The sequence below is a fragment of the Cypionkella sp. PAMC25878 genome, from assembly GCF_058135695.1.
Window position 1 is genome coordinate 4165792 of the sequence record NZ_CM176871.1, and the last position, 112431, is coordinate 4278222.

Annotated in this window: 111 protein-coding genes, 3 tRNA genes and 6 pseudogenes (2 of these 120 cut by a window edge); 56 read left to right on the top strand and 64 right to left on the bottom strand. The window is 59.8% G+C overall.

What is annotated here, in order from left to right:
* Positions 1-19, top strand: partial view of an AEC family transporter gene (locus tag ACS5RD_RS20545; protein WP_489928921.1) — the 3' portion only. It extends 923 nt beyond the left edge of the window; only the last 19 of its 942 coding nucleotides appear in the window; the start codon falls outside the window, past its left edge; it ends in the stop codon at positions 17-19.
* Between the two features lie 52 nt (positions 20-71).
* Here the strand turns inward: ACS5RD_RS20545 and speB are convergent, their stop codons facing one another.
* From speB to ACS5RD_RS20575, 6 genes and pseudogenes are all read right to left on the bottom strand, one after another.
* On the bottom strand, positions 72-1028 hold the full coding sequence (gene speB / locus ACS5RD_RS20550; protein WP_489928922.1) for an agmatinase: 957 nt from the start codon (positions 1026-1028) through the stop codon (positions 72-74).
* An 8-nt stretch (positions 1029-1036) separates the two neighbouring features.
* A complete protein-coding gene (locus tag ACS5RD_RS20555; RefSeq protein WP_489928923.1) occupies positions 1037-2011 on the bottom strand; it encodes an ABC transporter permease in 975 nt (324 codons plus the stop codon).
* A 10-nt stretch (positions 2012-2021) separates the two neighbouring features.
* Positions 2022-3278 (bottom strand): ABC transporter permease, encoded by a 1257-nt coding sequence (locus tag ACS5RD_RS20560; protein WP_489928924.1) that lies wholly within the window; start codon positions 3276-3278, stop codon positions 2022-2024.
* Positions 3279-3398: 120 nt separating this feature from the next.
* Positions 3399-4469, bottom strand: coding sequence for an ABC transporter substrate-binding protein (locus tag ACS5RD_RS20565; protein WP_054006951.1), 1071 nt, complete (start codon positions 4467-4469; stop codon positions 3399-3401).
* 72 nt (positions 4470-4541) lie between these two features.
* On the bottom strand, positions 4542-5645 hold the full coding sequence (locus tag ACS5RD_RS20570; protein ID WP_489928925.1) for an ABC transporter ATP-binding protein: 1104 nt from the start codon (positions 5643-5645) through the stop codon (positions 4542-4544).
* 360 nt (positions 5646-6005) lie between these two features.
* Positions 6006-7123 (bottom strand): annotated as a pseudogene (locus tag ACS5RD_RS20575) (Hint domain-containing protein).
* A 2-nt stretch (positions 7124-7125) separates the two neighbouring features.
* On the opposite strand from ACS5RD_RS20575, the pseudogene ACS5RD_RS20580 reads away from it, so the two are divergent.
* A pseudogene (locus tag ACS5RD_RS20580) lies at positions 7126-7839 on the top strand (IS3 family transposase); the annotation flags it as partial.
* On the opposite strand, the gene ACS5RD_RS20585 reads toward ACS5RD_RS20580, so the two are convergent.
* Entirely contained in the window at positions 7836-8543 is a 708-nt protein-coding gene (locus ACS5RD_RS20585) for a calcium-binding protein (RefSeq protein ID WP_489928926.1), read from the bottom strand. The pseudogene ACS5RD_RS20580 and the gene ACS5RD_RS20585 sit on opposite strands and share 4 nt — an antisense overlap.
* 224 nt (positions 8544-8767) lie before the next feature.
* Positions 8768-8854, bottom strand: a tRNA-Leu gene (locus ACS5RD_RS20590).
* A gap of 147 nt (positions 8855-9001) precedes the next feature.
* Between ACS5RD_RS20590 and lipB the strand changes: the two genes are divergently transcribed.
* The 4 genes from lipB (at position 9002) to ACS5RD_RS20610 (ending at position 12658) form a co-directional block, all read left to right on the top strand.
* A complete protein-coding gene (gene lipB, locus ACS5RD_RS20595; protein WP_489928927.1) occupies positions 9002-9655 on the top strand; it encodes a lipoyl(octanoyl) transferase LipB in 654 nt (217 codons plus the stop codon).
* A gap of 231 nt (positions 9656-9886) precedes the next feature.
* On the top strand, positions 9887-11557 hold the full coding sequence (ctaD, locus tag ACS5RD_RS20600; protein WP_489928928.1) for a cytochrome c oxidase subunit I: 1671 nt from the start codon (positions 9887-9889) through the stop codon (positions 11555-11557).
* Between the two features lie 79 nt (positions 11558-11636).
* Positions 11637-12140, top strand: coding sequence for a hypothetical protein (locus ACS5RD_RS20605; protein ID WP_489928929.1), 504 nt, complete (start codon positions 11637-11639; stop codon positions 12138-12140).
* Positions 12141-12169: 29 nt separating this feature from the next.
* Positions 12170-12658: a DUF2244 domain-containing protein gene (locus ACS5RD_RS20610; RefSeq protein WP_489928930.1), complete on the top strand. Its 489-nt coding sequence runs from the start codon at positions 12170-12172 to the stop codon at positions 12656-12658.
* A 238-nt stretch (positions 12659-12896) separates the two neighbouring features.
* Here the strand turns inward: ACS5RD_RS20610 and ACS5RD_RS20615 are convergent.
* Positions 12897-13984, bottom strand: a protein-coding gene (locus ACS5RD_RS20615) for an IS3 family transposase (protein WP_489928006.1) whose coding sequence is annotated in 2 segments (ribosomal slippage) — positions 12897-13729 and positions 13729-13984 — 1089 coding nt in all. Because the reading frame shifts where the segments join, the coding sequence is not laid out codon by codon here.
* Between ACS5RD_RS20615 and ACS5RD_RS20620 the strand changes: the two genes are divergently transcribed.
* Positions 13965-14279, top strand: coding sequence for a VOC family protein (locus tag ACS5RD_RS20620; protein ID WP_489928931.1), 315 nt, complete (start codon positions 13965-13967; stop codon positions 14277-14279). The genes ACS5RD_RS20615 and ACS5RD_RS20620 overlap by 20 nt on opposite strands.
* Positions 14280-14286: 7 nt before the next feature.
* Here ACS5RD_RS20620 and ACS5RD_RS20625 read toward each other — a convergent pair whose 3' ends face one another.
* The gene (locus tag ACS5RD_RS20625; protein WP_489928932.1) at positions 14287-14739 is read right to left on the bottom strand and encodes a GatB/YqeY domain-containing protein; all 453 of its coding nucleotides are present in this window, start codon (positions 14737-14739) and stop codon (positions 14287-14289) included.
* A gap of 174 nt (positions 14740-14913) precedes the next feature.
* On the opposite strand from ACS5RD_RS20625, the gene carA reads away from it, so the two are divergent.
* Positions 14914-16086, top strand: coding sequence for a glutamine-hydrolyzing carbamoyl-phosphate synthase small subunit (gene carA, locus ACS5RD_RS20630; RefSeq protein ID WP_489928933.1), 1173 nt, complete (start codon positions 14914-14916; stop codon positions 16084-16086).
* Positions 16087-16162: 76 nt separating this feature from the next.
* Entirely contained in the window at positions 16163-18037 is a 1875-nt protein-coding gene (locus ACS5RD_RS20635) for a glycosyltransferase family 2 protein (RefSeq protein ID WP_489928934.1), read from the top strand.
* A gap of 18 nt (positions 18038-18055) precedes the next feature.
* Here ACS5RD_RS20635 and ACS5RD_RS20640 read toward each other — a convergent pair whose 3' ends face one another.
* Complete coding sequence (locus ACS5RD_RS20640) at positions 18056-18691, bottom strand: GntR family transcriptional regulator (protein WP_054006938.1); 636 nt, start codon at positions 18689-18691, stop codon at positions 18056-18058.
* 92 nt (positions 18692-18783) lie between these two features.
* Here ACS5RD_RS20640 and ACS5RD_RS20645 point away from each other — a divergent pair, with 92 nt between their 5' ends.
* Both ACS5RD_RS20645 and ACS5RD_RS20650 read left to right on the top strand, forming a co-directional pair.
* The gene (locus ACS5RD_RS20645) at positions 18784-19425 is read left to right on the top strand and encodes a pyrimidine 5'-nucleotidase (RefSeq protein WP_489928935.1); all 642 of its coding nucleotides are present in this window, start codon (positions 18784-18786) and stop codon (positions 19423-19425) included.
* 71 nt (positions 19426-19496) lie between these two features.
* Positions 19497-20696 carry a UbiH/UbiF family hydroxylase gene (locus tag ACS5RD_RS20650; protein WP_489928936.1) on the top strand — a complete coding sequence of 400 codons (1200 nt, stop codon included), beginning with the start codon at positions 19497-19499 and terminating at the stop codon, positions 20694-20696.
* On the opposite strand, the gene ACS5RD_RS20655 is transcribed toward ACS5RD_RS20650, so the two are convergent.
* Both ACS5RD_RS20655 and ACS5RD_RS20660 read right to left on the bottom strand, forming a co-directional pair.
* Positions 20693-23011 carry a Tex family protein gene (locus ACS5RD_RS20655; RefSeq protein WP_489928937.1) on the bottom strand — a complete coding sequence of 773 codons (2319 nt, stop codon included), beginning with the start codon at positions 23009-23011 and terminating at the stop codon, positions 20693-20695. The two genes, ACS5RD_RS20650 and ACS5RD_RS20655, sit on opposite strands and share 4 nt — an antisense overlap.
* A gap of 104 nt (positions 23012-23115) precedes the next feature.
* Positions 23116-23192: transfer RNA gene (locus tag ACS5RD_RS20660), tRNA-His, on the bottom strand.
* A 102-nt stretch (positions 23193-23294) separates the two neighbouring features.
* Between ACS5RD_RS20660 and ACS5RD_RS20665 the strand changes: the two genes are divergently transcribed.
* On the top strand, positions 23295-23510 hold the full coding sequence (locus ACS5RD_RS20665; RefSeq protein ID WP_054006934.1) for a DUF6324 family protein: 216 nt from the start codon (positions 23295-23297) through the stop codon (positions 23508-23510).
* Here ACS5RD_RS20665 and ACS5RD_RS20670 read toward each other — a convergent pair.
* The 8 genes from ACS5RD_RS20670 to ACS5RD_RS20705 form a co-directional block, all read right to left on the bottom strand.
* Positions 23488-23949, bottom strand: a complete 462-nt coding sequence (locus ACS5RD_RS20670; protein WP_489931413.1) for an MmcB family DNA repair protein — start codon at positions 23947-23949, stop codon at positions 23488-23490. The two genes, ACS5RD_RS20665 and ACS5RD_RS20670, sit on opposite strands and share 23 nt — an antisense overlap.
* 316 nt (positions 23950-24265) lie before the next feature.
* Entirely contained in the window at positions 24266-25111 is an 846-nt protein-coding gene (locus ACS5RD_RS20675) for a DUF481 domain-containing protein (RefSeq protein ID WP_054007176.1), read from the bottom strand.
* Between the two features lie 352 nt (positions 25112-25463).
* Positions 25464-25832: an META domain-containing protein gene (locus ACS5RD_RS20680; protein ID WP_489928938.1), complete on the bottom strand. Its 369-nt coding sequence runs from the start codon at positions 25830-25832 to the stop codon at positions 25464-25466.
* Positions 25833-25926: 94 nt separating this feature from the next.
* A complete protein-coding gene (gene nusB, locus ACS5RD_RS20685) occupies positions 25927-26400 on the bottom strand; it encodes a transcription antitermination factor NusB (RefSeq protein WP_054006932.1) in 474 nt (157 codons plus the stop codon).
* Positions 26397-26897, bottom strand: coding sequence for a 6,7-dimethyl-8-ribityllumazine synthase (locus tag ACS5RD_RS20690; RefSeq protein WP_489928939.1), 501 nt, complete (start codon positions 26895-26897; stop codon positions 26397-26399). The genes nusB and ACS5RD_RS20690 overlap by 4 nt, the downstream gene beginning before the upstream one ends.
* 3 nt (positions 26898-26900) lie before the next feature.
* Positions 26901-27995 (bottom strand): 3,4-dihydroxy-2-butanone-4-phosphate synthase, encoded by a 1095-nt coding sequence (gene ribB / locus ACS5RD_RS20695; protein ID WP_054006930.1) that lies wholly within the window; start codon positions 27993-27995, stop codon positions 26901-26903.
* 202 nt (positions 27996-28197) lie between these two features.
* Entirely contained in the window at positions 28198-28749 is a 552-nt protein-coding gene (locus ACS5RD_RS20700) for a hypothetical protein (protein WP_489928940.1), read from the bottom strand.
* A gap of 3 nt (positions 28750-28752) precedes the next feature.
* The gene (locus ACS5RD_RS20705; protein ID WP_054006928.1) at positions 28753-29349 is read right to left on the bottom strand and encodes a riboflavin synthase; all 597 of its coding nucleotides are present in this window, start codon (positions 29347-29349) and stop codon (positions 28753-28755) included.
* Positions 29350-29508: 159 nt separating this feature from the next.
* On the opposite strand from ACS5RD_RS20705, the gene ACS5RD_RS20710 reads away from it, so the two are divergent.
* From ACS5RD_RS20710 to ACS5RD_RS20720, 3 genes are all read left to right on the top strand, one after another.
* The gene (locus ACS5RD_RS20710; protein WP_489928941.1) at positions 29509-30798 is read left to right on the top strand and encodes a capsule polysaccharide biogenesis protein; all 1290 of its coding nucleotides are present in this window, start codon (positions 29509-29511) and stop codon (positions 30796-30798) included.
* A gap of 89 nt (positions 30799-30887) precedes the next feature.
* The gene (locus ACS5RD_RS20715; protein WP_489928942.1) at positions 30888-32021 is read left to right on the top strand and encodes a polysaccharide biosynthesis/export family protein; all 1134 of its coding nucleotides are present in this window, start codon (positions 30888-30890) and stop codon (positions 32019-32021) included.
* A 7-nt stretch (positions 32022-32028) separates the two neighbouring features.
* Entirely contained in the window at positions 32029-34092 is a 2064-nt protein-coding gene (locus tag ACS5RD_RS20720; RefSeq protein ID WP_489928943.1) for a capsule polysaccharide biogenesis protein, read from the top strand.
* Between the two features lie 22 nt (positions 34093-34114).
* Here ACS5RD_RS20720 and ACS5RD_RS20725 read toward each other — a convergent pair whose 3' ends face one another.
* From ACS5RD_RS20725 to ACS5RD_RS20735, 3 genes are all read right to left on the bottom strand, one after another.
* Positions 34115-34612 carry a MarR family winged helix-turn-helix transcriptional regulator gene (locus tag ACS5RD_RS20725; RefSeq protein ID WP_489928944.1) on the bottom strand — a complete coding sequence of 166 codons (498 nt, stop codon included), beginning with the start codon at positions 34610-34612 and terminating at the stop codon, positions 34115-34117.
* A gap of 87 nt (positions 34613-34699) precedes the next feature.
* Positions 34700-34972 carry an FAD assembly factor SdhE gene (locus ACS5RD_RS20730; RefSeq protein ID WP_489928945.1) on the bottom strand — a complete coding sequence of 91 codons (273 nt, stop codon included), beginning with the start codon at positions 34970-34972 and terminating at the stop codon, positions 34700-34702.
* Positions 34969-35370, bottom strand: a complete 402-nt coding sequence (locus ACS5RD_RS20735; protein WP_489928946.1) for a helix-turn-helix domain-containing protein — start codon at positions 35368-35370, stop codon at positions 34969-34971. The genes ACS5RD_RS20730 and ACS5RD_RS20735 overlap by 4 nt, the downstream gene beginning before the upstream one ends.
* Positions 35371-35467: 97 nt before the next feature.
* On the opposite strand from ACS5RD_RS20735, the gene ACS5RD_RS20740 reads away from it, so the two are divergent.
* The 3 genes from ACS5RD_RS20740 to ACS5RD_RS20750 are packed head-to-tail and all read left to right on the top strand — an operon-like array spanning position 35468 to position 37473.
* Positions 35468-36670, top strand: coding sequence for a pyridoxal phosphate-dependent aminotransferase (locus ACS5RD_RS20740; protein WP_489928947.1), 1203 nt, complete (start codon positions 35468-35470; stop codon positions 36668-36670).
* Between the two features lie 8 nt (positions 36671-36678).
* A complete protein-coding gene (locus tag ACS5RD_RS20745) occupies positions 36679-37059 on the top strand; it encodes a bleomycin resistance protein (protein ID WP_489928948.1) in 381 nt (126 codons plus the stop codon).
* Positions 37060-37473: a hypothetical protein gene (locus tag ACS5RD_RS20750; RefSeq protein WP_489928949.1), complete on the top strand. Its 414-nt coding sequence runs from the start codon at positions 37060-37062 to the stop codon at positions 37471-37473.
* Positions 37474-37476: 3 nt separating this feature from the next.
* Here the strand turns inward: ACS5RD_RS20750 and ACS5RD_RS20755 are convergent, their stop codons facing one another.
* Complete coding sequence (locus tag ACS5RD_RS20755) at positions 37477-38823, bottom strand: MATE family efflux transporter (protein ID WP_489928950.1); 1347 nt, start codon at positions 38821-38823, stop codon at positions 37477-37479.
* A 181-nt stretch (positions 38824-39004) separates the two neighbouring features.
* Here ACS5RD_RS20755 and ACS5RD_RS20760 point away from each other — a divergent pair, with 181 nt between their 5' ends.
* The 6 genes from ACS5RD_RS20760 to ACS5RD_RS20785 are packed head-to-tail and all read left to right on the top strand — an operon-like array spanning position 39005 to position 43313.
* Positions 39005-39415: a DUF488 domain-containing protein gene (locus ACS5RD_RS20760; protein ID WP_489928951.1), complete on the top strand. Its 411-nt coding sequence runs from the start codon at positions 39005-39007 to the stop codon at positions 39413-39415.
* Positions 39408-40433, top strand: coding sequence for an NAD(P)H-dependent flavin oxidoreductase (locus tag ACS5RD_RS20765; protein WP_489928952.1), 1026 nt, complete (start codon positions 39408-39410; stop codon positions 40431-40433). The genes ACS5RD_RS20760 and ACS5RD_RS20765 overlap by 8 nt, the downstream gene beginning before the upstream one ends.
* On the top strand, positions 40430-41095 hold the full coding sequence (locus ACS5RD_RS20770; protein WP_489928953.1) for a 5-formyltetrahydrofolate cyclo-ligase: 666 nt from the start codon (positions 40430-40432) through the stop codon (positions 41093-41095). Before ACS5RD_RS20765 ends, ACS5RD_RS20770 begins: the two co-directional genes overlap by 4 nt.
* 48 nt (positions 41096-41143) lie before the next feature.
* Complete coding sequence (locus ACS5RD_RS20775; RefSeq protein ID WP_489928954.1) at positions 41144-41515, top strand: thiol-disulfide oxidoreductase DCC family protein; 372 nt, start codon at positions 41144-41146, stop codon at positions 41513-41515.
* A gap of 42 nt (positions 41516-41557) precedes the next feature.
* Positions 41558-41728, top strand: a complete 171-nt coding sequence (locus ACS5RD_RS20780) for a hypothetical protein (RefSeq protein ID WP_489928955.1) — start codon at positions 41558-41560, stop codon at positions 41726-41728.
* Positions 41721-43313 (top strand): hypothetical protein, encoded by a 1593-nt coding sequence (locus ACS5RD_RS20785; RefSeq protein WP_489928956.1) that lies wholly within the window; start codon positions 41721-41723, stop codon positions 43311-43313. The genes ACS5RD_RS20780 and ACS5RD_RS20785 overlap by 8 nt, the downstream gene beginning before the upstream one ends.
* 52 nt (positions 43314-43365) lie before the next feature.
* Here the strand turns inward: ACS5RD_RS20785 and ACS5RD_RS20790 are convergent, their stop codons facing one another.
* Entirely contained in the window at positions 43366-43731 is a 366-nt protein-coding gene (locus tag ACS5RD_RS20790) for a diacylglycerol kinase (protein ID WP_489928957.1), read from the bottom strand.
* Between the two features lie 54 nt (positions 43732-43785).
* Positions 43786-44145: a YigZ family protein gene (locus ACS5RD_RS20795; protein ID WP_489928958.1), complete on the bottom strand. Its 360-nt coding sequence runs from the start codon at positions 44143-44145 to the stop codon at positions 43786-43788.
* Positions 44146-44291: 146 nt separating this feature from the next.
* Here ACS5RD_RS20795 and aspS point away from each other — a divergent pair, with 146 nt between their 5' ends.
* The 3 genes from aspS to ACS5RD_RS20810 all read left to right on the top strand — a co-directional run bounded on the left by aspS (position 44292) and on the right by ACS5RD_RS20810 (position 48864).
* A complete protein-coding gene (gene aspS, locus ACS5RD_RS20800) occupies positions 44292-46070 on the top strand; it encodes an aspartate--tRNA ligase (RefSeq protein WP_489928959.1) in 1779 nt (592 codons plus the stop codon).
* Between the two features lie 293 nt (positions 46071-46363).
* Positions 46364-47635: a DUF1800 domain-containing protein gene (locus tag ACS5RD_RS20805; protein WP_489928960.1), complete on the top strand. Its 1272-nt coding sequence runs from the start codon at positions 46364-46366 to the stop codon at positions 47633-47635.
* A gap of 8 nt (positions 47636-47643) precedes the next feature.
* Entirely contained in the window at positions 47644-48864 is a 1221-nt protein-coding gene (locus ACS5RD_RS20810) for a DUF1501 domain-containing protein (protein WP_489928961.1), read from the top strand.
* Here the strand turns inward: ACS5RD_RS20810 and ACS5RD_RS20815 are convergent, their stop codons facing one another.
* Together ACS5RD_RS20815 and ACS5RD_RS20820 are read right to left on the bottom strand one after the other, a co-directional pair.
* Positions 48865-49032, bottom strand: coding sequence for a hypothetical protein (locus ACS5RD_RS20815; RefSeq protein ID WP_489928962.1), 168 nt, complete (start codon positions 49030-49032; stop codon positions 48865-48867).
* A 106-nt stretch (positions 49033-49138) separates the two neighbouring features.
* On the bottom strand, positions 49139-49882 hold the full coding sequence (locus ACS5RD_RS20820) for a response regulator (protein ID WP_489928963.1): 744 nt from the start codon (positions 49880-49882) through the stop codon (positions 49139-49141).
* 172 nt (positions 49883-50054) lie between these two features.
* Between ACS5RD_RS20820 and mce the strand changes: the two genes are divergently transcribed.
* Positions 50055-50459 carry a methylmalonyl-CoA epimerase gene (gene mce, locus ACS5RD_RS20825; RefSeq protein WP_489928964.1) on the top strand — a complete coding sequence of 135 codons (405 nt, stop codon included), beginning with the start codon at positions 50055-50057 and terminating at the stop codon, positions 50457-50459.
* A complete protein-coding gene (locus ACS5RD_RS20830; protein ID WP_054006909.1) occupies positions 50456-50731 on the top strand; it encodes a DUF1467 family protein in 276 nt (91 codons plus the stop codon). The genes mce and ACS5RD_RS20830 overlap by 4 nt, the downstream gene beginning before the upstream one ends.
* On the opposite strand, the gene ACS5RD_RS20835 is transcribed toward ACS5RD_RS20830, so the two are convergent.
* Together ACS5RD_RS20835 and ACS5RD_RS20840 are read right to left on the bottom strand one after the other, a co-directional pair.
* Entirely contained in the window at positions 50725-51411 is a 687-nt protein-coding gene (locus ACS5RD_RS20835; RefSeq protein WP_162232880.1) for an EI24 domain-containing protein, read from the bottom strand. The two genes, ACS5RD_RS20830 and ACS5RD_RS20835, sit on opposite strands and share 7 nt — an antisense overlap.
* A 37-nt stretch (positions 51412-51448) precedes the next feature.
* A complete protein-coding gene (locus ACS5RD_RS20840) occupies positions 51449-52033 on the bottom strand; it encodes a nitroreductase family protein (protein WP_489928965.1) in 585 nt (194 codons plus the stop codon).
* An 89-nt stretch (positions 52034-52122) separates the two neighbouring features.
* Here ACS5RD_RS20840 and ACS5RD_RS20845 point away from each other — a divergent pair, with 89 nt between their 5' ends.
* Positions 52123-52377, top strand: coding sequence for a DUF167 domain-containing protein (locus tag ACS5RD_RS20845; protein WP_489928966.1), 255 nt, complete (start codon positions 52123-52125; stop codon positions 52375-52377).
* Here ACS5RD_RS20845 and ACS5RD_RS20850 read toward each other — a convergent pair.
* Complete coding sequence (locus tag ACS5RD_RS20850; protein WP_489928967.1) at positions 52374-52619, bottom strand: DUF8831 family protein; 246 nt, start codon at positions 52617-52619, stop codon at positions 52374-52376. The genes ACS5RD_RS20845 and ACS5RD_RS20850 overlap by 4 nt on opposite strands.
* A gap of 174 nt (positions 52620-52793) precedes the next feature.
* Between ACS5RD_RS20850 and ACS5RD_RS20855 the strand changes: the two genes are divergently transcribed.
* On the top strand, positions 52794-53531 hold the full coding sequence (locus ACS5RD_RS20855; RefSeq protein ID WP_054007170.1) for a M48 family metalloprotease: 738 nt from the start codon (positions 52794-52796) through the stop codon (positions 53529-53531).
* 414 nt (positions 53532-53945) lie between these two features.
* Positions 53946-55196: a class I SAM-dependent methyltransferase gene (locus ACS5RD_RS20860; protein WP_489928968.1), complete on the top strand. Its 1251-nt coding sequence runs from the start codon at positions 53946-53948 to the stop codon at positions 55194-55196.
* Here ACS5RD_RS20860 and ACS5RD_RS20865 read toward each other — a convergent pair.
* Entirely contained in the window at positions 55146-55796 is a 651-nt protein-coding gene (locus tag ACS5RD_RS20865; protein ID WP_489928969.1) for an aminotransferase class IV family protein, read from the bottom strand. The genes ACS5RD_RS20860 and ACS5RD_RS20865 overlap by 51 nt on opposite strands.
* Positions 55754-56899, bottom strand: coding sequence for an aminodeoxychorismate synthase component I (locus ACS5RD_RS20870; RefSeq protein WP_489928970.1), 1146 nt, complete (start codon positions 56897-56899; stop codon positions 55754-55756). Before ACS5RD_RS20870 ends, ACS5RD_RS20865 begins: the two co-directional genes overlap by 43 nt.
* 297 nt (positions 56900-57196) lie before the next feature.
* Between ACS5RD_RS20870 and ACS5RD_RS20875 the strand changes: the two genes are divergently transcribed.
* The 4 genes from ACS5RD_RS20875 (at position 57197) to ACS5RD_RS20890 (ending at position 64266) form a co-directional block, all read left to right on the top strand.
* Positions 57197-58756, top strand: a complete 1560-nt coding sequence (locus tag ACS5RD_RS20875; RefSeq protein ID WP_054006903.1) for an amino acid permease — start codon at positions 57197-57199, stop codon at positions 58754-58756.
* A gap of 85 nt (positions 58757-58841) precedes the next feature.
* Complete coding sequence (locus tag ACS5RD_RS20880; protein ID WP_489928971.1) at positions 58842-59192, top strand: DUF3147 family protein; 351 nt, start codon at positions 58842-58844, stop codon at positions 59190-59192.
* Positions 59193-59287: 95 nt separating this feature from the next.
* Complete coding sequence (gene carB, locus ACS5RD_RS20885; protein WP_489928972.1) at positions 59288-62632, top strand: carbamoyl-phosphate synthase large subunit; 3345 nt, start codon at positions 59288-59290, stop codon at positions 62630-62632.
* Positions 62633-63178: 546 nt separating this feature from the next.
* Positions 63179-64266, top strand: a protein-coding gene (locus ACS5RD_RS20890) for an IS3 family transposase (RefSeq protein WP_489928006.1) whose coding sequence is annotated in 2 segments (ribosomal slippage) — positions 63179-63434 and positions 63434-64266 — 1089 coding nt in all. Because the reading frame shifts where the segments join, the coding sequence is not laid out codon by codon here.
* Between the two features lie 40 nt (positions 64267-64306).
* Here the strand turns inward: ACS5RD_RS20890 and ACS5RD_RS20895 are convergent.
* A pseudogene (locus ACS5RD_RS20895) lies at positions 64307-64947 on the bottom strand (transposase); the annotation flags it as partial.
* Positions 64948-64967: 20 nt separating this feature from the next.
* On the opposite strand from ACS5RD_RS20895, the gene ACS5RD_RS20900 reads away from it, so the two are divergent.
* Positions 64968-65444: a TIR domain-containing protein gene (locus ACS5RD_RS20900; protein ID WP_489931414.1), complete on the top strand. Its 477-nt coding sequence runs from the start codon at positions 64968-64970 to the stop codon at positions 65442-65444.
* Positions 65445-65717: 273 nt separating this feature from the next.
* Positions 65718-67079 (top strand): DEAD/DEAH box helicase, encoded by a 1362-nt coding sequence (locus ACS5RD_RS20905; RefSeq protein WP_489928973.1) that lies wholly within the window; start codon positions 65718-65720, stop codon positions 67077-67079.
* Between the two features lie 57 nt (positions 67080-67136).
* Here the strand turns inward: ACS5RD_RS20905 and ACS5RD_RS20910 are convergent, their stop codons facing one another.
* Complete coding sequence (locus ACS5RD_RS20910; protein ID WP_489928974.1) at positions 67137-67592, bottom strand: hypothetical protein; 456 nt, start codon at positions 67590-67592, stop codon at positions 67137-67139.
* Between the two features lie 426 nt (positions 67593-68018).
* On the opposite strand from ACS5RD_RS20910, the gene ACS5RD_RS20915 reads away from it, so the two are divergent.
* A complete protein-coding gene (locus ACS5RD_RS20915; RefSeq protein WP_489928975.1) occupies positions 68019-68597 on the top strand; it encodes a thymidine kinase in 579 nt (192 codons plus the stop codon).
* Here ACS5RD_RS20915 and ACS5RD_RS20920 read toward each other — a convergent pair.
* Complete coding sequence (locus ACS5RD_RS20920; RefSeq protein WP_489928976.1) at positions 68594-69514, bottom strand: DMT family transporter; 921 nt, start codon at positions 69512-69514, stop codon at positions 68594-68596. The genes ACS5RD_RS20915 and ACS5RD_RS20920 overlap by 4 nt on opposite strands.
* Before the next feature lie 100 nt (positions 69515-69614).
* On the opposite strand from ACS5RD_RS20920, the gene ACS5RD_RS20925 reads away from it, so the two are divergent.
* Positions 69615-71240: an AMP-binding protein gene (locus ACS5RD_RS20925; RefSeq protein ID WP_489928977.1), complete on the top strand. Its 1626-nt coding sequence runs from the start codon at positions 69615-69617 to the stop codon at positions 71238-71240.
* 64 nt (positions 71241-71304) lie between these two features.
* Positions 71305-72324, top strand: a complete 1020-nt coding sequence (locus tag ACS5RD_RS20930; protein WP_489928978.1) for a hypothetical protein — start codon at positions 71305-71307, stop codon at positions 72322-72324.
* Positions 72325-72624: 300 nt separating this feature from the next.
* Here ACS5RD_RS20930 and ACS5RD_RS20935 read toward each other — a convergent pair.
* Positions 72625-72816 (bottom strand): annotated as a pseudogene (locus ACS5RD_RS20935) (IS110 family transposase); the annotation flags it as partial.
* Between the two features lie 197 nt (positions 72817-73013).
* On the opposite strand from ACS5RD_RS20935, the gene ACS5RD_RS20940 reads away from it, so the two are divergent.
* From ACS5RD_RS20940 to ACS5RD_RS20950, 3 genes and pseudogenes are all read left to right on the top strand, one after another.
* Complete coding sequence (locus tag ACS5RD_RS20940; RefSeq protein ID WP_489931415.1) at positions 73014-73208, top strand: transposase; 195 nt, start codon at positions 73014-73016, stop codon at positions 73206-73208.
* 306 nt (positions 73209-73514) lie between these two features.
* Positions 73515-73700 carry an IS66 family insertion sequence element accessory protein TnpB gene (gene tnpB / locus ACS5RD_RS20945; protein ID WP_489931416.1) on the top strand — a complete coding sequence of 62 codons (186 nt, stop codon included), beginning with the start codon at positions 73515-73517 and terminating at the stop codon, positions 73698-73700.
* 59 nt (positions 73701-73759) lie between these two features.
* Positions 73760-74410, top strand: a pseudogene (locus ACS5RD_RS20950) (transposase); the annotation flags it as partial.
* Here the strand turns inward: ACS5RD_RS20950 and ACS5RD_RS20955 are convergent.
* From ACS5RD_RS20955 to ACS5RD_RS20990, 8 genes and pseudogenes are all read right to left on the bottom strand, one after another.
* Positions 74407-75090 (bottom strand): annotated as a pseudogene (locus ACS5RD_RS20955) (IS110 family RNA-guided transposase); the annotation flags it as partial. The pseudogenes ACS5RD_RS20950 and ACS5RD_RS20955 sit on opposite strands and share 4 nt — an antisense overlap.
* Positions 75091-75163: 73 nt before the next feature.
* A complete protein-coding gene (locus ACS5RD_RS20960) occupies positions 75164-76369 on the bottom strand; it encodes an SPOR domain-containing protein (RefSeq protein WP_489928979.1) in 1206 nt (401 codons plus the stop codon).
* A gap of 67 nt (positions 76370-76436) precedes the next feature.
* Positions 76437-77069 (bottom strand): uracil phosphoribosyltransferase, encoded by a 633-nt coding sequence (gene upp, locus ACS5RD_RS20965; RefSeq protein WP_054006893.1) that lies wholly within the window; start codon positions 77067-77069, stop codon positions 76437-76439.
* A complete protein-coding gene (locus tag ACS5RD_RS20970; RefSeq protein WP_489928980.1) occupies positions 77062-78054 on the bottom strand; it encodes an adenosine deaminase in 993 nt (330 codons plus the stop codon). Before ACS5RD_RS20970 ends, upp begins: the two co-directional genes overlap by 8 nt.
* Complete coding sequence (locus tag ACS5RD_RS20975) at positions 78051-79247, bottom strand: phosphopentomutase (protein ID WP_489928981.1); 1197 nt, start codon at positions 79245-79247, stop codon at positions 78051-78053. Before ACS5RD_RS20975 ends, ACS5RD_RS20970 begins: the two co-directional genes overlap by 4 nt.
* Entirely contained in the window at positions 79248-80555 is a 1308-nt protein-coding gene (locus ACS5RD_RS20980) for a thymidine phosphorylase (RefSeq protein WP_489928982.1), read from the bottom strand.
* Positions 80555-80962 carry a cytidine deaminase gene (locus tag ACS5RD_RS20985; RefSeq protein ID WP_489928983.1) on the bottom strand — a complete coding sequence of 136 codons (408 nt, stop codon included), beginning with the start codon at positions 80960-80962 and terminating at the stop codon, positions 80555-80557. The genes ACS5RD_RS20980 and ACS5RD_RS20985 overlap by 1 nt, the downstream gene beginning before the upstream one ends.
* A 67-nt stretch (positions 80963-81029) precedes the next feature.
* Complete coding sequence (locus ACS5RD_RS20990) at positions 81030-82100, bottom strand: cupin domain-containing protein (RefSeq protein ID WP_489928984.1); 1071 nt, start codon at positions 82098-82100, stop codon at positions 81030-81032.
* Between the two features lie 265 nt (positions 82101-82365).
* On the opposite strand from ACS5RD_RS20990, the gene ACS5RD_RS20995 reads away from it, so the two are divergent.
* The 4 genes from ACS5RD_RS20995 (at position 82366) to ACS5RD_RS21010 (ending at position 89768) form a co-directional block, all read left to right on the top strand.
* Positions 82366-84645, top strand: coding sequence for an NADP-dependent malic enzyme (locus ACS5RD_RS20995; RefSeq protein WP_489928985.1), 2280 nt, complete (start codon positions 82366-82368; stop codon positions 84643-84645).
* 215 nt (positions 84646-84860) lie between these two features.
* Complete coding sequence (locus ACS5RD_RS21000; protein ID WP_489928986.1) at positions 84861-86765, top strand: propionyl-CoA synthetase; 1905 nt, start codon at positions 84861-84863, stop codon at positions 86763-86765.
* 49 nt (positions 86766-86814) lie between these two features.
* The gene (locus ACS5RD_RS21005; protein ID WP_489928987.1) at positions 86815-88335 is read left to right on the top strand and encodes a response regulator; all 1521 of its coding nucleotides are present in this window, start codon (positions 86815-86817) and stop codon (positions 88333-88335) included.
* Complete coding sequence (locus tag ACS5RD_RS21010; protein WP_489928988.1) at positions 88332-89768, top strand: sigma-54-dependent transcriptional regulator; 1437 nt, start codon at positions 88332-88334, stop codon at positions 89766-89768. Before ACS5RD_RS21005 ends, ACS5RD_RS21010 begins: the two co-directional genes overlap by 4 nt.
* Positions 89769-89916: 148 nt before the next feature.
* Here the strand turns inward: ACS5RD_RS21010 and ACS5RD_RS21015 are convergent, their stop codons facing one another.
* The gene (locus ACS5RD_RS21015; RefSeq protein ID WP_054007167.1) at positions 89917-90678 is read right to left on the bottom strand and encodes an NAD kinase; all 762 of its coding nucleotides are present in this window, start codon (positions 90676-90678) and stop codon (positions 89917-89919) included.
* 209 nt (positions 90679-90887) lie between these two features.
* Between ACS5RD_RS21015 and glyA the strand changes: the two genes are divergently transcribed.
* Together glyA and ACS5RD_RS21025 are read left to right on the top strand one after the other, a co-directional pair.
* Positions 90888-92180, top strand: coding sequence for a serine hydroxymethyltransferase (gene glyA / locus ACS5RD_RS21020; RefSeq protein ID WP_489928989.1), 1293 nt, complete (start codon positions 90888-90890; stop codon positions 92178-92180).
* A 190-nt stretch (positions 92181-92370) separates the two neighbouring features.
* Positions 92371-92625, top strand: coding sequence for a DUF805 domain-containing protein (locus tag ACS5RD_RS21025; RefSeq protein WP_489928990.1), 255 nt, complete (start codon positions 92371-92373; stop codon positions 92623-92625).
* Positions 92626-92751: 126 nt separating this feature from the next.
* Here ACS5RD_RS21025 and ACS5RD_RS21030 read toward each other — a convergent pair whose 3' ends face one another.
* The gene (locus ACS5RD_RS21030; RefSeq protein ID WP_489928991.1) at positions 92752-93123 is read right to left on the bottom strand and encodes a hypothetical protein; all 372 of its coding nucleotides are present in this window, start codon (positions 93121-93123) and stop codon (positions 92752-92754) included.
* A gap of 96 nt (positions 93124-93219) precedes the next feature.
* Here ACS5RD_RS21030 and ACS5RD_RS21035 point away from each other — a divergent pair, with 96 nt between their 5' ends.
* The gene (locus tag ACS5RD_RS21035) at positions 93220-94002 is read left to right on the top strand and encodes an alpha/beta fold hydrolase (RefSeq protein WP_489928992.1); all 783 of its coding nucleotides are present in this window, start codon (positions 93220-93222) and stop codon (positions 94000-94002) included.
* 77 nt (positions 94003-94079) lie between these two features.
* On the opposite strand, the gene ACS5RD_RS21040 is transcribed toward ACS5RD_RS21035, so the two are convergent.
* From ACS5RD_RS21040 to ACS5RD_RS21070, 7 genes are all read right to left on the bottom strand, one after another.
* Positions 94080-94568: a cytochrome b gene (locus ACS5RD_RS21040; RefSeq protein ID WP_489928993.1), complete on the bottom strand. Its 489-nt coding sequence runs from the start codon at positions 94566-94568 to the stop codon at positions 94080-94082.
* A gap of 137 nt (positions 94569-94705) precedes the next feature.
* Positions 94706-95764, bottom strand: coding sequence for a Gfo/Idh/MocA family protein (locus ACS5RD_RS21045; RefSeq protein ID WP_489928994.1), 1059 nt, complete (start codon positions 95762-95764; stop codon positions 94706-94708).
* Positions 95764-96549 (bottom strand): ThuA domain-containing protein, encoded by a 786-nt coding sequence (locus ACS5RD_RS21050; protein ID WP_489928995.1) that lies wholly within the window; start codon positions 96547-96549, stop codon positions 95764-95766. The genes ACS5RD_RS21045 and ACS5RD_RS21050 overlap by 1 nt, the downstream gene beginning before the upstream one ends.
* A gap of 62 nt (positions 96550-96611) precedes the next feature.
* Entirely contained in the window at positions 96612-97613 is a 1002-nt protein-coding gene (locus ACS5RD_RS21055; RefSeq protein WP_489928996.1) for an ABC transporter ATP-binding protein, read from the bottom strand.
* Positions 97614-97617: 4 nt separating this feature from the next.
* On the bottom strand, positions 97618-98451 hold the full coding sequence (locus ACS5RD_RS21060; RefSeq protein ID WP_489928997.1) for a carbohydrate ABC transporter permease: 834 nt from the start codon (positions 98449-98451) through the stop codon (positions 97618-97620).
* Positions 98448-99416, bottom strand: coding sequence for a carbohydrate ABC transporter permease (locus tag ACS5RD_RS21065; protein ID WP_489928998.1), 969 nt, complete (start codon positions 99414-99416; stop codon positions 98448-98450). The genes ACS5RD_RS21060 and ACS5RD_RS21065 overlap by 4 nt, the downstream gene beginning before the upstream one ends.
* Before the next feature lie 113 nt (positions 99417-99529).
* A complete protein-coding gene (locus tag ACS5RD_RS21070; RefSeq protein WP_489928999.1) occupies positions 99530-100810 on the bottom strand; it encodes an ABC transporter substrate-binding protein in 1281 nt (426 codons plus the stop codon).
* 515 nt (positions 100811-101325) lie between these two features.
* On the opposite strand from ACS5RD_RS21070, the gene ACS5RD_RS21075 reads away from it, so the two are divergent.
* Positions 101326-101499 (top strand): hypothetical protein, encoded by a 174-nt coding sequence (locus ACS5RD_RS21075; protein ID WP_489929000.1) that lies wholly within the window; start codon positions 101326-101328, stop codon positions 101497-101499.
* Positions 101500-101529: 30 nt separating this feature from the next.
* Here ACS5RD_RS21075 and ACS5RD_RS21080 read toward each other — a convergent pair whose 3' ends face one another.
* From ACS5RD_RS21080 to ACS5RD_RS21090, 3 genes are read right to left on the bottom strand one after another with little or no spacing between them, the layout of a single operon-like run.
* Entirely contained in the window at positions 101530-102006 is a 477-nt protein-coding gene (locus tag ACS5RD_RS21080) for a DUF2948 family protein (protein WP_489929001.1), read from the bottom strand.
* A complete protein-coding gene (gene murA / locus ACS5RD_RS21085) occupies positions 102003-103271 on the bottom strand; it encodes a UDP-N-acetylglucosamine 1-carboxyvinyltransferase (RefSeq protein ID WP_054006872.1) in 1269 nt (422 codons plus the stop codon). Before murA ends, ACS5RD_RS21080 begins: the two co-directional genes overlap by 4 nt.
* A gap of 9 nt (positions 103272-103280) precedes the next feature.
* Complete coding sequence (locus ACS5RD_RS21090; RefSeq protein WP_156317555.1) at positions 103281-103472, bottom strand: hypothetical protein; 192 nt, start codon at positions 103470-103472, stop codon at positions 103281-103283.
* Between the two features lie 138 nt (positions 103473-103610).
* Between ACS5RD_RS21090 and ACS5RD_RS21095 the strand changes: the two genes are divergently transcribed.
* Positions 103611-103685, top strand: a tRNA-Thr gene (locus tag ACS5RD_RS21095).
* Between the two features lie 176 nt (positions 103686-103861).
* Here ACS5RD_RS21095 and ACS5RD_RS21100 read toward each other — a convergent pair.
* Positions 103862-104179 carry a hypothetical protein gene (locus tag ACS5RD_RS21100; protein ID WP_489929002.1) on the bottom strand — a complete coding sequence of 106 codons (318 nt, stop codon included), beginning with the start codon at positions 104177-104179 and terminating at the stop codon, positions 103862-103864.
* 530 nt (positions 104180-104709) lie between these two features.
* Positions 104710-105467, bottom strand: a protein-coding gene (locus ACS5RD_RS21105) for an IS5 family transposase (protein WP_489927796.1) whose coding sequence is annotated in 2 segments (ribosomal slippage) — positions 104710-105149 and positions 105149-105467 — 759 coding nt in all. Because the reading frame shifts where the segments join, the coding sequence is not laid out codon by codon here.
* A 217-nt stretch (positions 105468-105684) separates the two neighbouring features.
* Between ACS5RD_RS21105 and ACS5RD_RS21110 the strand changes: the two genes are divergently transcribed.
* Positions 105685-107391, top strand: a complete 1707-nt coding sequence (locus ACS5RD_RS21110; RefSeq protein WP_489929003.1) for an adenylate/guanylate cyclase domain-containing protein — start codon at positions 105685-105687, stop codon at positions 107389-107391.
* 38 nt (positions 107392-107429) lie between these two features.
* Here the strand turns inward: ACS5RD_RS21110 and ACS5RD_RS21115 are convergent, their stop codons facing one another.
* Together ACS5RD_RS21115 and ACS5RD_RS21120 are read right to left on the bottom strand one after the other, a co-directional pair.
* Positions 107430-107711, bottom strand: coding sequence for a VPLPA-CTERM sorting domain-containing protein (locus tag ACS5RD_RS21115; RefSeq protein ID WP_489929004.1), 282 nt, complete (start codon positions 107709-107711; stop codon positions 107430-107432).
* Between the two features lie 725 nt (positions 107712-108436).
* A protein-coding gene (locus ACS5RD_RS21120; RefSeq protein WP_489928006.1) for an IS3 family transposase occupies positions 108437-109524 on the bottom strand; the annotation gives its coding sequence in 2 pieces (ribosomal slippage) (positions 108437-109269 and positions 109269-109524; 1089 coding nt in all).
* 99 nt (positions 109525-109623) lie between these two features.
* Between ACS5RD_RS21120 and ACS5RD_RS21125 the strand changes: the two genes are divergently transcribed.
* Positions 109624-109815 carry a hypothetical protein gene (locus ACS5RD_RS21125; protein WP_489929005.1) on the top strand — a complete coding sequence of 64 codons (192 nt, stop codon included), beginning with the start codon at positions 109624-109626 and terminating at the stop codon, positions 109813-109815.
* Positions 109816-110016: 201 nt separating this feature from the next.
* Here the strand turns inward: ACS5RD_RS21125 and ACS5RD_RS21130 are convergent, their stop codons facing one another.
* Together ACS5RD_RS21130 and ACS5RD_RS21135 are read right to left on the bottom strand one after the other, a co-directional pair.
* A complete protein-coding gene (locus ACS5RD_RS21130) occupies positions 110017-110496 on the bottom strand; it encodes a YbjN domain-containing protein (protein WP_489929006.1) in 480 nt (159 codons plus the stop codon).
* Positions 110465-111268, bottom strand: a complete 804-nt coding sequence (locus ACS5RD_RS21135) for a helix-turn-helix domain-containing protein (RefSeq protein WP_489929007.1) — start codon at positions 111266-111268, stop codon at positions 110465-110467. Before ACS5RD_RS21135 ends, ACS5RD_RS21130 begins: the two co-directional genes overlap by 32 nt.
* 88 nt (positions 111269-111356) lie before the next feature.
* On the opposite strand from ACS5RD_RS21135, the gene ACS5RD_RS21140 reads away from it, so the two are divergent.
* Positions 111357-112431 carry the 5' portion of a hypothetical protein gene (locus ACS5RD_RS21140; protein ID WP_489929008.1) on the top strand. It continues 605 nt past the right edge of the window, so 1075 of the gene's 1680 nt are visible here — the first part of the coding sequence; the start codon lies at positions 111357-111359; its stop codon lies off the right edge, out of view.

Here is a 112431-nt window from a genome sequence, read left to right on the forward strand (position 1 = left end):
GCTGCACATTCTGCCGTGACGCCGATTTCCGGAGACGGAAATCGTGCACGAATTCCGTGGCGGAATTCGGCCTAGCGGACGCCCCGCGCGTGGAAGATGAAGCCGAGGAAGTTCAGCAATATCTGAGCCGCGAGGATGCTCGTCGACTGAGTCGGATCGTAATCGGGGGCGACCTCGACCAGATCCATACCGACAACCTCGTGATTTTTCGCCACCGCTTGCAGCATTTCCAGCACTTCATAATACAGGAAACCGCCGTGGCTAGGGGTTCCCGTGCCGGGGGCGATCGAGGGACAAAAGCCGTCGATATCCAGCGTCACATAGACCCGCGCGCCTTTTGGGATGCGGGCGATCACCGCTGCGGCCCCCAAGGCGCGGGCTTGGCGGACTGAGAGGATATCCGATCCCATCACCCGTGCCGCTTCATAACCCTCGCGCGCAGTGGAGGACACGTTGCGGATGCCCACTTGCGTCAGCCCCTTGACCCAGGGCTTTTCGGCTGCACGCCGCATCGGCGAGCCGTGGCCGACCCGCACGCCATGGCGTTCATCGACAAAATCCAGATGCGCGTCGATTTGCAGGATGTGGATATCGCCCTGCCCTTCAAACGCCTCAATACAAGGGATATTCACCGAATGATCACCGCCGATCACCACCGGCAGCGCGCCTGCGGCCAGCATGGCTTGCACGCCCATGCGGATATTGTCATGGCTGCGGGTGGTGTCGGTGTGGATGATATCGGCGTCGCCAATGTCAACGATGCGGACAGCGGCGGGCAGATAGGTGCAGTCGTCTTCGTGATCATAGGCCCCTGCATGGCCGAAACTGAACAGGGTCGATGCTTCGCGCACCGAGCGGGGGCCAAAGCGCGCGCCTGCTCGGAACTGGGTGCCGAAGTCGAACGGCGCACCCATCACGGCGACATCGGCGTCGATCTTGGACCAGTCTTCAACGTAGGGGCGCTTGCCGAAGGTTGAAATCCCGACGAATGGCAGGTTCAACCGCCCGGTGTCATAGGTGTTGGCCATGATGGGTCCTAGTGTGGGGTGACGCCGCGCAGGCGTTCAGAGCGGCGGCGCAGGAGTTCGACGGTGGCCAGCATGGCGATGGAAACGATCACGAGGATGGTAGCCACCGCCAAGATGGCTGGGCTGATCGCCTCACGGATGCCGTTCCACATTTGGCGCGGGATGGTTTGCTGCTCGGGGCCCGCGATGAACAGCACGGCGACGACTTCGTCAAACGAGGTCACGAAGGCGAACAGCGCGCCGGAGATTACACCGGGCAGGATAAGCGGCATGATCACCTTGAAGAAGGTTGTGCGCGGGTTGGCCCCAAGGCTGGCACTGGCGCGGATCAGCGATTGATCAAAGCCCGACAAAGTGGCGGTGACGGTGATGATCACGAAGGGGATGCCGAGTGTGGCATGGGCCAGAATGATGCCCAGATGCGAGTTGGCAAGGCAGCCTTTAGCCGACAGGAAGGGCGAGAGCAGCCAGCCCAGCCAGTTGTCGGGCGAGATGCAGGCACTGGAGTAGAAGAAGAACAGCCCGGTGCCGATGATGATGATCGGCACGATCATCGGCGAGATCAGCAGTGCCATGATCAGGCGGCGATACGGCATCTCGGGCCGTGACAGGCCGAGGGCTGCGGTCGTGCCCAGTACGGTGGCGAGGATTGTCGCCCACATGCCGATCCACAGCGAGTTTTTCGCGGCTTTCACCCAAGTCGCCTGCTCCCACACCATGGCCCACCATGTGCTGTCCCGCACGGCATCGTCGGGCGCGTTGACGCCCAAGGTCAGCAGCGTGTCATACCAGCGTAAGGAATATCCCGAAGGGTCCAGGGTTAACATCTTGTGGGTGAAGGAAAAATACGGCTCGACGTTGAACGACAGTGGGATGACGATCAGGATCGGGGCGACCAGAAACAGGAAAATCAGCGCGCACAGGATGCGGAAGGTGTAGTACCAGACGCGCTCCAGCGGCGAGGCATAGACGGGAAGGGCCATGTGTTTCTCCTCAGCCGAGTTTCAAACGGTCGATGCCGATCAGGCGATCATAGAGCCAATACAGCAGCAGCACGGCGGCCAGCAGGATTGCGGCCAGCGCTGCGGCCATCGACCAGTTGGCTTTGTTCATGTGGAAGCTGATCAGGTTGGAGATCAACTGGCCATCGGCGCCACCGACCAAGGCCGGGGTGATGTAGTAGCCGACCGCAAGAATGAACACCAACAGCGAGCCAGCGGCGATGCCCGGCAGGGTTTGCGGCAGATAGATGCGGCGGAAGGTGGTCCAGCTGGTCGCACCCAAAGACCGGGCGGCGCGGGCATAGCTGGGCGGGATCACCCGCATCACCGAATACAAAGGCAGCACCATGAACGGCAGCAGGATATGCGTCATCACGATGATGGTGCCGGTTTGGTTGTAGATCATCCGGATCCGGCCATCCTCGCTGAATGCACCGATCCACACCATCAAGTCATTGATAATGCCCTGTTCTTGCAGAATGGCGATCCATGAACTGGTGCGCACCAGCAGTGAGGTCCAGAATGGCAGCAGTACCAGAATCATCAGCAGGTTCGACTTTGCCATCGGCAAAACCGCCAGCAGATGCGCAATCGGGAAGGCCAGCAGCAGGCAGGCGACAGTGATCACGATCGACAGGACGAAGGTTTTCAAGAACAGATAAACATAGATGCGCTGGTTGTCTTCAACCCGCACCAAGCTGTTATTGGCGTCGCGCTTCAGATCGGCGGAGACCATGTAGAAATCCGAGGTGTAGGCCGAAGACGCGTTGCGCATCGCCACCCAGACCAGCGGATCGCCCCACATCTTGTTGCTGGCGATCAACCCATCCTTATAGGGCGGTTGCAGCTTTTCAGCCTCACGCGCGGCGGATTTGAACACAGAAATCGTGCCAGGCACCGTGTAGTTGATTCGGGTGCCCGCAGCGCCTGCGGTTCTGTCCTTTTGCATCTGCTTCAGGTCAGTGACCAAAGCGGCATAGGCGTCTTCGGGAATATCTGCGCCTGCGGGATGGTCGTTGAACCATGCCACCATGGTCGGCGCGTTTGCGGAAAAGCCGTCGTGATTGACCGAGCGTTCCAGCATTTTCAGGATCGGCACGATGAAGGTCAGCACCACGAAGGCCAAGAGCGGCAGCACCAGAAAGAACGCGCGCCATTTGGCCTTGCGTTGTGCCAGTGCCAGAGCGGACTTCAGCGGGCGACCGTCTGCGGTGCGCAAAATTTCGGGGGCAGCGGTCAGATCAACCATTGGTCATCCTTGAAGGCTAGCGGTCTGGATAAACAGCTTGTGCGCAAGCCCGAGGTGAAACCGGGCGCGCGAGGGGGGAGAAGACCGGGCGCGGCATATAGACCGCGCCCGGAATTCAGATCAGTTTGCCGCAAGCCATGCGTTGAAGCGGTCGTTCAGTTCTGCGTCGTGGTCGACCCAGAATTCAAACGACGACGGCAGCGCGTTTTTCATGTTTTCCGGGGCAGTCGGCACGTTCGGACCCATCAAGGTCTTGCCGTCTTTGTACATGATCGGCGTGGCGTTGGCCGAATGACGGGCCGGACCATAAGAGATCTGCGTTGCTTGCGCCTGCATGCCTTCGGTCGAGGTGGCGTAGGCGATGAACTGCAAAGCCTCGTCCTTGTGCGGTGCGCCCTTCGGGATCACATACATTTCGTTTTCGAAGATTTGCGCATCCCAAACGATCTGGAACGGCTTGCTTTCACCGATGGCGGCGTTGAAAATCCGACCGTTATAGGCCGAGGTCATCGCGACTTCGCCGTCTGCGAGCAGTTGCGGCGGCTGTGCGCCCGCTTCCCACCACACCACGTCTTTTTTAATGGTGTCAAGTTTCGCAAACGCCTTATCGACGCCTTCGGGGGTGCCCAAGGTGGCGTAAACGTCAGCAGGTGCAACACCGTCTGCCATCAGAGCAAATTCCAGAACGGCTTTCGCGCCTTTGTGCAGACCGCGCTTGCCGGGGAACTTGGTCAGGTCGAAGAAGTCGGCGGCGGTTTTCGGGCCTTCGGGGAACTTGGTGGTGTCATAGGCGAAAACGGTCGCCCAGATATCGGTCGACACACCGCAATCGGTCAAAGCGCCGGGCAGGAAATCGTCAGCAACCGGGGTGCCATCCGCACCAGCGGGCAAAGACGCCGGGTCGATCGGCTCCAGTACGCCTTCGTCACACAGACGGATCGCATCGGCATATTCCACAGAAGCCACGTCAACGGTGACGTTGCCGGCCTCGACCATGGCTTTGATCGGGGTCGCCGGGTTGTCGCTGTCGGTCATTGTGGCAGCGATGCCGGTTTTCGCGGTAAACGGCTTAACATGTGCTTCGGTTTGCGCAGCGCCGTAAGCCCCACCCCACGACATCACCGTCACATCGGCCTGCGCGGCAAATGCGATGGTGGTCAGGGCGGTGGACAGAACGAGAAGTTTCTTCATCGAGGTCTCCCAGGTTGGATAAGGACGTTTGTTAAGAGGCCGCGTCCCTGCGGCCGCCCCCTTTGCGGAGGATCACATTGGATCAAGCGCGCGGGCATCTTGCGGTGCCCAACCGATCTTGATCTTCTCACCTGCGGCCAGCATGCGCTGCCCCAAGGTATTGCGCGATTTGATCACGAATTCGTCCGATCCGGCAACACGCAAACGCGTGCGGAACATGTCGCCCATATAGATGAACTCCATCACCTCGGCGTCGATGGTGTGGGCATTGGCGGGCATTGCCTCGGGCTTATATTCCACCCGCTCGGGGCGGATCGAGACAAGGGTTTTCGCGCCCTTTTCCGAGACGTTCACTGGCGTCGCATCAATCACTTCGCCAGTTTCCAGCCGCACGGTGCATTTTCCGTCACCGATGGATTCGATCACGCCGGGCAGCTTGTTGTTCTCGCCAATGAACTGCGCGACGAAGCTGTTATCGGGGCGTTCATAGAGATCTGACGGCGTCGCAAGCTGCTGGATGCGGCCATCGTTGAACACGGCGACACGGTCTGACATCGTCAAGGCTTCGCCCTGATCATGGGTCACATAGACCACCGTGATGCCAAGGCTTTCGTGCAAATGCTTGATTTCAAACTGCATATGCTCGCGAAGCTGTTTATCCAAAGCGCCGAGGGGTTCGTCCATCAACACCAACGAGGGATCAAACACCAAGGCCCGCGCCAAAGCGATGCGCTGTTGCTGGCCGCCGGAAAGCTGCGCGGGGCGGCGGTTGATGAAGCTGTACATCTGCACCATGTCGAGGGCGCGTTTGACCTTGGCCTCACGCTCTGCCTTGCCCATGCCGCGCACTTCCAGCGGGAAGGACAGGTTTTCGCCCACCGTCATATGCGGGAACAAGGCGTAGTTCTGGAACACCATGCCGATGCCGCGCTTGTGCGGCGGCACCTCGTTGATATTGGTGCCGTCCAGCATGATCCGACCATGCGTCGCGGTTTCAAACCCCGCCAGCATCATCAGACATGTGGTCTTGCCCGAGCCGGATGGCCCCAACATCGTCAGAAACTCACCTTTGCCAATCGACAGGTTCAGGTCTTTGACGACCAGTGACACGCCGTCATAGCTTTTCTGAACGTGCTCAAAAGCGACGAAAGCGTCGTTCGGGCTGGTTGCAACCACGCCAATCTCCCCATGTGTCCGGCAGTTTTCCTGCGCTTGTCCTATACGCTTACGGCAATGGCCTACTGGATGGCAATTCCCGATTACGCAGCGGGAAGGTTGCACGGGCAAACTGGTTCAATCGGGCATTTTGCGCCCTGTTTGCCGCTTAGAACGGCAGTTGATGAACCATGTGGCAGTCGTATCGGCTGCAAGGCGGTGAAAGCGGCCCGGTTAAGGCAAGCTTCAGCGGAAAGGCTTAGCGCTAACTGATTCTCAAAACCGGCCCGCAGACGGGCCTGTAACGTCAAATGCACAGGTTTTGAGCGCGCAGAGGACCGCGCGGAGGCCCCGGAAAGCAGCGGCACCCAGCGCGGCCCGTCAGGTTTGCAAGCAGAGTTGGAGCAGACAGTTCAACGGATGCGTCGGCAACACCAAGCGGGCAGAGCCGCAAAATCGCGGCGCGACCGCAGCACGGTCGACCACAGGCAGAGCGGCAAGCGCCATCGCACCGGGGTAGAAGCTTTCCACCCGCGCGCCTTCTGCCAGCAGCAAGTCGTGTTGCGGCAGCAAGAGGTGGTGATAGCTGATGCATTGGAGGCCCTTTGCGATCCCCACGCGTGGGCTGATCCCGACCAAATGGCGCGCCCGGATCAGACCCGCCGCCTTTAGCAGATAGACCCCATGCTGCGGCGACAACAGCAGACCGCGGTGATTGCCGAAGCCGCCAGTCGGATCGGTTGATTCTGCGGCTGGATCGCCAGATCCTTAACCAGGCGCTGACCGTAACAGAGCACTGGCAGCGCTTGGCCAGAGCCGGTGGAGACCAGATCACCCACCGCTATATCTTCGACAAGCCGCCCGCCCTGCGGCGTCATGATCCGCGTGCCGGCAGCAAAGCAGGGCACCCCCATGGAATGGAGCACCCCGTCTTGCGCCACTTGAGCAGGGCTGACGCCGCCCAGCACCACGCTTTCGCCGCCCGGAAAGCTTAGCAGCGCTTGATGGTGGCCATCGTCACTGACGCTGATGTCCCATGGCCGCACCGGGCTGCCATCAACGTTGTGCAAATCAGACTCATCGAGTTGACCTGCGGTGTGACCGCCGCCCAACGACATATCGGAATCGCTAACAAGATCGTGGCCACAGCTGGTATCAAAGGCAAAATGATCATTGCCTGTGCCGCCAGTTAAGGAGTTATCGCCTGCACCTCCGCTCAGCGTATCATTGCCACTGCCGCCGTCGAGCCGATCCGCACCAATGCCGCCAAATAGCCGATCATTGTCGGCACCACTGTCCAAAGTGTCATTGCCAGCGCCGCCATAAAACTGATCGTCGTTGGCTTCCCCCAACAGGGAATCATCGCCCGCATCGCCATAAAGCGTATGGTTGCGCAAGCCCGACCAAACAACGTCATTGCCACTATAGATCAGATCATTGCCAAGTTGGCTGGAGCCAGCGACATCGTCGATGACATCATTGCCCGCGCCACCGAACACCGTATGGCAGGCCTCGCATGACGGAGGAGTTGAACGAGTTGGGCCTACGGGTTGGCGGGCGTCGTGTCGGTCGTCTGATGCGCCAAAATGGCATTCAGGTTGTTCGCAGCCGCAGGTTCAAGCGAACGACCGACAGCGATCATGTCTTCAACATTGCGCCGAATCTCCTGCAACAAGACTTCTTGGCGGGCGGGCCAAACCAGAAGTGGGCGGGGGATATCACTTGCATATGGACCCGCGAAGGCTGGGTCTATCTCGCTGTCATCCTTGATCCTTTCTCAAGGCGTGTGGTTGCCCTGCGTGATTTGCACGTAAATCCCCTCCGGGTAACAGCTGGGCGATCAGAAACCGTATGAAGCAGGATCTGGCTCTGAGGGCGCTGAACATGGCGATCACCATCCGAAGGCCACCACAAGGCTGCATTCATCACACGGATCGTGGATCCCAAATACTGCGCTCACGACGACCAGAAGCTTCTGCACAAGCACGCACGGACACCCTCAATGAGCGGGAAAGGCAATTATTACGATAATTCCGCCGTCGAAAGCTTCTTCAAATCGCTGGAAGCGGCACTGGTCTCGCGCCGCAGCTGGCAAACCCGGCGTGAGGTCGAAGAGGCCCTCTTCGAATACATCAACGGCTTCTATAACCCACGCCGCAAACACTCAGCCTTGGGCTGGAAAAGCCCTGTGGCCTTCGAACGAAAGGCTGCCTAACATGAGCACCTGACTGGAACGAAACCGTTGCAGTCCAAGGTGTTCGTGCCGCCCTCGACCGAGTCATTGCCATCGTCACCGTACAGCGTGTCATCGCCATATTGGCCCAGCATGGAATCGTCGTTGGCGCCGCCATAGAGTACATCGCCCAAGTTCGGGCCGTAGGCGACGGTTTGGCTGAACGCCCCAGTGATCGGCTCTAGGAAACAGCCATCCTCGTCTTTCAGGATGTAGTTGCTGCTGCTGAGGGTCGAGAAGGCATAGCACTGCCCCGCCGCGATGGTTGCCACCTGCTGCACATTGCCTAACGAGTCGGCCCATTCCAGATAGATCGGTTCGTCGGCAGAGTTGGTCACCGTCAGCGTGGTGCCCAATCCCAGAATGCCACTGGCATAGCTGGCTTGGGTCAGCCACTGGCCATCGCCCAGCAGCATGTCGTTGCCGGTGCCACCATAAAACGCATCAGCGCCCTGTCCGCCGACAAGGTTATACACCCCGGCCCCGCCATCGACTAGATCATTGCCGGTGCCGCCCGAAACCGCATCAGTGCCATTGTCGCCGTAAAGCGAATCCGCGCCTGCGCCGCCATACAGCTCATCATTGCCGTCGTTGCCGTGGATGGTGTCGTTGCCCGCAAGGCCAGAGATGGTGTCGGCCCAAGCGGTGCCCGTCAGCGAGTCATTGCCGGATGTTGCGATGGGCATGTTAATTCGGCCCTGCAACTGGGGCTTGTGCAAGGCCAAGTCGGGTAATGAGAAATGCCGATAAATCTGGCATGATCGGCCTTGGCTTGCGCGGCGTATCGGCCGCAAAGCTTCAGCCTAACGTTCAGGTCATAATTTTGAGTTAAGACGCTGATTTTAGCAAAAATCAAAGGGATTTCTCTGAAGTATTTGGCGAGCCTCTGGCTCAAACCACCTTGCCGGATTGGTGCGGATGAAAAGACTCGAACTTTCACTCCGATTAAAGAACAGCGACCTCAACGCTGCGCGTCTACCAATTCCGCCACATCCGCACTTGATCCGGCAAGGTGGCGGTTATGTAGCCGCACTCTGGCGCGATGAAAAGGGGGATTCTGCATGGTTTGATCCCTGCGGGCCAGAGCGGTTGCATTTCGGCTCTGCCCGCGCCATCTGTGACGTGAAGGATAAGGAGCGCGCCGATGAATCCCGTGCAATGGCAGCATCTTCCGGGGCTTGCGCCCTACCTTGAAACCTTGGCCGCGATGGAAGCCCGTGCGGCGGCGATTGCCGAAGGGACCGCCCCCGAGGCCGTCTGGCTGCTGGAGCATCCGCCGCTTTACACCGCAGGCACCTCGGCCAAGCTGGACGATCTGACCGATCCCGACCGCTTTCCGGTGTTTCAGGCCGGGCGCGGCGGGCAATATACCTATCACGGCCCCGGTCAGCGTGTCGCCTACACGATGCTCGATCTGAACCAGCGTGGCCGCGATGTGCGCAAATTTGTCTGTGCCTTAGAAAACTGGGTGATTGCGACGCTCGCCGAGTTCAACGTCAAGGGCGAGCGGCGCGCGAGCAGGGTTGGCGTCTGGGTGGTGCGCCCCGATCTGCCCGCAAACCCGGATGGCAGCCCGCGCGAAGATAAGATCGCGGCCATCGGCGTGAAGCTGCGGCGCTGGGTGTCGTTTCACGGCATCTCGATCAATGTCGAGCCGGATTTGTCGCATTTTTCCGGCATCGTGCCCTGCGGCATCCGCGCGCATGGCGTGACCAGCCTTGTCGATCTGGGCCTACCGGTGAGCATGGCCGATCTGGACGCTGCCCTGCTGAAAACATTTCCGCGATTCTTCCCGTGACGTCATCAGGTTATGGGCTCCGGCACAACGGCGATAACCTTGCAAAACAGTCAGCCATTTCCAACGCTTTCTATGCGTAATCTCTGTCGCATCCTCGCGGCACAGCAGGAAAAATTGACACAGATCAAACTCTGACATTGCCCTGCCCCCGCCCTCAATCTAGATACGTCTTGTAATCCGGCATGGACTTTCCATGCGCGGGCAAGAATGCAACGACAACGGGAGACGCCAATGGCCGACGCAGCCATCCATGGCCACGACCATGAGCAACGCAGCTTTTTCACGCGCTGGTTCATGTCGACGAACCATAAGGATATCGGGATCCTCTATCTGTTCACCTCGGGCCTTGTCGGCCTGATCTCGGTGATCTTCACAGTCTACATGCGGCTCGAACTTATGGAGCCGGGTGTACAGTACATGTGCATGGAGGGGATGCGCTTCATCGCGGATGCCGCCCGTGAATGTACACCGAACGGCCACGTATGGAACGCCACCGTTACTGCGCACGGCATCCTGATGATGTTCTTCGTGGTGATCCCGGCGCTGTTCGGCGGCTTTGGCAACTACTTCATGCCGCTGCAGATCGGCGCGCCAGATATGGCGTTCCCGCGGATGAACAACCTGTCTTACTGGATGTATGTGGCTGGCACCTCGCTGGCTGTGGCATCTTTGTTCGCACCGGGCGGCGAAGACCAGTTGGGCGCGGGCGTGGGCTGGGTGCTTTACCCGCCGCTGTCCACGCGAGAGGCTGGCTATTCGATGGACCTTGCGATTTTTGCAGTCCACTTGTCGGGGGCGTCGTCGATCCTGGGCGCGATCAACATGATCACCACCTTCCTGAACATGCGCACGCCGGGGATGACCCTGCACAAAGTGCCGCTGTTCGGCTGGTCGATCTTCGTGACCGCATGGTTGATCCTGCTGGCGCTGCCGGTTCTGGCGGGTGCGATCACCATGCTGCTGACCGACCGCAACTTCGGCACCACCTTCTTTGACCCGTCAGGTGGCGGGGATCCGATCCTGTATCAGCATATCCTGTGGTTCTTCGGCCACCCGGAAGTGTATATCATCGTGATCCCGGCCTTCGGCATCGTCAGCCAAGTGATCTCGACCTTCTCGCGCAAACCGATCTTCGGCTACCTGCCGATGGTTTACGCCATGGTCGCGATTGGCGTGCTGGGCTTCGTGGTCTGGGCGCACCACATGTACACCGTGGGCATGTCGCTGAACCAGCAAAGCTACTTCATGCTGGCCACCATGGTAATCGCGGTGCCGACCGGCATCAAAATCTTCTCGTGGATCGCGACGATGTGGGGCGGCTCGATTGAGCTGAAAACCCCGATGCTCTGGGCGTTTGGCTTCTTGTTCCTGTTCACCGTTGGTGGCGTGACCGGCATCGTGCTGAGCCAAGCACCAGTGGACCGCGCCTATCACGACACCTATTACGTCATCGCACACTTCCATTACGTGATGTCTTTGGGTGCTGTGTTTGGGATCTTTGCCGGGATTTACTTCTGGTTCGGCAAGATGTCGGGGCGTGAATATCCGGAATGGGCAGGCAAGCTGCACTTCTATATGATGTTCATCGGCTCGAACGTCACCTTCTTCCCGCAGCACTTCCTTGGTCGCCAAGGCATGCCGCGCCGCTACATCGACTACCCTGAGGCCTACGCCTTCTGGAACTATATCTCGTCAATGGGGGCGTTCCTGTCTTTCGCGTCTTTCGTGTTCTTCATCGGCGTGATGTTCTATTCGCTGCTCTGGGGCAAGAAAATCACCCAGAACAACTACTGGAACGAATACGCCGACACGCTGGAATGGACCCTGCCCTGCCCGCCGCCCGAACACACGTTCGAGCAACTTCCCAAGCAGAGCGACTGGGACCACAACCGCGGCCATTAAGGTTCGGATATACATTGAAAAAGCCCCGCAGAGATGCGGGGCTTTTTATTGAGTCTAAATAGATTGGAGTGATAGAAAAATGGCCCCCAAGTTTCCTCTTCAACAGGGCACGCTTGACTACCTTTGCAGTCTTTATGCGATCATCAATTTCCTGCATTTGGAATCTAAGGGAGAAATAGATTTCAAACTTGGGGCAAAAATCTTCCGAAAAGGTATCAAGGCAGTCTCCAAAGACGAAGCACTGACCAAAAGTAAGGAAGGAACTCTCGAAGGTCTCTTGGCGGAAGGAATTGATCCAGAACACTTTGTTTGGCTTTTCAATGAAATGACAGGCCCCAAACAAAAGCTCGAGCTCGAAGAAACTGTCTCTCCAAGCAAATGCCCAGCTATTGTCTACATCAGTATAGAGGATTTCACGCACTACTCGGTGGTGAAGTCGGTGAACCCCGAAGGGGACTTGGTGTTGTTTGACAGCTATGGTCTCAGCAACATCATGCATATCAACAATAGATACTATTTGTTGCAGGATGATGGATCACGGGGCGAAGTTACATTTGAAGGTGTTTGGACCAGATCTGAATAGTCCCTGCTCGCCCAACAAAACCGAGTGATATGCCCTACGAATGGCTTCCCCCTTCCGGCGACAATACCCAACGCCTGCATCTGTGGCCCTACCGCTCGCTGCCCCGGCGCGGGATGGTTTGGTTCATTGGTGGAACCGCTGCCCTGATCGCTTTGCCGCTGCTCGTGCTGATCGGCTCGCCAGTGCTTTGGGGCATGCTGCCATTTCTGATCGCTGCCATCGCAGGGATTTGGGGGGCGCTCAATCGCAGCTACAAAGACGGCGAAATTCTTGAGGATCTGACCCTCACAGCCACAGAGATTACCCTGACCCGCCACGGCCCGCGCGGGAACCGTCAGGAGTGGCAGGCCAACCCGCATTGGGTCCGCGTTACGCTGCACAAAACCAAAGGCCCTGTGCCCGATTACCTGACCCTGACGGGCAACGGGCGCGAGGTGGAACTCGGGGCGTTTCTGCCGCCCGAGGACCGTGTGGCACTGGAAGCTGATTTGCGCAAACGGCTTGCCGCCCTGCGCTAGTCACGGCACACTCGCAGCCATGCACAGAAGGGTTCGGCCATGATCTACCGTTACACCATCCTCTATGTCGCTTCGGTGCCGGAGACGCTGAATTTTACCAGGCCGCGTTTGGCTTTGAGATCGGTTTCCTTCACGAAGGCGGCGATTATGGCGAGTTGATCACCGGGGCCACCAAACTTGCGTTTTCCTCACATGCTCTGGTAATCCCCCCATTTTTAACGGGGTGCATCCGTAGAACTTACGCGGCCATTTTCAGTTTCTGGGCGGGTGTGATGCCGCCGATGCCCATGTTCGGGCGGTCGTTGTTGTATGTCCATAGCCATTGTGTGGCGTGATCCTGTGCCTCCTCGATGGTTTCGATGATGTATTGGTCGAGCCATTCATGCCGGACGGTGCGGTTGTATCGCTCGATGTAGGCGTTCTGCTGCGGCTGGCCGGGTTGGATGTGCTGGATCGTGATGCCCTGTCTCTCAGCCCAGATCAGCAGCTTGCCACTGATGTATTCCGGGCCGTTGTCGACCCTTATGGTGCCGGGTTTGCCGCGCCATTCGATGATCCGGTCCAGGCTCCGGATGACCCTTTCGGCGGGTAGCGAGAAGTCAACCTCGATACCCAGCCCCTCGCGGTTGAAGTCATCCAGCACGTTCAGCAGCCGAAACGCACGGCCATCACCGAGGCGATCTGCCATGAAGTCCATGGACCAGGTCATGTTGGGTGCCTCGGGCACAGCAAGCACATCAGGTTTGTCCCGCTTCAGCCGCTTGCGGGGCTTGATCCGCAGGTTCAGTTCCAAGGCGCAATAGATCCGATAGACGCGTTTGTGGTTCCACGGATGGCCCTTCACGTTGCGCAGATGCAGAAAGCACAGCCCAAAGCCCCAGGTCTTGCGGGCGTCGGTCAGACCCACCAGAAGGTCGGCGATCTCTTCGTTCTCGGCTTTTAACTTCGGGCCATAGCGATAGCAGGTCTCGCTGACCCCGAAGGCCCGGCAGGCCAGCGCAATGCTGACCTTGTGTCGCGCCACCGCTTTCTCGGCCATCTCGCGGCGTTGAGATGGCCGCGTCATTTTTTTCCGAGAGCCTCTTTCAGCAGGTCGGCTTGCATGCTCAGGTCCGCATACATCCGCTTCAGCCGGCGGTTCTCGTCCTCGATGGCCTTCATCTGGCTGATCAGCGACGCATCCATGCCGCCATACTTCGCCCGCCACTTGTAGAACGACGCATTGCTCATGCCATGCTCGCGGCACAGCTCTGCCACCGGCACACCGCCTTCGGCCTGACGCAGGATCGCAAGAATCTGCGCCTCAGTGTATCTGCTTGTCTTCATTCAGAATCTCCTCGTTCATCTTGGCGAGAAAATTCTACTTATGCAGCCCCTTACTTTCGGGGGGGATTACCCTCTGATGGCCACGATCGGCAAAGACGTGGCCACCGAACCGCCCGCCAAGCCGTCGTACGAATTGGCATTTGAGACGGATGACGTGGCTGCAGCCCTTGTCCGCGCCACCTCTGCCGGGGCCGTTCTAGTCAAGCCGATCACCGAGATGCTCTGGGGACAGACGCTTGCCTATGTCCGCGCGCCCGAAGGCACGCTGATCGAGATTTGCACCCCTGTCGGCTGAGACCGCGCTAGCTGAGCTGCGCCTTGATCAGCGCACCGACCGCGCCAAAATCCATCATGCCGGTATACTTGGCCTTCAGCACCGCCATCACTCGGCCCATATCCTTGATGCTGGTGGCCCCCGCTTCGGCCACGGCTGCGGCAATCGCGGCCTCCAGATCAGCACCCGTCACCTGTTGCGGCAGGAACTCATTCAGCACTTTGATTTCGTTCAGCTCTTTGGCTTCCAACTCCGCCCGACCGCCCAAAGCATAGGCCTTGGCGGATTCTTGGCGTTGCTTCACCATCTTGCCCAGCAGCGTCAGAATGTCGTTCTCGCCGACCTCTGCACCCTCGCCACGCGCGGCAATTTCGCGGTCTTTGATCGCGGAAGACACCATGCGCAGCGTCGAAAGCCGTTCCGCCTGTTTCGCCTTCATCGCCTCTTTGACTGCCGCTTGCAGACGCTCACGCAACTCCATCTTTCGCACTCCTTAAAACTTTCGCAGACCATACACCCCCACCGGATTTGGCGCAACCGCAGGCCAAAACCACAAGCCATTGATCTTGCGATGGAATCCTTTTGCGGCAAACCCTTGACCCTGCAAGCCCCTGCCACTAGTGTCCGCCAGATTTTGCCGACAGGAGCCTCCGCCATGTCCACCGCCTCCGAATCTCACCAAGCATCGCGCCCGACCGCCTGTATCGCACTGTCCGATGGCTCGGTGTTCTACGGCCACGGCTTTGGTGCGGTGGGCGAGACGGTGGCGGAATTGGTGTTCAACACCGCAATGACCGGCTATCAGGAAATCATGACCGACCCGTCCTATGCCAGTCAGGTCGTCACCTTCACCTTCCCGCATATCGGCAACACCGGCGTCAATGTTGAGGATGACGAGACGGCCACCCCGGTTGCGGCTGGCATGGTGGTGAAATGGGACCCGACTGAGCCGTCGAACTGGCGCTCCACCGCCGATCTGCAAGCGTGGCTGCTGCAAAAGGGCCGCATCGGCATCGGCGGCATCGACACCCGCCGCCTGACCCGTGCGATTCGCCAACAAGGCGCGCCGCATGTGGCTTTGGCGCATGATCCCGAGGGCAAGTTTGACATCGGTGCGCTGGTCGCGAAAGCCCGAGCCTGGAAGGGTCTTGTTGGCCTTGATCTGGCGAAAGACGTGTCCTGCACGCAATCTTACCGTTGGGACGAGCAGCTGTGGGCTTGGCCGGACGGCTATACCAAGCGTGAGGGCGCGGGCTTGCGCGTCGTCGCCATTGATTACGGTGCCAAGCGCAATATCCTGCGCTGTCTCGCCTCGGCTGGCTGTGAAGTGACGGTGCTGCCTGCGACTGCGACGGCTGAAGACGTACTGGCGCTGAACCCCGAAGGCGTGTTCCTGTCCAACGGCCCCGGCGATCCGGCAGCTACTGGCAAATATGCGGTGCCGATGATCCAAGGAGTGTTGGCCCGCGACCTGCCGCTGTTCGGGATTTGCCTTGGCCATCAGATGCTTGCGCTGGCTTTGGGGGCCATCACCGTCAAAATGAACCACGGCCACCACGGTGCCAACCATCCGGTGAAAGACCTGACCACTGGCAAGGTTGAGATCACCTCGATGAACCACGGCTTCACGGTGGACAGCCAAACCCTGCCGAAAGGCGTGTCAGAAACCCATGTCTCGCTGTTTGATGGCTCGAATTGCGGCATCGCGGTCGATGGCAAGCCGATCTTTTCGGTGCAATACCACCCCGAGGCCTCGCCGGGCCCACAAGACAGCTACTATCTGTTTGAGCGGTTCGCCGAAGCCATTCGCGCCCGCCGCACGGCTTAAAGCCCGAAGTTTTCAGGCGCTGTTAACCAAGCATTAATTCTTCCGGTGCAGTCTTTACGGGCTGCCCGGAGGAATGATGTCCGTCACCCCGCTTCGCCCGATCCATCGTTTTCTACCCGGCATAGCTGCGCCGAACCCGGTGGTGTTGCCGCGGCCAACGGTGCAGACGCTGGTGGCAAAGTTGATGCAAGACAGAGTGGTGCAGCCGCATGTCATGCTGCAAGTGCTCGCCCAGCATACGCACCATCGTAGGCATCTGGCGGATATGCTGCTGGCACGTTGTGCCGTGCCGCCGGATGCACTTTATGACTGCATCGCCCAGCACTGGGACGTTGGCCGCGTCGATTTGATGGCGCTGCCCCCCGACCCACGTCTGACGGCGCAGCTTAACCATGTCACGGCGCTGCGGGAAGGCCTGCTGCCTTGGCGCAAAGTCGGGCAAGCCACGGTGATCGTCACCGCCTATCCTGATCTGTTCATCCGCCACCGCGCTTGGTTGGAAGATAGCTTTGGCTCCGTGGCGATGGCTGTTGCCCCCATGATTCAGATCGAATCCGCTCTACTGGCGGCGCATGGCGCGCGCCTTGCCCATGCCTCGGAAACCCGCGTTCCCGCTTTGGAAAGCTGTCGTGCCTATCACAGCACCACCTTGCAGAAACCGGCCGCAGTTCTTGCCGCCATCATCGGAATTTTCGCGCTGTTTCAACCTGTTGCGGCACTGGTTGCGGTATTTTCCATAGCGCTGACTGGCATGTTTTCCGCCAATATCATGAAGCTATTCGCCCTTGTGCTGATGCACAGGCCCGCGCCAGAGCCGCGCAACGCCACCATGATCGCCCATCTGCCTGTAGTTTCGGTGATGGTGGCTCTATACCGCGAAAGCAACATCGCAGTAAAACTGACGGCAAGGCTTGACCGGCTGGAGTATCCGCGGGAATTGCTGGATATTCTGCTGGTGGTCGAACAAGAAGACAAGATGACCCGCAACGCGCTGAATACCAGTGATTTGCCGGGGTGGATGCGGGTGATCGTGGTGCCGGATGGCACCGTTAAAACCAAACCAAGGGCGCTGAACTATGCGTTGGATCATTGCAGGGGCGCGATCGTCGGAATTTACGATGCCGAAGACGCGCCCGAACCTGACCAGATCCGCAAAATCGTTGACCGTTTTCATCAGCGCGGCCCAGAGGTGGTCTGCCTTCAAGGCCAGCTTGACTACTACAACCCGCGCAGCAATTGGCTTTCCCGCTGTTTCACCATCGAATACGCCTCGTGGTTCCGCGTGTTCCTGCCGGGGATTGAACGGATGGGGATGGCGATCCCACTTGGCGGCACCACTCTGTTCTTTCGGCGCAAAGCCTTGGAAGACCTCGGCGGTTGGGATGCGCAAAATGTCACCGAAGACGCCGATTTGGGCCTGCGGCTGTTCCGCCACGGCTACCGCACCGAGTTGATCGACACCACGACGTTTGAAGAAGCCAACTGCCGCTCGTTCCCATGGGTCAAGCAACGCTCGCGCTGGATCAAGGGCTATATGATGACTTGGATCACCCATATGCGCGACCCACGCCTGTTGTGGCAGCAACTCGGGCCGCGGTGCTTCATCGGTTTTCAGGTGCAATTCCTAGGCTCGATCCTGCAAGCCCTTCTGGCGCCTTTGCTATGGTCGCTGTGGCTGATCCCATTCGGGTTTCAGCACCCACTGCCGAACGCTATCGGCGGCACGGCTTTTGAGGCGATTTATCTTGCTATGATGGCGACTGCTGTTCTGACCATCTTCTTTGACATCGCAGGGATGCGCCGCACCAAACATGGACTTAATCCGCTGTGGGCGCTGACACTGACGCTTTATCACCCTTTGGCAACGCTCGCCGCCTATAAGGCGCTGTGGGAATTGATGACAAAACCGTTCTACTGGGACAAAACCAGCCATGGCCATTTTGGCCTATAACACATTGGTCTTGAAAGATTATCGCGTCTTCAACTCGCCAGAATCCACCCGCAGCCGGGTCTCAAACGCCTTCGAGATATGCGATTTCAGCGCCAAATAGGCTGCCTCACCATCATGGGCTTCGATCGCAAGCACGATCTGATCATGCTCGGCCAAAGCCACTTCATCACGACCGGCAGCCGCAAAAGTTGTCGTCGCCATCAACGCCATCGAGCGGTGTACCAAATCCAACTGCTGCACCAGAAAGCGATTGTGGCTGGCGAGGTGAATCAACCGATGAAACCGCTTGTTGGCCCGGCTGAGGGCACGGGGATCACCGCCCAGCAGCGCGCGATCCTCCTCGACCATGCCACGTAGCACCCGGATTTCCTCATCCGAGGCATGACGGGCCGCCAACCGCGCCGCCAGACCCTCCAATTCGGTACGCACGACGTAAAGTTCCGCCAACTGGTTGTGATCCAGCGAGGCCACGATTAAACTGCGACCGTCCCGCGTCAGCATGCCTTGGGTTTCCAGCCGTTGCAGCGCCTCGCGTACCGGAGTGCGCGACACCCCGAGCCGCTCGGCCAGCTCCGATTCGACCAACCGATCCCCCGGTTTGTGAATCCCGGCCTCGATCGACTCGAGGATTAATGTGTAAGCATCCTTCTGCACGGCGTGGGCTCCTCCTTGTCGGGCGACACTAAACGCCCACGCCGTAGGATCAAGCGATTGCTGCGCAGAAAGCTTCAGGCTATCCCTGCAGGATGAAAAAACAGTTTCAACATGTCACGTCTTGGGTCTTTGATCTGGACAACACGCTGTATCCGCCGCAGTTCCGGCTGTTCGATCAGATTGAGCTGCGGATGACGGCTTGGGTGATGAACGCGCTTGGCGTCGGCAAGACCGAGGCGGACCGCTTGCGTCAGCACTATTGGGACAGTTATGGCACGACGCTTGCCGGCTTAATGCGAGAGCATGACATCGACCCCGCGCCATACCTGCAAGACGTGCATGATATCGATTTCTCCGTGCTTCCGGCCGATCCAGATCTTGCCGCCCGCATCCGCGCCCTGCCCGGTCGTCGCATCGTCTACACCAATGCCTGCGCGCCTTATGCCCATCGCGTGTTGGAAGCGCGCGGGCTGTCGGGCCTGTTCGACGCGGTTTACGGTGTGGAACACGCGGGTTTTCGCCCCAAACCTGAACGCGCCGCCTTTGAGACGATCTTTACGCAAGACGGTCTTGATCCCACAACAGCCGCGATGTTTGAAGATGATCCGCGCAACCTGATGGCCCCGCATCAGATAGGGATGAAAACCGTGCATGTCGCGCCCAAGGCACTGAAAGCGCTGCATATTCAGCATCACACCGATGATCTGGCAGGTTTTCTCGCCACGCTGGTGTAGGCAGACCCGAGACGCTTTGTCGCCTCGCTTTCCGCCAAAATCTCGCTAAAATTATCGGCAAAGGGATCGCCATGACACGCATTTCCACCGATATCCTGATCTCTGGCGGTGGCGTCGCTGGCCTCGCCGCCGCCGCAGCTTTTGGCAGCGCTGGTTTTTCGGTCATTTGCGCCGACCCCAGCCCCCCCGTCACAGATGCCGAAGCCGATGGCGCAGACCTGCGCACCACGGCGTTTTTGCAGCCGTCGATTCCCGTACTGCAAGCCGCTGGTCTGTGGACGCGGCTGGAACCCTTCGCCGCCGCCCTGCAAATCATGCGGATCATCGACGCGGGCGGCGAGGCCATCGAGCCGCGTGTTATCAAAGACTTCAACGCCGCAGACCTCTCCAATGCCCCGTTCGGCTGGAACCTGCCAAACTGGTTGCTGCGGCGTGAGATGGTCGCCCGGTTGGCCGATCTGCAGAGTGTCAGGTTCCTGCCCGGCATCGCCACGACTGCCCTGCTGACCCGCGAATCCGAGGCTTTGGTGACGCTGTCTGATAGCCGCAAAGTCAGCGCAAAACTGGTGATCGCCGCCGATGGCCGGGCCTCTACCATGCGCGCAGCCCTTGGTATTCCCATTAAAACCACCCGCTATGGGCAAAAAGCGCTGGCTTTTGCGGTCACTCACCCCATCCCGCATGATAACGTCTCAACCGAAATTCACCGCTCTGGCGGCCCCTTCACCCTCGTGCCGCTTCCCGATCGCGCTGGCTTGCCCTGCTCTGCCGTGGTCTGGATGGAAACCGGGCCAGAAGCACAGCGCCTCGCCGCCCTGCCTGTTCCGGACTTCGAGGCCGCGATCAATGCCCGGTCCTGCCAAACTCTCGGCCCACTAACCCTCGCCTCGCGGCGTTCGGCCTGGCCGATCATCAGTCAAATCGCGGCTAGGATGGCGGGTGAGCGGGTTGCCCTAATGGCCGAAGCCGCACATGTCGTCCCTCCCATAGGGGCGCAGGGGCTGAACATGAGCCTCGCCGATCTGGCCGTGCTGCTGGAACTGGCGCAGGCTGATCCTGCCAAACTCGGCAGTGCCAAGATGCTCGATACCTACCACCGCCGCCGCCATTTTGACGTACAGGCGCGGGTGACCGGCATAGACGCGCTGAACCGCGCCTCGATGATCGAGGGCCAATTCCTGCGCGATCTGCGCGCAGGGGCATTGAATGCATTCTATTCCGTCGCTCCGGTGCGCAAAACGCTGATGAAAGCCGGGTTGGGCCTGCGTTAACGGCTGTTGAACTTGCCCTTCAACGCATCGGCGAAAGCACTGCTACCGCCCGATGACCCTGCGGAGGTTGGCAGAGGCTTTCCGCGCTGCGGCTGCGGTGCGCGATCCTGCTGACGCTCGCGCACCTGCTCGCGCGCCTCGCCACTGTCGGATTTCATCGTCAGGCCAATGCGCTTGCGCGGCACGTCAACCTCGACCACCCGCACCTTCACCACATCGCCCGCCTTAACCACTTCATGCGGGTCTTTGACGAATTTGTCAGCCAGTTGACTGACATGCACCAGCCCATCCTGATGCACACCAATATCCACAAAGGCGCCAAAAGCCGCGACATTGGTGACGGTGCCTTCCAGCATCATGCCGGGTTTAAGGTCTTTGATATCCTCAATCCCATCGGCAAAAGTCGCGGTCTTGAAGCTGGGCCGGGGGTCACGACCGGGCTTTTCCAACTCGGCGAGAATGTCTTTTACCGTGGGCAAACCGAACTTCGCATCGACAAAGCTGCGCGGATCTAGGCCCTTCAGCGCCGCCGGGTCCGCCATCAACGCGCGAATATCCCGGCCACAAGCCGCAATGATTTTGCGTGCCACATCATAGGCTTCCGGGTGAACCGAACTTGCGTCCAGCGGCTCTTTGCCACCCGAGATTCGCAAAAATCCCGCCGCCTGCTCAAAAGCTTTCGGCCCCAGCCGCGCCACTTTCAGCAATTCGCGCCGGGTTGCGAACGGTCCATTGGCGTCGCGGTGGCTGACAATCGCCTCCGCCAGCCCCGGCCCGACACCCGATACCCGTGCCAGCAACGGCGCAGATGCCGTGTTCAGATCAACCCCAACCGCGTTCACCGCGTCTTCCACCACGGCCTCTAGGCTGCGGCCCAAGCGGTGCTGATCGACATCGTGCTGGTACTGGCCGACGCCGATGGCTTTCGGCTCGATCTTAACCAGTTCGGCAAGCGGGTCTTGCAGTCGGCGCGCAATCGACACCGCACCCCGCAAAGATACGTCCAGCCCCGGAAATTCTTTCGCCGCCAGCTCTGACGCCGAATAGACCGAAGCCCCCGCCTCGGAGACGATAACTTTCACCGGCTTTTCCGCCCCCGGCAACAGCGCCAACAGGTCAGCCACCATTTTCTCGGTCTCGCGGCTCGCCGTGCCGTTGCCGATTGAGATCAGCTTGACCCCATGCTTGACAATCGCCTGCGCAATCGCCGCCTGCGCGCCGCGCAGATCGTTTTTCGGCTGAAACGGATAGACGGTATCGGTCGCGAGAACCTTACCGGTGCCGTCCACCACCGCAACCTTCACCCCGGTCCTGATCCCCGGATCAAGCCCCATTGTGGCCTTACCGCCCGCCGGTGCCGCCAGTAGCAAGTCTTTCAGATTGCGCGCAAAAACCGCAATCGCCTCGGCTTCTGCCCGCTCCCGCAACTCGCTCATTAAATCCAGCGTCAGAGAGGTTTTCAATTTAACTCGCCAGCCCCAAGCCGCAGCCTCACGCAGCCAAGCGTCGCCCGTGCCCCGACCCGAGGCGTTCAATGCTGCCGCACAAGCCCGCTCTGCCGGGCTGTCGCCCTTCGGCGCATCAGGGTCAATCTCTAGGTCAACCGTCAGAAAACCTTCGTTCTGCCCGCGCAGCATCGCCAGCACGCGGTGGCTTGGCGCGCCCGCCCACGCCTCGTTATGCGCGAAGTAATCCGAGAACTTCGCGCCCGCTAGCTCTTTGCCCGCCACGCCTTTGGCGTTCAGCCGCCCGATCTGCTTCATATGACCGCGCAACCGACCCAAAAGCGCTGCATCCTCGGACAGCCCTTCGGCGATAATATCTCGCACGCCCTCCAAGGCAGCTTTCACATCCGCCACAGCTTCGGTCACGAACCCCTTCGCCAAAACCGCAGGGTCCGCCGCCCGATCCGCCAGAATCGCCTCTGCCAGTGGAGCCAGCCCATTTTCGCGCGCAATCATCGCCCGCGTACGGCGCTTCGGCTTGTAGGGCAGGTAGATATCTTCCAACTCAGCCTTGGTCGTGGCCTTTGCCAAAGCCCCGGACAAAGCATCGGTCAGCTTGCCCTGATCGGAAATCGAGCCCAGAATCGCCGCCCGCCGCGCTTCAAACTCGCGTAAATACACCAACCGCTCCGCCAGGTTGCGCAGTTGGGTGTCGTCCAAGCCGCCCGTCACCTCTTTGCGATAACGCGCAATGAAGGGCACCGTCGATCCTTCGTCCAACAGCGTGATGGCGGAGGTCACCTGCGCCGCAGTCGCGCCAATTTCTGCTGCAATAACAAGGGGTATACGGCGGGTCGCTTCGGGGGTCATGGCTTGGTCCTTCACTTGGAAGGCCGACCATACAGCCGCAAAGCGCTGGGGCCAAGAGCCGCACTGCGGGCCAAGCGGGCTTTAACCAAGGCTGAAAGGAGAGATGGTACCACGTCCCCGGCTCGAACGGGGGACCCCTAGATCCACAATCTAGTGCTCTAACCAACTGAGCTAACGCGGCACGCAAGTGGGGATTTAACGCCGCCCTCGCCGGATTGCAAGGGCAGGATTGCCAAAGTTTGCCCCACTTGCTACCCCAATGCAAAGATAAAGGAACAGCCAGATGGGCATCGACAAGCAAAGCGATATCGCCGCCAATATCCAGATCGGCCCAACCGAGCTGGGCATGGTGCGGATCTATATCGAAGCCGATGGCGGCATCGAACTGCCGTTGGACTTTGATGCCGACGAGGCCGAGGAAATCGCCGAAGAACTGATGTCGGCCGCCGAAGCCGCGCGGGCGATTGCAGGCGGCGCTAAACCGAAGAAAAAACGCTGACACCGGGATCGCGGTAGGTTTGCAACCGCAGCGCCGCGTGGCGGGCGAATTTTTGCAGCATCACTTTGCGGCGGGCAGCGGGCAGTGGCGTGTCCGGCCCCATTCGCAGAATCGCCGCGTCATAGGCATCGGCGATGATCAAACCTGACGCCTCTGGCAGCAGTTGGGTTGGAAAATCGCCATCCACCGCCCAGAAAAACCGATCACACCATTCCAGATAGCCCTGCCATTTCTGATCCGCCCTATAATCGGCGCGGCTGGATTTGCATTCGATGATCCAGATTTCGCCCTTGGGGCCCAATGCCATCACATCCACCCGCAGACCGGGGGTCGGCACCAGTTCTTCCACTGTCACGAAATCAGACTGCCGCATGGCCCGACACACCCCACGCGCAAGGCGCTGGCCGGGCATCGGCGGTAAGAGGTTTTCCATATCCATCGGCAAAATATGAACCAAACGTGAACACCTCGCAAGGCCCGTCAGGCCCCTTGCCATCAGCCCCCCCCAAGCCTACATTCAGCCTTGGCGGGTTCTGCTCTTCTCGTGTATGGCCCTTTTCCAGTGGCCGATAAGCATCTCCGAGGGAGCTGGCTCTGGCAAGATCCTGGTCTTGCTACCTGGCGACCAACCTGAACACTCAGGCTCTCGGGAAATTCACGCCGTCACGGCCGCTGCGGGCCCGCCACTTCTACCCAGCGCATGAAAAAGGGGACAGTACGCTGTCCCCTTTTCCGCATCTTAGGCTCGAATCAGATCAGAAGCCGTAAACCAGCGACACGCCCAGTTTGTTGTCCGCGCGGATCGCGCGGCTGTCGTTATAGTCGGTCAGATAGCTGACACGGGTCGAGAACGCGTCCGTCACCTTAAAGCTCACGCCCAAGTCGTTGCCGATGCGCAGCGCGGTGTCCGATTTCAGGACATCAGTATCCATGCTGGCAAAAACGTTGTCGTTGAACTTATAGAAGAAGCGCGACGACACGATGCCCGCTGATTCAGTGGTGCTGCGGTCATCACCGAATTCCAGATAGCTGATACCCACGCCCGCCTGCACGCGCCAAGCGATGTTCTCGTTGTTCACGATGCGGTAACCCGGACCAAAGCCCAAAAACGCATCTTTCGACACCGAGGTGGACGGGTCGACCGCGTCTTGCGCCAAACCGTCCGAGTTAACTCGGCCCAAGACAAAGCCGTAAATCTTGTCGGTGAAGTAATAGTTGGCGTCATAGACTGCCAACACATCTTCTTTCGATTTCACGTTATCGGCATCGGCATAGTCAACCACAAAGCTGAGGGTCTGCACGAAGCGGTCTTGGTTGAAACGCAACCGCGCCCCAGCCGAAAACTCTTGCGATTCATTGTTGCCGGTCTTGCCGCTGTAGCCCAGCGAGGCCGAACCCGACATGCCTTGGCGCATGTCCTGATTGCCAAAGCGCATCTCATCATTGCCACGCGCCATGTCACGGTTGGCTTTGATCGCCAAGTCGTCGACCTGATCGTCAACCGCAGACGACCCCAGCAGCGTTGTCTGTGCCACCGCAGGCAGCGACCCAACAGCCAGAGCGAATGCGGATACTGCCGCGATACGAGTTACGTTCTTCATGATCCGTCCTTTCAACATCTATCCCTTGCGTCGAAGCTTTCCGGCGCTGCAGTGCAAATGTTTCATCAGGGAAGGTCATTCAAGAGCAGATGCCAAGCAAATGATTTCACATCATTTTTCCGCCGAAATCCTAAAATTTGTGGCGAGGTTCTGCCCAAATCCTGTAACAAAGCCACTATTGCAGAAACGTGATGGAACCAGCCCGAGGGTCTTGGATGGCCTCGTTAAACAGGCCAAATTTGGGAGTTTTTCGCCTGCTACGCTGCAGCGGCAACATGCCAGTGTTGCGCGAAAACCGCAGAAACAGCCCGAAGAGCCGCGTGATCAGCGCCGAAATCTCTGTATCGGCGGATCACTGCGTCGCTGGCACGAACACCATCTGATGACCCGCCCCGGTCAGCGTAAGTTTGGTTGGCGTTTCGTCAGCCATCTCGATGCCCTGAAGCGTTTGGAAGAACTCCGCCTCGCCCTTGATCTGCAAACAGGCCATCCGTGTGGTGCCAATCATGCCCAGCTCAAAGGCCCCGCTGTCCCGCGCCACATCGGCGAAATAGCGGTTGCAGGGCGCTTGGCCTGTAACCCGTCCCGGCTCGGCCAAGCTGAGCGTTGCGGTATAATCCACCGCCGCGCCATTGACCGTTGCCAGCACCCAATCGGTGCCCACCTGCCCGGTCTCCACACAAGCCACCAGCATCAGCGCCGCCATCCAGAGATGTTTCATCGCATAGTCCTTTCACAACCGACAAAGCTTTGACGCGCGCCAAAGCAATATCCTTGGAAAAAATTTGGCCCCGAAACTTAATTGACCTAGGAACTTAAAATGCCTCGGGCTTCGCTTCGCGCGCCATATGGTCCAGCACCGCGTTGACGAATTTTGACTCTTTCCCCTCGGGGAAAAATGCCTTGGCGACATCGACATATTCGTTGATCGTGACTTTCGGCGGCGTAATCATCTGGGTCAATTCCGCCCCGGCGGCACGGAACAACGCGCGGATCACCGGGTCAATCCGATCAATCGGCCATTTCGCCACCAGCGCGCGGTCGGTCATCTGGTCAATCATCGCCTGAAAGTTCACCGCATGATCAACGACGGCGCGGAAGTGTGTGACATCGCCCTCGGCCATCTCGTCGCCATCATAAATCGCCCCGAAGCGATGAGTTTCAAACTCGCGACGGATCGACTCGACGGTCTGCCCTGAGGCCTCCATCTGAAACAACGCCTGCACGGCATAAAGCCGGGCGGCTGATTTCATCTGCTTCTTGTCAGGCTTGGCGGTGTTGGAAGTCATGGACGAAAACCGATCCCTTTGGTGTCGGTCGCCCATTTGCGCGATAAGGCGATCAGGTGCAAGGCCGCAGCGGCCGCGCCGCCACCTTTGTTTTGCCCAGCGGCCTCAGCACGCACCTCAGCCTGCGTGCGGTTTTCCACCGTCAGGATGCCATTGCCAATCGCGGCACCCTGCAACCCCAGCATGGTGATCGCGCGGGAACTGTCATTGCACACCGTATCGTAATGCGTCGTCTCACCACGAATGACGCAGCCCAACGCCACATAGCCGTCAAACTCTGCCATCCGCTCGGCCAGAGCAATCGCCGACGGCACTTCCAGCGCCCCCGGCACTTCGACCACCTCAGTTGTCGCGCCGCAAGCCGCAGCCACCGCCTGCGCGCCCGCCACCAGCTGATCTGTGATGTCCTTATAGTAAGGTGCCACCACGATCAGCAGCTTCACCGGGGCCGAAAACTCGGGCAGCGGCAGGGCGTAATGGGTTTCACTGGCAGCCATGATCTACTCCGCAATCGCACGGGTGCCGACAATCGACAGCCCATAAGCGTCCAGGCCCACCACTTTCGGAGCCTTGGAATTTGTTACCAAAGTAATCGCGCTCAGACCCAGCGCCGACAAAATCTGCGCGCCTAAACCATACTGACGTAAGGTGTGGGGAGAAGCCTCGCCCGCCTCAACCTTCATAGAGGTGTCGCGCAACAGCACAATCGCCCCACGCCCCTCGGCAGCAATCACCCGCATCGCGCCCTGCAAATCACCGACATGATCGTCACCAATGCCCAGCACATCCTCCAGCGCGTTCAGCGTATGCACCCTCGCCAGCACCGGAGCATCGCCAGACAGATCGCCTTTGGTCAGCACGACATGCTCATCGCCATGGGTCTCATCGGCGAATATCCGCATCAGCCAATCGCCACCATGCAAGGATTGCACCCGCTTGACCGAGCGTTCTTTGATCAGATTGTCATGCCGCCGCCGATAGGCGATCAGATCGGAAATCGTGCCGATCTTCAGATTGTGCTTTTGCGCAAACGCCACCAGATCCGGCAGCCGTGCCATCGTGCCGTCATCCTTCATAATCTCGCAGATCACCCCCGACGGGTTCAAGCCGGCCAGCCGGGAAATATCGGTCGCAGCTTCCGTGTGCCCCGCCCGCACCAACACGCCACCGTCACGCGCCCGCAACGGGAACACATGTCCCGGCGTCGCCAGATCACTCGGTGCAGATTTCGGATCAATCGCCACCGCAATCGTGATCGCGCGATCTTGGGCGGAAATCCCGGTTTCTACCCCCTCGCGCGCCTCAATCGAGACGGTAAACGCAGTCTCATGACGGCTGGAGTTTTTCGAGGCCATCAGCGGCAACCCCAAAGCATCAATCCGCGCCCCAGTCAGCGTCAGGCATATCAGCCCGCGCCCATGCGTCGCCATGAAATTCACTGCCTCAGCCGTGGCCATTTCCGCCGGGATCACCAGATCGCCTTCGTTTTCGCGATCTTCATGGTCGACCAGAATGAACATCCGGCCATTGCGGGCGTCTGCGATGATTTCCTCAACGGACGAGATAGCGTCCGAGTATTCCGTGCGTGTGGTCATGATCTGGCTTCCTGCAACTCTCACTTTGCCAATAGCGCCAAAGATCGCCAAAAGCCAGAGCGCGCTGCCGAACAGTGCTTGTGCAAATCGCCCAGTGACGGCCTAAAATTTATCTAAAATTTGCGGCTTCATCTTGGCAAAAATACTCCCGCCGGAGGCTGCTTGGCGTCAACAAGCCCAAGCTTAGTCGAAAAGCCCAAGCCTAAAAGCCCGCGAAAAACCGCTCTGCAGGAAGATAGCCCGCAAGCCGCCCCGCCGCACACCAATCCCGTTCCAAAGCCAGATCGCCGACCAGCAACACCCGATCCCCCGGCACTTTGCCCAAAGCTGCCCGGACCGCCGCCCGCGCCTCGGCAAATTTCGCCAATGCAAAGGGTGCGGGATGCGCTTGATCAATCTGCGGATTCACCAGCACGGCTTGGACTGACAGCGGAGCCACCGCCAAAGCAATCCGCGCGCAGGTCATCGCATCGAGCTTCTCCGCCCGATCCAGCGGCAAGCTCGCGCACCCCCGCACCAATCGCAATGCGTTCGAGGAAAACAGAAACGCGATCAGATCATGCCCCGTCGCCACCCTGACCGAGGCGTAGGTCTTATACTCCAAACCCAAATCCCGCGCCCGCTTCACCCGCAACCGCACCACTTCAATCGGCAGGGTCGGCAACAACTGCTCACGTGCCGCCCGCCAACAATGCGTCCGCCACGCCACCCCCGGCTGCATCGAAGGCCCGCCGTTATGCCCTAAGCCCGTCACGGCCTATTCCCACTCGCGCAGCCGCGCCACATAGCGCGCCATCGTATCGACTTCTAGGTTCACCTTATCGCCCAGCTTGACCTCGCCCCACGTCGTCACTGCCTGGGTATGCGGGATGAAATTGATGCCAAAATCGCAGCCATCGACCTCATTCACCGTCAAAGACGTGCCATTCAGCGCAACCGAGCCTTTCGACGCGATAAACTTCGCCAAAGCCTCTGGCGCGCGAAATGTCACTCGCACAGAGTCGCCCTCGGGCACAATCCGCACCACTTCGGCCACGCCATCAATATGGCCCGAGACGATATGCCCGCCCAATTCATCGCCCACCTTCAACGCCCGCTCTAGGTTCAGCCTTTTGCCGATCTTCCACCCCGCGAGATTGGTTTTCGAGACCGATTCCGCCGAAATCTGCACATCAAACCAGTTGCGCGGAGAAGTCCCCAGCGCCACCACCGTCAAACAAACCCCCTCGCAGGCGATCGACGCGCCAATATCCACGCGGGCAACATCATAGACCGTGCCGATCCGCGCTCGCAGATCGCCGCGCTGCTCCAGCTCCAGCACTTCGCCCATATCGGTGACAATTCCGGTAAACATCGCTTGGCCCTCATGATTTGCCTCAAAGCTACCGCCTGCGCCGGGCTTGCGCAATCGCCTCAAATTCGCCGCGCTTCTCGTGTTAGGGTTCACAAGGCCGCAATTTTCCCCTTCTATTCTGGAACCCTCCGGCGCATTCAGACTAAAAACGCGAGTAACATGTCAGGTTCAGGTCAAGATCGCCGCTTTCTGTTTCTTCAGGGTCCGCACGGCCCCTATTTCCACCGCCTTGGCAAAATGCTGGTGCTTGCTGGCGCGCAGGTCTGGCGGGTGGGGTTTAACCGCGGCGACCGCGCGTTTTGGACGTCCGAGGCCAGCTACATCGCCTATAAAGGCACGCTGCAAGACTGGCCTTTGGCCTTCCGCAGCGTGCTGGAACAAAAGCAAATCACCGATATCGTGCTCTACGGCGACACCCGACCAATCCACGCGATAGCTGTGCAAGCCGCCCGCGCCGCTGGCATCACCGTACATGTGTTCGAGGAAGGCTACCTGCGTCCCTATTGGATCAGCTACGAAAGGGGGGGGTCGAACGGCAATTCGCGGCTGATGCAGATGACGGTGCCGCAGATGCAAAAGGCGCTGGAGGCTCTGGACATGGAACTCCCCGACGCCCCCGCCCGTTGGGGCGATATGCGTCAGCACATGTTTTGGGGCGCGCTCTATCATTGGTTCGTGATGACCGGATTCTGGGATTATCGCAATTTTAAACCGCATCGTGCGCTAAGCGTCGGGCAAGAATTCTGGCTTTATGTCAAACGCTTTGCGCTCCTCCCCGTGCATCGGTGGGAGCGGATTGCCGCCACCTTCCGCATCAAACACGGCGGTTTCCCTTATCATCTTGTGCTGTTGCAACTGGAACATGACGCCAGTTTCCAGATGCATTCGCCGTTCAAAACCATGACCGAGTTTCTGGCGCTGGTGATCGAAGGCTTCGCCAAGGGAGCCGCCCCGCATCACCATATCGTCTTCAAAGCGCATCCGCTGGAAGATGGCCGTGTCCCGGTTGCTCATGAAATCAAGCGCTTGGCCGCGCTGCACAGAGTCACCTCTCGCGTGCATTTCGTGCGCGGGGGAAAATTAGCCGCCCTGCTAAACCACGCCCGCAGCGCTGTGACGGTGAACTCTACCGCCGCCCAGCAAGTTCTGTGGCGCGGATTGCCGCTGAAAACCTTCGGCGCTGCGGTCTATGCCAAGCCGGAATTCGTCTCGACCCAAAATCTGAAAGACTTCTTCACCCTGCCAACCCGCCCCGACAGCCGCGCTTATCGCGATTATCGCCATTATCTCTTGGAAACCAGTCAAGTACCGGGCGGCTTCTACAGTTCGCGCGGGCGCAGGGAATTGCTACGACAGGTGGTAGATATGATGCTGCAAGCTGAAGATCCCTATGATGCACTCACCTCGGGCAAAGCGGCACCACGGCAACAGTTGCACCTCGTCAAGTGAACAAAGAAACCAAGACTGGCATTTTGTTTCGTCTTTCTGTAGCCTTACAGGCAAAACTTGAGGCAAATCCAGTTAAAGGAGCCCGGGCAGTGAAAATTACCGGATCAAGGGGGGCGAAGGCCCTTGCCCTTGTGGCGCTTGTCAGTGCGGTCGGGGCCTGTGGCCTGCCGCGCTCTGGCCCCAATAAGGCAGAAATTTACAAAGGCTCAGTCCTGAAACAGGGCGACGCCTTTATTGTGACGGTCAACGCGCGGGTGACCCGCGCCACGGCGGTGACGCCAGCGCTGGGGTTCAGTTCGGCCTTCCGCAATGCCGGGGTGGTTGGATCAGACGTGATCTCGCCCGGTGATGTGTTGGGCCTGACGATCTATGAAAACGTCAAGGATGATCCCCTGCTCGGCAACACCGGCCAGCGTGTATCGGCGCTGACTGAGATTCAGGTCGATGGCGCGGGCTACATCTTTGTGCCCTATGCCGGGAAAATCAAAGCGGCGGGCCAATCGCCCGACGGTTTGCGCAACATTATCACCAAAAAGCTCGACACCCAGACGCCTGATCCGCAAATCTCGGTGCAACGCTTGGCTGGCGATGGTTCGACCGTCTCGGTTTCCGGATTTGCCGGGGCCAACGGGGTGTTCCCGATCGAACGCCCCACCCGCACCTTGTCGGCGATGCTGTCGAAAGCTGGTGGCGTGACGATTGAACCCGCTGTCGCCATCGTGCGCGTCACGCGCGGCACTCAATCCGGCAAGGTCTGGCTGGAGGATCTGTTCTCGAACCCCGGTCTCGACATCGCCTTGCGTCCCGGCGACAAGATCACCGTCGAGAAAGACACCCGCTCTTTCGTGGCGATGGGGGCCACTGGGTCGCAAAGCAAGATCCCGTTTGAAACCCAAACCCTCTCCGCGATTGAGGCTTTGGCCACAGTTGGCGGCCTGAACACCGGCACCGCAGACCCGACTGGCGTCTTCGTGTTCCGCAATGAACCTGCCGAGGTTGCCAATTCCGTGCTGGGCCGTCGCGATCTGAAGGGCGATCAGCGCATGGTCTATGTGCTTGATCTTACTCAACCGACCGGCATGTTTGAGGCGCGTGATTTCCTGATCCGCGATGGTGACACCGTCTATGTCACCGAAGCACCGTTTGTACAGTGGACCAAAACCCTGTCCGCGATTTCGGGCTCCACCCAAGCCGCCAACAACATCGCCACCACGGGGCAGTGAGGCGGTCTTGACCTTAGTCGGACCAAATACCAAAGCCGCCGGGATCATTCCCCGGCGGCTTTTCTATTTCAACGCAGGCTTCCTTCGCCAACCCCACCTGCGCCGAATACTCGCGCGCGCCGGGCATGACTTGCACCTTGGCCTGCCCGGCCCCGAGGATGGCGTGGTGGTCTGGGGCCGTTCGCCTTACGCGCGGCGCGGTGAGGCAATTGCCGCCCGCTATAACCTGCCCTTGGTCCGCATCGAGGATGCTTTCCTGCGTTCAATCCGCCCCGGTCGTTTGGGCGACGCGCCCTTGGGCCTACTGATCGACGGCCTTGGCGTGCATTTTGACAGCGCCACGCCATCTACGTTAGAGGCGATCCTCGCAAAACAGCCCTTAGACGATTCGAACCTTTTGACCCGCGCAAGGGACGGTATTGCCAGAATCCGCGCCCTAGACTTGTCAAAATACAATCTTCACCTCTTAGACGTCCCCTTGCCCGCTCCCGGTTATGTGCTGGTGGTGGATCAAACCGCAGGCGATGCCTCGATCCGCCATTCCGGGGCCAATGCCACCCGCTTTGCCGAGATGCTGGCCACCGCGCAAAGCGAACACCCCAATGCCCGCATCGTGATCAAGACCCATCCCGAGACGCAACTCGGGCTGCGTCGCGGCCATTTCACCGCTGCCGATCAAACCGACCGCATCCGCCTGCTGGCCACCCCCGTCTCGCCTTGGGCCCTGCTGGAGGGCGCTATCGCGGTCTACACCGTATCATCGCAACTGGGGTTTGAGGCGATCCTCGCAGGCCACCGCCCCAGCGTCTTTGGCCAGCCGTTCTACACCGGATGGGGCCTGACCGCCGACGCTTTTCCGCTGGATCGCCGTAGACGCAGCCTGACCAAAACCCAGCTTTTCGCAGCCGCGATGATCCTTGCCCCCACATGGGTCGATCCCTGCCGGAACCGGTTGTGCAGCTTTGAAGAGGCTGTCGATCAACTCGAGGCCGAAGCCCGCGCCCACCGCGAAGACCGTTTCGGTCATGTCGCCCTTGGGATGCGCGTGTGGAAACGCGCTCGGTTGCAAGCCGTATTCGGTCGCGAAAAGTCGATGATTTTCCAGGATAATCCCGCGAAAGCCATCGCCAATGCCCGCGCGACGGGCCGGGGCCTATTGGTCTGGGCAGGCAAAGAACCCGCTGATCTGCCCGAAGCCTTGACCAACCGCCGCGTCGAAGATGGCTTTGTACGCTCGCGGGGCCTGGGTGCCGAACTCGTGCCGCCGCTGTCCCTCGTCACCGACGATCTCGGCATTTACTACGATCCCACCCGCGAAAGCCGCCTTGAACAACTGATCCAAACCCCGCTGCCCCCAGATGCCGCCCGCCGCGCCGAGAAACTCATCGCCGATCTGATCACCGCGCGCCTCTCGAAATACAACCTCTCCGGCAACCTGCCCGATCTGCCTGATGGCCTGCGCGTGCTTGTCCCCGGTCAGGTCGAAGATGACGCCTCCATCCGCCTTGGCGCGGGGGACATCCGCACCAATCTTGCCCTACTGCAAGCCGCCCGTTCAGCGCATCCCAACGCGACAATCATCTACAAACCCCACCCCGATGTCGAAGCCGGCCTGCGCCCCGGCGCTATTCCCGACCAAACCTTGCGCGGCCTAGCCGACATTATCGCCCACCACGCCGACCCGATTCACCTGATCGAGGCCTGTGACACCGTCGTCACCATGACCTCGCTGCTTGGATTTGAGGCCCTGCTGCGCGGCAAGCGTGTTACTTGCCTCGGCGCACCGTTCTACGCCGGATGGGGCCTGACCCAAGATCTCGGCCCGGTTCCTCTGCGGCGCAAACAAGCCAAAGACGGCCATCCGCTGCCCCGCCCCAGCCTTTTGGCCCTCGCCCATGCCGCCCTGATCGCCTATCCGCGCTATTACGATCCGGTCAGCCGCAAACCCTGCCCGCCCGAAGTGGTGATCCACCGCTTGGCCACAGGCACCTATACCCCAACCGGGCTGGGACTTCGCCTTCTGGCAAAGCTACAGGGGCGGTTTGCCACCTATTCCCGGTTCTGGCGTTAACCAAGACCTTCTGGCCTGCTGGTTAGTAAATATACCGGATTTGCTCGGTCCAATACCGCTCTATCCGCTTCAGCGATTGGTTCATATTTTCCATGTTATTGGCATCGACCAGCCCCCGCTTCGCCAGCCCTTCGGCATGGCGCTGGAACAAATCGGTGAGCATCCCACGCACCCGGCGGCCCTTTTCGCTAAGTCGCACCCGTACCGAACGGCGGTCAACTTCCGAGCGCTGATGGTGCATATAGCCCAAGTCCACCAGCTTTTTCAGGTTATACGACACATTCGAGCCCTGATAATAACCGCGCGACTTCAACTCTCCGGCGGTCACCTCATTCTCGCCGATGTTGAACAACAAGAGCGCCTGAACCGAGTTGATCTCAAGCACCGCCATTCGTTCAAATTCATCCTTGATCACGTCCAACAGCAGCCGATGTAGCCGCTCCAACAACGCCAGATTGTCGAGATAGCCCGCCATCAACAGCTTTTGCGAGCCGTCCAGCAGGGGGTCATGTAAACTCATTTATTAACTCCGCGAGCGATGGCAACTGCGGATAGAATCGTCACAAAACAAAAACATATCGTAAACTCGCCACGATTTTGGCGCAAATTAACGCGCAGTCAGTCGCCTTCGCGCGAAGCAGCCAATTTCTACTATTAAATCAGTCAGATAAGTTGGGGCAGGCAACTGCCCCAAAACCCAAGGCAGTAGATCTTGGTCGTTTTCTTCTAAAAGTTTATCGAAAGCAATCAGCCGATCTTCCGACATTGCAGCCAAATGCACATCGGCAAATGGCCCCAAAATCAGATCCATCTCTTTCATGCCGCGCCGCCAGCTGCGCATCGACATGCGTTTCAGCCTAGCATCCTGCGTTTCGCTCATGATGTCATCCCACGCAATTCAGTTGCCAGTTTCTGCTCAGCCTGCATCAATTCCACGCCCAGCACCTGCATTTTCCGACGTAACTGCGTGATGTCGGCCAACATGCTGCGTACAGGCAAAACCAGCGGAGCGCGCGCATCTGGTGCCGCCACGCCTTCGCCTTTGCCCGAGAGCAGCCACATCAACGAGACATTCAGCATCCCGGCCAACATCTGCAAACGGTTGCCACGCGGCTCCCACTCATCAGCCTCCCAGCTTTTGATCGTGGTGTCACGCACACCCAATCTTTGCGCCAGTTCGATCTGGCTCATCGCGCAGGATTCGCGCGCGGCCTCCAGCCTGTCGCCAAAGGTTGCTGTTGCTTCGCTATACCATGTTTCGTTGGTGGTTTCTGCCATCTTGCCTCTCCATAAGGTGATATCGCTTGATTGCTTGAGGGGGCCACCCTATGGCAGGGAGGCGAAAATTGCAAACCAGCCCAACGGAGTCCGCCTTATGGCCTTCCTGTCAGATACACTCGCCCGCGTAAAACCCTCACCCACCATCGCCGTGACAACAAAGGCACAAGAACTCAAAGCCGCGGGCCGCGATGTGATCGGCCTGGGCGCAGGCGAGCCGGATTTCGACACTCCGGAGAACATCCGCAATGCCGCGAAACGCGCGATTGATGCAGGCAAAACCCGTTACACGGCGGTCGATGGCATCCCCGAGCTGAAGAAGGCGATCTGCGAGAAATTCGCCCGCGAAAACGGCCTGACCTATGCGCCCAATCAGATCACCGTCGGAACGGGCGGCAAGCAGACGCTGTATAACGCGCTGATGGCCACCTGTAATCCCGGCGATGAGGTGATCATCCCCGCGCCGTATTGGGTGTCCTACCCCGACATGGTGCTGCTGGCGGGCGGCACCCCGGTTCCGGTGATGGCCACCATCGACACCGATTTCAAACTCACGCCCGCGCAGCTGGACGCCGCGATCACCCCGAAAACCAAGTGGTTTATCTTCAACTCGCCCTCTAACCCGACAGGCGCAGGCTACACCCGCGCCGAACTCCGCGCGCTTTGCGATGTGCTGCTGAAGCACCCGCATGTCTGGATCATGTCCGACGATATGTATGAACATCTGGTGTTTGACGATTTCGAATTCACCAGCCCCGCGCAGATTGAGCCGAAACTCTACGACCGCACCCTGACCTGCAACGGCGTGTCGAAATCCTACGCAATGACCGGCTGGCGCATCGGCTACGCCGCAGGCCCCACAGCCTTGATCAAAGCCATGGGCACGATCCAAAGCCAGAGCACCTCCAACCCCTGCTCGGTCAGCCAATATGCCGCCCTTGAGGCCCTGACGGGCCCGCAAGATTTTCTTGCCCCCAACCGCAAGATCTTCCAGCGCCGCCGTGATCTTGTGGTGTCGATGCTGAACGATGCAAAGGGTATTAAATGCCCGAAACCCGAGGGTGCGTTCTACGTCTATCCCGACATTTCAGGCTGCATCGGCAAAACCAGCCCCGCAGGCACCAAGATCAGCAATGATGAGATCTTCGCAACCGCGCTTCTTGAAGAAACCGGCGTCGCCGTGGTGTTCGGCGCGGCGTTCGGGCTTTCGCCAAACTTCCGCGTCAGCTACGCTACCGCTGACGAGGTTCTGCGCGAGGCTTGCACCCGCATCCAGACCTTCTGCGCCTCTTTGACCTGAAGGATGTCATGGCCGACCGGATCACCGCCAATCTGCCAAGCCGCGATTTCGCAGCAACCGAGGCGTTTTATGCCCGCCTCGGCTTTCGCACCACTTTCCGCGATGACGGCTGGATGATCCTGCAACGCGGCAGTTTGGCGCTGGAGTTCTTCGCTCACCCCGAGGTCGATAAATGGTCAAGCTGGTTCTCTGCCTGCATCCGTGTTGACGACATGGCGGGCCTGCTCGCTGAATGGCAGAAAGTCGGACTGCCTACCGACCACAAAGCCATCCCTCGCCTCACTGGCACCTTCAAACCGGGCAATGCCCCGCGCATGTTCGCGCTGGTTGATGAAGACGGCTCACTTCTGCGCGTGATCGACAACCGTGACGCTGGCGAGGCCGCCTGAATGTCCGCCGATCTGCCCGAGTTCTACTTCCGCATCCGTGACAACGGCGCTGCCGTGTTCCGGGTGGATACCGAGAACCGCCAGCGCCGCATCGACATGGAAGAAATCGCACTGGTCAACGTCAAGAACGGCAACATCAAGCCGCATGGCGATCATAAGCTGACGCCTGACGAAGTTACGATGATTAGCCAGTGGGTTGCCAAGCGCCAAGCCATGCTGGCCGCCCGCGATGTCGATGACATCCTGCGCGCCGTCGACCACATGAACCTGACCACCCAATGGGTGCAATCCAAAGCCACGGACGCGCAGCTAGAGGAAGTCACCGACCTTCTGCTGCTGGCGATGCACGACCTGCGTTCAGTGCTGGTGCGCAAAAAGGCCGAGCGTTTGATGAAAGGCGAAGCAGCGGAATAGCCCTCAGCGCACCCGATGCCAGAACCGCCACATCATCGTGACGGCGGCAAACACCAGCCCGATCACAAGCCCCGCCCACAGCCCAATGCCACCCATCCCGGCGTGGAACGCGAGGAAATAGCCGCAGGGAATCCCAATCCCCCAATAGCTGATCGCTGCGGCGATCATTGGCACTCTTGTGTCCTTGATCGCCCGCAGCAAGCCCAGCGCCATCACCTGCATCGCATCCGCCATCTGAAACAGCGCCGCCATAGCCAATAGCGTGACACCAAAGGCAATGATTTCAGCGCTTTGCGGCTTAGACTCGTCCAGAAACAGCGAAATAATCGCCACTGGAAAGCTGAGAAACAGCACAACCATCACCGCACCAAAGCCAACCGACAACGCAATCGCCACCTTGGCCGCATCGCGCAAGCCTTGCCGGTCGCCCGCGCCATCCGCCCGCCCGGCCCGCACCGTCGCGGCATTGGACAACCCCAAATGCACCATAAACGACAAAGCGGCGACCTCCATGGTGATGCCATGCGCCGCCAGTTCAACGGTGCCAATCCAGCCCATCATCAGGGCTGTCGCCTGAAACAATCCACTCTCGGCGAGTGACGTAATGCCAATCGGCCAGCCCAACCGAAACACCTGATGCAAAGCCTGCCAATCCGGCCGCCAAAACCGCTGAAACAGCCGGAAGTGCCGCAGCTCTGGCAGCCATCCGGCATAAATCGCCAGAGCCAGAGCCGTCAAAGACTGCACCAGCACCGAAGCAATCGCCGCCCCGCGCACGCCCAATTCTTGCGCACCCCAATGGCCAAAGATCAGCGCATAGGCCAGCACAAGGTTCACCCCCACCGCCGCCAGCGTCACCCACAACACCACCTGCGTCCGCTCTAACGCCGCGAGGTAATTCTTCAACACCATCACCAACAGCGCCGGGATCATCCCGAGTCCCGCGATGCGCAGAAAATCCTGCCCCAAAATCGAAACCTCAGGCCGCTGCCCCAAACCCAGCAGCAATGCCTCAGACCACCAGAAAATCGGGTAAGTCAGCACGCCAAAGCCAATCGACAGCCACATTCCCATCCTTGTATCCCGCCGCACCTGCGCCTCATCGCCGCGCCCGACAGCCGTTGCAACCATCGGCAAAACCGCCTGCGCAAACCCCGCACCCAAGATGAAAATCACGAAAAACGTCGAAGTCGCCAGCACAACAGCAGCCAGTTCATTCACCCCATACCAGCCCAAAAGCACGGTATCGGTGACATGCAGCGCCATCTGCGCCAGATGCGAGCCTACTAGCGGCAGCCCCAAAGCCAACGTCGCGCGGGCATGTGAGATGTAGGACATTCTTTTGATCATATCGCTTCCTACAAGCGCCAGATCACCGCTGCAAGACGTAGCCTCCGCCGCAGCGCAGCGCGTCCGGCCCCGACCCTCCCCCGAAAACCAATGTCGGATTTCACGAAACTTCGTCGATAACGCGGCATTTACATTCCCCGCCCAGCGCGCCTAGCGTAAGCTCTGTCATAGAGTGACCGCGATGCCGCCCAACTCCGCCCCCGATATCCAGCCACCCAAAATCCAGCTCTGCCGCGCCCATGACATCCGCGCTGGCGCCTCCACCCTCGGAGCCCGCCTGCTGGTCGACCGCCTCTGGCCACGCGGCATCGCCAAATCCGATTTGAAGCTGGATGCATGGCTCAAATCCGCCACCCCCAGCCCGCATCTGCGGGAATGGTTCTGCCACGATCCCGCCAAATGGGCTGAATTCACCAGCCGCTACCGTGCCGAACTGACCGCCACGCCCGCAGTCTTGGCCGAAGCGCTGGAGTGGTGCCGCAAAGGTCCCGTCACCCTGATCTACGCCGCCCGCGATACCGATCACAGCCACGCGCTGATCCTGCGCGATGTGCTGCTCGAAACCCTAACGCACGAGACTCATCATGCCTAACTCCCAGCCCGCGCATCAAAACCTGCGCACCCCCGTCTGCGACCTGCTCGGCTGCGACCACCCGATCCTGCTTGCCGGCATGGGTGGCGTTGCACGATCAGACCTCGTCGCTGCCGTGGCAAATGCGGGCGGCTACGGCATCCTCGGTATGGTCCGCGAATCCCCTGACCTCATCGCGCGGGAAATCGACGCCATCCGCGCCCGCACCACAAAACCCTTCGCCGTCAACCTGATCCCCGCCGCCACCGACCACGCTTTGCTCGACGCCGAACTCAACGCCTGCTTCGCCAAAAAAGTCCCCGCGATGTGCTTCTTTTGGCACCCCGTCCCCGAAGCCATCCAGCGTGCCAAAGCTGCTGGCTGCCTTGTGCTGCACCAAGTCGGCTCGCTGAAAGCCGCGCTAGAGGCCGAAGCCGCCGGAGCCGACGTCCTGATCGTGCAGGGCGTCGAGGCGGGCGGCCATGTCCACGGCACCGCCGCCGCCCTGATCCTTGTCGAGCAAGTCGCCCGTGCCAGCAACCTGCCCATCGTGGCCTCAGGTGGTTTCGCCACCGGAGCCTCCCTGATCGCTGCCCGTGCTCTGGGCGCGCAAGCCATCCACTGCGGCACCGCCTTCCTCGCCACCGAAGAATCCTTCGCCCATGATGATCACAAGGCCCGCGTGCTGGCCGCCTCAGCCGAGGATACCGTCTACACCGACATCTTCGCGCTGAACTGGCCGCCGAACTCCCCGGTGCGCGTCCTCCGCAATTCCGTCACCGACGCCATCGGCCACACTCTGACAGGCCACCACCCCGACACCCTCCCGCACGAGATCATCGCCCATGAGGATGGCCGCCCCCTGCTGCGCTACAGCACCGACAGCCCCCTCCGCATCACCACGGGCGATCTTGAAGCCATGCCCAATTACGCCGGCCAAAGTGCCGCGCTGATCACCACCCTGCCCACCGCCGCCGCGCGCATCGCTACCATCCTCAGCGAAGCCCAAACGGCCCTCGCCCGGCTCACATCGCCATGACCCAAGCCCCCCGCCCCTACGCCTCCCCCGCCTGCCTTGCGCAGGAAATCGACCCCAATCATATCGACCCGCAGCAAGCCAGCGACGTCGCGCGCTGGCGCAAAGCCGAACGCACCCGCTTGCTTGCCGAGCGCGCCGCCCTCTCCGTCGCCGCCCGCCAGGCCGCAGCCCAATCCATCGCCAACCATCTCGACCGCCTGCTCGCCCAGCGCTTTCCCAGCCTGAGCGGCCTGATCATCTCGGCTTGGTGGCCGATCAAAGCCGAACTTGACCTGCGCTTCTGGCTTGCCAGCCTCGCGGCCCGCGGTGCCACCGCCGCCCTGCCGCTGATCCTCACCCCGAAAGCTCCGCTCGCCTTTCGCGCCTGGACGCCGCAAACCCAGATGGAGCGCGGTTTCTGGAACATCCCCACCCCCGCGACGGGGCCCGAGATCATCCCCCATATCACCCTCTCTCCCCTCGTCGGCTGGGACAGCGCCGGCTTTCGCTTAGGCTACGGCGGCGGCTATTTCGACCGCACCCTTGCCGCTCTAACCCCGTCGCCCATCGCCATCGGCATCGGGCTAGATGCCGCCCAACTGCCCACAATCTTTCCACAACCGCATGATATCCCTATGGATTACATCCTGACAGAATCCGGCCCGCGGCCGCTCCACGCCTGAGACGCAACGCCACACCACCCCAGTCGAAAAATCCGCTATGCTCGCGCTATGACCGATGAAACCCGAGTCCTCTACAACGAAACCTGTCCGGTTTGCCGGTTTGAAATCGGTCACTACCGCAAGGCAGCCCTCGCCGAGGATCTGCCGCTACGCTTCGACGACCTGACCCAAGCAAGCGCTTGGGGCGTCACCCCCGAGGCCGCAGCAAAACGCCTGCATGTGCTGCACCAAGGCCAACTGCTCTCCGGTATCCCGGCCTTCCAAATCCTCTGGGCGCAACTGCCACGCTGGCGACTGATAGCGCGCATCACCGCACTACCGCTGATCCATCCGCTGACCTGCGCATTCTACGACCACCTGATGGCCCCCATCCTCTACCGCGCCCACAAACGCCGCGAAGCCGCCAAAGACCTGCCGTAATAGCCTGACAACCTGCACGGAAATCCCCGGTGAGGTGGCCCCATGTTGCACTTAGTGTTCCTGCCGCCGCCCCTGCCCGGCCATACGCTCCCCCAACCCGAACCCGTGCTCTGCGCCGAAGGCACCGCGATCACGCCCAGCCCGCTGCTACCTGTTCGACCCCATTGTGCGCCCGCGCCGCAGCAATTCATGGCCGCGCAACGCGATGCGTAAGCGCCTGATAGAACTGGCCGCTTTGCTGCTGCTCTCGCCGCCAGCGCTGATACTGCTCCGTCAGCCCCCAGCACCTCCGACCAGCTTTGACGCGCTGCGCAGGCTCGTCCTCGCGCGGGATTTCACAGCGACCGACGCGGCCCTTGAAGCCGCCCATACCAGCTATACATCCGCTCATACGCCGGATGCTGAGCGCGATCTCTACAACGTCTTCGCCCTATCTGATCCCGCGATCCAGAGTTTCACCGAAGACTGGGCGCGTGATCAGCCCGACAATCCTCGCGCTCTGACTGCAAAAGGCTGGAATCTTTACGCTTGGGGCAATTTTTGGCGTGGCAGGGCCAGCGTCAACAATACCACTGACGAGGCAATGGCCGCTCTGATGCAGCGCCACACCGCTGCCTTCCCACTGTTCAAACAAGCGACCAAACTTGCGCCAGACCTGATTCCTGCCTCGGATGGCCTGCTGCGCCTGACCGTCACTTTGGGCAATAAATCGGTGATCCCCCGCGAGTTGGAACGTATTATGACCAGCCAGCCCAATCGCGGCAGCTTGATGCGCGCGATGGTAGCCCTTGCGCCACAATGGGGCGGCCGGCCCGAACAGGTGAACCTGCTCTGTGATCGCTACGCCCCCAAGATCACCGATATCAAAGACTACAGCTCCGAAATCTGCCGCATCGACGCGGTCTACTATGCCGATTTCTGGTATGGAGACCAACGCGCGGCCGCCCATCAGCTTTTGATGTTCACCGACCATCCCATCCTCGACAATGCCCGTTACAATGACATGATGGATGGGTTGACGAGCCCAGAAGACAGCATCGTGCTGCTGGAAAAGATCAAGGCCGATGGCGACATGGCCTCTCGTGAGGCACGCAAGCTCGACACTTTGCGCAATCAAATCAACAAAGTCTCACCGATGGAGGCTAAATACCCCGAACTCGCCATCGCGTTAAGCCGGGAAGTCCCCTACCTGCACGACGCCCTCCTCCAAGACCCGCTGAACCCATATCTGCTGCACCGTTACATTGGCGTGCTGTTTGATGCCGCAGAATATGCCAACCGTCCCGTCACACCCGCAGACAAGGCCGAGATAACAACACGCCTACATGCCGCCTTGAAAGCAGTGCCCACCGCACCGCAACTGTGGATCGATCTCGCCGAGATAACTCTGCGTTGGCAAGACCTTGACAGCATCGCCAAAGCCGAGCCGTATTTCCACAACGCGATCTATTACTCGCGCTATGGCACCGATGAATTTGCCGATGCCGCGCGGCCAAAGCTGCAAATGGTGCAGGACCAAAGCAACTTGATCCAAGCCGCAGACATCTCAGGCATGACACCCGAACAACTGGCGAAACTGGATGAGATTGTGAACTGCCCGCTGGCCGTACAACTCAGCATTTTGCGTGTGGTCTGCCAGAACACCGGCACGCCAGAAAACCAATGTGCTGAGGGCGCCGCGACCAGTGATGTGGTGTGGGATCGCTTGAAAGCGCGGATAAATGCAGGGGCCTGCTTCAAGGAGTTCAAGCAGCGGTTGGAAGACATCTACGAAAAACCCGCCAAAGTCGATTTCTGATCGCACAACCCGATCACAATCCCGCCCTAAAACCACCACGATTCTGATCGCACTAGCCGATCAGAATCACCACCCAAGCCACGCCACCCGCTATCGCTGTCAAAGCCACCGCCGCCGAGCCGCAATCCTTCGCCTTCTTGGCGCGCGGATCGTCGACCTTTGAGATGTAATCCACCGCTTCCTCCAACCCGGTGTTCATCAACTCCGCCGCCAGCACCAACAGGCCTAGCGCAAGGATCAAACCGCGCTCGGCCGCCGACAAATCCAACGAAAATGCCAGCCCCGCCGACAGCAGGTTCACCACTGTCCATTGCCGCAGCGTCTTTTCCGTCGCCCAAGCAGCAACCCAACCGTCCCACGACCAAATCACCGTATTGGCAAACCGCCGCGCCTCGGCGCGCAAAATATCCCGCCGCATGGCTCCCCCCATTCAGGCAACCATCCAAGCGCAAGCCCCCGATTTTAGCAAGCCTCACGCCTTGGCAAGCGCCTCCAAATAAGCGCGCACAGAAGTCACCACATGCGCAAAGCGATCACCGCCCAGATGCACCCCACCATACCAGCGCGTCACCACCACAATATGATCGCGCAGCTCCGCCCGCTCCAACATCTTCAGGATCACCGCCCCCGCGCCCGCCTCGCCATCATCGCCCTTCACAGCGCCCTCCTTCGACAGCACACAGGCCCAGGTGTTGTGCGTCGCCTTGGCAAATTTCTTGGCGCGTTTCAGCTCGACCAGAAAAGCCTCTATTCCGGCACGCCCCTGCACGGGCCCGCCCGACACCGCATAACGCGAGCCACGATCCCGCAAAACATCGACGATCTGCAACATGCGGTCCTCGTATCCTCTGTAGAAGCCTCCGGCGGGGATATTTGAGCCAAGATGAAATAGCAAAGCGCAATGCCATGGGCTTGACTTCACCCGGTCGGCAGAGTGTATCGGGCAAAACCGATCCAGCCTCCGTGAAGGGGAAGTCCATGCACGCCTATCGCAGCCACACTTGCGCCGATCTGAACAAATCTCATGTGGGCAATGACGTCCGCCTTTCTGGCTGGGTGCATCGGGTGCGCGATCATGGTGGCGTGTTGTTCATCGACTTGCGCGACCATTACGGCATCACCCAAGTCATCGCCGACAGCGACAGCCCCGCCTTTGCCGATATGGACAAAGTGCGCGCCGAATGGGTGGTGCGGATTGATGGCCGGGTGAAAGGCCGCGATGCGTCGCTGGTCAACGCCAAACTGCCAACGGGTGAGATTGAGGTCTACGCCACCGCCCTCACCGTGCTGGGTGCCGCCGAGGAACTACCATTGCCGGTGTTTGGCGATGTCGACTACCCCGAAGAAACCCGGCTGACCTACCGCTTCCTCGATCTGCGCCGTGAAAAGCTGCACCGCAACATGATGCTGCGCTCGAACGTGGTGCGCTCAATGCGCAACCGGATGTGGGATCAGGGCTTTACCGAATTCCAAACCCCGATCATCACCGCATCCTCGCCCGAAGGTGCGCGCGACTTTCTGGTGCCATCGCGCCTGCATCCCGGCAAATTCTACGCCCTGCCGCAAGCACCGCAGCAGTTCAAACAACTGATCATGGTGGCGGGGTTTGATCGGTATTTCCAGATCGCGCCCTGCTTCCGTGATGAAGACCCACGCGCCGACCGCTCACCCACCGACTTCTATCAGCTTGATATTGAAATGTCTTTTGTCGAGCAGGAAGACGTCTTCGCCGCTGTGCAACCGGTGGTGCAAGGTATCTTTGAAGAATTTGCGTCACACAAGAAAACCTATTCCGACTGGACCAAGATCGCCTATCGCGACAGCCTGAAATGGTATGGCTCGGACAAACCCGACCTGCGCAACCCGATCAAGATGCAGGACGTGTCTGAACATTTCGCAGGCTCCGGCTTTGCGATCTTCGCCAAACTTCTGGAACAACCCGGCAACGAAATCCGCGCCATCCCGGCCCCGACAGGCGGCAGCCGCAAATTCTGCGACCGCATGAACGCCTTCGCGCAGAAAGAAGGTCTGCCGGGTATGGGGTATATCTTCTGGCGCGAGGCGGAAGATGGCTCTGGCATGGAAGCCGCTGGCCCCCTTGCCAAGAACATCGGCCCAGAACGCACTGAAGCGATCCGCCAACAACTCAGCCTGAACAAAGGCGACGCTGCCTTCTTCCTTGGTGGCAAACCAGAAACCTTTGAATCCATCGCAGGCCGTGCCCGCAATGAGATTGGCCGTGAACTAGACCTCACCGAGCAGAACTGCTTCAAATTCGCTTGGATCGTCGATTTCCCGATGTATGAGAAAACTGACGACGGTAAGATCGACTTCTCCCACAACCCGTTCTCAATGCCGCAAGGCGGGATGGACGCACTGAATGGCGATCCGCTGGAAGTCTATGCGTACCAATATGATCTGGCCTGCAACGGCTATGAGTTGATCAGTGGCGGCATCCGCAACCACAAGCCGGAGATCATGTTCAAAGCCTTTGAACTGGCAGGCTATCCGAACTCCGAAGTCGAAAAGCGCTTCGGCGGCATGGTAAAAGCCTTCAAATACGGCGCTCCGCCCCACGGCGGTTGCGCCGCCGGCATCGACCGTATCGTGATGCTGCTGGCCGATGAGCCGAACATCCGCGAGGTCATCATGTTCCCGATGAACCAGCGCGCCGAAGACATGCTGATGGGGGCGCCGTCCGAGCCGACCAACGCCCAGATGCGCGAACTGTCCCTGCGCGTCACGCCGAAAGAGTAACGCATCAGCCGTCTGCCGGATGGCCTGCCCCGCAGGTCATCCGGCTCACAGCGCAGCCCTACAGGCGGCTTTCCGCTCTGTAGGACGCAGACTTCAGCCATCGCATGCTCACGCCGCATTTTTGATACCTAAACGGTGGTAATCTGCCCACTCCTGCCTATGTTTCCCCAAAGGTAGGCTGTGGCCGCGTGAACCGGAGTTCGAAAACGATGTCGAAGCTAAGTACCCTTGCTGCGATACGTTTTGGCTATGGCCTGCCGCAACCCAGGGGTGCACCTGATTCAGCAGATACAATGCTTGCGCTTTTGGCGGGGCCCGATCAAGCGATGCAGTCATTGCCAATACGCGCTTCTGCGGATTTGATCCCCAATATCCAAGAGCTGCGCCAAATCCAGAAATCCGGCAAGAAAGCCACGGCAAAAAATCCCAAACGCGATGCGCTGCTACAGGATTTCAGCGATGCCGCGCAAGCCGCCAGCGTGATCACCTTCGCCCGGGCTTTGGACAGCGCCGACGGTTTTCGCGAACGGCTGACCACCTTTTGGGCCGACCATTTCTCGGTCATCGCCAAGCGCCAACTCGAAGCGCTGTTTCCTTATGCCTTGGTCGATGATGCCATCCGCCCGCATCTGACTGGCAATTTCGCCGATATGCTGACGGCAGCCACACTACATCCGGCGATGCTCAGCTATCTCGATCAATCCAGTTCGGTCGGGCCAAATTCGCACTTTGGCAAGAACCAGAACAAAGGCCTGAACGAAAACCTCGCCCGTGAGGTGATCGAATTGCACAGCATGGGCGTCGGCGCAAATTACACCCAGACCGATGTCACCGAAATGGCGAAAATCCTTGCCGGTCTGACGATGAATGCCGATCTGCTGATGGAGTTTCAGCCGCGCCGGGCCGAGCCGGGCCCGCGCGAGTTGCTGGGCAAAACCTATGACGCGGAGGGGATGGACAATATCCATGCTGCCCTGCGTGATTTGGCACTTCAGCCTGCGACCGGCCAGCATCTGGCGCGCAAACTGGCGGTGCATTTCGTTTCCGACACGCCAGATGCCGATCTCGTCAAAGCGATAGCGGCGGCTTACAGCGGTTCGGGCGGCGATTTGACAGCGACCTACGCCGCAATGCTCAATCACCCCGCAGCATGGGTGGAAGTCACCGAAAAAGCGCGGCAGCCCTTTGATTTCATGGTCGTCTCTCTGCGCGCCTTGGGCGTAAGTGGCGAACAGCTTCAGCAAATGCCCTACAAGCAATTCCGCGGCCAAGTCTTGGCCCCGATGGCAGGGATGGGTCAACCGTTCAAGCGCCCCGCAGGCCCGAACGGCTTTGATGAGGCCGCCGAGGAATGGATCACGCCGCAGGGTCTTGCCCGCCGCATCACTTGGGCGATGCGGGTGCCGATGCGGCTGGTCGAACCGCTGCCCGATCCGGTTGCCTTGGCGCAATCTTGCCTTGCCGACCGCGCCAGCGAACCGCTGCTGTGGGGGGCCGCCCGCGCCGAAGATATCACACAGGGCGTCGGCCTCGTGCTGGCCTCCGCCGAATTCAACCGCAGATGAGGGTCGCCATGACAGCTTCGATGGACAGACGGAATTTTCTGCGCGGGCTCGGCGGCGTGCTGGGCTGCTCGATTGCTGCGCATCCGATGCTGACCACAGTGACGATGGCGGGTGCCAATGGTGGGCGCGCCCTTGGCGATCATCGGTTGATCGTGATCATCCTGCGCGGCGCAATGGACGGGCTGGATGTGGTGCAGCCGCAAGGCGATGCCGATTACGCCGCCCTGCGCCCCACGCTTTTGAACCCGCAAGCCGCTGACCTTGATGGGTTTTTCCGCCTGCATCCGGCCTTTGGCGATTTGATGCCACTGTGGGGCGCGGGCCAGTTGGGCTTTGTCCACGCCACGTCGACGCCTTACCGCGACAAGCGCAGCCATTTTGTCGGCCAAGACATGCTGGAGGCTGGCACCGGCATGGATGTGCCGCTCAATCAGGTCAAGGACGGCTGGCTGAACCGGCTGTTGCAGACCCAAAAGGGCCTGACCTCTGAAACCGCCTATTCCATCGGCCAAGTTGCGATGCCGCTGCTGGAAGGCCCCGCTGAGGTGCGCAACTGGTCACCCGAGACCACGCTGCTGCTGACGCCGCAAGCGCGGCTGCTGTTTGACAAGGTCTACGAATCCGATCCGTTGTTCCACGCCGCTTCGCAAGAGGCGATGGAGTTGGCAGATGCCGGCAATGGCGACTTGGCCATGGCGGCAGACCCGTCGCAAATGGCCGGCCTGAAGGTGCAGGATGTCGAGCAACTGGTTGATTACGCTGCTGGAAAGCTAAAGCAAGACGCACGGATTGCTGCGTTTTCGATGACGGGATGGGATACCCACCGGGGTCAAGCGGGCGGACTTTCCAAGTCTCTCGCCCGCTTGCAATACGCGATCCTACGGCTGCAAACCGGGTTGGGAGAGAAAGTCTGGGGCAAAACCTTGCTGCTGGCGATGACCGAATTTGGCCGCACCGCGCGCGAAAACGGCACGACGGGCACCGATCACGGCACCGGCGGGGTGATGGTGATGGCGGGTGGCGCGCTGAACGGCGGCAAGGTCTATGGCGATTGGCCGGGGCTGTCGGAGGCCAGTCTTTACGAGCGTCGCGATCTGATGCCCACTTCCGACGTGCGGGCTTGGGCGGCCCATGCGATCCAAGGGCTGTATGGCATTGACCAGTCCGTATTGGAAAACGCTGTGTTTCCGGGTCTGAAAATGGGCACAGACCCCCGGATATTGCTATAATCAAACACCGGACATCGCCGCCACGGCGCGGTTGTCAGCTAAATCCGCATCGCCACGCCAAGCCGTGATCGCGACCATACACAAGGTCACCACAACGGCGGTGATCACCACCCATTCCGCAAAAACCGCACCCGATTCGTCACGCAGAAAGCGTTGTTTGGCGGACATCAATGGCACTTTCTATAACGTCTGGTGGCGCGGTTTTGCCCGGTGATTGGGGCGAAACCATGTTGCGTATTGGCCAAAGCCGTGGTGATTGCGGGGCTGCGCCGCGTCACACAGCCTCAGGCTTAGCGGCGAAAGCTGTCGTTATATTCGCGACCGTCAGTCGCTTATCAATCAAGCCGCGCAACTGATCAAGATCACCGCTATTCGGCACGCTCGCAGCACTGGCCGCCCGCGCCAAGGCGCTGTCATGCGCGTGATGCGCCACGCCCAGCACAAACCCGGCCAGATACCGCCGCCCCGCCGCATCCGGCTCTGCCGAAAGCGCTGCTGCCGCGCGCGAAAGATCGTCCTGCAACGCCAATGGATCGGGACAGATCGCCGAATCTTCGACCAGCGACGGCGCAAGCCCCGGCAAAAACCGCCGCAAAACCATGCAGAACTCTGCAAAACTTTCCAAAGGCTTATCGAGAAACCCCTCTGCCCCCGCAGCCAAAGCCGCGCCCCGACCGTCTGGATTGCCAGAAGTGCCAAGCACCGCCAGCGGCCGCTGCCGCGCCATCGCCAACTCGCGGATCAAACCCTCGCCCCGGCCATCCGGCAAACCAAGGTCAATAATCACCACATCAGGCCGGTACACCCGCAAATGCGCCCGCGCGAGCGCCAGCGTATCCGCCCTGCGCAGCCGCGCGCCCGCGCGCTGACTCATCAATCGCAATGCTTCACAGGCATAGCGGCTATCCTCCACCGCCAGAATGGTGACACCCTGCAGCGGCAGTTCTGCCCCCGCCACAAGGTTCGGCAAGGCAAAACTGGGCGGCAGCGGCGGATCATGGGGCATTTGGCTGGGCATGGCGGACCTGCGGCTAAATCGACCCAGCCAGTCTTCCACGGTTTTGGTGCATAAATCGTAAACGCCACCGCCGCTGGTAAAATTTTTCAACCCACCCTGCGACCGCGCGCCCCCTTGCCGGAACCCCGCGCTGCATCCATAAGGCCAGCATCAGCTTGCAAGGAGCCTGCCCATGATTGGCCGCCTGAACCATGTCGCGATTGCCGTGCCGGATTTGACCGCGGCGGCGGATCAGTACCGCAATACCTTGGGGGCGAAAGTCGGGCCGCCCCAAGATGAGCCCAACCACGGCGTCACGGTGATCTTCATCGAACTGCCAAACACCAAGATCGAGCTCCTGTATCCTTTGGGCGCTAATAGCCCGATCAAGGCTTTCCTTGAGAAAAACCCCGCAGGCGGCATCCATCATATTTGCTACGAGGTGGATGACATTCTGGCCGCAAGGGACCATCTTCAGGCCAGTGGTGCGCGGATGCTGGGCTCGGGAGAGCCGAAAATCGGCGCGCATGGCAAGCCGGTGCTGTTCCTGCATCCCAAGGACTTCAACGGCTGTTTGGTGGAATTGGAGCAGACATGACAATCACTGCCGCACTGGTGCTGTTTTCGGTCACTTGGTTCATGGTGTTTTTCTGCGTGCTGCCGCTGCGCTTCAAAAGCCAAGCGCAGATGGGTGAGGTCGAACCCGGCACGCCGCGTTCTGCCCCCGCCGAAGCCATGATCAAACCGAAAGCCCAACTGACCACGTTGATCACGATTGTAATCTTCGCCATTCTCTATCTGCTGATCACTTCAGGTCGCTGGGGCATCGCCGATCTGGATGTGTTCGGGCTGTGGGCCAACCGTTACTGACGATTCAACCGATGGAACATATGGGTGAAGGTAGCGACGCCTAACACAGGAATTGCAAGGTTGATCAGCGGGATAGACAAAGGGGCCGCCATCAGCACCCCCGCCGCCCAAATCCGCAAACTATAGGCGCGGCGCATCGCGCGCGCGCCATCCCGCCCCAAACGGCGGGTGGCAACCAGCGTGAAATACTCTCGCCCCAGCAAATAACCATTCATGCCCCAAAACAGCAGCGGGCTGAACGGCCCCGCAAACGGATAAAGCAACAGCGCCCCGGTATTCAGCGCCAGCAGCAGGCCAATGAAATTGGCCGTATCAATCAGCGTGTCGCCAAGGTTTTGGCGCTCTGGCGCTGGCAAACTGGGATAGTGCCGATCCTCAACCGCCTGCGCCACATCCTCCAGAAACAGCCCCGAGAAGGCCGAGGCGACTGGGATCATCAGAAACACCGAAAGCACCACCATCAACAGGATCGAGCCCCAGCTGAGCAGCGTATCCAAGCCGCCAACCGGTCCAACGAAAGGGATGTCGATGCTGCCCGGCGTGAAGGTCTCAATCAGCCACAACAACGCCGCATAGGCCCCGGTCAGCAGCGCCGCCGCAAGCGCCACGCCCAGCAGCATCACCCGCAGAAACCGGCCATCGCCAAGCTGACTCAACGCCTTGGCGAAATCACTGAAGATCATGTCCCGATACTCCCGGTGCTCACGCCGCCGCCGATCAGGCCCATGTGATCAGCTTCGACAAATCAGGCCGCGGGCGGTCAGAAATCGGCGTCACAGCCGTGCCGATATGCACGATGCCCGCAACCGTCTCATCGCCCACACAGCCAAACGCCTGCGCCGCGAACACCGGATCATGCGAGGGCCACCCCGATAGCCAATTCGCCCCCCAGCCCTTCGCCAAAGCTGCGTTGAGCACGCCAAAGCACAGCGCCCCGGCCGACAATATCTGCTCGGACAGCGGGATCTTGTCCGAGGCTTTCGGCGACGAAATCACCGCAACCGCCAACTGCCCCAGATCAAACTGCCCGCGCCCCTTGGCGATTTTTTCATCGTCCGCCCCTATCTCCCGAGCCCGCGCCTCGGCCAGATCGCCCAGCCGCAGCATGGCCGCGCGGTCCAGCACCACCAGCCGCCACGGCTCCAGCTTGCCATGATCGGGCACCCGGGTGGCTGCGGTCAGAATTTCCAGCAGTTCGGCACGCGCTGGCACAGGGCCTTTGAACAGCTTGGCCGGGTGTGATTGCCGGCTTTTCAGAAAATCGAAGGCATCTTGGGTCAAAGCGGAAGTGTCGTGCGTCATGGAAAGCTCCTTTGCGCCAGAGGTGGCGGTGTGGGCGGCCTTCGTCAAGTGGGCTTGCCCTTGCACACCGGCTTCTGCACTCTGTCCCCATGCAAAAAGGCGCGTGGGCAGAGCTGGCGGTTTCAGGGACAGAGTTTTCCTGCAAAGTCACGCCGCGCGCCCGCCGCAGCAGTATCACCCGCGACGGCAGCATGATAAAAATCAGCGTCACCGCCGCGGCCGAAGACGGAAAGGCGACCGCTGCCGTCACCGAGGCGCTGGCCCATGCCCTTGGTGTCGCCAAATCCCGGCTGACACTGCTGCGCGGCGCAATCTCGCGCGACAAGGTGTTCCGGCTGGATTAGGGCTGCTTCGGCTCGATCCGGTAACTGCCCTCGGGCAGATCCAACGCCGCCGCAAGGTCACGCAACTGCGCGATGGAAAATGTGATCGCGACCACTTCGTCGGTCATTTGATCCATCTGCCGCAGCACCACACATTCGGCGAAGGCATCTATGGTGATGTCTTCTTGCAACGGGCTGTCCGGCTCACCCTCGTCCACCAATGTGATCACGGTGGCGTCGAATTCATGCTCGATGGTGAACATCGCAAGGCTCCTGTTCCGGATCAAATTACAGGCAGATGAGCCCGCATTGTGGTCAGGGTCAAGCATTCGGGCCACGTTCAAGCGAAAGTGCAGCCAGATCGGGTCCAGATGGGGCTATGAAACCGCAACGGGTTTGATATGGGCAGTATCAGGACAGCGGCGAAGGCGAGCGTGATGAAGCGGCAGGCAGGATGGATTTTGGCGGCGGCACTGCTGGCGGGTTGCGTACAGCCAGGGATGCCGCCCTTGCCCCCAAGCGACAGCGCCGCACAGGTGCTGACCCAACCCTCGCAAACTGGCGGTGCGTTGGCATCGCGGGCGGCGGCGGTGAACTTTCTGACCGTGGTGCAGCGGGTGGAACCTGTCGCCGAAGCCTACTGCCGCGCGCAGCATGTGGCGCATCGCTGCGATTTTCAGATCGTGATCGACGACCGCCCCGGCCAGCCCGCCAACGCGTTCCAAACCGTCGACAAGTCAGGCAGGCCGATCATTGCGTTCTCGCTGGCTTTGATCGCCGATGCCCGCAACGCCGATGAGATCGCTTTCGTGTTGGGCCACGAGGCCGGTCATCACATTCTGGGTCACATTCCCAAGCAGGAACAAACGGCCCTATCCGGCGCGATGATGGCGGGGATATTGGCCGCCGCTTCCGGGGCCGGGCAGGATGAGGTTCAGCAGGCGCAAAAAATGGGGGCGGGGCTGGCGACGCGGCAGTTCTCGAAGGAATATGAATTGCAGGCCGACGCCATCGGGGCCGAGATTGCGTTTCACGCCGGCTATGATCCGGTCAAGGGCACGGGCTTTTTTGATCGGCTGCCCGATCCCGGCGATCAGTTTTTGGGCACCCATCCGGCCAATCGGCAGCGCAAGGCTTTGGTCGCCGCTGTGGTCGCTAAGCTGCGCGGCGTTTAGGCTGTCCACGCGTGGCGCATGACCACCGCCATGCAATATCAAGGACTTAACAGGTATCCGTTTAGGTTTGATTAACCAACATCAAACCCGATATGTCAAACGCCGCCCTACCCGGATCGCGCCGACCGCTGCACCGGGCGCTCCCGAGGGTTTCGGGCGAAGTCCCGCAAACCCGAGATAAAGACAATGCGCGCAACGTGCTCCGCTGGCTTGCCGTCGACGGTCGCTTTGGATGCCGTGAAGTCAAGGTCATGTGATATATTGGGAACCGAATTGGGCTTGGTTCGTTGAGCAAAGCCACATTTCTGTCTTTGCCGATGGAAACTAAGGGCCATTTCGCCCGCGTGTCGGTTCCAAAGCTGAGACCATTGATGTGCCAAAGCCATGCTCACAGGGCGCAAAAAGGGTATGATCATGTGGACGACCATTTTGAATAGAATGTTGGCGCAGTTGATCCGGCAAGGCACGCTGATCCTTCATTTTCCAGACGGCTCGACGCAACGCCATGGCAACGGCAATGCACCTTCCGTGACCGTGCGGGTGATCGACCCCGCGCTTGTCGGCCGCATGGCGCGCAACCCCGATCTGGCTTTGGGCGAGGCCTATGTGGATGGCAGCCTGACCATCGACGCGGATGATCTGCGCGGTTTGCTGGCGCTGGTGATTGCCAACACCAAAGGCGGCGGCGCACTGGTCTGGTGGCGGCGGATACAGGATGCGGTGCGGGTGATGCTGCGCGGGGCGGCGCAGTTCAACAGCACCCAGCGATCTGCCGCCAACGTCGAGCATCACTATGATCTGTCGGGCGCGCTCTATGATTTGTTTCTGGACGCCGACAGGCAGTATTCTTGCGGCTATTTCATCCATCCTGATGACACGCTGGCACAGGCGCAACAGCAAAAGAAGGCGCATATCGCCGCAAAGCTATGCCTGAAACCGGGCATGACGGTGTTGGATATCGGCTCGGGCTGGGGCGGCATGGCGCTGACGCTGGCCAAAGATTATGGCACGACAGTGCTGGGCGTGACGCTTTCGCAAGAGCAATACAAACGATCAGTGGAGCGCGCAGTCGAAGCTGGTTTGTCCGACCGCGTGTCGTTTCAGCTGATGGATTATCGCCAGTTGACCGGCACTTTCGACCGCATCGTCTCGGTTGGGATGTTCGAGCATGTCGGCGTGCCGCATTATCCCGAATATTTTGCGCAAGTGAAAAACCTGCTTGTCCCAAATGGTATCGCGCTTATCCACACCATTGGTCGCGCCGCACCGCCGAGTGCGACCAATCCGTGGATCACAAAATACATCTTCCCCGGCGGCTATGTGCCCGCCCTGTCTGAAATGTCGGCCGCGATGGAGAAATCCGGGCTGTGGCCGACGGATATCGAGGTTTGGCGGCTGCATTACGCCATGACCTTGGCGCACTGGTTGTACCGCTTCGAGGCCAATATTGATAAAATCCGTGCGCTTTATGATGATCGGTTCTGCCGGATGTGGCGGTATTATCTGATCGCGTCTGAGATGACCTTCCGGGAAGGGCGGCAATGCGTGTTCCAGATGCAGCTTGCCAACCGACAGGATGCAGTGCCGCTGACGCGCGATTACATCACCGAGGCGTCACGCCCCGACCTTTTGCACAAAAACCGCTGGGATCAGGCCGCGCAGTGAATTGCCCACCCAGAGCCGAACATCTGCAAGATCGGCGCTGCGCAAAACTGCCTCGCGCGCGGCTTTTGACGCTAGCATTTCGGCGCGCAGCACGCCCGGAAGCAGGCCACAGCTGAGCGGCGGGGTGCAGAGCCCCTCGCCCTGATCGAAAAACACCGTGGTGATCGAGCCGTCACAGACCTCGCCGCACTCGTTGAGGAAAATCACCTCATCGAAGCCATCCGGCAGACTGGCACGTGCCGCGTCATAGGCCGCGCGCTTTGTCGATTTTACCGACAGCCAAGGATCGTCTGAGGTCAGCCGGTCAGCTGCCAAGCCCACCCGCCACACCGCCTTGCCCGCAGGCAAAGCCGCCGCCTGCACCTCAACTGCGCCGCTTGCATCCAACGTCAGCCGCATCCGCGCGGCCGCCGCTGGCACGGCTGCCCGCAGCGCCGCCTCGGCCACAGCCGGATCACAGCCCCAGCCCAAGCTGCGCGCCGAAGCGGACAGCCGCGCCAGATGCAGCGGCAAGCGCACCAATGCAGCGCCATCCCAACACAACGTCTCGATCAGCTTTAGGCCGGGCGCACCAGCCCCTGCATGTAACGCGCTTTCCACAACGCCTCCTCCCATTCGCCATCGGGCGTGCTGTCTTGCACCACACCACCGCCGACATTCAATTCTATCGCGCCATCTGGAAACACCGACAACGTGCGGATCGCGACGTTGAACGACGACGCGCCATCCGGGGCCATCCAGCCCATCGCACCACAATAGACGCCGCGCGGGAACGGCTCGACCTCGTGGATGATCTGCATCGCGCGGATTTTCGGCGCGCCGGTGATTGATCCACAGGGAAACAGGGCTGGCATCAGCGCGGTCATGCTGGGGGCTTCGATCAGTTGCCCGACCACCCGGCTGACCATCTGATGCACCGTTGCGTAATGTTCCACCGCGAACAGTTCCGGTACCTTGACCGAGCCGATCTGCGCCACCCGGCTGATATCATTGCGCAACAGATCGACGATCATCAGGTTTTCCGCCTGATCCTTTGGGCTGCCCCGCAACGCCTCGGCGAGTTCCGCATCGCGCACGGGGTCAGCGTCGCGGGGGGCTGTGCCCTTCATCGGCCTTGCTTCAATCCGTCCCGCCGCCGTCGTGCGCAAAAACAATTCTGGGCTGCGCGAGACCAGCACCGGCCCCACGCCAAGATCCAGATAGGCACCATGCCCCACCGCCTGCCGCGCCCGCAGCGCAGCATAGAGCCCAAGGGCCGAGCCTTGCAGCAGCCGCGTGCGCAGCGGAAAGGTCAGGTTGATCTGATAGCAATCGCCGGCCGCGATATAGGACATCACGCGGTCTATAGCGGCGCCGTATTCTGCGCGGTTGATCGCAGGCTCCAGCGCCGCGACCGCCACGCCGCGCGCCTCGGCCTTCGCTTCAGCCAGCACCTGCGCCGGATCGCTGGGCCCGGCGAACACCCCGAACGCCAGCAAGGGCCGCGTGGGGTCCGCCGCTGGCATCAGCCCCGCCAGCTTTGGCTCTAACGCATAGCCAGCCTCGTAGCTGATATAGCCCGCGAGCCATTTGCCCTGCGCACGCATGGCGTCAAGTTGCGCCAAAGCCGGGGCCACCTCATCCGCAGCCCGCGCCACGATCAGCGCTTCAGCAGTGTCAAACAGCGCTGGCTTCCCCAGAGGTCCATCTTCGATCAGGATCACGCCCGCGCCCCTTGTTGCCCTGCCTGACATTTAAGCCAGCCGCATCACCTAGGCCAGCCCTGCCTGCAAATCCAGTGCCAGCCATTTTATGAATTTGGGGCCGCCCGTCTTTTGCGCATTTGCGACGCAAAAATGTCCGTCGCAGATCGCAACCCGGCCCGCCCGTCGCTGATTTCTGAAAATATCTATTCAGTGCTTGCCAGACTGTAAAATCCGCGCTTCCCTACGGCTAGGGACGGCATAACGTCGCACCGCCAACGATAATAACGACCAATCAACGGTTCGGAGGGTAACTGAATGGCATCGGAAGACTATACCGATAAAGACCACCATGAAGACGTGAAAGTTCTGCATGGCATGGGCTACGCGCAAGAGTTGGAACGCTCAATGAGCCGTTTCTCTAACTTTGCGATCTCGTTTTCTATCATTTGTATTCTTTCGGGCGGGATCAACTCGCTCGGGCAGGCCACCTCGGGTGCAGGCGGCGCCGCGATTGGCCTTGGCTGGCCGCTGGGCGTGCTGATGTCGGGTGTCTTTGCGCTGGCTCTGGCGCAGATCTCGTCGGCCTATCCGACGGCGGGCGGGCTTTACCACTGGGGCTCAATCTTGGGGAACCGCTTTACCGGCTGGCTGTCGGCATGGCTGAACCTGCTGGGGCTGATCACCGTGTTGGGGGCGATCAACGTCGGCACCTTCTACTTCTTCTTCGGCTCGTTTGGGCCATTGATCGGCTTGGAAGACACGCTGTCGCACCGGGTAATTTTCGTTGCATTGATCACCGGGGCTCAGGCGGCGGTGAACCATTTCGGCATCAAACTCACTGCGAAACTGACCGATTTTTCGGGTTTTTTGATCCTTGCCACGGCAGCGGCGCTGACCTTCGCCTGCCTGTTCTCGGCAAGCTCATGGGATTTCTCGCGGCTTTGGACTTTCAGCAACTACACCGGAACCGAGGGCGCATCATCGGTTTGGCCTGTGGCCGTCGGCGGCGGCATGGCTTTCCTTCTAGGGCTGCTTTTGCCGATCTATACCATCACTGGCTATGATGCCTCGGCCCATACTGCCGAAGAAACCGTCAAAGCCTCGGTTTCGGTGCCCAAGGGTATGGTCTCCTCGGTGATCTGGTCAGGCCTGTTCGGCTGGATCATGCTGTGCTCGTTCGTGCTGATGTTGCCGAATATGGATGACGCTGCCAAGCAAGGCTGGAACGTGTTCTTCTGGGGCATGGACAGCGCCGTCAATCCGACCCTGAAGACCGTGCTCTATGTCGCGATCTTCGTGTCGCAATGGCTTTGCGGTCTAGCCACGGTTACTTCGGCCAGCCGCATGTTGTTTGCCTTCTCGCGCGATGGCGGCATTCCCGGTGCATCAAAAGCACTGGCAACCGTCAGCCCGAAACACCGCGTGCCGGTGAATGCGATCTGGACTGCCTCGGTCCTGTCGGTGCTGTTCGTGTGGTTGACGTCGGCCATCACCATTGCCGGCACCCCGGCCTATTCGATCGTGGTGTCCTGCACTGTCATCTTCCTGTTCCTGTCCTTCGCCCTGCCGATTACGCTGGGTCTGATTGCGATTGGCGGTCCGAAATGGCCCGCCATGGGGCCATGGAATATCGGCGTTGGCACCTACAAACTGATGGCCGTTCTGTCGATTATCTCGATGGCCATCATGTTCTACATCGGCATCCAGCCGCCAAACGACTGGGCGCTAGAGATCACTTTGGGCTTCATCGTTCTGGCTCTTTTGATTTGGGTTGGGTTTGAAAACCGCCGGTTCCAGGGTCCGCCGATTGGCGATGCTATTGCAAAACGCAAGGCTGCGATTGCCGCAGCCGAGGCTGCAGTCGGGCAGAAGTAGCCCCTAACGCTGCAAGTTTGAATTTGGGGGGCGGCTGGAACATCTGGCCGCCCTTTCCTTACCGTGCCTCTGCATCGGAAACCCCATGATGTATCTGTTACTGAAAGCCGCAATCTCCGGAGTCTTGATCGCCCTTGCCTCTGAGGTCGCGCGCCGCAATGCAGGGCTTGGGGCGCTGATCGCATCGCTGCCGCTGATCTCGGTCTTGGGGATGATCTGGCTGTGGCGTGATACACATGATCCTGCGCGGATGGCCTCGCATGTCAGCGCTACGCTCTGGTACATCGCGCCTTCGGTGCCGATGTTTCTGCTCATTCCATTTCTTTTGCGGAACGGCACAGGGTTTTGGCTGGCGCTCGGGCTTGGTTGCGGGCTGACGTTCCTACTTTATCTGCTGATGCTGTGGGTCGCCAACCGCTCGGGCATCCAGCTTTAGCCAATTTCGCCCGCAACGCCCCTTGCGCCCCGGCGGAGCATGGCTATAACCCGCAAAGTTTTGCGCATTGGGGGCGCAATAGCAGGAGAGTGGGCATGCCGAAAAGAACCGATATCAAATCCATCATGATCATCGGCGCAGGCCCCATCGTCATCGGTCAGGCGTGTGAGTTCGATTATTCCGGCGCGCAGGCCTGCAAGGCGCTCCGCGAAGAAGGCTACCGGGTGATCTTGGTCAACTCGAACCCCGCCACCATCATGACCGACCCCGGCCTTGCGGATGCGACATATATCGAGCCGATCACCCCCGAAGTCGTCGCCAAAATCATCGAAAAAGAGCGCCCCGATGCCCTGCTGCCCACCATGGGCGGCCAAACCGGGCTGAACACCGCTTTGGCGTTGGCTGATCTTGGCGTGTTGGAAAAGTTCAATGTTGAGCTGATCGGGGCCAAGCGTCCGGCCATTGAAATGGCAGAAGATCGCAAATTGTTCCGCGAAGCGATGGACCGCATCGGGCTTGAAAACCCCAAAGCCACCATCATCGCAGCCCCAAAACTGCCCTCAGGTAAATACGACATTTCCGCAGGCGTCGCCGAATGCATGGCCGCCATCGAATACGTAGGCCTTCCCGCCATCATCCGCCCTGCCTTCACGCTTGGCGGCACCGGCGGCGGTGTGGCCTATAACCGCGACGATTATGAAGCGATCTGCCGCTCGGGCCTTGAGGCCTCGCCAATGGCGCAAATCCTGATCGACGAATCGCTGCTCGGTTGGAAAGAATTTGAGATGGAGGTGGTGCGCGACACCGCCGACAACGCCATCATCATCTGCGCGATTGAAAACATCGATCCGATGGGGGTGCATACCGGCGATAGCATCACCGTCGCCCCGGCGCTGACCCTGACCGACAAAGAATACCAGATCATGCGCAACGGCTCGATCGCCGTCCTGCGCGAGATCGGGGTGGAAACTGGCGGATCGAACGTGCAATGGGCGATCAACCCCGCCGACGGCCGCATGGTGGTGATCGAGATGAACCCGCGTGTCTCGCGGTCCTCGGCGCTCGCGTCGAAAGCCACCGGCTTCCCGATTGCGAAAGTCGCCGCCAAACTGGCGGTCGGCTATACATTGGACGAGTTGGACAACGACATCACCAAAGTCACGCCCGCCTCGTTTGAACCCTCCATCGACTACGTCGTCACCAAAATCCCGCGCTTCGCGTTTGAGAAATTCCCCGGCTCCGAGCCCAACCTCACCACCGCGATGAAATCGGTGGGTGAGGTGATGGCGATTGGCCGCACCATCCACGAGTCGATGCAAAAGGCCCTTGCCAGCCTTGAAACCGGGCTTTCGGGCTTCGACGAAATCGCCATCCCCGGCGTGTCTGCTACAGGCACCCCCGACCGCACCGCGATCACCCTTGCGCTGTCAAAAGCCACCCCAGACCGCCTGCGCGTCATCGCCCAAGCCATGCGTCACGGCCTGTCAGACGATGAAATCAACGCGATCACCTCTTTCGACCCATGGTTCCTCGCCCGCATCCGCGAAATCATCGAGGCCGAGGCGGTGATCCGCGCAAAAGGCCTGCCTTTGGACGCCAACGGCCTGCGCAAGTTGAAAATGATGGGCTTCACCGACGCCCGCCTTGCCATGCTGACGGGCCGGGACGAAGCACAAATCCGCCGCGCCCGCCGCAACCTTGGCGTCAATGCCGTGTTCAAACGCATCGACACCTGCGCCGCTGAATTTGAGGCCCAGACCCCCTATATGTATTCCACCTACGAAGCCCCGGCGATGGGCGACGTGGAGTGCGAAGCCCGCCCGTCGAACGCCAAGAAAGTCGTCATCCTCGGCGGTGGCCCCAACCGCATCGGTCAGGGCATCGAGTTCGACTATTGCTGCTGCCACGCCTGCTATGCGCTGACCGCGGCGGGCTATGAAACCATCATGGTCAACTGCAACCCGGAAACCGTTTCGACCGACTACGACACCTCGGACCGGCTGTATTTCGAGCCGCTCACCCTCGAACACGTCCTCGAAATCCTGCGGGTTGAGCAAGAAAACGGCACCCTGCATGGCGTCATCGTGCAATTCGGCGGCCAAACCCCGCTCAAGCTGGCAAATGCGCTGCACGCCGAAGGCATTCCGATCCTTGGCACCACCCCCGACGCCATCGACCTCGCCGAAGATCGTGAGCGTTTCCAACAGCTTCTGCACAAACTGAACCTGAAACAGCCGCACAATGGCACCGCCCGTTCGCGCGACGAGGCTTTCGCCGTGGCGAAAGACGTGGGCTATCCTTTGGTCATCCGCCCCTCCTTCGTTTTGGGCGGCCGCGCGATGGAAATCATCCGCGACGACGCCCAGCTTGAACGCTATATCCGCACCGCCGTGCAGGTGTCCGGCGACAGCCCGGTTCTGCTCGACAGCTACCTCTCTGGTGCTATCGAGGTTGACGTAGATGCGTTAAGCGACGGTAAAGACGTGCATGTCGCTGGAATCATGGAACATATTGAGGAAGCGGGCGTGCATTCCGGTGATTCGGCCTGCTGCCTGCCACCGCATTCGCTGTCGCCCGAGATTATTGCCGAACTGAAAAACCAAACCGTGCAGATGGCGCTTGCCCTGAACGTCGTGGGCCTGATGAACGTGCAATTCGCGATCAAAGACGGCGTGATTTTCGTGCTGGAAGTCAACCCGCGCGCCTCGCGCACCGTGCCTTTCGTCGCCAAAGCCACCGACAGCGCAATTGCCGCCATCGCCGCCCGCCTGATGGCAGGCGAGCCGATGTCGAACTTCCCGATGCGCGCGCCCTACCCCGCAGGCGTCGGCCCCGACACGCCCTTGCCCTTGGCCGATGCCTTCACCCTCGCCGATCCGATAACCCCTTGGTTCAGCGTGAAAGAAGCCGTGCTGCCCTTCGCCCGCTTCCCCGGTGTTGACCCGGTTCTGGGGCCAGAAATGCGCTCGACGGGCGAAGTGATGGGCTGGGATCGCACCTTTGCTTTGGCCTTCCTGAAAGCGCAAATGGGCGCAGGCGTGATCCTGCCCGACGCAGGCCGCGCCTTTGTCTCGATCAAAGACATGGACAAAACCGCCGCTTTCGCCACCGCAATGGCCGAACTGGTGGGCTTGGGCTTTGAGATCGTCGCCACCCGCGGCACCGCCGCCTGGCTGACCGCGCAAGGCATCAAGGCAACGCTGGTGAACAAGGTCTACGAAGGCCGCCCGAACATCGTGGATCGCTTGAAAAACAACGACATCGCCATGGTGATGAACACCACCGAAGGCACCCAAGCCGTCACCGACAGCCGCGACATCCGCCGCGTGGCGCTGATGGACAAGATCCCGTATTTCACCACCGCTGCGGCGAGTATTGCTGTTGTGGAGGCGATGAAGGCTCGGGGTGAGGGCTATGGGGTGAGGACTTTACAAGGGTAGTAGATGGACTGCTTCAATCTAATCATTTCTGGAAATGATAGTCAGTGGGATTCGGAATACTGCCGATTTCCATTGGAGCGACTTTTTGGATACACAGAAGATTCTATAAAGTCTTGGCTTTCGCCAATAAGCTCGGATGTAAACCAGCGAGAAATAGAGTCTTATCCTACAATAATAGCGTTTGAAGAATCCATAAGCTCGAAGGCTAGGTTGGTGCATCTTTCCGATCTCCGCATTACTGGAACGGACCTGCTATTCCGAATTAATGATCGTCAGGATTTCTCGACTATTGAAAATATCTATTCTGAAGAAATGAGATTCAAACTCAGAATTGATGTTGATTTCGAAAAAAGTAGAACTCATTGGGCTGTAAAGCCGGGTAACGCACTAGAAATACTACGAAACTATAGAGTGGGAAAGATTGACGGCTACCCAATCGAAAACAGTGTCTCAAGTAATCGGGTCTTTGTCGTTCGGTAATCCCCCCCGAAAGTAAGGGGCTGCATAAGTAGAATTTTCTCGCCAAGATGAACGAGGAGATTCTGAATGAAGACAAGCAGATACACTGAGGCGCAGATTCTTGCGATCCTGCGTCAGGCCGAAGGCGGTGTGCCGGTGGCAGAGCTGTGCCGCGAGCATGGCATGAGCAATGCGTCGTTCTACAAGTGGCGGGCGAAGTATGGCGGCATGGATGCGTCGCTGATCAGCCAGATGAAGGCCATCGAGGACGAGAACCGCCGGCTGAAGCGGATGTATGCGGACCTGAGCATGCAAGCCGACCTGCTGAAAGAGGCTCTCGGAAAAAAATGACGCGGCCATCTCAACGCCGCGAGATGGCCGAGAAAGCGGTGGCGCGACACAAGGTCAGCATTGCGCTGGCCTGCCGGGCCTTCGGGGTCAGCGAGACCTGCTATCGCTATGGCCCGAAGTTAAAAGCCGAGAACGAAGAGATCGCCGACCTTCTGGTGGGTCTGACCGACGCCCGCAAGACCTGGGGCTTTGGGCTGTGCTTTCTGCATCTGCGCAACGTGAAGGGCCATCCGTGGAACCACAAACGCGTCTATCGGATCTATTGCGCCTTGGAACTGAACCTGCGGATCAAGCCCCGCAAGCGGCTGAAGCGGGACAAACCTGATGTGCTTGCTGTGCCCGAGGCACCCAACATGACCTGGTCCATGGACTTCATGGCAGATCGCCTCGGTGATGGCCGTGCGTTTCGGCTGCTGAACGTGCTGGATGACTTCAACCGCGAGGGGCTGGGTATCGAGGTTGACTTCTCGCTACCCGCCGAAAGGGTCATCCGGAGCCTGGACCGGATCATCGAATGGCGCGGCAAACCCGGCACCATAAGGGTCGACAACGGCCCGGAATACATCAGTGGCAAGCTGCTGATCTGGGCTGAGAGACAGGGCATCACGATCCAGCACATCCAACCCGGCCAGCCGCAGCAGAACGCCTACATCGAGCGATACAACCGCACCGTCCGGCATGAATGGCTCGACCAATACATCATCGAAACCATCGAGGAGGCACAGGATCACGCCACACAATGGCTATGGACATACAACAACGACCGCCCGAACATGGGCATCGGCGGCATCACACCCGCCCAGAAACTGAAAATGGCCGCGTAAGTTCTACGGATGCACCCCGTTAAAAATGGGGGGATTACCCCATGAAGTCCATGGACCAGGTCATGTTGGGTGCCTCGGGCACAGCAAGCACATCAGGTTTGTCCCGCTTCAGCCGCTTGCGGGGCTTGATCCGCAGGTTCAGTTCCAAGGCGCAATAGATCCGATAGACGCGTTTGTGGTTCCACGGATGGCCCTTCACGTTGCGCAGATGCAGAAAGCACAGCCCAAAGCCCCAGGTCTTGCGGGCGTCGGTCAGACCCACCAGAAGGTCGGCGATCTCTTCGTTCTCGGCTTTTAACTTCGGGCCATAGCGATAGCAGGTCTCGCTGACCCCGAAGGCCCGGCAGGCCAGCGCAATGCTTGCCCCGCGTCGCGCCACCGCTTTCTCGGCCATCTCGCGGCGTTGAGATGGCCGCGTCATTTTTTTCCGAGAGCCTCTTTCAGCAGGTCGGCTTGCATGCTCAGGTCCGCATACATCCGCTTCAGCCGGCGGTTCTCGTCCTCGATGGCCTTCATCTGGCTGATCAGCGACGCATCCATGCCGCCATACTTCGCCCGCCACTTGTAGAACGACGCATTGCTCATGCCATGCTCGCGGCACAGCTCTGCCACCGGCACACCGCCTTCGGCCTGACGCAGGATCGCAAGAATCTGCGCCTCAGTGTATCTGCTTGTCTTCATTCAGAATCTCCTCGTTCATCTTGGCGAGAAAATTCTACTTATGCAGCCCCTTACTTTCGGGGGGGATTACCGTTCATGGCCATGGTGAAGCCGAACTCCAATCAGTTGCGAGGTTCTTGGAGAAGATAGGCATTCAACCGATCATCCTAAAAGAACAGCCGGATGGTGGGGAAACTATCATTGAAAAATTCGAACATCATGCTGACAACGCTAGCTACGCGGTAGTCATACTGACTGCAGATGATCTTGGCCGTGCTGTGAGCGAAGATACTTTGACTCAAAGAGCGCGGCAAAATGTTATCTTAGAGTTAGGATACTTCATTGGTGCACTTGGTAGGTCAAGAGTATGTGCACTTAAGAAGGGCCAAATTGAACTTCCAAGTGACATCTTGGGCGTGCTTTGGAAAGAAATCGACACCAACGGAGGCTGGCAGTTGTCCCTTGCAAAAGAACTTTCACAAGCCGGACTTCCAGTAGACTCTGCGAAATTACTATAGCCATTTTGGAGTGTGCACGCTCCCGCGCACATCGCAAAACGTGCGCATCCCCTCCCCCCTTGACAAATCCCCGCCGATCCGCCATCTCCCCCCAATCGGAGCGTCCGTGCCGCGTGAGCATGTGTAAGACCCCGAGACTGGTTCCCACCGCACGCAGGGGTTCCGCGACGGCCACGGTATTGGGCAAGCGCCTGATGCGAGGGGGTGTCGCTTCCCACTGCCGCTCCTGATTTCGGGGGTGGAAGGCGGCTGTTGGCTGCCGGAAAGACTGTTATGACCACCACTTTTGCAGACCTCGGGCTTTCGGAGACCATCCTGAAAGCATTGGAAAAAACCACCCTCAAGATGCCGTCACCGATTCAGGTGCAGGCGATCCCGCATATCATGGCGGGCAAAGACCTGATGGGTCTCGCGCAGACCGGCACCGGTAAAACCGCCGCGTTTGGCCTGCCCTTGCTGCACCGCATCCTTGATTTGGGCCACCCGCCTGCGCCGAAAACCGTGCGGGCTTTGATCTTGGCGCCGACCCGCGAGCTTGTCGCGCAAATCGCGGATAACCTTGAGGTTTTCACCAAAGGCACCTCGGTTAAGGTCGCCATGGTCGTTGGCGGTGCCTCGCTGTTCAAGCAGGCCGAACGGTTGAAGCGTGGCGCGGATATTCTTGTCGCCACCCCCGGCCGTCTGATCGACCTGTTGGAGCGTGGCGATGTCTCCCTCCACGCCACCGGCTATCTGGTGCTGGACGAAGCCGACCACATGCTCGACATGGGCTTCATCCATTCCTTGCGCAAAATTGCCAAGCATATCCCGCTGAAACGCCAGACCCTGCTGTTCTCGGCCACCATGCCGAAGGATATTGAGGAACTCGCCGCGACCTATCTGCAAAACCCGATCAAGGTGCAAGTCGCCCCTCCGGGCAAGCCGGTGGAACGCATCGACCAAGGCGTGCACTACCTGCCGAATGGCGATAAGGCACTGATGCTGAAGGAATATCTGCTGAAGCATCCAGGCGAGCAGGCCTTGGTGTTTGGCCGCACCAAGCATGGGTCGGAAAAGCTGATGAAGCTGCTGGTGGCTTGGGGCTTTAAGGCAGGCTCGATCCACGGCAACAAATCGCAGAACCAACGCGACCGCACCCTGACCGAGTTCCGCAAGGCCGAGTTGGACGTGCTGGTGGCAACCGACGTCGCCTCGCGCGGCATCGACATTCCCGGCGTGCGCTTTGTTTATAACTTCGACATGCCGAACGTGCCGGAAAACTACGTCCACCGCATTGGCCGCACCGCGCGGGCAGGCAAGGAAGGCACCTCGATTTCCTTCTGTGCGCCTGCCGAGATGGGCGAATTGCAAGCCGTTGAAAAGCTGCTGAAAAAGCCGATCCCGGTTTTGGGTGGTGCGCCTTGGGCTGCTGACGCCGTGGCAGCAGCGCCAAAGCCCGGCCAGAACCGTGGCCAACGCCCCGGCCAAGGCCGTGGTGGTCAAAAACCCGGATCGCAGCCGATCCAGCGCGCGGCCCCCGGCAAGCCCGGTGCGAAACCAATGGGCAAACCGAAGCCCGCAGGCGGCAGCTTTGCGCCACGCCGGGCTGATGGGGCGGCCAAGCCGCGCAGCGCAGTGGCCCGCACACCACGCTAAAACTAAAAACGCCCGGATGATCTCCGGGCGTTTTCATTAGACTACGTCAGGTAAAACCTAGCTGACTTCATCTTCCAAGTTCAGCTTCATATCCAGCAGAACCTGTTGAATAGCCAAGGTTTCCCGCAGCATCCGTTTGGCCTCGTTGACCGAAATCACCCCATCGCCAATCGCTGCGTTATACTCTGCCATCAGCATCGCAAAGCGCTGCGCCAGCGCCACCACATCGCCATTGACGCCCTTGCCATCCGAATTTCGCTTTTCCGGATCGTAGCTGAGCGTGATGCCGCGCAGATCGGCTAAGGCCGAGGTCACATGCGGGAACCGCGCCGCAGATTCCAGTTGCGCCACCACATCAATCGGCATGAAGCGGTCGTCATGCTCATCGGAATCCGAGTAATACCGCCCCAGCGTCGCCTTCGATTTGCCAGTCAAAGCACAAGCGGCCTCGATGCCGACATCTTTGACCAGCGCTTCGGTGTGTTTTTTCAGATAGCTTTCGGTACTCATCATCCGCTCCACACTCCCCTTGCGGCTAAGCCGGGGAATTCATTCTATCTTTTCCCATTAATCCCGCCCTAAGGATTTGTCATGCATAAAGGTGTTCCGGGCAACCGGAACGCGTAGTGAGTGGCCAGCGCCCCCAGCGTTGGTGTGGGTGGGGTTCCGTCGTGCATAGGCCCATCAGGGTGATCTGGGGCAAGTGTCACGGTCGCACGGCGAGCCTACCACTTGAGTTTGCGTTTGGGCTTGCCTGATCGCGCGTGATGATTTGCGGCGGGTCTGCTTTGGCCCCACCCCGGTATGTGCCGTGTAGTTTTTGTGTGTGTTGCCAGCGTGCCTGTATGTTCTTGGTGTCGCGTTGTTTCGCTGCGGCAAGCCACCGTGACTTCCTCGCACGGTCTTGCCAGTGCCCTTGGCCATGCGCTAGATCGGCGCATGGCCAAGCTTTATTTCCACTACTCCACCATGAACGCAGGCAAATCGACGCTGCTGCTGCAAGCCGCGCATAACTACCGCGAGGGCGGGATGCAGACCTATCTGATCACCGCACAATTCGACAATCGCGCAGGCGAAGGTCGGATCGCCAGCCGTATTGGCATTGGCGAGGCGGCGGATACGTTCGCGCCCGAGGATGATCTTTTTGCCAAGCTTTCAGCTCGCTTTGCGCAAAGTCCGGTGGCCTGCGTGTTCATCGACGAGTCGCAGTTTTTGACCAAAGAACAGGTCTGGCAGTTGGCACGCGCGGTGGATGATCTGGGCGTGCCGGTGATGTGTTACGGGCTTCGCGTTGATTTCCAAGGAAATTTATTCCCCGGCTCGGCAGCACTGCTGGCTTGGGCCGATGAAATGCGTGAGGTCCGCACGATTTGCCACTGCGGCAAGAAGGCGACGATGGTGATCCGGCGCGGCCCGGATGGGCGGGCGCTGAAAGACGGCGAGCAGGTGCAGATCGGCGGCAATGAAACCTACGTTTCGCTCTGCCGCCGCCATTGGCGCGAGGCCGTCGCTGATTAAGCTTCCTGCACCTTCGCCCGCAGCGCGATCATCGCCCCTGCCGCCACAATCAGCACCATGCCGAACACCGCCAAGGGGGTCAAAGTCTCGCCCCAAAGCATATACGACCAGAATGCCGACGCAGGCAGGATGATATATTCCAGCACCGACGCCCGGCTGGCTTCGGTAAGCTGATAGGCGCGGATCATCATGCCCACCCCCAGCAGTGAGCCCACCGCCTGCACAACGGTCCAGAAGTAGAAACCACCCGAGGCCCAAACTGCCCCGCGCTGCAAGAACCCATCCGTCCCCAAAGGCACCGCAATCGGCCACAGCGCCAGTACCGCCAATCCCACGACGCCAATCACCCCCAGGGCCAGGAAAAACCCTGCCAACAGCGTCTCAGCACTCTCGTTGGGGCACCATTCCCGCGTCGCTATATTGCCCATCGCATACATCGCGCCGGCGATCACCGGCAGCAAAGCCGCCAAGGACGCACCCGACATCGCTTCCGGCCCCAGCACCAGAATCACGCCCAGAAACCCCAGCGCCACCCCGATGATCCGTACCGGGCCAATGGCGTGACCATAGGCAAAGCGCGAGATCAGCAACACGAAAATAGGCGCGGTGAACAGCCCTGCGGCCACCAAGGCCACCGGCAGAAACGCCAAAGCGCCAAAGTAAATCACCATCGTCAAGCCATGCAGGGTTGAGCGCGCCAGCACCGCCCGCAGGTTTACCGGGCGCAAGCGCAACCCAAACGCCACCGCCAACGCCCCCAGCAGGATCATCGCGATACAGCTGCGGGTGAAGTGGAACTGCCACAGGCCCACCTCGGACGCGATCACCCTCACATAGTTATCGGTAAAGCCGATGATCATCGCATAGGTAAAGATCAGCCCGGCGGCGGCTAAAGTATGGTCTTTTGTCGCGGTCACTGCATGATCCTTCGGTTTCCCGCTTTCCAACTGCCCGGAACGCTTCCACTCTGCACGTCAGAAAGCGACATACCGCACAGGGTTTCGGGGAGGGAACAACATGGGCTGGCTGGCAGATGAAACCGGGCTTGGCAAAACGCGGGCGAACTACGCGCCGCTCACGCCGCTGTCACACCTGCGCCGCGCGGCGAATGTCTTCGGCCATCGCACCGCTTTGGTGTGGAAATCCACCCGGCTGAGCTATGCCGACTATGCCACCCGCACCAGCCAACTCGCTTCGTCTCTGGCGCTGCGCGGCATCCTGCCCGGCGATGTGGTGGCAACGTTGCTGCCGAACATCCCGGCGCAGGCCGAGGCCCATTTCGGCGTGCCTGCCTGCGGGGCCGTGCTGAACACCATCAACACGCGGCTAGAGGCTGACACCGTCGCCTATATCTTCGGCCATGCGGGCGCGAAACTGCTGCTGTGTGACACCGCCTTCCTGCCCTTGGCCGAGGCCGCCATCGCCCAGATGACCACCCCCGCGCCGCAGATCATCGAGGTGGTAGACCACGGCTTTACCGCCTCGGGTCGCTATGAGACCTACGAGAATATGCTGGCCTCGGGCGATCCCGGCTTTGACTGGCTGATGCCGGACGATGAATGGGAAAGCCTTGCGATCAACTACACCTCTGGCACCACCGGGCGGCCTAAGGGCGTCGTCACCCACCATCGCGGCGCGTATCTTGCCACCACCGCCAATGCCATCGGCTGGCGGATGCAACTGTTCCCGACCTACCTCACCATCGTGCCGCTGTTTCACTGCAACGGCTGGTGCCACGCGTGGATGATACCGATGCTCGGCGGCACCGTGGTCTGCTGTCGCGATGTTACCGCCAAGGCGATCTATGATGCGATTGCCGACGAAGGTGTCACCCATTTCGGCGGTGCCCCCATCGTCTTGAACACCGTGATCAACTGCAAACCCGAAGACCGCCGCAGCTTTGCCCATATTGTTGAGGTCTTCACCGCCGGAGCCCCCCCACCCGCTGCCACCCTCGCCGCGTTTGAACCCCTCGGTTTCAACGTGACGCAAGTTTACGGTCTGACCGAAACCTATGGCCCCGCCACAGAATGTCTGTGGCAAACCGAATGGGACGCCACCACCGGCGACGAACGATCCGCCTTGAAAGCCCGCACCGGGGTTGCGATGGCGATGTTGGAGGGTGCCGAAGTGCATGACACCAGCGGCAATCCCGTTCCCCGCGATGCGGCGCATTTGGGCGAGATCGCGCTGCGCGGCAATATGGTGATGAAGGGCTATTACAAGAACCCCGAGGCCACCGCCGAGGCGTTCAAGGGCGGTTGGTTTCGCAGCGGAGACATCGCTTTCCAGCATCCCGATGGCTATCTGAAAATCACCGACCGCGCCAAGGACATCATCATCTCGGGCGGCGAGAATGTGTCTTCGGTCGAGGTCGAAGGCGCGTTGATGCATCACCCCGCCGTCAGCCTCTGCGCCGTCGTCGCCAAGCCCGATGCGAAATGGGGTGAGGTGCCTTGCGCCTTTGTCGAACTCAAACCGGGGGCGAGCGCCACCGAGGCCGAGTTGATCGCACATTGCCGCGGCCGGCTGGCGGGCTTCAAAACCCCGAAACATGTGGTGTTTACCGAGCTTCCAAAGACCTCGACCGGAAAAATCCAGAAGTTTGAGCTGCGCGCGGTGGCGAAACTGATGGACGCGTGATTGTGGCCTGCGCAGCAAGTGGCTATCGTAACCCAATGATAGTAGGGAAAGACACTTCCGCGCAATGACAGCACTTCGCAAATACCTGCGGCTGGAAAGCCCGGGGCTGTGGCGCGAAACCCCCTCGGCGCAACTGCGCGAGGTTGTCGTAGGTTTACGCGAAGCTACCATCGTGCTGTCAGACCCCAAGACCGAAATGGCACTGGCGCAGTGGTCGCTGCCCGCGCTGACCCGGTTGAACCCCGGCAAACTGCCCGCTTTGTATAGCCCCGGTCAGGATGACCCCGAAACCCTAGAGGTCGACGACCGCGATATGATGGCAGCGCTGGACACCGTCCGCACTGCATTAGAGCGCCGCCGCCCCAAGCCGGGCCGCCTGCGCGGTGTGCTGTTGGGCGGCTTTGGTGCTGTGATCGGATCGCTTGCGGTGTTCTGGCTGCCGGGCAAGCTGATTGACTACACCGCCGCCATGCTGCCCCCCGCCACCCGCAACGATTTGGGCAAACTGGCGCTGCAAGATCTGACCAAACTGACCGGATCGCCCTGCACCGGCAAGGCTGGCACTGCGGCCTCAGTGGCTTTGGGCCTGCGGCTGAACCCCATCCATCCGCCGCATGTGCTGGTGGTGCGCGACGCGCTGCAAGCCCCGCTGGCACTACCCGGCGATCTGCTGATCCTGCCGTTGAAGCTGCTGCAAAGCGCCGAGGGCCCGGATATCATCGCAGGCTATATCCTTGCCACCACCGGGCAAGCCGCGCTGAAAGACCCAATGCAGCCATTGCTGGAAAAGGCTGGACTGATGGCCACCATACGTCTGCTCGCCAGCGGCGCGATTGCGTCCGATGCGCTTGTTGGCTACGGCCAAAGCCTGCTCAGCCCGCCCGCCATCACACTATCGGATGAGGCCCTGCTCGCCGCGTTCACTGCGGCGCAAGTCACAGCCCAACCCTATGCCTATGCCTTGGATAAATCCGGCGAAACCACCCTGCCGCTGATCGAGGCCGACCCGTTCCAGAACGGCAGCGAGCCCGAGGTTCTGACCACCCAACACTGGCAAGACCTGCAAGCGATCTGCACCGGCTGAGCTGGAAATAGCAAAAGCCCCCCGGCGCAAACCGAGGGGCTTCGCAATCACTCCCAGCCCATATGTATGTGTCAGCTGCTGTTGGCAATTGAGAATTTGGCACGACTTCGGAAATCGCTGATATGTATCCGGCCTGTTGATCGGCTCGCGGGCCGTGGCCTTGATGGGGTTATGCACGCGCCGTGGTTTCATTAGCGGCAAGGTCTTTGCTGACCATAAGCGCCGTCAGACTCTGGGGGCGTATTTTCTCCGTTCCATGCTGCCCTCTCTGTCGCGAACTCCTTTTGACCGTGGAAAGCGTCAGATGGTTTCCACGGCCATATCTCTTGGGGCGTCGAACCGGGTCCCGTGTCGCAGAACGCTCCACGCGGTTCGGGCACGTTTGTTGGCCAGCGCAACGGCTGCCTTGTTGCCCGGCATGCGCTTCACCGCTTCGGCCAGCCAGGGGCCGAAGCTGAAGGCAGACCACCTGTTCTGACGCGTCATGATCACCTTTGGTAGGCGGTGCTCCAACCCCAGCTTCCGCATCTGTTCGTGATCTGAGATTCAGCCAGTGCCGTGTATTTGGATTGGAGGTTCTCCATGGGGCGCTCAGTGGACATTCTCAGTCAGATTGATCTGATTGTCGGACCCAAAGGGAACGGCATTGGTCGGAGGCTCTGAAGGCTCAGATTGTGGCGGAGACGTTGGTGGAGGGTGCGACGGTCCATGCGGTTGCCCGGCGGTATGATATGCGGCCGAACCATGTGTCGGAATGGCGGCGCCTGGCGCGAACCGGCAGATTGGTCTTGCCTGCAGTTGCGAGGATTTTGGGTTTGCGCCGATCTTTGTGCACCAAGACCCCGTTGCAGAACCGGCACCTTTTGCGGATGTTTTGGACGTGATCCGGGGCGAGGTGACGCTTCGGTTGGATGCCGCCCCCCCTGCGGCGCGGATCGCAGAGATTGTTCGCGCATTGAATGCCGCAGGATGATCTTTCCATCGAACCGGGTGCGGATCATGGTGGCGACCAAGCCCCCTCTCGCACATGCACGCATGCACTGCCGGGCAGTGGATCGATTTCCGCAAAGGCCATGACGGGTTGGCAGCTTTGCTGAAGAACGCGTTGCACAAAGATCCGTTCAGCCATTGCCGGCAGGTGAATGCATCGCATTCACCGAGAGGGGCACCGGGTTTGGTCCCTCTCGGTGATGCATGCATCGCCTGCTGGGCAATGGATGGCCTACAAGCGGCTGGAGGAACACACATTCACCTGGCCAGCGATCAAGGACGGGGTGATGAGCCTTGGCCATGCGCAGTTTGAGGCCCTGTTCTCGGGGTTGGATTGGCGACGGGTTCGGGCAGCAGAAGTGCGTCCCCCGATGGCAGTGGAATAGCTGCCATCGGGGGGTGGTTTTGGCAGGCGGCCGGGGGTGGGTTTTGATAGAGAATGGCCATGTTGAACGCCGCCGATTTCCCTAATGATCTGGACACCTTGAAGGCGATGTTGGCCGCCGCCGAGGCCCGAGATCAGCGCAAGCAAGAACGGATTGATCGGCTGGAAGTGCTGGTTGCAGCCTTCAAACAGGCGATGTTCGGGCGCAAATCCGAGAAGATCGATCCCGATCAGTTCGAGCTTGCCTTGGAGGATATCGAGACCGCGATTGCCGCTATCCATGCTGAAGATGAGGCGGTTGATCCGGCCAAGACACGCTCAGCCAAGCCCCGGAACGCCAATCGTGATTCCTTGCCCAAGCATCTATTGCGCGTCGAAGAGCTTATAGAGCCAGAGGTATCGGTCTGCGGCTGTGGGGGTGATCTGCATCAGATCGGTGAAGGCGTCTCGGAACGCCGCGACGTGATCCCGGCCCAGTTCCGCGTCATTGTCACCCACCGCCCGAAGTATGGCTGCCGGTCCTGCTCAAACGGTGTGGTGCAAGCACCTGCACCAGCGCGGCTGATCCCCCGCGGCATGCCGACCGAGGCAACCGTTGCCGATGTTCTGGTCTCCAAATACGCCGACCATTTGCCACTTTACCGACAGGCGCAGATTTACAGCCGACAGGGAATTGATCTGGACCGTTCCACACTCGCGGCATGGGTCGGCACCAAACCGATCCACGCCGCAAAGTTCCGGCCTCGGTCGAAAGCCTCCCTCTTGCCAACTGCCGCGACCATTGCCGTCGAGATCATCGGAGCGATCCCGGGAATGGTCATGATGTTGGCGCAGTTCTCTTCCGTGCGGCTGATCTCCTCGATCTCGCCCCGCCGCTGTTCGAGGATCGCCTCAAACGAATTTTTCAACGCCCGCAGACCCGGGCGCACAGTGATGCCCTGTTCGATCAAAAAGGTCCGGATCTGGTTGATGCTCGCCGTGCGCCGCGCAACCAGCCGCGCCCGGACCCGATGCAATGCCTGAAGATCGAGCTGATCCTGATCTTTCTCCGAAACGGTCCGCAGGTTAGGTCGCAGCGCCGCCTCAGCGTCATTGTAGTCATTCTTCTGGCCCTTGTTGAAGGGCTTCACGTAAATTGCCGGGATGATCCGCGGCTCGAAACCCATGCCGCGCAGCGTCCGGCTGACAAAATGGGCGCTGAGGCAAGCCTCCATCCCCACGATGCACCGCGGGAGCTGCTCGAATGTCGATTGCAATGCCAACCGCTTGATCTGCTTACGCATGACCAATTGGCCGACGCGATCAAACCTGACCAAGTGAAACGTATCCTTCCCAATGTCGACACCGACCACGGCAAGATCATCAAGGCTTTCTGTCTTCTTTGCACACACGGCCACTTCTCCTTGTTGCACGGTTGATCCCTTTTCAGGATAACCCAACGGGGGAAGCAGCCGACACATCCCATTAGCGGATATAGGCGTCGCCAAACCCGGCGCCACGCGCAATCCGCAACGCCGCTTGCGCATCAGCGCCCGAGCCAAACGGCCCCGCCATTACGATCTGCAAATCCTTGCCGCCACGCTGCAGCTTCGACTTTGCCACCGGCAGACCCAAAGCCTGCAACTGCGCCGCAGCCCCCGCCGCATTGGCGGCCACGCCAAAGGTGCCGATCTGCACCCAAGCCCCGCCACGCACGGCTTTCGGCGCAACCTCGGCCTGACCCGAGGACGACACCGTCACCGAGGCCACTGGCTTGTGCTTGCGGGTCTTGGCCTTCTGCACATCAGTGATCAACTGCGCCGGAACCTTCTGCGTCCACAACTGATCCTGCGCCGCCTGCCCTTCTGCCGTGCCAACGCCGCGCAGCGGGTTCAAGCGGCCATCGGTCCATGCGACTTTGTAGCCCTTCGGCACCACCACATTCGGCACCGCAGCCGAGGCATATACGGGGGCAGCCGCCACCCGTCCGACGCCCGGATTGTCCGCCCGTGCCACCTGCACAGGCGCGCTCAACGCCGCACCGACACCCGCGCTGCGTGGATAGATCGGCGACCGCCAGCCGGTCAGCGTGCCGTCGCCGCGCGTGCAGACCACCGCCGTGCCGCCATTGCGCAACCGCACCACCTCCGCCACCGGAGCCGAGATATAGCAGCCGATCTTGCCCGCAGCCGGGCCAACACTCGCCGCCCGCTCATAAGCCTGCGCCGGGGTCGGCAAACTCGCCACCAGACCTGCGGTCGGATGTTCGACCCGCACCTGCGGCACGGGTGCAACCATCACAGCTTCGGGCATCATCGCACTGGCCACCGTCGCCATCGGCGCATTGGCTTTCGCGGGCTTCACCACCACGGGGGCCGCAGCCACCATCACTGGGGCCGCCTTAACCGGGGCCACATCTTCGGCGACTTCAATCGCGGGGCGGGCGCCAAATGTCGGCGGATAGCCACACAGAACCTTGTGCTTGCGGTCCACCCGCGCCACCCATTGCGCAGCACCCGCGTAGCTTGCGTTCATGAAAACGCAGCCCCGGCTGTCAACGTATTGCGCGCCCTTAAAACTGGCCGGCGGGCGTTCAGCAGGTTGGCCAATCTGCGCCACTGTCTGCGCAGAGGCCACAATCGGACCCATCACAACCGCAAACACCGCGACCGATACAATTTTCAATAGCATGACTACCCCCAAGTAGTTTTGGGGAAAGAATGCGTCAGGATTGTTTCCGAGTAAAGGGGGCTAAGCTTTATTTAGTGCCAAACATCCGGTCGCCCGCATCCCCTAGCCCTGGGACAATATATCCGTGGTCATTCAGCTGTCTGTCTACTGCTGCTGTGACGATCTGCACATCGGGATGGGCTTCTTTCATCCGGGCAATGCCCTCGGGGGCGGCGAGCAGGCACAAAAACCGAATATTCTTCGCACCCGATTGTTTCAAAAGCGTAATCGCCGCGACCGAGGAATTCCCCGTCGCCAGCATCGGATCAACCACGATCGACACCCGCTCCTCCAGATGATCGGGCAGTTTGCAGTAGTATTGCACCGGCTGCAGTGTTTCCGGGTCGCGGTACAATCCGATAAACCCGACCCGGGCCGCCGGGATCAATTCCAAGATGCCATCCAGCAGCCCATTGCCCGCCCGCAGGATCGAGATCAACGCCAGTTTCTTGCCGTCAATCGTCGGCGCGTCCATCGGCTCAATCGGCGTCTCGATGTGCTTGGTGGTCATCGGCAATTCGCGCGTCACCTCGTAGGCGAGCAGCAGGCTGATCTCGCGCAAAAGCTTGCGGAAAGACGCGGTCGAGGTGTCTTTTTCGCGCATAAGCGTCAGCTTATGCTGCACCAATGGGTGAGAAACGACGGTCAGATGTTCAGCCATTAGCCTGCTCCAGAATTTTCAGAATGCGGGTTTTGGTATCGGCGTCACAAAACGCCGCGTCAAGCGCGGTGCGGGCGATCTTGGCAAAAACCCCCTCGTCCCAATCAAACGCTTGATTCAACATCTCGTATTCGCGCGCCATCGTGGTGTGGAAAAACGGCGGATCGTCGGTGTTGATCGTCACCTTGACGCCGCGATCAAACATCACACCAATCGGATGCTTGCGGAAACTGGGGTAGATGCCGAGGGCAACATTCGAGCCCGGACAAAGCTCCAGCACCACGCCACGCTCGGCGATTTCCTCAACCAGTGCCATATCCTCAATCGCGCGCACTCCATGACCAATGCGCTCCGCGCCCAGATCATTCATCGCCGCGCGCACCTCATCGGGGCCTTTCCACTCGCCGGCGTGGGCGGTGATCCGCAATCCCGCCTCGCGCGCCGCATCGAACGACCACAGAAAATCCTTCAATTCACCGGATTTTTCATCGCCACCAATACCAAAACCGGTGATGAAGTGGCCCGCGGTCTCCGCCGCACAGCGCGCAGTTTCGCGGGCCTTTTCCGGTCCAAAATGCCGGATCGGCGTGACGATGCCGCGCAGCGTAATGCCGAAATCCTTCTCGGCTTTGGCGGCAGCCTCCGTGATCGCGTGCAGATATTCCTTCCATGCACCCAGATCGCGCCCGCCGCAAAAATCTGGCGAAAGAAAAGTTTCGCTGTAAACTACGCCACTTGCTGCGCTTTCTTCAAGCACGGCGAGGGTCAACCGATAAAAATCCTGCGGCCCCTTCAACGGCTCACACGCCGCCTCATAGACCTTCAGAAAGTTCCAGAAATCGGTAAAGCGGTAGCTGCCGTCCTCGTTGAAAATCCCGGCGATGTCGATGTTCTTCTCTTTCGCAAGACCCTTGATGAACGCAGGTGGCGCTGCGCCTTCCAGATGCAGATGCAATTCCACCTTCGGCAAGCTGTTGATCGTCAAAGAAAACTCCTCCCCGGCCCCTGCGCCGTCACCCCCAAATGCGCCGCCACCGAGGCCCCCACATCCGCAAACGCTCGCAGCCCCAAGCTGCCCGAACCTATCCCGGCACAGACCACAGGCACCCGTTCCCGGGTATGTTCCGTCCCCACCCAAGTCGGATCATTGCCATGATCAGCGGTGAATATCGCCAGATCACCGGGGCGCAGCCGCGTCAGCAAAGCCCCCACCCGCCCGTCAAACCATTCGAGCGCGCGGGCATATCCCGCCACATCGCGGGGATGACCATACAGCGTGTCAAATTCGACAAAGTTCGCAAAGGTCAAGGAACCGTCCTCTGCACCGTCCACCAAGCCATCCAAATACCCAAAAAGGTCAAGGTCACTCTTGCCCTTCCACAGCTTGCCAATGCCCTTCATCGAGAAAATATCGCCGATCTTGCCAATCGCATGGGTGGCGCGCCCCGCGCCCTGCACCCATTCCAGCAAAGTCGGCCCCGGCGGGTCCATCGCGTAATCATGCCGATTCGAGGTGCGCTTGAACGCCCCCGGCCCCCCGGTAAACGGCCGCGCGATCACCCGGCCCACCTTCATCGCGTGCAGATGCGGTGCCAGATCCTGACACAGCTTCAACAGCCGCTCCAACCCAAACGCCTCCTCGTGCGCCGCGATCTGGAACACGGAATCCGCCGAGGTATAGCAAATCGGCCAGCCTGTGCGCAGATGTTCGGCGCAATGTTGCTCGATGATCGGCACGCCCGAGGCATGGCAGTTGCCCAAAATCCCCTCGGTTCCGGCCAGCTTACACACCAGCGCCACCAAATCGGGCGGAAACGCCGGAACTGTATCGGGAAAATACGTCCAATCCCACGGCACTGGCACACCGGCCAACTCCCAATGCCCTGAGGGCGTATCCTTGCCGCGCGACACTTCTGTCGCAGCCCCCCAGCGCCCAACAGGCGCAGACCCTAACCCCGGAGCCTTCAGCCCCGAAGCCAGTTCAATCGCCGCCCCCAGCCCCAACCGATCCAAATGCGGCATCCGCAACGGCCCCAAACGCCCGACATCTGCCCGCCCCGCAGCACAGGCCTGCGCAATATGCCCCAGCGTATTCGCCCCGGCATCGCCGAAATCCGCCGCATCCGGCGCACCACCGCAGCCCACCGAATCCATCACGATCAGAAACGCGCGCGTCATCTAAGTGATCCTTTTGATGATCAAATCCGGGTCTGGCGGGGCCACCGCCCCCATCGCATAGGCCGCCTGCACCCGCAGAATTGCTTCTTCCGCCGCCGCTTCGGTCGCCGCATGCACCATGCACAGGGGATCGCCCGCGCCGATATCCTCGCCAATCCCGGCCAGATCCGACAGCCCCACCGACAGGTTCAGCTTGTCACCCTCGCGCTGCCGCCCGCCACCAAGGCCTACCACCGCGAGGCCCAAGCCCTGCCCATCTATCGCCGTGACAAAGCCCTGCCGCAGGCTTGGCACCTCGCGGATTACCGTCGCGGCGGGCAACCGGTCCGGCCAGCGTTCGACAAAATCGAGCGGCCCGCCCTGCGCCGCCACCATCCGCCCAAACCACTCGGCAGCAGCCCCAGATTCCAGCGCTTGCTCAATCCGCCCTGCCCCGTCCAAAGGGTCCGCAGCAAGGCCGCCCAAAGCCAAAGCCTCACCGCCCAGCGCCATGGTGATATCCCAGAGCGCCGCGTTGACGCTCGTGCCGGTCAGCGTCTCCATCACCTCAATCACCTCCAGCGCATTGCCCGCCGCCGTCGCCAAAGGCTGGCTCATATCGGTGATCAAAGCGGAAGTCATACACCCTGCCCCCTGCGCTGCGCCGACCAAAGCCCGCGCCAAAGCCTCGGCCTCCTCCAGTGTTTTCATAAACGCGCCAGAGCCGCATTTCACATCCAGAACAAGCGCTTCCAGCCCCGCCGCCAGCTTTTTCGACAAAATTGAGGCGGTGATCAGATCGACCGATTCCACCGTTCCCGTCACATCACGCACCGCATAAAGCCGTCGATCCGCAGGCGCAATTTCGGCGCTCGCCGAGACGATCGCACAGCGAATATCCTTCAACTGTCGCCGCAACTGATCTTCGGTCAGTCCGGTTTTGAAACCTGGAATAGATTCCAACTTGTCCAAAGTCCCGCCGGTATGGCCCAATCCTCTGCCCGAAATCATCGGCACATAGGCCCCGCAGGCCGCCAGCGCAGGTGCCAGCATCAGCGACACGCAATCGCCAATCCCGCCTGTGGAGTGTTTGTCCAACACCGGCCCCGGCATGTCCCATTCCAGCACATGGCCCGAGTCCCGCATCGCGCGTGTCAGCGCCACACGCCCCTGCTCGCCGAGGCCTTTCAGCAGCACCGCCATCGCAAACGCCCCGGCCTGTGCATCCGTCACGGCACCCGTCGCCAACCCCTGCGCGAACCATTGCAATTCGGCAGCCGAGGGCACCACACCATCGCGCAGGCTGACGATAATGGCGCGGGCGTCCATCACACCCCAACCTTAAGTGTGGCGTCCATATGGGCTAAGGTAAACACCCCCGGCAACAGTTCCGCCACCGTCAGCACTTTCGATTTTCCATCGGTGGTGTATAGGGTTACGCGCACGTCTTGACCCGCAAACTCGGCGATTTTCTGACGGCAGCCACCACAGCAGGGCACCGGCTCGGGGCTATCGGCGATAACTGCAATCTCGGCAATCCTTGTGTCACCGCCCGCTATCATCGCCGCAATCGCCCCGGCTTCGGCGCAGGTGCCTTCCGGGTAGGCCACGTTTTCGACGTTGCAGCCGACGTGCAGATTGCCCTCAACCGACAGGATCGCCGCCCCCACCTTGAACCGCGAATAGGGTGCATAGGCGCGCAGCCGCACCTCGGTTGCAGCACTCAACAACGACATCGGCGGCTCCACTTCCTGACCATATGGTCCAGAAGTGTGAGCCGCTTCAGGCCAAAGTGCAAGGGCGCTACAGAACCTGCGTCGGCGGATTTCCGGGCAGCGAAACCTCTAACAGCTGCAAATCCGGTGAACATTCGGAATACCGCGTCGCCATCCCCGGCGGGATCACGAAGGCATCGCCGGGGGCCAGACGGAAGGGGTCTTTGCCCTCGCCCTCCAGCACCATCTCGCCCGTCATCACGAAGCTAAACATAATATCGCCTTGGTGTTTGGTCCAAGGTGCCACGCCAGTAGGCCGCGCCACCATCACCGACGCCACCCCCTTGGTGTTGGCGTCAATGGTGGTATCGCGCGCCTCAAACCCCGGAATTCGGAACGGCGCAAAGGCCCCCGTGCTGCCGATGTTATGCACAAAACGCTGGCCATCCCATTCACGGTCACGGTTGATCACGCCATTCGGCAGGGTCATAGCGTGGTCAATCTCGGTGACATGCTCGGCGGGCACACCGATTTCCACCACCTGCACGCCTTCGGAATGCAGCACTTTATGGCGGATGGTCGGCGGCTGGATAAAGCAATCGCCCGCTTCGATCCGCATGATATCGCCTTGATCTTCATAGAGAACATCGACCCAGCCCGCGACGCAGAAGATCAGCTGAAACCCGACCTTATGGAAATGCACCATATCCGGCACCGGACCGTCCGGCACCCGGATGTGGCTGGCGATCATCGCGCCGCCCAACCGCGTCGGGATCAGATCGCGGTATTCCATCCCGGCCCGCCCGATCACCCAAGGCGCTTGATCGGCAAGCCTGCGCACCACAAACGCATGTTCGGTTTTCGGCAACACCAGCGGCGGGTTCAACTCGTCAATCTCAACCTGCGTGCCGCCCGGCGAGGTCAAAGCCTTCGCGCCATCGGCAATCGGCTCATCGGTCAAAATCCGCAGCAAACCGGGTGCTGCCTTGCTTTCGGCATCCAACCGCAGCCGCAGCCCATGCCCCGAGATCACCGCAACGGCTGGGTTGTCTGCCGGATAGATCATATCCATCCGCATCCCCAAAGTCTTGGTAAAGAACGGCAAATCCTTGCGCAAGTCGCGGGTCGGCAGCACGATTTCGGCGCGAATATCAGACATCAACTTTTCCCTTTGGGCGATTGTGTTGACGCTATATTTCAAACTTAAAGTTTCTATTTCAAGCGATTTCTTGTGATACGAGCTATCACCAAACCGCTTTGACTTTGCGATGGGCTTGGTTTGCTTTAAGTCTGCCAGCGCATACTCAAACCAAAAGCATAGACGTCCTTCAAAAAACGGGCCTAAAACACCGTGTGAAAAAGCCACAGTTGGCGTGAGATAAAAACTGGTTTAAAGGTAAACTATAAATCTGCGGGAGGTCCGAATGGAAGAAGCACGGCAAGATAACGCTCGGCAGGCGGCGCTAGATTACCACGAATTCCCCAAGCCGGGAAAGCTGGAAATCCGCGCGACCAAGCCCTTGGCCAATGGCCGCGACCTCTCGCTGGCCTATTCCCCCGGTGTGGCAGAGGCTTGTCTTGAGATCAAAGCCGATCCCGCCACCGCCAGCCGCTACACCGCGCGCGGCAACTTGGTGGCGGTTGTCACCAACGGCACCGCCGTCTTGGGCCTTGGAAACATTGGGGCTTTGGCCTCGAAGCCCGTGATGGAAGGCAAGGCGGTTCTGTTCAAGAAATTCGCCAATATCGACTGTTTCGATATCGAGTTGAACGAGCCTGACCCCTACAAACTCGCCGATATCGTCTGCGCGCTGGAGCCGACCTTCGGCGCGATCAATCTGGAAGACATCAAGGCCCCGGATTGTTTCATCGTTGAACAACTGTGCCGTGAGCGGATGAAAATCCCGGTCTTCCACGATGATCAACACGGCACCGCCATCGTGGTCGGGGCCGCTGCCACCAACGCGCTGCATGTCGCGGGCAAATCTTTCGCCGATATCAAGGTGGTTTCCACTGGCGGCGGCGCTGCGGGAATCGCTTGCCTGAACATGCTGCTGAAACTCGGCGTCAAACGTGAAAACGTCTGGCTCTGTGACCTTGCCGGCCTCGTCTACAAAGACCGCAACGAGCAGATGACCGAGCAGAAGGCCGCCTACGCTCAGGGCACGACCGCCGCCACTTTGGCCGATGTGATTAGGGATGCCGATCTGTTCCTCGGCCTCTCCGGCCCCGGCGTTTTGACTGCCGAAATGGTGGCGAAAATGGCCCCGCGCCCGATCATCTTTGCTCTCGCCAACCCGAACCCCGAGATCATGCCCGATGCCGTTCGCGCCGTGGCGCCTGATGCGATCATGGCCACCGGGCGCAGCGATTTCCCCAATCAAGTCAATAATGTACTGTGCTTTCCCTTCATCTTCCGCGGCGCATTAGACGTCGGTGCCACTGTGATCAATGACCAGATGCAACTGGCCTGTATCGACGGTATCGCAGCCCTCGCCCGCGCCACAACCTCTGCCGAAGCCGCCGCCGCTTACTCCAGCGAAAAGCTGACCTTTGGTGCGGATTACCTGATCCCGAAACCGTTCGATCCCCGCCTGATCGGCGTTGTCGCCAGCGCCGTTGCCAAGGCCGCGATGGAAACCGGCGTTGCCACACGGCCGATCCACGATCTGGACGCCTATCGCGAGAAGCTGAACGGCTCGGTGTTCAAATCGGCGCTGATCATGCGCCCGGTGTTTGAGGCCGCCGCCACCGTCAGCCGCCGCATCATTTTTGCCGAGGGCGAAGATGAACGCGTGCTGCGCGCCGCCAACGCCATGCTGGAGGAAATGACCGACAAACCGATTCTGATCGGCCGCCCAGAGGTCATCGCCACCCGCTGCGAACGCGCAGGCCTGCCGATCCGGCCGGATAAAGACTTTGAAATCATCAACCCCGAAAGCGACCACCGCTATCGCGACTACTGGGGTTCCTACCACGAGTTGATGGCCCGCCAAGGCGTCACCCCAGATATTGCGCGTGCCGTGATGCGCACCAACACCACCGCCATCGCGGGCATCGCGGTGCATCGCGGCGATGCCGAGAGCATGATCTGCGGCACCTTCGGGCAATATCTGTGGCATCTGGGCTATGTCCGCCAGATCCTGGCGCGTGACGGCCTGCACCCGCGCGGCGCGTTGTCGCTGATGATCCTTGAAGACGGCCCGCTGTTCATCGCCGACACGCAGGTCAACGCCGTGCCGACGCCTGAGCAAATCGCCGAAACCGTGATCGGTGCGGTCCGCCACGCCAAGCGTTTTGGCGTGCAGCCGAAGGTGGCTCTGTGCAGTCATTCCAGCTTTGGCAACCTTGACAGCGATTCCGGTCGCCGGACGCGCGCGGCCCTGGAAATCCTCGACGCCCGCGAAGTCGACTTCATCTACGAAGGCGAGATGAACGCCGATGCGGCGCTTGATCCCGAACTCCGCGCCCGCATCTTCCCCGGATCAAGGATGCAAGGCCCTGCCAACGTGCTGGTCTTCGCCTATTCCGACGCTGCCAGCACTGCGCGTAACATGTTGAAACTCAAGGCCGGGGGCCTTGAAGTTGGCCCGATCCTGATGGGCATGGGAAACCGCGCCCATATCGCCACCCCCTCGATCACCGCGCGGGGATTGTTGAACATGACGGCCATCGCGGGTACGCCGGTCGCGCATTACGGGTAAAATATCTCACCCAGACAAACTTCGCAAACCCGACCCGTCGGGTTTGCAAACCACGTAGGTTTGCACGCAAACATCGTATATTTGCAGGCAGTTTGCAAAACTTTGCGCCCACTTCTACGCAATATATGCAAACTTAGTGTCGCACCCCTGTCGCGATCCTTGCGCGACTCAAGCGGGCTTGCCTAAGACAGCCGCAGCTTTGGAGGAGGCATACAATGGTATACCGTGAAATCTATGCAGGCTGGCAGGCCAACCCGGAAGCGTTCTGGATGGAAGCCGCGTCCAAGATTGATTGGGTGAAACCGCCGTCCAAAGCCTTGGATGCCAGCCGCGCGCCCTTGTATGAATGGTTCACCGACGCCACCGTTAACACCTGCTGGAACGCCGTCGACCGTCACGTTCTGGCCGGGCGCGGCGATCAACTGGCGATCATCCATGACAGCCCGGTCACCCGCACCAAACATGCGATCACCTATGCCGAGTTGCAAAGCCGCGTCGCCTCGCTCGCCGGGGCGTTGCGCGCCAAGGGGGTGGAAAAAGGCGACCGCGTCATCATCTACATGCCGATGGTTCCCGAAGCCCTTGAGGCGATGCTGGCCTGTGCGCGGCTGGGGGCGATACACTCCGTGGTGTTCGGCGGCTTCGCGGCGACGGAACTGGCGGTCAGGATCGACGATTGCACTCCGAAAGCCATCATCGCGGCAAGCTGCGGTATCGAGCCGTCCCGCGTGATCCACTACAAACCCTTGCTGGATGCCGCGATCGACATGGCCGCCCACAAACCCGATTTCTGCGTGATCCTGCAACGCGAGCAAGAGGTTGCGGCCCTGATCCCGGGCCGGGATGTGGCATGGCACAGCTTTCAATTTGGCACAGAGCCCGCCGAATGTGTGCCCGTTGCGGGCAATCATCCGGCCTATATCCTCTATACTTCAGGCACCACGGGGGCGCCGAAAGGTGTGGTGCGCCCGACTGCGGGCCATCTGGTGGCGCTGAACTGGACGATGCGGGCGATTTACGACTGCGGCGTGGGCGATGTGTTCTGGGCGGCCTCCGATGTCGGCTGGGTCGTCGGCCACAGTTATATCTGCTACGCGCCCTTGATCGCGGGCTGCACCACGGTGGTGTTTGAAGGCAAACCCGTTGGCACCCCGGATGCGGGCACGTTCTGGCGGGTGATTGCCGAGCATAAGGTGAAAACCTTTTTCACCGCACCCACCGCTCTGCGCGCCATCAAGCGCGAAGATCCGGACGGCGAATTGCCCTCGGGCTATGATCTTAGCGCCCTAAAGGCATTATACTTGGCCGGAGAACGCGCCGACCCTGATACCATCCACTGGGCGCAAACCCATCTGAACATTCCGGTGATTGATCACTGGTGGCAGACCGAAACCGGCTATGCCATCGCCGCCAATCCGTTGGGGATTGAGGCTTTGCCGGTGAAAATCGGCTCGCCCACCGTGGCGATGCCCGGCTATGACGTGCAAATCCTTGACGAAGGTGGCCATCCGGTGGCCTCCGGCACTTTGGGCGCGATCACGGTGAAACTGCCGCTGCCCCCCGGCACGCTGCCGACGCTGTGGAACGCCGAGGATCGCTTCATCAAAAGCTACCTCACCCATTTCCCCGGCTATTATGAGACCGGCGATGCCGGGTATGTCGATGACGACGGCTATCTCTATATCATGGCCCGCACCGATGACGTGATCAATGTCGCAGGACATCGGCTGTCTACAGGGGCGATGGAGGAGGTTCTCGCCAACCACAAAGACGTTGCTGAATGTGCTGTGGTCGGCGTGGCGGATGATCTGAAAGGCCAAAGCCCGGTAGGGTTCCTCTGCCTGAACAAAGGCTGCACCCGTGACCCGCAGCAGATCGTCAAGGAATGTGTGCAACTGATGCGCGACAAAATCGGCCCGGTCGCCGATTTCAAACGCGCGGTGGTGGTCGACCGCCTGCCGAAAACCCGCTCCGGCAAGATCCTGCGCGGCACTATGGTCAAGATCGCCGACAACGCGCCGTGGAAAATGCCCGCCACAATCGACGATCCGGCCGTCTTGGATGAAATCCGCACAGCACTGCAAACCATCGGCTACGCCAAGGCACAACCAAAGCTCTAACCCAAAGCCCAACACTAGACAAAGCCGCCGCAGCGCTTACCTTGGGGTTATGCGCAACAGCCCTCTCCCCCCAGATGCCCAGACCGTTGCCCTGTTGGGCCACGATCTGCGCGCGGCTTTGTCCGAGGTGATCGGCGGGCTGCGCCTGATCGACCCTGAACGGCTGCCTGCAGAACCGCGCAGCCATATCGCTCGCACCCGTGCCGCCAGCGAAGCCCTCGCCCTGCTGTTAGAGCAAGCCCTCGTCCTGCTGCAGGACGCCCCGCTGCATCAGACAACCGCCGCGATCCGCTTGCACACCGAACACCTGCTGCACAGCCTGAAGTTGCGCTGGACGGCCCGGGCGCAAGAGCAAGGTCTCAGCTTTCAGCTTGAGGCCAAGAACCTGCCCGCACAGCTGGCGCTGGACCCGGCTTTTCTGGAGCGGATTCTGTCAAACCTGCTGAACAACGCGCTGAAATATGCCGAGACAGGCTGCATCTCGTGCAAATTGCACATCACCGCCGCGCAGCAGTTGAACATAACCGTGCAAGATCAAGGCAAGGGCTTTGCCCCCGCCACGCTGGCGCGGCTTTACACCTGCAACAACCGCGATGAGAGCGCCAGTATACCGGGCACAGGCATGGGGCTGCACATCATCTGGCAGATCGTTGGCCAAGCCGGGGGCCAGATCAGCGCCGCCAACCATGCAGGCGGCGGGGCCGAAGTGGTTGTGCTGTTGCCGCTGCACCCCCTCCTGCCCGCGGCAGTACCGCCCGCTGTTCCAATCGCCACGTCCGCACTCTTGCTGAACCGACACCTGCTGATCGCCGATGACAGCGAAACTGGTCGGCTGCTGCTGACCCAACTGCTCACCAGCCAAGGTGCGCAGGTCACGGCGGCAAGCGATGGCCTGCAAGCCCTTGACCACCTCAAGCGCGGCCGTTTTGATGCCCTTCTGGTCGATATCGAAATGCCGCAGATGAGCGGGCTAGAGGTGATCCGCCACATCCGCAGCCAACCCGGCGCGCTGGCCCGGCTACCGATTCTTGCCATTACCGCCTATCAACTCCGCGCCAACAAGGCGGCAATTTTGGCCGCTGGGGCCGATAGCCTGCTGTGCAAACCGGTACTCGATGCCCAGAACCTCGCCGAAGTGCTGGGGCAAGTGCTGCGCCGCAACGTAGCCCCCCATCACGCCGGCCCGCAGGTTGAACCCGGCCAGTTTCAGGAGTTGTTGCAAATGGCCGGGCCAAAAATGGCCGCCGAGCTGCTGGATCATCTGCAAAAAGATCTGCGCACCGCCGAACGCGGGCTGCTCGCTGCCGCGCATGGTCCCGACTGGTTGGAGGTGCGGCGTCAAACCCATGTGATGATTGCGCTGGCAGGCACGGCAGGCGCCACTTTCCTGTATCAGCTGGCGCAGGCGATCAACACTTTGGCGCACCAGCCGGTGCCTGATCGCGGCACCTTCCACACTCTGCTGCCGCAAGCCCTTGAACAATTAGACATGTTGATCCATTTCATCGACCAGAAGATCGTGAGCCCCCTCAACTTGACACCCACCGTCACCACGCAGGAGCCGCAGTGACCGCATCTCTGCCCCCTATCCTGCTGATCGAGGACACGCCCTCGCTGCAACTGCTGTACCGCGCAGCACTGACCAAAGCCGGTTACGCAGTGGTGACGGCCGGCACGGCCGCCGAAGGGCTAGAGTTGTTGCACGAAGCCACCCCGCAGGTGATCTTGCTGGATCTGGTGCTCCCCGACCGCGATGGCCTTGATTTGATGCGCGAAATCCTGCAACTGCACCCCGGCCTGCATGTCGTGGTGATGACGGCGCATGGCTCGATCAGCAAGGCGGTCGAAGCGATGCGGGCGGGCGCGCATGAGTTTCTGGTCAAACCGTTTGACGAAGCGCGACTGCTGAATGTCGTGGCCAATGCCCATAAAACAGCGTCCGCCAAGCCGCGCGCCAAAGCCGCAGCGCCGCTGACTGTGTTGCCCGCCACCGCCAGTCCCGTGCCAGCCCAGATCGGCAGCGGCTTCATCGGCTCGTCGCAGGCGATGGCCGCCATCCACGCCACCATCGTCTCAGTCGCCCGCTCGATGGCCACGGTGTTCATCACCGGCGAAAGCGGCACCGGCAAAGAGCTGTGCGCTTTGGCTGTGCATAGCAATTCCCCGCGCGCCAACGGCCCGTTCATCGCGCTGAACTGCGGCGCGATCCCACAGGATTTGCTGGAATCCGAAGTGTTCGGCCATATGAAGGGCAGTTTCACCGGGGCAATTTCCGACAAACCGGGGGCGGCGACGGCTGCGGATGGCGGCACGCTATTTTTGGATGAAGTCTGCGAAATGGCCCCGGCGCTGCAAACCAAGCTGCTGCGGTTTTTGCAAACCTCGACCGTGGTGCCGGTGGGGGCGACCCGGCCAAGGAAGGTCAATGTCCGCATCGTCTGCGCCACCAACCGCGATCCGATGGATGCGGTGCGGCGCGGCCAGTTCCGCGAGGATTTGTTTTACCGCCTGTTCGTGGTGCCGATCCACATGCCGCCTTTGCGTGAGCGCGGCGATGATATGATCGAGATCGCCGAAACCGCGCTTGCCCGCTTTGCGCAAGAGGAAGGCAAGCAGTTTGACGGCCTGTCGCCCGAGGTGTGCGCGCTGTTCCGCCGCCTGCCATGGCCTGGCAATGTGCGGCAAGTGCTGAACGTGATCCGTAACGTCGCCGTGCTGCATGATGGCGGTGTGCTGACCTCCGGCATGCTGCCCGCCAGCCTGCTGCAGCAGGCGCAAGATCTGCTGATCGCGCAGCGCCCCGCCCATCCAAGCGAGCCGCCGAGCCAACCAGAACCGCCCGGCCTTGACACGCTGCTGGGCCGCCCCTTGGCAGAGATCGAGCGTCTGGTGATCGAAGCCACGCTGGCCCAACACAACGGCTCGGTGCCAAAAGCCGCAAGGGTGCTGGAACTGTCGCCCTCGACGCTCTACCGCAAGATAGAGACTTGGACGCAGCGCTAGGGCGATTTTTTAAGCAAAAAATCGGGAACGATTTCTGCCCCAGAAATCGGTTGCGCTGCGGGCAAGTGTTAACACTTCCTGAACAGACCCCTGCAACCCCTTGATTTTCCTTACATCAAATTCTGTCCACGCGTGGACAAAGCCAAAATCATGCAAACTGCTCCACAATCAACCGCTCCTCCAACCCATGCCCCGGATCAAACAAAATCCGGTGACAAATGGACGGTTCCGACCGGATTTCCAACGAAACCACATCCGTCACGGACCGGCTGTCCGCATCTGCCCGCACTGGACGTTTCTCCGGCTCCAGAATATCAAACCGCACCACCACAGACTTGGGAAGCAAAGCCCCCCGCCAGCGTCGCGGCCGAAACGCCGCCATCGGCGTCAAAGCCAGCACCTCCGACCCGATCGGCAGCACCGGCCCATGCGCCGAATAATTGTAGGCGGTGGACCCCGCAGGCGTCGCCACCAGCACGCCATCACAAACCAACTCCTCCAGCCGAACCTTGCCATCGACCGAGATCCGCACCTTCGCCGCCTGCGGCCCCGCCCGCAGCAGGGACACCTCATTGATCGCCAAAGCCTGCGTGATCGCCCCATTCGAGGAAACCGCCGTCATCGCCAGCGGATGGATCACCGCCTCCTCCGCCACCGCCAGCCGTTTCGGCAGCAGATCGGCCGAGAAGGTGTTCATCAGAAACCCCACTGTGCCGCAGTTCATCCCATAGACCGGCAACCCCAGCGGCTGCGTCTCGTGCAGGGTTTGCAGCATGAAACCGTCCCCCCCCAAAGCCACCACAACATCTGCAAGCTCTACCGCCACCTGCCCATGCAAGCCCACCAGCTCCGCCAGCGCCTCTTGCGCCGCCGGGGTCGTGCTGGCCACAAACGCGATCTTCTTGAACACCACCCGCAGAATCCTTGTGCTTGGATGCGCAGCCTTGCCCGCCCTGCCGCCAAACTCAAGCCCTGCCCGCGCTTTCGATAGCGGTAACAAGTTTCCTATAGTGAACAAGACGGCGTAACCGACCCGTTCCGCGTCGTTTCTTGCCTTCCCCAAAGCCCCCCCTTGGCCTAGAACCGCTGCAAATCGGCCCATCACCCGCAGGAGACGCCATGACCGCCCACCGCGATACCGGATTTTTCACCGAGAGCCTTGCCACCCGTGACCCCGAACTTTTCGGCTCGATCACCAATGAACTCGGGCGTCAGCGCCATGAGATCGAGCTGATTGCCTCGGAAAACATCGTCAGCCGCGCCGTGATGGAAGCGCAGGGTTCGGTGATGACCAACAAGTATGCCGAAGGTTATCCGGGCAAACGCTATTATGGCGGCTGTGAATTCGTTGATGTGGCTGAAAATCTGGCGATTGACCGCGCCAAGCAGCTGTTTGGCTGCGGTTTTGTCAACGTGCAGCCGAACTCGGGAAGCCAAGCCAACCAAGGCGTGTTCAACGCTTTGCTGAAACCCGGCGACACCATTCTGGGGATGAACCTCGCGTCCGGTGGTCATTTGACCCACGGCGCGGCCCCGAACCAGTCGGGCAAATGGTTCAACGCCATCCAGTACGGCGTGCGTCAGCAAGACAGCCGCATCGACTATGACCAGCTGGAAGCCTTGGCGCTGGAGCATAAGCCGAAGCTGATCATCGCGGGCGGTTCCGCCGTGCCGCGCCAGATCGACTTTGCCAAGTTCCGTGAAGTGGCGGATAAAGTGGGTGCCTACCTGATGGTCGATATGGCTCACTTTGCGGGCCTTGTGGCCGGCGGTCATCATCCCTCGCCCTTCCCCTATGCTGACATTGCGACCACCACGACCCACAAAACCCTGCGCGGCCCGCGCGGCGGCATGATCCTGACCAACAACGAAGATATCGCCAAGAAAGTGAACTCGGCGATTTTCCCTGGCATCCAAGGCGGCCCGTTGATGCACGTCATCGCCGCGAAAGCCGTGGCGTTCGGTGAGGCTTTGCGGCCTGAGTTCAAAGCCTATGCGGGCCAAGTGATCAAGAACGCCCAAGCCTTGGCGGATGAACTGATGAAGGGTGGCATCGACATCGTCACTGGCGGCACCGACACCCATGTCATGCTGGTCGATCTGCGCCCTAAGGGTGTGAAAGGCAATGCCACCGAGAAAGCCTTGGGCCGCGCCAACATCACCTGCAACAAGAACGGCATCCCGTTTGACCCGGAAAAGCCGACCGTGACCTCGGGTGTGCGTCTTGGCACACCGGCAGGCACCACGCGGGGGTTTGGCGAGGCTGAATTCCGCCAGATCGGCAAATGGATCGTCGAAGTGGTTGATGGTCTGGCCGCCAATGGCGAGGATGGCAACGCCGAGGTTGAGGCCGCCGTGAAAGCCCGCGTTGAAGCCATGTGCGAGAAATTCCCGATGTATCCGGGACTGTAAGTCACGCGATTCTTTGTAAAACGGGCAAGAGGGTGGTATCTGTCCACCCTCTTGTCATTTTGGGCGATCACAGGCCTAATACGGCAATGCAGTTTTGCGCCTGGCCCATGTCACAACCAGTCTTTGAATATCTTTTTAGTCTCTCGGTCCGGCGCAATCGCAAAAGCTACCTGTTGTACCAACTGGCATAGTGGACGGCGGTTTTGCTCGCCCTCCATATCTTTTGACTGTGCCGTTGATTCTCATAGCCGGGGCGGTGATTGTCGGGGTGTTGGTCTGCTCAAAAATCGCTGTAACCATTCGGCGCGCCAACGATATCAGTGTGCAGCAGGCGATCTGGCTGGCGCTGTTTTTACCGTTTATCGGCCAATTTCTCGAATTTGTACTGTATGTTGTGCCCGGTGATATTGGCAGCAACCGTTTTGGTGCCAATCCGATTTCGTGATCAGACTATGACACCCGACATGCGCCGCGTGCCTCACCTGCCCGATCAGCCACCCATCACTTCGCGCCGAGGGGGCTCAGCCGTGGCGATTGGGCGCGGTTGCCGTTTGTTCTGGCCTGCATCCGGCTAAATAAAACCGCGCCAACGCAGCACTGCAAACAGCAAAGCGGCCACAGCCAGAACCGAGAACGCGACCGAGGCCGCAATCCCCAGCACCGCGCCCTTGCGGCGATCACCGCCATCGACGCCGTTCAGATGCCGCACGCAGGTGTCATAGGCCTGTGCCACCACCTGCTGATCGACCTGCGCCCAGAGCTTGGGGTTTTGCGCCATCACGGCTCCGGTGTGCAAAACCTCTGCCGCCGCGCGCACCCGGCGTGGCAACAACCGCCCGCCCTTGCGCAGCTTTTCGCCGAGGCCCTGCCCGCGCACCCGCAGGCGCTGCTCCATCAGACCCGCCACGCGGTCGGCCATTTGCTGAATAGGCACTCCGGTCATGTAGCACTTCCTTTTGACATCGCCGGACCTTATCGCTGCCACCGCAGGGCTTCAACTGCTCTGGCCGAAACTCTCAATCCGCGCTATCAAAGCCACATGCTTGCGATCACCACCTATCCCGCCACCGCACCCGACCCCAACTTGCCCGATCTGCTGATCGTGCATGGGTTGTTCGGCTCTGCCCGCAACTGGAGCGTGATCGCCCGGCATCTGGCCGACACCCGCGCGGTACATGTGGTGGATATGCGCAACCACGGCCAAAGCCCGAGGGTTGCGACGCAAAGCTACCCCGATATGGCGGGTGATCTGGCCGAGGTGATCACGTCTTTGGGCGCTCCGATGGATGTGCTGGGTCATTCGATGGGTGGCAAGGCTGCGATGCAGCTGGCGCTGACCCGACCGGAACTGGTGCGCAAACTGGTGGTCGCCGATATTGCCCCCGTCGCCTACAGCCATGACCAGACGCAGTATATTGCCGCGATGCGAGCGTTGGATTTGACGGGCCTGACCGCGCGCAGTGCGGCGGATCGCCGCTTGAGTGCGACCATCCCCGACCCTGCCCTACGGGCATTTTTCTTGCAATCGCTGGACCTAAAGGCACAGCCCCCGATCTGGCGGCTGAACCTTGATGTGCTGGAAGATCAGATGCCGTTGATCGTCGGCTGGCCCGCAACCGCAGGGCGTTTTGACGGCCACACGCTGTTTCTCACCGGGGCGCTGTCGCATTACGTCAAGCCGGAGTATCGCGACACCATCCGAAGCCTGTTCCCGAAATCGCATTTCGCAAAGTTGCCCGGCGCGGGCCATTGGCTGCACGCCGAGCGCCCGCGCGAATTTGAACAGGCCGTGCGGGTGTTTCTGAACGGCTCGTCTTCCTAGATAAGCGCCAAACCAATTTTTAACCCAAAAATCGTGCCGGAAAACCGCGTTTTCCGCTTCGGCGCAGGCCGCGCGCCTTAGTCAAGCGGGCGTTTCATCCGCAGCAGCAAGCCATCCTTCACGATAAAATGGTGATACAGCGCTGCCACCACATGCCCGGCGACCAGCACGATAATCACCGGCTTGAACCATCCATGCAGCTCTGCCGCCGTGGCCACACCACCATACCAAGCCACCAGTCCGGTAATCGGCGCCAGCAGCATCGCCGCATAAAGCGCCCAATGGCCCCATTTCGCCGCCAGCATCATCAGTGCTGAATCGGCCGGAGCTTCTGGCGCGCCACGGCTGAACCGCAAAGCCAGCCGCCACAGCGCAAACACCAGTACCGCGATTCCCACCCCGATATGCGCCCAAACCCAGAGCGTCATATTGGGGGTTCGTCCCTCCTCAAAGGCGTCCCAAGCGCCGCCCATATCTTCGCCAAAGATCAGTTGGAACAAGATCAGCCCTGCCACCAGCCAATGCAGAAAGATTTGGCTGGCGGAATAGCCTTTGAGATCAGGCATGCAACGTCCCTTCATAAACATTTGACTTGATACGCTATATAAGCTGGTTTCCGTCGTCACCTATGATTCATATCAGTTTGCGCAAAATTCAAACCGAGGCGCTGGGGACGCCTCGGTTTTCCACAGGCAGGCCGGGATCAGACCTTTAGGCTGACGCCGGCTTGACCTGCCGATTGCTCTGCCCGGTCTAGCAGCCGCTGCAATGTTGCGCCGCGCCCAAAATCCGGCTCTGCCACGCCCTCGCCTCGGATCGCGGCGATGAAACGCTGGTAGATCGTCGCCAGAACCGGAGCGTCAATGTCATGCCACTGCCCCGCTTGCAGATCGGCCTCAAGGCAAGCGCGGAGAGAGCTTTCGTTCTTCTCCCAGCGCACTTCCAGCCCGCCCTTGTCGCCATAAATCCGCAGGCGCAGGTCGTTCAGATGGCCCGAGGCAAACCGCGTCGCGGTCACCGTGCCCAGTGCGCCATTCTCCAGCACGATCTGCATGGTGGCGGAGTCATTGGCATCGAGCGGGTATTCGCCAATCTGATCGCCCGGCGCTTTGTGGAAGGTGGCAAGACGGCATGAGACTTCGACCGCCGCTTGCCCGGCGATAAAGGTTGCAAAATCAAGGATATGGATGCCGACATCGCCCAGCACACCCTTGGAGCCATGCTTGGTCGACAGCCGCCACAGCCATTGGCTTTCTTTGTCCCAATGGCCCCACGCCGGTTGGGTCAGCCAGCTTTGCAGATAGCTCGCCTCAAAATGACGGACGGTTCCAATCGCCCCCTCGCGCACCATCGCCGCCGCCTTTTGTAAGGCCGCTACGTTGCGGTAGCTGAGGTTGACCATGTTCACCACACCCGCTTTTGCGGCGGCTGCGGCCATCGCATCGGCCTGCGCTTCGGACGTAGCAAGGGGCTTTTCGCAGAGTACGTGCTTGCCCGCCGCCAGAAATGGCAAGGTGGTGGCGTAATGCGCCGCATCCGATGTCACGTTGGTGACAGCGTCAAACTGCCCCCACGCAATCGCCTCGTCAATCGAGGCAAACCGCCCGGCGATGCCGTGGCGATCACAGAACTCCGCCAGTTGCACAGGGCGCGTGTCGATGCCGCCCACCAGCGTGACGCCTTCAATCGCCTTGAAACAGTCGGCATGGTTGGCCGCCATGCCCCCGGTGCCGAGGATCAGAATACGAACTGGTTTCGCCATCACCGATACCCCGCCTCGCCGTCATGATGCAGGCGCGGGCCGCGTTCCGTGATCGGCTCCAGTGCCTTATCGACAGGCGTATTCGGCGCGTCATTCGGGTTGGCGATCCGCACATTCGGATTATGCGCCCATTTCACCGCATTCGAGATCACCCGCTGCACATTGGCGTCGTGATAGGTCGGATAGGTTTCATGGCCGGGGCGGAAATAGAAAATATTCCCCGCGCCGCGCTTGTAGGTCAGGCCGGAGCGGAACACCTCGCCCCCGGCAAACCAGCTGATGAACACGGTTTCCAAGGGTTCCGGCACGCCAAACGGCTCGCCATACATTTCCTCGTATTCCAACTCAAAATGATCGGGCAAGCCTGCCGCAATCGGGTGCTGGCGGCTGGTCACCCACAGCCGTTCGCGTTCGCCCGCTTCCCGCCAAGTCAGGTTGCACGGCGCACCCATCAGGCGTTTGAACGGCTTGGCGAAGTGGGCCGAGTGTAGGAAGATGATCCCCATCCCGCCCCAAACCGCGTTACAGACCCGCTCGACAATCGCATCATCGACATCGCCATGTGCGGCGTGCCCCCACCAGATCAGCACATCAGTTGCGGCCAGCTTTTCTGCCGTCATCCCGTGTTCCGGATCCTGTAAGGTCACGGTTGCGGCCGAAATGCCCCCGGCCTTATTCAGCGCAGCGGCAATCGTGCCATGCATCGTCAGTGGATAAACCTCTGACACAACTTTGTTTTTCTGTTCGTGGACGTTCTCGCCCCAAACGGTGACGCGGATGCTCATCGCATGTTCCTTTCATAGCTGCCGCACCCCTAAGCCGGGGCGCGACGGATGGTTTTCTGAATTCAACGGATCGGCTTGCCGTTCTGATCGAACTTGTGCAACTGGCCAGCCTTCGCCGACAGCGACACGGTATCGCCGACTTTCATGGTTAATTTGCCTTCGCGCCGCACGATCAAAGGCTCATCGCTGCCGACTTCGACGAACAAATAATTGTCGCTGCCCAGATCTTCGGCATGAACGATTGTTCCCGTCCACAAGCCGCCTTCCACCACGTCGATATGTTCCGAGCGGATGCCCAGAGTGGTGCAGCCATGATCGACAGCAAACTTGCCGGTCAGAAAGTTCATCTTCGGGCTGCCGATAAAGCCCGCGACGAAGATCGAATTCGGACGTTCATACAGCTCGGCAGGTGAGCCCACCTGCTCCAACCGCCCATCGCGCAGCACCGCGATGCGGTCGGCGAGGGTCATCGCCTCGACCTGATCGTGGGTGACGTAGATCATCGTCACATCCGACATCGAATGGTGCAGCTTGGCAATTTCCAACCGGGTCTGCACCCGCAAGGCGGCGTCCAAGTTCGACAAAGGCTCGTCAAACAGGAATACCCGTGGGTCGCGCACAATCGCGCGGCCAATGGCGACGCGCTGACGTTGGCCACCGGACAGCTGTTTCGGCAGACGCTCCAACAGGTGATCAATTTGCAGCAATTTCGCCGCCTCCATCACCCGCTTTTTCATCGCCTCGGGGCTGGCTTTCGCCAGTTTCATCCCAAAGGCCATGTTGTCGTAGACCGTCATATGCGGATACAAAGCATAGGATTGGAACACCATCGCAATACCGCGCTGGCTGGGCAGCACGTTGTTGACGCGATCGCCATCAAACAACATATCGCCCGACGAAATCTCCTCCAACCCCGAGATCAGCCGCAGCAGGGTTGATTTGCCGCAGCCAGAGGGCCCGACAAACACCATGAATTCGCCCTTCTCAATCGTCAGGTCGATGCCCTTGATCACATCCACCGCGCCATAGGACTTCTTGACGTTCTTCAGTTCAATTTTTGCCATTTTTTCAGCCCTTCACGCCGCCTGCGGTCAAACCCGCGACGATTTTGCGTTGGAAGATAAGAACGAGGATGATCAGCGGCACCGTCACAATGACGCTTGCTGCCATGATCGGGCCCCAAGGGATTTCCTGCTGTGACGCGCCTGATAGAAGCGCAATCGCCACCGGAACCGTTCGCGTCACCTCAGATGAGGTGAAGGTCAGCGCGAACAGAAACTCATTCCACGCGCCGATGAAGGCCAGAAGCCCCGTCGTCACCAAAGCGGGCCACAGCAGCGGCAGGAACACCTTGGTGATGATGATCCACGGAGTTGCACCATCGACAATCGCGGCTTCCTCAATCTCAACCGGAAGGTCACGCATGAAGGTGGTCAGCACCCAGACCGTGAACGGCAGCGTGAAGATCGTGTAAGACAGGATCAGCGCGAAGGGCGAGTTGAACAGGCCGAGGTAGGTGATCAGCTCGAACAATCCGGCAAGCACGGCGATCTGCGGGAACATCGACACTGCAAGAATCGTCATCAAGAGCAGGCCCCGGCCCCGGAAGCGCACCCGCGCCAAGGCATAGGAGGCCGTCACCGCAAGGAACAGCGCCAGCACCACCGTGGTGGTGGCGACAAACACCGAGTTTAGGATATTGCGCGGGAAGGTCGCCCCGCCCAGCACCGCCTTGTAGTTCGCCCAGTCGAAGGCTTTCGGGAAATAGTTTGCCTCAAACAGTGCCGTCCCAGTCGCGAAGGATGTGACGATGGCGTAGTAGAACGGGAAGATCGAGAACAGCACGATCACCACGACAAGCGCGTAGAAGGCGATGTTTTTCAACAGTTTATTATTGGTCATTTGCCGCCCTCCCCGGACAGATCGACCTTGCCGAGCCAGATATACAGCGACACGAAGATCGCCAAGATCGCGAACAACAGCGTCGATTGCGCCGAGCCGTAGGCGAATTTATCGAACTCGATCAGGTTCTCACGGCTGATCACCGACATGGTTTTGGTCGATGCCGAATTGGGTGTCAAAACATAGATCAGATCGAAAATCCGCAGCGCATCCAGCATACGGAAGATCACCGCCACCATCAGCGCCGGGCGGATCAGCGGCAAAGTGATCTTGAAGAACACTTTGATCGGGTTGATGCCGTCAATCTTCGCCGCCTCATAAATATCGCGCGGCACCATTTGCAGGCCTGCCAGACACAGCAAAGCCATGAACGGTGTGGTTTTCCAGATATCCACCATCAGCACCGCATACATCGCGGTATCACTATTCGCCGTCCACGCGATCTTGGTGGAAATCAGCCCCAAATTCAGCGCCATATCGTTCAGGATGCCGTATTGGTCGTTCAGCATCCACGCCCACATCTTCGCCGAAACGATGGTGGGGATTGCCCAAGGGATCAGGATCGCCGCGCGTACAAAACCACGGCCCTTGAACTCGGCGTTCAGCACCAAGGCCACGATCAGCCCGAGTATGGTTTCGCAGACCACAGAGGCCACCGAGAACCGCACCGTGTTCCACACCGCGTTCCACCATGCCGGATCAACCAGCGTGCCTTTGTAGCGCACCGTGCCGTTCGACAGGGTTTGCACCCGCAGGTAATTGTCAAAACCAATCCACTTGCCGCCATACAGATTGTTCAGCGATGTGTCGGTCAACGAGAACCAAACCGTTCTCAGCAAAGGCCATGCCGCGACGCAAAATAGCGCGATCAGCATGGGGGCCAAGAACCAGAACGCGGCTTTCTGGCGCTGCTTTTGCAGGCTCAGGCCACTTTCCCGCCCTATGGCAGTCTTTGAAGCTGTCATGAATTTCCCCCCTTAAACCGGCCCCCCTCCGAGGCCGAGCGTAAAAGATGGGCGGCGGTTGGCATGATGCTCTGCCGCCGCCCATCCTCAAGGCGTGCCCGATATCGGGAGGATTACCAGGCGTCGCCCTTCAGGTCGGTCAAATCGGCTTCCAACCCGGCAAGGTTGTCGGCAGCCGAACCATTGCCCGACAGGGTTTCATGCACCGCCGACCAGAACTTTGAGGACACCTCGTTGTATTTACCAAGCGTCGGGGCCGAAGGCCGTGGCACGGCGTTCAGGAACACCGCTTTCCACTGCGGGATGATCGGCTGGGCGGCAGCAATATCGGCGTCGTCATACAAAGCCACGATGGTCGGCAGTGCGGATTCCGAAATCGCCCGCGCCTTCTGCGCCTCGGGTCCCGCCAGATACAAAGCCAAGCTGATCGCCACATCCTGATGCTTGGAGTATTTCGACACAGCGACGTTCCAGCCGCCCAAAGTTGCCGCCGAGGTGTCGCCCTCTGCGCCCACAGGCAGCGTGGTTACATCGAACAGGCCCTTAACCGCCGAGTCGTCGCCATTGCCCAGCGTATAAGCATAGGGCCAGTTGCGCATGAAGGCCGCGTTGCCGGTCTGCCAGACGCCGCGCGATTCTTCCTCGCCGTAAGCCAGAACGCCCTCTGGCGAGATCGTGCCAACCCAGCCCTTCGCGGTTTCCAGCGCTTTCACGGCTTTCTCGTTGTTGATGGAAATCGTGCCATCCGATTCAACAATCTGGCCGCCGCCGAAGGATTTCACCCACTCCAGCGCGTCGCAGGTCAGGCCTTCATAGGCGTTGCCCTGCCAGACATAGCCCCAGAAATCAGCCTTGCCAGCCGCGCGCTCACCCTCTTGGATTTTGGTCGCAGCCGCTGTCAGCTCATCCCAGGTTTTCGGCACCGCAACGCCGTATTTCTCCAGCAAATCCTTGCGGTAATATAGCGCAGGTGCGTCGGTGAAGATCGGCAAAGCCACCAGCTTGCCGGCCACGGTTTGCGACTCGATGATCGAGGGGAAATGCGTCGGAGCCAGATCTTTGGCGGCTTCGCTCAGATCAACAAAGTGGTCCGCCAGCTGCGGCGCCCAGATCACATCTGTCTGATAGACGTCAATGTCGGTGGCCCCAGCGGCCAGCCACAAACGATATTGGCCGAACTGGTCCGAGGTCGAGGCCGGCATCGGCACCATCGTCACCGTATTGCCGGTCGCATCTTCCCACGGCTTCACCAGCGTTTTGAAATTCTCAACCGCTTTGCCGACCGAGCCGGAGACGTAGAAGATTTCTTCCGCCATCATCGGCGTGCCCAGCGCGCTGATCAGTGCTGCAACACCAGCCGACCGCAATGCGCGGCTCTTGAATCCAAAGGACATGGATTTCCTCCCTATAATTTTGATCGCGCCCTATCGGCGCTGCCCTGTCTAAAACGCGTCCTTTTCCGGTTCTTGCGACCCGGCCTCCCGAAGCGTTTGCACGGCAATAGCCCGAAACGGTCCATTTCGTCAACGATTCGCGCTTCAAAGCGCTTTCAAATTTTCAAATGGAGGCGGTTCGAAGGATTGAAAATCTATTGCAACCCTCTCAGCCTGTGGTTGCTGCATCGCCGCATTTTCCTGCGGCGATGCAGCATTCAGCATATCGAAAAATTACCATAACTTATTGTGAATTATGTATATTTATCAAAAATATCCGAACCGTCAACGCTGCGGCACCCCTATAGTCAAACTGCGGCGACCGAACTGCAAAACGACACTCAGCCCGCTAAAAGCGATGTGAATTTTCTCCAAATCCGGGCCAAAACTAAGCCGATCTTCTGCCGGGCATATGAAGCGTTCAAAGCAGCCCTGCCAGCCGAATGGGCTTGGGTTTGCGGCCGCGAAGGTGCATGATGCTCAAGGCCAAACGGATGGCCGCCGCTTGTAAGGAAAACCAAATGGCCAAGGGCATGAGCAAACCCGGCAAGAACGTGAAAAAGCCGAAGAAAGACAAGGCCAAGCCCGCCGTGGCGACGCCCAGCACGAAGAATTCTGTGGTGATCAATACCAATGGGCCGAAAGACTAAGCGCCCAGCGGTCAAGCCGAGGTTTAAGCCTTACACCCCATGCTCTGGCACCTTACCCGAAGGTGCCAGATAGGGTCGCGTCACATCGCGCAAAGTGACGTCCAGCGCCTCAACCTCAAGCCCAATCGCGCCATCCCCTGCCAAGATCAGCGTCACCAACCCGGTGCCATCCGGCCCCGGCGTGAAGCTCATATCCAGCAGCGACAGGATGGTGTCTTTGTCTGCCCGATCAATGCCTTGGCTGCGCATCGCCAACACATCTTCAAACACCAGCAGGCTTTGCACCCGCTCAAACGGTTGCCCCGCCTTCTCGGCGGCCTCACGGTATTCCCAGCGGAACCGGTTCAGCATCAGCGCGAACCGCCGCTTTTGCCGCACCAAAGACATTTCAGTGATCGGAAACACCGCGTCCTGCAGCAACGCCGCGATCACCGCCAAACCTTCGGCATCCTGGGCTACCAGCCGCAACGGCGCTTCATCGCCATCCTCAAACCGCGCATCGCTCATCCGCTGATCCGTTCGATCTGGGCGCCAACGCCACGCAGCTTTTCCTCAACCCGCTCATAGCCCCGATCCAAGTGGTAAACTCGGCTGACGACGGTTTCGCCTTCGGCCGCCAGGCCCGCCAGGATCAACGACACCGAGGCGCGCAGATCTGTCGCCATCACCCGTGCGCCGCGCAGTTTCTCAACGCCGGTGACCGTGGCATGGCCGCCATGTACATCAATCTTCGCGCCCATCCGCACCAGTTCCGGCGCGTGCATGAAGCGGTTCTCGAAGATTTTCTCCTCCAGCACCGAAACCCCGTCGGCTGTGCAAAGCAACGCCATCATCTGCGCCTGCAAATCGGTCGGAAAGCCGGGGAACGGCTCTGTGACCACATCGACCGCATTCACCCGGCCATTCTTCCGCGTCACCTTCAACCCGCGCTCGGTTTCCACCACCGAAACCCCGGCTGCATCCAGCTTTTCGGCAAACGCACCGACAAGGCTCATCTTGCCGCCCAAACACTCCACCTCACCGCCACAAATCGCAGGCAGCAGCATGTAGGTGCCAAGTTCAATCCGGTCCGTCACCACCGGATGCGTCGCCCCGCCCAAACGGTCCACGCCCTGAATGGTGATCGTGCTGGTACCTTCGCCGTCGATCTGCGCCCCCATCCGGCGCAGACACACCGCAAGATCGACAATCTCCGGCTCGCGCGCCGCATTCTTCAAAACCGTGGTGCCTTTCGCCAAAGTCGCCGCCAGCAGAGCGTTTTCCGTGGCCCCCACCGAGACAAACGGAAACTCCACCACCGCCCCGCGCAACCGTCCGCCCGGCGCCTTGGCGTGGACATAACCGTCGCGCAGATCGAGTTCCGCCCCCATCGCCTCAAACGCCTTCAGGTGCAAATCCACCGGGCGCGCGCCAATCGCACAGCCCCCCGGCAGCGAAACAATCGCATGACCATCCCGCGCCAGCAGCGGCCCCAGCACAAGGATCGAGGCACGGAATTTGCGTACAATCTCATAATCAGCGGTGTGGTTGTCAACTTTATGGCTCGACATCGCCAGCACCAGCCCGTTTTGCATTGAGGCCACTTCCGCACCCAAAGACTGCAAAAGCTGTGTCATCGTCGCGATATCCGACAGCCGCGGTGCGTTGGTCAGCGTCAGCGGTTCTTCGGAAAGCAACGTCGCGGGCATCAACGTCAGGCAGGCATTCTTCGCCCCCGCAATCGGGATCACCCCGTTCAGCGGCCCATTGCCCTTGACCAAAATCGAATCCATCTGCCAGCCTCACTCGTTTTTGTTGTTATCGTCGATCAAGCCCGCGCCTGGGCCGTCCGAATCCGCTGCCGATCTAGCCCGCGCTTGCGCCTTCCTGCGGCCCATATTCGCCTTCAACGCCAGCTTCAAGCGCACCTCGCGCTCAGTCTCGCGTTGAGATTTGGGCTTGCCCGGGCCAATGTCATCAGGTTTTTCACGCATCAGGCCTTCTAATACAGCGCGCGTCAACCGTCCAGCAAGGCCACGCAAAAAACCGCCAGTTTGCTCTTGCACCCTGCGGCGAACGCGTCTATTCAGCCGCCACGCCAGCGGTTCCAAACGGTTCCGCAAACGACCGGCGCTGCAGTAGCTCAGTGGTAGAGCACACCCTTGGTAAGGGTGAGGTCGAGAGTTCAATCCTCTCTTGCAGCACCATTAACACCATGAAATTGAACGAAAATATAAAATTTGGCGGTTGACGCTTCCTAGCTGGGCAGCACCGGGGCAGCACGCCTTTATAAGCATTCTGGCTTGTGAAAGTCGCGTTGATTTCTCCCAGAACAGCGCGGCGAGATAAGTGGGTTCGGCTTGTTTGTCACGTTCGCCGTAGTTTAGCGTGTCGTAACTCGATACACGCCCACGCCTCCGAAGTCTTCATGCCGCTCAATCCCGCACTCATAATCGCCGCGTGTAAGGCCGGGGTCGCCATTTGTTGACGCCATTGCGGCAACACTGTCTCGGCACCCTTGAACAGACCCAAGGTCGCGAACCGCATTGAAGTCAGTCAGGTTTGTTTTGTCTGGGTAATAAAAGGCATCCACTTTCTCCCATGGCGCCGCTTCATTTTTCCAAAACATGTTCGCCACGGTTTTTCCCGGCGAACCGAAAACGAAGAACAGGATCACTGCAATCAAGATCAGAAGCGGCAAGTCAATCCCTCCCTCGAATGTCAGGCCCGACTTTCACGCTAAGCCCTGTTAAGTGACAGTAGCACACAGCGCTTCGCCTGCCACCGCCGCTTGGGCAGGGCTAAGACCCGGACTGGCGGGAATGTCGCAGCAAGTCGGCACCGGGGCAAGCGCCGCAGCAAGTTTCACGGCGGCAAATCCACCGGGGCCAGGCCCTCCCCCCGAAGGCCGCGCCCGCATTGCAGAGGCCCAGAGGCGGCGCTTGGCGCGTGTTAGGGCTTCGGGGTTTCATGGGGCGAGGAATGGCTGACGGCGCTGTAAGGAGCCTCCAGCGCTCTCTTTTGATTTTTGAGTGGGGGTGAATCGTGAACTTCTCTGGACTCAAAGCCACCCCTAAATCCACCTTTTTGCGCTTGTTGGCTTGATTGAATAATCGCTAGCATGGGTGATTCACGGCAATGTTAGAGGATGGGCACGCACGCCGCGCCTCTGCCTTGTTGACCCGAACAAAACTTAGTGTCCGCTCGACTAGGGTCCAGACTCATTGATCGTCAAAGCCAGAACAAGACGGTTGCGGCGAGAGCGACGGCGGAGAGGAAGACTTTTGGGCATCTGTCGTAACGTGTTGCCACCCGCCGCCAGTCTTTGAGACGGCCAAACATGATCTCAATCCGATTGCGGCGTTTGTATCGGCGTTTATCGTATTTGACAGGCTTCGCGCGTGACTTCCGGCCGGGGATGCAAGGCGTGATCCCCTTGTTTTTCAGGGCGTCTCGGAACCAGTCGGCGTCATAACCCCGGTCAGCCAGCAGCCACGTCGCTTTGGGTAAGCTGCCCAGTAAGGCCGCAGCGCCGGTGTAATCGCTGACCTGACCTGCGGTCATGAAGAAGCGGATCGGTCGGCCGTTTTCGTCAGTGACGGCATGCAGTTTGGTATTCATGCCACCTTTGGTCCGGCCAATCAGACGACCGCGCCCCCCTTTTTCACCCCAAGGCTTGAAGCCGTGCGGTGCGCCTTGAGATAGGTCGCGTCGATCATCACCGTCTTCGGGACCGCCGCCTCGGAGGCCAACCCTTCCATCATCCGGGCAAAGACGCCCATGTCGCCCCATCGCTTCCAACGGTTGTAAAGCGTCTTCGCCGGGCCGTATTCCTTCGGCGCGTCAGACCAACGCAAGCCATTGCGATTGATGAAGATAATGCCGCTCAAGACCCGACGATCATCGACACGCGGCACCCCGTGGCTCTTGGGAAAGAAGGGTTTAAGTCGAGCCATCTGCTCGTCCGTCAGCCAGTAAAGGTTGCTCATTGCTCAGTCTCCTTGCGGAGCCTGAATCACGGCTGCGTTGCAAAATCAATAGGTCCTGACCCTAGCACGACGCTGGCAATGTTTGGTATTTATCAAGCTCTACTCAAGTTAGATAATCTGCTTCCCGCCTTGGGGGGTTGCCGGAATGACTCAGAACATGTGTTGCCGCCCGGCGAAATGGAGCTTAGCATCCCGGTCATTCGTCGAAGGGTAGCCGATGACCGAAGACCTCGTCGAACGCCGCCTCGCCGCTATCCTTGCCGCCGACGTCGTGGGTTATTCCAGCCTGATGGAGGCGAACGAGGAACGCACCATGGCGGCGCTGCAGCACCACCGGCGCGAGTTCTTCGACCCCACCATGGCCAAGCACAGGGGGCGCATCTTCAAGGTGATGGGCGACGGGTTTCTGGTCGAGTTCGGCTCGGTCCTCGCCGCCCTGCGCTGCGCGTTGGAGGTGCAGGCGGGGATGGAAGTGCGCAATCAGGCGGTGCCCGAGGGTGAGCGCATCGTCTTTCGCATCGGCGTCAATCTGGGCGATGTGATGGTGGACGGCGAAGACTTGAACGGCGACGGGGTGAATGTCGCGGCGCGGCTCGAGGGGCTTGCCGAGCCGGGCGGGATTTGCCTGTCGGAAAAGGTCTACCGAGAGGTGCGCGGCAAGATCGACGGCAGTTTTGTCGATGGCGGTGAGCAGAAGCTGAAGAACATCGCGCACCCATTGCGGATTTTTAAAATTCGGCCCGGAGCCGCACCAGCTTTAGTGAAGGAACGGCCGAGCAAGGCCTCGGTCGCAGTTTTGGCCTTCAGCGACATGAACGGCGACGCCGCGCAGGATTACTTCGCCGAAGGCATTGCGGAAGATGTGCTGACCGAACTGTCGCGCTTTCCCAGCCTGTTCGTTATTGCCAGAAACTCTTCTTTTTCATTCAAGGGCAAGGATACCCCTATGGGCGAGATTGCCCGGGTGTTGGGAGTAGCCTTCATTCTGACGGGCAGCGTGCGGCGCAGCGGCAAACGGGTGCGGGTTGCGGTACAGCTTGTGCAAGCCGATACCGGGCAAGAGATTTGGGCAGAACGCTATGACCGGGCTTTGGACGATATCTTTGCCGTTCAGGACGAAGTGGTGCGCAGCATCGTCATGACGCTAGAGCGGCGGCTGGAAACCAGTCTGGCGTCTCAGGCAAGTGTCCGACCGGTGGCGAGCCTTGCGGCCTATGACTGTGTGCTTCTGGCGCGCAAGAACTTGAACTTGCACGATCCCGATACGGCCATGCCCTATGTGATGCGCGCGCTGGAGTTGGACCCAAACTATGCGCGGGCCCATGCTAATTTGTCCCTGCTTTGCTACGTAAGGTATCTTCAATCCGAAGATCTTAGTGCAATCGACCGATCCGTGGCGGCGGCCCGGCGGGCTGTAGCCCTGGACGACCGAGATTCGATCTGCCATGGGGCACTGGGAAATGCTCTAACCTTTCAAAGGAATTACACACTGGCTGGCGTGCATCTGGCCAAGGCTATCGCACTCAACCCAGCCGACAGTTCCGCGATGGGTTGGGAGGCCGACCGGCTGGTAAACATGGGGCTTCCCGAAGCCGCTATTGACGTTCTCGATTCGGTTCTACACCGCGATCCGATCCCGCCGTTGTGGCACTGGGATATACGTTCGGTCGCTTATCTTGCTCTGGGGCGGTACGAAGATGCAATCTTAGCGATCTCGCGGTTGGTCAACTTATTTTGGTACAATCACGCGGTTCTTGCTGCTTGCTATGTTAAGCTCGATCGCTTGGCTGAAGCACGGACCGAGGTGGCAAAGATTCTACTAATCTTTCCGCACATGACCGTCTCAGAGTATCGAAATAAATTGGACGATGCTATAAGTACTCTCACCGCCGATGCCCTGCGTCTGGCCGGCTTACCGGATTGAGCGGAAACTGCGCGTAAGGCGCAGTCAAGCTTTAGTTTTTATGCAGAACGGCGTTTGCGTTTTGTCGCAGCAAGGCCGCAAAGCCCGGCCACTAACATCCAGCCTGCCGCAGGCAGCGGCACTGGTGCGACGCCGCCCCCAGTGCAGCCGACATTCGCGGTAACACAAGACTTCAGAACGTAACTTCCCTGAAGGGACGCCAAATTGTCAGTTCCTTGTTTCGTCCAGAACTCGCTGAAAATATCCGAGCCAACCTTGAATCCATCAAGTGTGAAGACATACTCGTCATCACCAATCAAAAAACTGCTCGTCGAGGCCATATTAGCGACCGCCGTTCCGCGTTTCGCTCCGCCCTCACCCTAACTAAGTCGCTGTTCCCCGTGGCGAAAGCACTCGGAAGGGAAGTCCAAAAGTTCCGCGTCGGTGGAAATTTCTATCGCGCTCCGATGCGGTTTCAGCGCTCGCGGGCCGACTGGTGCCGGGGGGTGGGCCGGGCTTGGCCCCACTATGGCAGAACTGTGCTTATGCTAACCGGTTACGCTACGACGGACGCAGCGGCGCAAACAACAATAGCTTTCCATTTGAGCGAGAGCCGACATGTGACAGTGTCGAAGAAACACTGCGGGGATGCACATGAAGCTTAAGGCGATCATTCTTGCCACCACTGTAACGGCTATTGACCTCCAACTTGGCAGCCGCCAACGCTTATTTATGCGTCGAGGACATTTCAACGGGCTTGAAGTGGGCCGAAGGCAAATGGGAACCCGCAGCCTATTCAGTCCAGCAATATGTGATCCGGGACTACACAGAAGACGATCCTATAGCGTTGGGCTGCTATCAAAGTCTGAAACTGCTCGGGGGTAGCAGCATGAAGCGGTTCGTCGATTACAATTTTCAGTCAGATCGTTGCTATTCGAGGCAGCAACTTGGTAAGGGCCAAGGCGTGCCGATGCCGTGCCAAGAGGTTTGGACTGGTAAGGACTTCGCGTCGTCGGATGCTTTGGGGGGTAATCCCCCCATTTTTAACGGGGTGCATCCGTAGAACTTACGCGGCCATTTTCAGTTTCTGGGCGGGTGTGATGCCGCCGATGCCCATGTTCGGGCGGTCGTTGTTGTATGTCCATAGCCATTGTGTGGCGTGATCCTGTGCCTCCTCGATGGTTTCGATGATGTATTGGTCGAGCCATTCATGCCGGACGGTGCGGTTGTATCGCTCGATGTAGGCGTTCTGCTGCGGCTGGCCGGGTTGGATGTGCTGGATCGTGATGCCCTGTCTCTCAGCCCAGATCAGCAGCTTGCCACTGATGTATTCCGGGCCGTTGTCGACCCTTATGGTGCCGGGTTTGCCGCGCCATTCGATGATCCGGTCCAGGCTCCGGATGACCCTTTCGGCGGGTAGCGAGAAGTCAACCTCGATACCCAGCCCCTCGCGGTTGAAGTCATCCAGCACGTTCAGCAGCCGAAACGCACGGCCATCACCGAGGCGATCTGCCATGAAGTCCATGGACCAGGTCATGTTGGGTGCCTCGGGCACAGCAAGCACATCAGGTTTGTCCCGCTTCAGCCGCTTGCGGGGCTTGATCCGCAGGTTCAGTTCCAAGGCGCAATAGATCCGATAGACGCGTTTGTGGTTCCACGGATGGCCCTTCACGTTGCGCAGATGCAGAAAGCACAGCCCAAAGCCCCAGGTCTTGCGGGCGTCGGTCAGACCCACCAGAAGGTCGGCGATCTCTTCGTTCTCGGCTTTTAACTTCGGGCCATAGCGATAGCAGGTCTCGCTGACCCCGAAGGCCCGGCAGGCCAGCGCAATGCTGACCTTGTGTCGCGCCACCGCTTTCTCGGCCATCTCGCGGCGTTGAGATGGCCGCGTCATTTTTTTCCGAGAGCCTCTTTCAGCAGGTCGGCTTGCATGCTCAGGTCCGCATACATCCGCTTCAGCCGGCGGTTCTCGTCCTCGATGGCCTTCATCTGGCTGATCAGCGACGCATCCATGCCGCCATACTTCGCCCGCCACTTGTAGAACGACGCATTGCTCATGCCATGCTCGCGGCACAGCTCTGCCACCGGCACACCGCCTTCGGCCTGACGCAGGATCGCAAGAATCTGCGCCTCAGTGTATCTGCTTGTCTTCATTCAGAATCTCCTCGTTCATCTTGGCGAGAAAATTCTACTTATGCAGCCCCTTACTTTCGGGGGGGATTACCCCGCAGGATCGAACGCGACGGCCCGGTCATGCACCTGATCGCCGAGCATGTGGAAGATATCTCAACCTTGCTCACCACCCTCGGTCGCCCGGTGATGATCCCATCAAACGACGGCCGCGCGGACGAGACCAAACGACCCGTCGGTGGCAGCGTGCGCTCAACCGCGCGCCACCCAAGAGAACAGGCGAAGAAGCTGTTTCCTAGCCGGGATTTTCATTGATCGTGCCACGTTGGCTGGGATGGCGATCAGATACATGTGCATCGATTAAAATTAGCGTAGCGGGCGCAGATGTCCGCACGCCATACTGAGAATTTAGCGTCCTCACGTAAGCAATCAGCTGCATACGTGAAGAGGATTTCAGGTTACTCTAGTATAATTCCTGTTTAAGGGCCGCGGGATTGTAACGGCTGGGTAACCGCACTACTCGGACTCTTCTCTGAACTCCCTAGGTCTGGCGCGATTGCGTAACCGCTCCTTTATTTCTGCAAGCGCAATTTCCCAAAAATCTAGGGCGATTCTAAATCGATCCATCGGGTTTTCACTTGTAGGATCTAACCACCAGTCGGCCTCGGCGATCAGGCGTTCCTCGTCGTCAAGATAGATTTTTGCGAACCGTATATCTTTGTTGAATTCATTTATAAAGTCCGACCAAACACCATTTCCGCCATCGAGACCAATAGAGCAACGAAACTGCATGCTTGCATCATAGGACTGAACATAGAACATCAGCCCCGAGGCTGCCGACCCAACCGCCTCCTCATCGATTATCTCCGCTCTGTATCCAAGGTCGCGCAGCAAGTTACTAATAATGGTGGCGGTTTTGGATTCTGACATCTTCATACCTGTCTTGCATGCGAGGGGGCTCAAATCACGTTCCAGCGCGGAACCGCTGATTAACATATCTGGCCACTTTCTCATTTATACCACTGGTGGGCATGGCGAGTGCGTCTTGGAGTGCTGCAAACGTGTTCGACTCCATGCCTGGTGGAGGCTCGGCCTTAGTAAGGTAGAACTCTTTAGTCGACAGTTCCCAATCGGAACTTGAAACGCAATTGTCTTTTGCCACTACAAAGACCGGCATCAAGCTAGAATCTTGCGACCCGGAATGACTTCTGCTCACGGGAGCATTGGCGGTTGCGTATACAACCCTCGAAAAGGTATTAGCTTGCACCTCGGCTAGACGGTGCAGCACATAGCGCCCACTTCGGCGGCTGATGATCTTACGGTCCGCGCGCAACTGGCTAAGCGCGCGAGAGACAGTCTCGACGCTGTGTTTGGTTTCTTGAGCAATTTCGTTTGTAGACCAAGCACGCCTATTTCCACGCGAAAGTAGCTGCAATATACGTCCCTTGACGTCACTAGCCATTTCCTGAGGCAGTGGAGCCTGCTCTGCGGCAATCCCGGCGGTTTCCGCATCGGCCAGTATCCGTGCCGCCATTCCAACTGCGCCCTTGGCGAGTTGAACACGCTTGGAAAGCCTCAATCGATCAAAACTGTCCGACAAAGCATCTCGGGCACCAGCGATCTCTTGCTCACTGCTGCCTTTACCGATCATTTCAACCAACCGTCGCATAACAGCAACTCGCGCGCGATCTGCTTCGTCCCAGTGTTCTGCTGCGATTGCCGAATCTAAGCGCGCTTTGTAAGCACTAATTGCCCATTCTCTGGCCACATGCGTCTCCAAATTTCCTTACACTTCACATCGTTAGTCAGTTGACATCAATTGATCAATATATTCTTTACGGGGAGCTTAACGTCCGATGCTGAAAGATCCAAGCGCCCTTCGCGTTGTGAGCGTCCTAGAGGAGTGTTTTGCAGAGATCGCACGCCATGAGCAAGACATGCACGGACGACGGCGCGCCCATCCGGCTACACTCCCTTCAGTTAGCGATGAGATGGCCACGAGTAAGCATCTTGACGACGCGAGCGTCGATGGCCTGTTGGGCGAGCTCGAGGCGGACCACTTAAGGCTCGACGCGGAAATAGAAAAAATCGCAGTTCTTGACGACATTTTCGTTAGCGCACATACCATGTCAGCAGAGAAGCTGATTGAAGAGCTCGACAAAATTACAGAAAATCTATCGGGTGACCCAACTGGGGGTGTTGCTACGCAAGGCATCGCGCAGCTCATTGTCCGCGCGCAAATCCTCGATGCCTGGTTGGAGCCAACGACCAATTTGCACATGTCGATGAATACAGCTCAAGAGGAAATTCGCGACGCCTTCGATCTCGACGGTTATTTGATGCTTGATGGTGGAGCCATACTTCTGCCTCGCAAACGGCTATCTTGGCGAGCTGACGAGGACAGCACCGATTACCTCGGCATGTTCGCCCGACACTTGCGTGTTGTGACATATATCCCCTCGCGCCTAGATTGCGACGATCCAGACGTGCTGACGCGCGAAGGAAAACCGATTTCAGCAGGATACCAACTGTGGACCAGCTCAGTATTACAGGCAAGGCCGATTCCACCTGACCCAAAAATCGCTGTCGCGCCTCTTGCTGAACGCGGAAGTGATGTCACCTTCGTAGCAAGCAAATGTCGCAGCAAATACGCCATTAAACTAAATTATGATGATGCGCGCTTCGCAGAAGCACTCTTCCGAGCACTTGAGAACGAAGTGCACATTCTACTTTTGCCAGAAATGGCTCTGCCCGAAGGAAATCCCGAAGATTTTGATGTCCGAATGCGCGAGCTGTTTCTTCAAGTCCAGGCAGACTACTACGCACGAACTGGGCAAGTCGGCCAGCTAAGAATCGTTGTGGCTGGCGTCATCGGGCGCACCCCGTCCAGCGGTTACCATCACAACTATGCAGCAGTTTTCGACTATAATG

Coding starts and splice junctions, on each gene's coding strand:
- ACS5RD_RS20765 (WP_489928952.1), top strand. CDS start 39,408: ATGCCTAACTCCCAGCCCGCGCATCAAAACCTGCGCACCCCCGTCTGC.
- glyA (WP_489928989.1), top strand. CDS start 90,888: ATGACCGCCCACCGCGATACCGGATTTTTCACCGAGAGCCTTGCCACC.
- ACS5RD_RS20975 (WP_489928981.1), bottom strand. CDS start 79,247: ATGACGCGCGCGTTTCTGATCGTGATGGATTCGGTGGGCTGCGGTGGT.
- ACS5RD_RS20670 (WP_489931413.1), bottom strand. CDS start 23,949: ATGGATATGGAAAACCTCTTACCGCCGATGCCCGGCCAGCGCCTTGCG.
- ACS5RD_RS20980 (WP_489928982.1), bottom strand. CDS start 80,555: ATGGACGCCCGCGCCATTATCGTCAGCCTGCGCGATGGTGTGGTGCCC.
- ACS5RD_RS21000 (WP_489928986.1), top strand. CDS start 84,861: ATGGTATACCGTGAAATCTATGCAGGCTGGCAGGCCAACCCGGAAGCG.
- ACS5RD_RS21070 (WP_489928999.1), bottom strand. CDS start 100,810: ATGTCCTTTGGATTCAAGAGCCGCGCATTGCGGTCGGCTGGTGTTGCA.
- ACS5RD_RS20790 (WP_489928957.1), bottom strand. CDS start 43,731: ATGCGGCGGGATATTTTGCGCGCCGAGGCGCGGCGGTTTGCCAATACG.
- ACS5RD_RS20930 (WP_489928978.1), top strand. CDS start 71,305: ATGACAGCACTTCGCAAATACCTGCGGCTGGAAAGCCCGGGGCTGTGG.
- ACS5RD_RS21090 (WP_156317555.1), bottom strand. CDS start 103,472: ATGCGTGAAAAACCTGATGACATTGGCCCGGGCAAGCCCAAATCTCAA.
- tnpB (WP_489931416.1), top strand. CDS start 73,515: ATGCATGCATCGCCTGCTGGGCAATGGATGGCCTACAAGCGGCTGGAG.
- nusB (WP_054006932.1), bottom strand. CDS start 26,400: ATGACTTCCAACACCGCCAAGCCTGACAAGAAGCAGATGAAATCAGCC.
- aspS (WP_489928959.1), top strand. CDS start 44,292: ATGCACGCCTATCGCAGCCACACTTGCGCCGATCTGAACAAATCTCAT.
- ACS5RD_RS21060 (WP_489928997.1), bottom strand. CDS start 98,451: ATGACCAATAATAAACTGTTGAAAAACATCGCCTTCTACGCGCTTGTC.
- ACS5RD_RS20730 (WP_489928945.1), bottom strand. CDS start 34,972: ATGAGCGAAACGCAGGATGCTAGGCTGAAACGCATGTCGATGCGCAGC.
- ACS5RD_RS20855 (WP_054007170.1), top strand. CDS start 52,794: ATGAAGCGGCAGGCAGGATGGATTTTGGCGGCGGCACTGCTGGCGGGT.
- ACS5RD_RS20665 (WP_054006934.1), top strand. CDS start 23,295: ATGGGCATCGACAAGCAAAGCGATATCGCCGCCAATATCCAGATCGGC.
- ribB (WP_054006930.1), bottom strand. CDS start 27,995: ATGACCACACGCACGGAATACTCGGACGCTATCTCGTCCGTTGAGGAA.
- ACS5RD_RS20815 (WP_489928962.1), bottom strand. CDS start 49,032: ATGTCCGCCAAACAACGCTTTCTGCGTGACGAATCGGGTGCGGTTTTT.
- ACS5RD_RS20995 (WP_489928985.1), top strand. CDS start 82,366: ATGGAAGAAGCACGGCAAGATAACGCTCGGCAGGCGGCGCTAGATTAC.
- ACS5RD_RS21080 (WP_489929001.1), bottom strand. CDS start 102,006: ATGAGCGATGCGCGGTTTGAGGATGGCGATGAAGCGCCGTTGCGGCTG.
- carA (WP_489928933.1), top strand. CDS start 14,914: ATGTCCACCGCCTCCGAATCTCACCAAGCATCGCGCCCGACCGCCTGT.
- ACS5RD_RS20795 (WP_489928958.1), bottom strand. CDS start 44,145: ATGTTGCAGATCGTCGATGTTTTGCGGGATCGTGGCTCGCGTTATGCG.
- ACS5RD_RS20705 (WP_054006928.1), bottom strand. CDS start 29,349: ATGTTTACCGGAATTGTCACCGATATGGGCGAAGTGCTGGAGCTGGAG.
- ACS5RD_RS20910 (WP_489928974.1), bottom strand. CDS start 67,592: ATGATGAGTACCGAAAGCTATCTGAAAAAACACACCGAAGCGCTGGTC.
- ACS5RD_RS21030 (WP_489928991.1), bottom strand. CDS start 93,123: ATGACCGGAGTGCCTATTCAGCAAATGGCCGACCGCGTGGCGGGTCTG.
- ACS5RD_RS21055 (WP_489928996.1), bottom strand. CDS start 97,613: ATGGCAAAAATTGAACTGAAGAACGTCAAGAAGTCCTATGGCGCGGTG.
- ACS5RD_RS20555 (WP_489928923.1), bottom strand. CDS start 2,011: ATGGCCCTTCCCGTCTATGCCTCGCCGCTGGAGCGCGTCTGGTACTAC.
- ACS5RD_RS20760 (WP_489928951.1), top strand. CDS start 39,005: ATGCCGCCCAACTCCGCCCCCGATATCCAGCCACCCAAAATCCAGCTC.
- ACS5RD_RS20625 (WP_489928932.1), bottom strand. CDS start 14,739: ATGGAGTTGCGTGAGCGTCTGCAAGCGGCAGTCAAAGAGGCGATGAAG.
- ACS5RD_RS20675 (WP_054007176.1), bottom strand. CDS start 25,111: ATGAAGAACGTAACTCGTATCGCGGCAGTATCCGCATTCGCTCTGGCT.
- ACS5RD_RS20645 (WP_489928935.1), top strand. CDS start 18,784: ATGAAAAAACAGTTTCAACATGTCACGTCTTGGGTCTTTGATCTGGAC.
- mce (WP_489928964.1), top strand. CDS start 50,055: ATGATTGGCCGCCTGAACCATGTCGCGATTGCCGTGCCGGATTTGACC.
- ACS5RD_RS20805 (WP_489928960.1), top strand. CDS start 46,364: ATGCTTGCGCTTTTGGCGGGGCCCGATCAAGCGATGCAGTCATTGCCA.
- ACS5RD_RS20635 (WP_489928934.1), top strand. CDS start 16,163: ATGTCCGTCACCCCGCTTCGCCCGATCCATCGTTTTCTACCCGGCATA.
- ctaD (WP_489928928.1), top strand. CDS start 9,887: ATGGCCGACGCAGCCATCCATGGCCACGACCATGAGCAACGCAGCTTT.
- ACS5RD_RS20745 (WP_489928948.1), top strand. CDS start 36,679: ATGGCCGACCGGATCACCGCCAATCTGCCAAGCCGCGATTTCGCAGCA.
- ACS5RD_RS20770 (WP_489928953.1), top strand. CDS start 40,430: ATGACCCAAGCCCCCCGCCCCTACGCCTCCCCCGCCTGCCTTGCGCAG.
- ACS5RD_RS20840 (WP_489928965.1), bottom strand. CDS start 52,033: ATGACGCACGACACTTCCGCTTTGACCCAAGATGCCTTCGATTTTCTG.
- ACS5RD_RS20585 (WP_489928926.1), bottom strand. CDS start 8,543: ATGCCCATCGCAACATCCGGCAATGACTCGCTGACGGGCACCGCTTGG.
- lipB (WP_489928927.1), top strand. CDS start 9,002: ATGAATCCCGTGCAATGGCAGCATCTTCCGGGGCTTGCGCCCTACCTT.
- ACS5RD_RS21125 (WP_489929005.1), top strand. CDS start 109,624: ATGCACCTGATCGCCGAGCATGTGGAAGATATCTCAACCTTGCTCACC.
- ACS5RD_RS20750 (WP_489928949.1), top strand. CDS start 37,060: ATGTCCGCCGATCTGCCCGAGTTCTACTTCCGCATCCGTGACAACGGC.
- ACS5RD_RS20560 (WP_489928924.1), bottom strand. CDS start 3,278: ATGGTTGATCTGACCGCTGCCCCCGAAATTTTGCGCACCGCAGACGGT.
- ACS5RD_RS20605 (WP_489928929.1), top strand. CDS start 11,637: ATGGCCCCCAAGTTTCCTCTTCAACAGGGCACGCTTGACTACCTTTGC.
- ACS5RD_RS20740 (WP_489928947.1), top strand. CDS start 35,468: ATGGCCTTCCTGTCAGATACACTCGCCCGCGTAAAACCCTCACCCACC.
- carB (WP_489928972.1), top strand. CDS start 59,288: ATGCCGAAAAGAACCGATATCAAATCCATCATGATCATCGGCGCAGGC.
- ACS5RD_RS20710 (WP_489928941.1), top strand. CDS start 29,509: ATGTCAGGTTCAGGTCAAGATCGCCGCTTTCTGTTTCTTCAGGGTCCG.
- ACS5RD_RS20735 (WP_489928946.1), bottom strand. CDS start 35,370: ATGGCAGAAACCACCAACGAAACATGGTATAGCGAAGCAACAGCAACC.
- ACS5RD_RS21005 (WP_489928987.1), top strand. CDS start 86,815: ATGCGCAACAGCCCTCTCCCCCCAGATGCCCAGACCGTTGCCCTGTTG.
- ACS5RD_RS20875 (WP_054006903.1), top strand. CDS start 57,197: ATGGCATCGGAAGACTATACCGATAAAGACCACCATGAAGACGTGAAA.
- ACS5RD_RS21130 (WP_489929006.1), bottom strand. CDS start 110,496: ATGTTAATCAGCGGTTCCGCGCTGGAACGTGATTTGAGCCCCCTCGCA.
- ACS5RD_RS20610 (WP_489928930.1), top strand. CDS start 12,170: ATGCCCTACGAATGGCTTCCCCCTTCCGGCGACAATACCCAACGCCTG.
- ACS5RD_RS20810 (WP_489928961.1), top strand. CDS start 47,644: ATGACAGCTTCGATGGACAGACGGAATTTTCTGCGCGGGCTCGGCGGC.
- ACS5RD_RS20655 (WP_489928937.1), bottom strand. CDS start 23,011: ATGACCCCCGAAGCGACCCGCCGTATACCCCTTGTTATTGCAGCAGAA.
- murA (WP_054006872.1), bottom strand. CDS start 103,271: ATGGATTCGATTTTGGTCAAGGGCAATGGGCCGCTGAACGGGGTGATC.
- ACS5RD_RS21115 (WP_489929004.1), bottom strand. CDS start 107,711: ATGGCCTCGACGAGCAGTTTTTTGATTGGTGATGACGAGTATGTCTTC.
- ACS5RD_RS20650 (WP_489928936.1), top strand. CDS start 19,497: ATGACACGCATTTCCACCGATATCCTGATCTCTGGCGGTGGCGTCGCT.
- ACS5RD_RS21065 (WP_489928998.1), bottom strand. CDS start 99,416: ATGACAGCTTCAAAGACTGCCATAGGGCGGGAAAGTGGCCTGAGCCTG.
- ACS5RD_RS20915 (WP_489928975.1), top strand. CDS start 68,019: ATGGCCAAGCTTTATTTCCACTACTCCACCATGAACGCAGGCAAATCG.
- ACS5RD_RS20925 (WP_489928977.1), top strand. CDS start 69,615: ATGGGCTGGCTGGCAGATGAAACCGGGCTTGGCAAAACGCGGGCGAAC.
- ACS5RD_RS20785 (WP_489928956.1), top strand. CDS start 41,721: ATGCGTAAGCGCCTGATAGAACTGGCCGCTTTGCTGCTGCTCTCGCCG.
- upp (WP_054006893.1), bottom strand. CDS start 77,069: ATGGCTGAACATCTGACCGTCGTTTCTCACCCATTGGTGCAGCATAAG.
- ACS5RD_RS20725 (WP_489928944.1), bottom strand. CDS start 34,612: ATGAGTTTACATGACCCCCTGCTGGACGGCTCGCAAAAGCTGTTGATG.
- ACS5RD_RS21110 (WP_489929003.1), top strand. CDS start 105,685: ATGACCGAAGACCTCGTCGAACGCCGCCTCGCCGCTATCCTTGCCGCC.
- ACS5RD_RS20780 (WP_489928955.1), top strand. CDS start 41,558: ATGTTGCACTTAGTGTTCCTGCCGCCGCCCCTGCCCGGCCATACGCTC.
- ACS5RD_RS20960 (WP_489928979.1), bottom strand. CDS start 76,369: ATGCTATTGAAAATTGTATCGGTCGCGGTGTTTGCGGTTGTGATGGGT.
- ACS5RD_RS20565 (WP_054006951.1), bottom strand. CDS start 4,469: ATGAAGAAACTTCTCGTTCTGTCCACCGCCCTGACCACCATCGCATTT.
- ACS5RD_RS20845 (WP_489928966.1), top strand. CDS start 52,123: ATGCAAAAAGGCGCGTGGGCAGAGCTGGCGGTTTCAGGGACAGAGTTT.
- ACS5RD_RS20905 (WP_489928973.1), top strand. CDS start 65,718: ATGACCACCACTTTTGCAGACCTCGGGCTTTCGGAGACCATCCTGAAA.
- ACS5RD_RS21045 (WP_489928994.1), bottom strand. CDS start 95,764: ATGGCGAAACCAGTTCGTATTCTGATCCTCGGCACCGGGGGCATGGCG.
- ACS5RD_RS20755 (WP_489928950.1), bottom strand. CDS start 38,823: ATGATCAAAAGAATGTCCTACATCTCACATGCCCGCGCGACGTTGGCT.
- ACS5RD_RS20880 (WP_489928971.1), top strand. CDS start 58,842: ATGATGTATCTGTTACTGAAAGCCGCAATCTCCGGAGTCTTGATCGCC.
- ACS5RD_RS20690 (WP_489928939.1), bottom strand. CDS start 26,897: ATGGCTGCCAGTGAAACCCATTACGCCCTGCCGCTGCCCGAGTTTTCG.
- ACS5RD_RS20820 (WP_489928963.1), bottom strand. CDS start 49,882: ATGCCCAGCCAAATGCCCCATGATCCGCCGCTGCCGCCCAGTTTTGCC.
- speB (WP_489928922.1), bottom strand. CDS start 1,028: ATGGCCAACACCTATGACACCGGGCGGTTGAACCTGCCATTCGTCGGG.
- ACS5RD_RS20830 (WP_054006909.1), top strand. CDS start 50,456: ATGACAATCACTGCCGCACTGGTGCTGTTTTCGGTCACTTGGTTCATG.
- ACS5RD_RS21075 (WP_489929000.1), top strand. CDS start 101,326: ATGCTCAAGGCCAAACGGATGGCCGCCGCTTGTAAGGAAAACCAAATG.
- ACS5RD_RS20985 (WP_489928983.1), bottom strand. CDS start 80,962: ATGTCGTTGTTGAGTGCTGCAACCGAGGTGCGGCTGCGCGCCTATGCA.
- ACS5RD_RS21050 (WP_489928995.1), bottom strand. CDS start 96,549: ATGAGCATCCGCGTCACCGTTTGGGGCGAGAACGTCCACGAACAGAAA.
- ACS5RD_RS20850 (WP_489928967.1), bottom strand. CDS start 52,619: ATGTTCACCATCGAGCATGAATTCGACGCCACCGTGATCACATTGGTG.
- ACS5RD_RS20680 (WP_489928938.1), bottom strand. CDS start 25,832: ATGAAACATCTCTGGATGGCGGCGCTGATGCTGGTGGCTTGTGTGGAG.
- ACS5RD_RS21035 (WP_489928992.1), top strand. CDS start 93,220: ATGCTTGCGATCACCACCTATCCCGCCACCGCACCCGACCCCAACTTG.
- ACS5RD_RS21040 (WP_489928993.1), bottom strand. CDS start 94,568: ATGCCTGATCTCAAAGGCTATTCCGCCAGCCAAATCTTTCTGCATTGG.
- ACS5RD_RS20990 (WP_489928984.1), bottom strand. CDS start 82,100: ATGTCTGATATTCGCGCCGAAATCGTGCTGCCGACCCGCGACTTGCGC.
- ACS5RD_RS20775 (WP_489928954.1), top strand. CDS start 41,144: ATGACCGATGAAACCCGAGTCCTCTACAACGAAACCTGTCCGGTTTGC.
- ACS5RD_RS20860 (WP_489928968.1), top strand. CDS start 53,946: ATGTGGACGACCATTTTGAATAGAATGTTGGCGCAGTTGATCCGGCAA.